The organism is Aliidiomarina iranensis (assembly GCF_003987135.1).
Taxonomy (GTDB): domain Bacteria; phylum Pseudomonadota; class Gammaproteobacteria; order Enterobacterales; family Alteromonadaceae; genus Aliidiomarina; species Aliidiomarina iranensis.
The window spans coordinates 346028-461370 of sequence record NZ_PIPJ01000001.1; the positions used below are offsets into that span (position 1 = coordinate 346028).

The 115343-nt window shown below is 46.9% G+C and carries 95 protein-coding genes and 5 tRNA genes (2 of these 100 running past the window's edge); 72 read left to right on the forward strand and 28 right to left on the reverse strand.

Features of this window, described 5'->3' with window-relative positions:
- On the reverse strand, window positions 1-338 hold the 5' end (the start) of the coding sequence (locus CWE08_RS01570; RefSeq protein ID WP_126764952.1) for a 2OG-Fe(II) oxygenase. 343 nt of this gene lie to the left of the window's left edge; 338 of the gene's 681 nt are visible here — the first part of the coding sequence; its start codon is at window positions 336-338; its stop codon lies off the left edge, out of view.
- Between the two features lie 123 nt (window positions 339-461).
- Here CWE08_RS01570 and mutM point away from each other — a divergent pair, with 123 nt between their 5' ends.
- On the forward strand, window positions 462-1271 hold the full coding sequence (gene mutM, locus CWE08_RS01575) for a bifunctional DNA-formamidopyrimidine glycosylase/DNA-(apurinic or apyrimidinic site) lyase (RefSeq protein WP_126764954.1): 810 nt from the start codon (window positions 462-464) through the stop codon (window positions 1269-1271).
- On the opposite strand, the gene bioH is transcribed toward mutM, so the two are convergent.
- On the reverse strand, window positions 1247-2086 hold the full coding sequence (gene bioH / locus CWE08_RS01580; RefSeq protein ID WP_126764956.1) for a pimeloyl-ACP methyl ester esterase BioH: 840 nt from the start codon (window positions 2084-2086) through the stop codon (window positions 1247-1249). The two genes, mutM and bioH, sit on opposite strands and share 25 nt — an antisense overlap.
- A 45-nt stretch (window positions 2087-2131) precedes the next feature.
- On the opposite strand from bioH, the gene CWE08_RS01585 reads away from it, so the two are divergent.
- Window positions 2132-2845, forward strand: a complete 714-nt coding sequence (locus CWE08_RS01585; RefSeq protein ID WP_126764958.1) for a ComF family protein — start codon at window positions 2132-2134, stop codon at window positions 2843-2845.
- Here CWE08_RS01585 and CWE08_RS01590 read toward each other — a convergent pair.
- The 3 genes from CWE08_RS01590 to CWE08_RS01600 all read right to left on the reverse strand — a co-directional run bounded on the left by CWE08_RS01590 (window position 2842) and on the right by CWE08_RS01600 (window position 8416).
- Window positions 2842-3765, reverse strand: coding sequence for a histone deacetylase family protein (locus tag CWE08_RS01590; protein WP_126764960.1), 924 nt, complete (start codon window positions 3763-3765; stop codon window positions 2842-2844). The genes CWE08_RS01585 and CWE08_RS01590 overlap by 4 nt on opposite strands.
- 25 nt (window positions 3766-3790) lie before the next feature.
- Complete coding sequence (locus CWE08_RS01595; protein WP_241973803.1) at window positions 3791-5677, reverse strand: GNAT family N-acetyltransferase; 1887 nt, start codon at window positions 5675-5677, stop codon at window positions 3791-3793.
- A 105-nt stretch (window positions 5678-5782) separates the two neighbouring features.
- Entirely contained in the window at window positions 5783-8416 is a 2634-nt protein-coding gene (locus CWE08_RS01600) for a M14 family zinc carboxypeptidase (protein WP_126764962.1), read from the reverse strand.
- A 172-nt stretch (window positions 8417-8588) separates the two neighbouring features.
- Here CWE08_RS01600 and nfuA point away from each other — a divergent pair, with 172 nt between their 5' ends.
- On the forward strand, window positions 8589-9167 hold the full coding sequence (nfuA, locus tag CWE08_RS01605) for a Fe-S biogenesis protein NfuA (protein ID WP_126764964.1): 579 nt from the start codon (window positions 8589-8591) through the stop codon (window positions 9165-9167).
- Window positions 9168-9295: 128 nt separating this feature from the next.
- Here the strand turns inward: nfuA and CWE08_RS01610 are convergent, their stop codons facing one another.
- Window positions 9296-9946 (reverse strand): hypothetical protein, encoded by a 651-nt coding sequence (locus tag CWE08_RS01610; protein WP_126764965.1) that lies wholly within the window; start codon window positions 9944-9946, stop codon window positions 9296-9298.
- Window positions 9947-10036: 90 nt separating this feature from the next.
- On the opposite strand from CWE08_RS01610, the gene CWE08_RS01615 reads away from it, so the two are divergent.
- Complete coding sequence (locus CWE08_RS01615) at window positions 10037-11446, forward strand: DUF4397 domain-containing protein (RefSeq protein WP_126764967.1); 1410 nt, start codon at window positions 10037-10039, stop codon at window positions 11444-11446.
- Between the two features lie 111 nt (window positions 11447-11557).
- On the opposite strand, the gene CWE08_RS01620 is transcribed toward CWE08_RS01615, so the two are convergent.
- Entirely contained in the window at window positions 11558-12892 is a 1335-nt protein-coding gene (locus tag CWE08_RS01620) for an MATE family efflux transporter (RefSeq protein WP_126764969.1), read from the reverse strand.
- A gap of 23 nt (window positions 12893-12915) precedes the next feature.
- Between CWE08_RS01620 and CWE08_RS01625 the strand changes: the two genes are divergently transcribed.
- The gene (locus CWE08_RS01625; RefSeq protein WP_126764971.1) at window positions 12916-14037 is read left to right on the forward strand and encodes a polysaccharide deacetylase family protein; all 1122 of its coding nucleotides are present in this window, start codon (window positions 12916-12918) and stop codon (window positions 14035-14037) included.
- 108 nt (window positions 14038-14145) lie between these two features.
- On the opposite strand, the gene plsB is transcribed toward CWE08_RS01625, so the two are convergent.
- The gene (gene plsB, locus CWE08_RS01630; RefSeq protein ID WP_126764973.1) at window positions 14146-16593 is read right to left on the reverse strand and encodes a glycerol-3-phosphate 1-O-acyltransferase PlsB; all 2448 of its coding nucleotides are present in this window, start codon (window positions 16591-16593) and stop codon (window positions 14146-14148) included.
- 229 nt (window positions 16594-16822) lie between these two features.
- On the opposite strand from plsB, the gene lexA reads away from it, so the two are divergent.
- From lexA to CWE08_RS01660, 6 genes are all read left to right on the forward strand, one after another.
- A complete protein-coding gene (gene lexA / locus CWE08_RS01635; RefSeq protein WP_126764975.1) occupies window positions 16823-17446 on the forward strand; it encodes a transcriptional repressor LexA in 624 nt (207 codons plus the stop codon).
- Window positions 17443-17871, forward strand: a complete 429-nt coding sequence (locus tag CWE08_RS01640; protein WP_126764977.1) for a hypothetical protein — start codon at window positions 17443-17445, stop codon at window positions 17869-17871. The genes lexA and CWE08_RS01640 overlap by 4 nt, the downstream gene beginning before the upstream one ends.
- A gap of 383 nt (window positions 17872-18254) precedes the next feature.
- A complete protein-coding gene (gene coxB / locus CWE08_RS12365; RefSeq protein WP_198677055.1) occupies window positions 18255-19358 on the forward strand; it encodes a cytochrome c oxidase subunit II in 1104 nt (367 codons plus the stop codon).
- 11 nt (window positions 19359-19369) lie between these two features.
- Window positions 19370-20971 carry a cytochrome c oxidase subunit I gene (ctaD, locus tag CWE08_RS01650; RefSeq protein ID WP_126764981.1) on the forward strand — a complete coding sequence of 534 codons (1602 nt, stop codon included), beginning with the start codon at window positions 19370-19372 and terminating at the stop codon, window positions 20969-20971.
- Between the two features lie 5 nt (window positions 20972-20976).
- Window positions 20977-21558 carry a cytochrome c oxidase assembly protein gene (locus tag CWE08_RS01655; RefSeq protein WP_126764983.1) on the forward strand — a complete coding sequence of 194 codons (582 nt, stop codon included), beginning with the start codon at window positions 20977-20979 and terminating at the stop codon, window positions 21556-21558.
- Between the two features lie 10 nt (window positions 21559-21568).
- The gene (locus CWE08_RS01660; protein ID WP_126764985.1) at window positions 21569-22456 is read left to right on the forward strand and encodes a cytochrome c oxidase subunit 3; all 888 of its coding nucleotides are present in this window, start codon (window positions 21569-21571) and stop codon (window positions 22454-22456) included.
- A gap of 47 nt (window positions 22457-22503) precedes the next feature.
- Here the strand turns inward: CWE08_RS01660 and CWE08_RS01665 are convergent, their stop codons facing one another.
- Window positions 22504-22722, reverse strand: coding sequence for a DUF2909 domain-containing protein (locus CWE08_RS01665; protein WP_126764987.1), 219 nt, complete (start codon window positions 22720-22722; stop codon window positions 22504-22506).
- A 21-nt stretch (window positions 22723-22743) separates the two neighbouring features.
- Here CWE08_RS01665 and CWE08_RS01670 point away from each other — a divergent pair, with 21 nt between their 5' ends.
- From CWE08_RS01670 to CWE08_RS01690, 5 genes are read left to right on the forward strand one after another with little or no spacing between them, the layout of a single operon-like run.
- A complete protein-coding gene (locus tag CWE08_RS01670) occupies window positions 22744-23496 on the forward strand; it encodes an SURF1 family protein (RefSeq protein WP_126764989.1) in 753 nt (250 codons plus the stop codon).
- Window positions 23493-24062, forward strand: coding sequence for a hypothetical protein (locus tag CWE08_RS01675; RefSeq protein ID WP_126764991.1), 570 nt, complete (start codon window positions 23493-23495; stop codon window positions 24060-24062). Before CWE08_RS01670 ends, CWE08_RS01675 begins: the two co-directional genes overlap by 4 nt.
- A 46-nt stretch (window positions 24063-24108) precedes the next feature.
- Window positions 24109-25116 (forward strand): COX15/CtaA family protein, encoded by a 1008-nt coding sequence (locus CWE08_RS01680; protein ID WP_420837065.1) that lies wholly within the window; start codon window positions 24109-24111, stop codon window positions 25114-25116.
- Complete coding sequence (gene cyoE / locus CWE08_RS01685) at window positions 25109-25999, forward strand: heme o synthase (RefSeq protein WP_126764993.1); 891 nt, start codon at window positions 25109-25111, stop codon at window positions 25997-25999. The genes CWE08_RS01680 and cyoE overlap by 8 nt, the downstream gene beginning before the upstream one ends.
- A gap of 14 nt (window positions 26000-26013) precedes the next feature.
- Window positions 26014-26664: an SCO family protein gene (locus CWE08_RS01690; protein ID WP_126764995.1), complete on the forward strand. Its 651-nt coding sequence runs from the start codon at window positions 26014-26016 to the stop codon at window positions 26662-26664.
- 91 nt (window positions 26665-26755) lie between these two features.
- Here CWE08_RS01690 and ubiA read toward each other — a convergent pair whose 3' ends face one another.
- The 6 genes from ubiA to CWE08_RS01720 all read right to left on the reverse strand — a co-directional run bounded on the left by ubiA (window position 26756) and on the right by CWE08_RS01720 (window position 31786).
- On the reverse strand, window positions 26756-27628 hold the full coding sequence (gene ubiA, locus CWE08_RS01695; RefSeq protein ID WP_126764997.1) for a 4-hydroxybenzoate octaprenyltransferase: 873 nt from the start codon (window positions 27626-27628) through the stop codon (window positions 26756-26758).
- Between the two features lie 144 nt (window positions 27629-27772).
- Entirely contained in the window at window positions 27773-28324 is a 552-nt protein-coding gene (locus CWE08_RS01700) for a chorismate--pyruvate lyase family protein (RefSeq protein WP_126764998.1), read from the reverse strand.
- A gap of 40 nt (window positions 28325-28364) precedes the next feature.
- Window positions 28365-29213, reverse strand: coding sequence for a rhomboid family intramembrane serine protease (locus CWE08_RS01705; RefSeq protein ID WP_126765000.1), 849 nt, complete (start codon window positions 29211-29213; stop codon window positions 28365-28367).
- A complete protein-coding gene (gene glpE / locus CWE08_RS01710) occupies window positions 29210-29536 on the reverse strand; it encodes a thiosulfate sulfurtransferase GlpE (RefSeq protein ID WP_126765002.1) in 327 nt (108 codons plus the stop codon). The genes CWE08_RS01705 and glpE overlap by 4 nt, the downstream gene beginning before the upstream one ends.
- A 3-nt stretch (window positions 29537-29539) precedes the next feature.
- A complete protein-coding gene (tdh, locus tag CWE08_RS01715; protein ID WP_126765004.1) occupies window positions 29540-30565 on the reverse strand; it encodes an L-threonine 3-dehydrogenase in 1026 nt (341 codons plus the stop codon).
- Between the two features lie 27 nt (window positions 30566-30592).
- Window positions 30593-31786 (reverse strand): glycine C-acetyltransferase, encoded by a 1194-nt coding sequence (locus CWE08_RS01720; protein WP_126765006.1) that lies wholly within the window; start codon window positions 31784-31786, stop codon window positions 30593-30595.
- Between the two features lie 313 nt (window positions 31787-32099).
- Between CWE08_RS01720 and coaD the strand changes: the two genes are divergently transcribed.
- The 3 genes from coaD (at window position 32100) to CWE08_RS01735 (ending at window position 37305) form a co-directional block, all read left to right on the forward strand.
- Window positions 32100-32591: a pantetheine-phosphate adenylyltransferase gene (coaD, locus tag CWE08_RS01725; protein ID WP_126765008.1), complete on the forward strand. Its 492-nt coding sequence runs from the start codon at window positions 32100-32102 to the stop codon at window positions 32589-32591.
- A 172-nt stretch (window positions 32592-32763) separates the two neighbouring features.
- Window positions 32764-34368, forward strand: a complete 1605-nt coding sequence (pckA, locus tag CWE08_RS01730) for a phosphoenolpyruvate carboxykinase (ATP) (protein ID WP_126765010.1) — start codon at window positions 32764-32766, stop codon at window positions 34366-34368.
- Between the two features lie 186 nt (window positions 34369-34554).
- Complete coding sequence (locus CWE08_RS01735) at window positions 34555-37305, forward strand: putative bifunctional diguanylate cyclase/phosphodiesterase (RefSeq protein WP_126765012.1); 2751 nt, start codon at window positions 34555-34557, stop codon at window positions 37303-37305.
- A gap of 80 nt (window positions 37306-37385) precedes the next feature.
- Here CWE08_RS01735 and CWE08_RS01740 read toward each other — a convergent pair whose 3' ends face one another.
- Both CWE08_RS01740 and fabR read right to left on the reverse strand, forming a co-directional pair.
- Window positions 37386-39410 (reverse strand): S9 family peptidase, encoded by a 2025-nt coding sequence (locus CWE08_RS01740; protein ID WP_126765014.1) that lies wholly within the window; start codon window positions 39408-39410, stop codon window positions 37386-37388.
- Window positions 39411-39604: 194 nt separating this feature from the next.
- Entirely contained in the window at window positions 39605-40237 is a 633-nt protein-coding gene (gene fabR, locus CWE08_RS01745; protein ID WP_126765016.1) for an HTH-type transcriptional repressor FabR, read from the reverse strand.
- A gap of 141 nt (window positions 40238-40378) precedes the next feature.
- Between fabR and CWE08_RS01750 the strand changes: the two genes are divergently transcribed.
- A complete protein-coding gene (locus CWE08_RS01750; RefSeq protein WP_126765018.1) occupies window positions 40379-41389 on the forward strand; it encodes an acyl-CoA desaturase in 1011 nt (336 codons plus the stop codon).
- Window positions 41390-41484: 95 nt separating this feature from the next.
- On the opposite strand, the gene CWE08_RS01755 is transcribed toward CWE08_RS01750, so the two are convergent.
- The 3 genes from CWE08_RS01755 to csrA all read right to left on the reverse strand — a co-directional run bounded on the left by CWE08_RS01755 (window position 41485) and on the right by csrA (window position 45232).
- Window positions 41485-42402 (reverse strand): AEC family transporter, encoded by a 918-nt coding sequence (locus tag CWE08_RS01755; RefSeq protein ID WP_126765020.1) that lies wholly within the window; start codon window positions 42400-42402, stop codon window positions 41485-41487.
- A gap of 95 nt (window positions 42403-42497) precedes the next feature.
- Window positions 42498-44855 carry a Tex family protein gene (locus CWE08_RS01760; RefSeq protein WP_126765022.1) on the reverse strand — a complete coding sequence of 786 codons (2358 nt, stop codon included), beginning with the start codon at window positions 44853-44855 and terminating at the stop codon, window positions 42498-42500.
- A 191-nt stretch (window positions 44856-45046) separates the two neighbouring features.
- On the reverse strand, window positions 45047-45232 hold the full coding sequence (csrA, locus tag CWE08_RS01765; RefSeq protein ID WP_126765024.1) for a carbon storage regulator CsrA: 186 nt from the start codon (window positions 45230-45232) through the stop codon (window positions 45047-45049).
- Between the two features lie 357 nt (window positions 45233-45589).
- Here csrA and greB point away from each other — a divergent pair, with 357 nt between their 5' ends.
- The 3 genes from greB (at window position 45590) to envZ (ending at window position 48261) form a co-directional block, all read left to right on the forward strand.
- On the forward strand, window positions 45590-46066 hold the full coding sequence (greB, locus tag CWE08_RS01770; protein ID WP_126765026.1) for a transcription elongation factor GreB: 477 nt from the start codon (window positions 45590-45592) through the stop codon (window positions 46064-46066).
- 165 nt (window positions 46067-46231) lie between these two features.
- Window positions 46232-46957 (forward strand): osmolarity response regulator transcription factor OmpR, encoded by a 726-nt coding sequence (gene ompR / locus CWE08_RS01775; RefSeq protein WP_126765028.1) that lies wholly within the window; start codon window positions 46232-46234, stop codon window positions 46955-46957.
- 5 nt (window positions 46958-46962) lie between these two features.
- Window positions 46963-48261 (forward strand): two-component system sensor histidine kinase EnvZ, encoded by a 1299-nt coding sequence (gene envZ, locus CWE08_RS01780; protein WP_126765030.1) that lies wholly within the window; start codon window positions 46963-46965, stop codon window positions 48259-48261.
- A gap of 3 nt (window positions 48262-48264) precedes the next feature.
- On the opposite strand, the gene sthA is transcribed toward envZ, so the two are convergent.
- Window positions 48265-49674 carry a Si-specific NAD(P)(+) transhydrogenase gene (gene sthA / locus CWE08_RS01785; protein ID WP_126765032.1) on the reverse strand — a complete coding sequence of 470 codons (1410 nt, stop codon included), beginning with the start codon at window positions 49672-49674 and terminating at the stop codon, window positions 48265-48267.
- 57 nt (window positions 49675-49731) lie between these two features.
- Window positions 49732-50388 (reverse strand): GMP/IMP nucleotidase, encoded by a 657-nt coding sequence (gene yrfG, locus CWE08_RS01790; protein WP_126765034.1) that lies wholly within the window; start codon window positions 50386-50388, stop codon window positions 49732-49734.
- Between the two features lie 64 nt (window positions 50389-50452).
- Here yrfG and nudE point away from each other — a divergent pair, with 64 nt between their 5' ends.
- Window positions 50453-51025 (forward strand): ADP compounds hydrolase NudE, encoded by a 573-nt coding sequence (gene nudE / locus CWE08_RS01795; protein ID WP_126765036.1) that lies wholly within the window; start codon window positions 50453-50455, stop codon window positions 51023-51025.
- An 11-nt stretch (window positions 51026-51036) separates the two neighbouring features.
- The gene (gene cysQ / locus CWE08_RS01800; protein ID WP_126765038.1) at window positions 51037-51864 is read left to right on the forward strand and encodes a 3'(2'),5'-bisphosphate nucleotidase CysQ; all 828 of its coding nucleotides are present in this window, start codon (window positions 51037-51039) and stop codon (window positions 51862-51864) included.
- Between the two features lie 98 nt (window positions 51865-51962).
- On the opposite strand, the gene CWE08_RS01805 is transcribed toward cysQ, so the two are convergent.
- Window positions 51963-52178 carry a YheU family protein gene (locus CWE08_RS01805; protein ID WP_126765040.1) on the reverse strand — a complete coding sequence of 72 codons (216 nt, stop codon included), beginning with the start codon at window positions 52176-52178 and terminating at the stop codon, window positions 51963-51965.
- A 178-nt stretch (window positions 52179-52356) separates the two neighbouring features.
- Between CWE08_RS01805 and ptrA the strand changes: the two genes are divergently transcribed.
- Complete coding sequence (gene ptrA / locus CWE08_RS01810; protein ID WP_126765041.1) at window positions 52357-55260, forward strand: pitrilysin; 2904 nt, start codon at window positions 52357-52359, stop codon at window positions 55258-55260.
- 176 nt (window positions 55261-55436) lie between these two features.
- Here ptrA and CWE08_RS01815 read toward each other — a convergent pair whose 3' ends face one another.
- Entirely contained in the window at window positions 55437-57335 is a 1899-nt protein-coding gene (locus CWE08_RS01815; protein ID WP_126765043.1) for an ATP-binding cassette domain-containing protein, read from the reverse strand.
- 117 nt (window positions 57336-57452) lie between these two features.
- On the opposite strand from CWE08_RS01815, the gene CWE08_RS01820 reads away from it, so the two are divergent.
- Complete coding sequence (locus CWE08_RS01820; RefSeq protein ID WP_126765045.1) at window positions 57453-57659, forward strand: YheV family putative zinc ribbon protein; 207 nt, start codon at window positions 57453-57455, stop codon at window positions 57657-57659.
- Window positions 57660-57729: 70 nt separating this feature from the next.
- On the opposite strand, the gene queG is transcribed toward CWE08_RS01820, so the two are convergent.
- On the reverse strand, window positions 57730-58884 hold the full coding sequence (gene queG, locus CWE08_RS01825) for a tRNA epoxyqueuosine(34) reductase QueG (RefSeq protein WP_126765047.1): 1155 nt from the start codon (window positions 58882-58884) through the stop codon (window positions 57730-57732).
- 116 nt (window positions 58885-59000) lie between these two features.
- Between queG and CWE08_RS01830 the strand changes: the two genes are divergently transcribed.
- From CWE08_RS01830 to CWE08_RS02000, 35 genes are all read left to right on the forward strand, one after another.
- Window positions 59001-60536 carry an NAD(P)H-hydrate dehydratase gene (locus CWE08_RS01830; RefSeq protein ID WP_198677030.1) on the forward strand — a complete coding sequence of 512 codons (1536 nt, stop codon included), beginning with the start codon at window positions 59001-59003 and terminating at the stop codon, window positions 60534-60536.
- Between the two features lie 166 nt (window positions 60537-60702).
- Entirely contained in the window at window positions 60703-61182 is a 480-nt protein-coding gene (tsaE, locus tag CWE08_RS01835; protein ID WP_126765051.1) for a tRNA (adenosine(37)-N6)-threonylcarbamoyltransferase complex ATPase subunit type 1 TsaE, read from the forward strand.
- Window positions 61183-61202: 20 nt separating this feature from the next.
- Window positions 61203-62558, forward strand: coding sequence for an N-acetylmuramoyl-L-alanine amidase (locus CWE08_RS01840; RefSeq protein WP_126765053.1), 1356 nt, complete (start codon window positions 61203-61205; stop codon window positions 62556-62558).
- Window positions 62559-62563: 5 nt separating this feature from the next.
- Window positions 62564-64624 carry a DNA mismatch repair endonuclease MutL gene (gene mutL, locus CWE08_RS01845; RefSeq protein ID WP_126765055.1) on the forward strand — a complete coding sequence of 687 codons (2061 nt, stop codon included), beginning with the start codon at window positions 62564-62566 and terminating at the stop codon, window positions 64622-64624.
- A complete protein-coding gene (gene miaA, locus CWE08_RS01850) occupies window positions 64614-65666 on the forward strand; it encodes a tRNA (adenosine(37)-N6)-dimethylallyltransferase MiaA (RefSeq protein WP_275540775.1) in 1053 nt (350 codons plus the stop codon). Before mutL ends, miaA begins: the two co-directional genes overlap by 11 nt.
- A gap of 241 nt (window positions 65667-65907) precedes the next feature.
- Window positions 65908-66165, forward strand: coding sequence for an RNA chaperone Hfq (gene hfq / locus CWE08_RS01855; RefSeq protein WP_126765057.1), 258 nt, complete (start codon window positions 65908-65910; stop codon window positions 66163-66165).
- A gap of 35 nt (window positions 66166-66200) precedes the next feature.
- Window positions 66201-67484: a ribosome rescue GTPase HflX gene (gene hflX / locus CWE08_RS01860; RefSeq protein ID WP_126765059.1), complete on the forward strand. Its 1284-nt coding sequence runs from the start codon at window positions 66201-66203 to the stop codon at window positions 67482-67484.
- Between the two features lie 42 nt (window positions 67485-67526).
- The gene (hflK, locus tag CWE08_RS01865) at window positions 67527-68711 is read left to right on the forward strand and encodes an FtsH protease activity modulator HflK (protein WP_126765061.1); all 1185 of its coding nucleotides are present in this window, start codon (window positions 67527-67529) and stop codon (window positions 68709-68711) included.
- 3 nt (window positions 68712-68714) lie between these two features.
- Window positions 68715-69602 carry a protease modulator HflC gene (gene hflC / locus CWE08_RS01870; RefSeq protein WP_126765063.1) on the forward strand — a complete coding sequence of 296 codons (888 nt, stop codon included), beginning with the start codon at window positions 68715-68717 and terminating at the stop codon, window positions 69600-69602.
- A 119-nt stretch (window positions 69603-69721) separates the two neighbouring features.
- Window positions 69722-70930, forward strand: coding sequence for an aminotransferase class V-fold PLP-dependent enzyme (locus CWE08_RS01875; protein WP_126765065.1), 1209 nt, complete (start codon window positions 69722-69724; stop codon window positions 70928-70930).
- A gap of 123 nt (window positions 70931-71053) precedes the next feature.
- Window positions 71054-72352, forward strand: a complete 1299-nt coding sequence (locus tag CWE08_RS01880) for an adenylosuccinate synthase (RefSeq protein ID WP_126765067.1) — start codon at window positions 71054-71056, stop codon at window positions 72350-72352.
- Window positions 72353-72602: 250 nt separating this feature from the next.
- Window positions 72603-72678: transfer RNA gene (locus CWE08_RS01885), tRNA-Thr, on the forward strand.
- Window positions 72679-72697: 19 nt separating this feature from the next.
- Window positions 72698-72782, forward strand: a tRNA-Tyr gene (locus tag CWE08_RS01890).
- A 39-nt stretch (window positions 72783-72821) separates the two neighbouring features.
- A tRNA-Gly gene (locus CWE08_RS01895) sits at window positions 72822-72896 on the forward strand.
- 15 nt (window positions 72897-72911) lie between these two features.
- A tRNA-Thr gene (locus CWE08_RS01900) sits at window positions 72912-72987 on the forward strand.
- 111 nt (window positions 72988-73098) lie between these two features.
- Window positions 73099-74283, forward strand: a complete 1185-nt coding sequence (gene tuf, locus CWE08_RS01905; RefSeq protein ID WP_126765069.1) for an elongation factor Tu — start codon at window positions 73099-73101, stop codon at window positions 74281-74283.
- 176 nt (window positions 74284-74459) lie between these two features.
- A complete protein-coding gene (locus tag CWE08_RS01910; RefSeq protein ID WP_126765071.1) occupies window positions 74460-74756 on the forward strand; it encodes a hypothetical protein in 297 nt (98 codons plus the stop codon).
- A 10-nt stretch (window positions 74757-74766) separates the two neighbouring features.
- Window positions 74767-75519: a glycerophosphodiester phosphodiesterase gene (locus CWE08_RS01915; RefSeq protein WP_126765073.1), complete on the forward strand. Its 753-nt coding sequence runs from the start codon at window positions 74767-74769 to the stop codon at window positions 75517-75519.
- Between the two features lie 126 nt (window positions 75520-75645).
- Window positions 75646-75722: transfer RNA gene (locus CWE08_RS01920), tRNA-Trp, on the forward strand.
- Between the two features lie 33 nt (window positions 75723-75755).
- Window positions 75756-76133, forward strand: coding sequence for a preprotein translocase subunit SecE (gene secE, locus CWE08_RS01925; RefSeq protein WP_126765075.1), 378 nt, complete (start codon window positions 75756-75758; stop codon window positions 76131-76133).
- Window positions 76134-76145: 12 nt separating this feature from the next.
- Window positions 76146-76691, forward strand: coding sequence for a transcription termination/antitermination protein NusG (gene nusG / locus CWE08_RS01930; protein WP_126765077.1), 546 nt, complete (start codon window positions 76146-76148; stop codon window positions 76689-76691).
- Window positions 76692-76805: 114 nt separating this feature from the next.
- Window positions 76806-77234, forward strand: a complete 429-nt coding sequence (gene rplK, locus CWE08_RS01935; RefSeq protein ID WP_126765078.1) for a 50S ribosomal protein L11 — start codon at window positions 76806-76808, stop codon at window positions 77232-77234.
- 5 nt (window positions 77235-77239) lie between these two features.
- On the forward strand, window positions 77240-77941 hold the full coding sequence (gene rplA / locus CWE08_RS01940) for a 50S ribosomal protein L1 (RefSeq protein ID WP_126765080.1): 702 nt from the start codon (window positions 77240-77242) through the stop codon (window positions 77939-77941).
- A gap of 328 nt (window positions 77942-78269) precedes the next feature.
- On the forward strand, window positions 78270-78788 hold the full coding sequence (gene rplJ, locus CWE08_RS01945) for a 50S ribosomal protein L10 (protein WP_126765082.1): 519 nt from the start codon (window positions 78270-78272) through the stop codon (window positions 78786-78788).
- Window positions 78789-78838: 50 nt separating this feature from the next.
- A complete protein-coding gene (gene rplL / locus CWE08_RS01950) occupies window positions 78839-79213 on the forward strand; it encodes a 50S ribosomal protein L7/L12 (RefSeq protein WP_126765084.1) in 375 nt (124 codons plus the stop codon).
- 212 nt (window positions 79214-79425) lie between these two features.
- Window positions 79426-83454, forward strand: coding sequence for a DNA-directed RNA polymerase subunit beta (rpoB, locus tag CWE08_RS01955; protein ID WP_126765086.1), 4029 nt, complete (start codon window positions 79426-79428; stop codon window positions 83452-83454).
- A 90-nt stretch (window positions 83455-83544) separates the two neighbouring features.
- Window positions 83545-87771: a DNA-directed RNA polymerase subunit beta' gene (gene rpoC, locus CWE08_RS01960; RefSeq protein WP_126765087.1), complete on the forward strand. Its 4227-nt coding sequence runs from the start codon at window positions 83545-83547 to the stop codon at window positions 87769-87771.
- 309 nt (window positions 87772-88080) lie between these two features.
- Entirely contained in the window at window positions 88081-88455 is a 375-nt protein-coding gene (gene rpsL, locus CWE08_RS01965) for a 30S ribosomal protein S12 (RefSeq protein ID WP_007420308.1), read from the forward strand.
- Window positions 88456-88534: 79 nt separating this feature from the next.
- A complete protein-coding gene (gene rpsG / locus CWE08_RS01970; RefSeq protein WP_126765089.1) occupies window positions 88535-89005 on the forward strand; it encodes a 30S ribosomal protein S7 in 471 nt (156 codons plus the stop codon).
- A 37-nt stretch (window positions 89006-89042) separates the two neighbouring features.
- Complete coding sequence (gene fusA, locus CWE08_RS01975; RefSeq protein ID WP_126765091.1) at window positions 89043-91178, forward strand: elongation factor G; 2136 nt, start codon at window positions 89043-89045, stop codon at window positions 91176-91178.
- Window positions 91179-91241: 63 nt separating this feature from the next.
- The gene (gene tuf / locus CWE08_RS01980) at window positions 91242-92426 is read left to right on the forward strand and encodes an elongation factor Tu (protein WP_126765069.1); all 1185 of its coding nucleotides are present in this window, start codon (window positions 91242-91244) and stop codon (window positions 92424-92426) included.
- Window positions 92427-92569: 143 nt separating this feature from the next.
- Window positions 92570-93307 (forward strand): PepSY domain-containing protein, encoded by a 738-nt coding sequence (locus CWE08_RS12370; protein WP_126765093.1) that lies wholly within the window; start codon window positions 92570-92572, stop codon window positions 93305-93307.
- The gene (locus CWE08_RS12375) at window positions 93295-94224 is read left to right on the forward strand and encodes a PepSY domain-containing protein (RefSeq protein WP_126765095.1); all 930 of its coding nucleotides are present in this window, start codon (window positions 93295-93297) and stop codon (window positions 94222-94224) included. Before CWE08_RS12370 ends, CWE08_RS12375 begins: the two co-directional genes overlap by 13 nt.
- Window positions 94225-94235: 11 nt before the next feature.
- Window positions 94236-95843: an AbgT family transporter gene (locus CWE08_RS01995; protein ID WP_126765097.1), complete on the forward strand. Its 1608-nt coding sequence runs from the start codon at window positions 94236-94238 to the stop codon at window positions 95841-95843.
- 88 nt (window positions 95844-95931) lie between these two features.
- Complete coding sequence (locus tag CWE08_RS02000; RefSeq protein ID WP_126765099.1) at window positions 95932-96771, forward strand: hypothetical protein; 840 nt, start codon at window positions 95932-95934, stop codon at window positions 96769-96771.
- Here the strand turns inward: CWE08_RS02000 and CWE08_RS02005 are convergent.
- Together CWE08_RS02005 and uvrA are read right to left on the reverse strand one after the other, a co-directional pair.
- Complete coding sequence (locus tag CWE08_RS02005) at window positions 96728-97669, reverse strand: glutaminase (protein ID WP_126765533.1); 942 nt, start codon at window positions 97667-97669, stop codon at window positions 96728-96730. The two genes, CWE08_RS02000 and CWE08_RS02005, sit on opposite strands and share 44 nt — an antisense overlap.
- 3 nt (window positions 97670-97672) lie before the next feature.
- Window positions 97673-100507, reverse strand: a complete 2835-nt coding sequence (gene uvrA, locus CWE08_RS02010; protein ID WP_126765101.1) for an excinuclease ABC subunit UvrA — start codon at window positions 100505-100507, stop codon at window positions 97673-97675.
- Window positions 100508-100635: 128 nt separating this feature from the next.
- Between uvrA and CWE08_RS02015 the strand changes: the two genes are divergently transcribed.
- The 6 genes from CWE08_RS02015 to CWE08_RS02040 all read left to right on the forward strand — a co-directional run bounded on the left by CWE08_RS02015 (window position 100636) and on the right by CWE08_RS02040 (window position 109109).
- Window positions 100636-102006, forward strand: a complete 1371-nt coding sequence (locus CWE08_RS02015; protein WP_126765103.1) for an MFS transporter — start codon at window positions 100636-100638, stop codon at window positions 102004-102006.
- Window positions 102007-102025: 19 nt separating this feature from the next.
- Window positions 102026-102589: a single-stranded DNA-binding protein gene (ssb, locus tag CWE08_RS02020; RefSeq protein WP_126765105.1), complete on the forward strand. Its 564-nt coding sequence runs from the start codon at window positions 102026-102028 to the stop codon at window positions 102587-102589.
- 209 nt (window positions 102590-102798) lie between these two features.
- Entirely contained in the window at window positions 102799-104253 is a 1455-nt protein-coding gene (locus CWE08_RS02025) for an NAD-dependent succinate-semialdehyde dehydrogenase (protein WP_126765107.1), read from the forward strand.
- Window positions 104254-104607: 354 nt separating this feature from the next.
- Complete coding sequence (locus tag CWE08_RS02030) at window positions 104608-105546, forward strand: glycosyltransferase family A protein (RefSeq protein WP_126765109.1); 939 nt, start codon at window positions 104608-104610, stop codon at window positions 105544-105546.
- Window positions 105547-105611: 65 nt separating this feature from the next.
- The gene (locus tag CWE08_RS02035) at window positions 105612-106643 is read left to right on the forward strand and encodes an ABC transporter substrate-binding protein (RefSeq protein ID WP_126765111.1); all 1032 of its coding nucleotides are present in this window, start codon (window positions 105612-105614) and stop codon (window positions 106641-106643) included.
- Window positions 106644-106688: 45 nt separating this feature from the next.
- Window positions 106689-109109 (forward strand): EAL domain-containing protein, encoded by a 2421-nt coding sequence (locus CWE08_RS02040; protein ID WP_126765113.1) that lies wholly within the window; start codon window positions 106689-106691, stop codon window positions 109107-109109.
- Here the strand turns inward: CWE08_RS02040 and CWE08_RS02045 are convergent.
- Window positions 109102-110403 carry an adenosine deaminase family protein gene (locus tag CWE08_RS02045; RefSeq protein ID WP_241973805.1) on the reverse strand — a complete coding sequence of 434 codons (1302 nt, stop codon included), beginning with the start codon at window positions 110401-110403 and terminating at the stop codon, window positions 109102-109104. The genes CWE08_RS02040 and CWE08_RS02045 overlap by 8 nt on opposite strands.
- 239 nt (window positions 110404-110642) lie before the next feature.
- Here CWE08_RS02045 and CWE08_RS02050 point away from each other — a divergent pair, with 239 nt between their 5' ends.
- The 4 genes from CWE08_RS02050 to pyrC form a co-directional block, all read left to right on the forward strand.
- Window positions 110643-111254, forward strand: coding sequence for a thymidine kinase (locus tag CWE08_RS02050; protein WP_126765114.1), 612 nt, complete (start codon window positions 110643-110645; stop codon window positions 111252-111254).
- Window positions 111255-111266: 12 nt separating this feature from the next.
- Window positions 111267-112397, forward strand: coding sequence for an efflux RND transporter periplasmic adaptor subunit (locus tag CWE08_RS02055; RefSeq protein ID WP_126765116.1), 1131 nt, complete (start codon window positions 111267-111269; stop codon window positions 112395-112397).
- 4 nt (window positions 112398-112401) lie between these two features.
- The gene (locus CWE08_RS02060) at window positions 112402-114414 is read left to right on the forward strand and encodes a MacB family efflux pump subunit (RefSeq protein WP_241973806.1); all 2013 of its coding nucleotides are present in this window, start codon (window positions 112402-112404) and stop codon (window positions 114412-114414) included.
- 111 nt (window positions 114415-114525) lie between these two features.
- Window positions 114526-115343 carry the 5' portion of a dihydroorotase gene (gene pyrC / locus CWE08_RS02065; RefSeq protein ID WP_126765117.1) on the forward strand. 250 nt of this gene lie beyond the right edge of the window, so only the first 818 of its 1068 coding nucleotides appear in the window; the start codon lies at window positions 114526-114528; its stop codon lies off the right edge, out of view.

Here is a 115343-nt window from a genome sequence, read left to right on the forward strand (position 1 = left end):
AGCCTACGATTTAAACGCACGCGTAAATTATTCAGAGTGTTCAGATAAATGGCCTCTGCAGCCACTTCTGAGTGTAGCCAGCGAATCTGATCGCTGCGCACCCGCGTATTCAGTGTGTGCTGTTGTTCGCGGCCAATACCGGCAATATTCCAATCTGCTTCGCTTAGGCCTGCGGCATAGTGATACAGAGCCGCCGCCTCGTGATTGGGTAAAAAGTTTTCAATAATTACATAGCCACAATCGGCTAATGCATCGAACTGAGCAAGCCATAGTTCATCATCGATCTCGGTAGTGAGCTCGCCTTGTACTTCATGCAGTGAATCAAGAACCGGGTTCATGTATACCTTGTTTCCGTGAGATACTCTGGGAATACCAGTTTCAATTTGTTCGGAGCGCTAATATACGTTTCAAGAGCGCCCGAGGGTATAAAAATAGTTATTTATAAATCAAATGGATAGCGTATGCCTGAATTACCAGAAGTGGAAGTAAGCCGGCTAGGAATAACACCGCACGTGTTAGGGCAAAAGGTGAAAGCAGTACAAGTGTGGTTTCCCACCTTGCGCTGGCCCATTCCTGAGGCGGTAAAGTTGCTGCAAGGTGAAGAAATAGTGGCCATTCGCCGCCGTGCTAAATATTTGCTACTCGATTGTGTTCACGGCTCACTCATTATTCATTTGGGGATGTCGGGTAAACTGCATGTGCTGCCTACCGAGCAACCGCGGCAAAAACACGATCATTTTGAGCTTGAATTGGATAACGGCATGAGTTTGCGTTTAAACGATGCCCGCCGTTTCGGTGCTGTGCTTTGGCAACTGCCAGATGAAACTCATGTGTTACTTGCAAGCCTTGGGCCTGAACCTTTAACCGATGATTTTGATGGTGAGCGCCTGTTTGCGCTTTCCCGTGGCAAAGCCGCGCCAGTGAAGAGTTTTATTATGGATAATGCGGTGGTTGTAGGTGTTGGAAATATTTATGCCAACGAAGCCTTGTTTGCAAGTGGCATCGATCCACGCCGAGCGGCCGGTAAAGTGAGTAAAGCACGTTATCAAAAATTAGCCGAGCTCATAAAAGTAATTCTTGCTCGTGCTATTGTGCAAGGCGGCACCACGCTAAAAGATTTTATGCAAGCTGATGGCAAACCCGGATACTTCAAACAAGAGTTATCGGTATACGGCCGGGCTGGTGAGCTTTGCTCAATTTGCGGGAGTAAAATTAAGCAAATAAGAATTGGCCAGAGAAATTCTTTTTATTGCCCCAAATGCCAACGATAAAGCTCGGTTGCAAACCTTTCTGGTTCAGTGAAAAATGGCGCGTGAGCACTTTCTGTAAAGTGCAAGGGGGGTGGCGCTGCCAGCGCATGCTGCCCATCTTGTGTTTGCCCAGCAAAGCTGCTGGGCAGGTAGCTTTGTACCGCATCGCTGGTTGCAATAGGAACAAGGCTATCGCGTCGGCCATACATGCGTAAAAGAGGCACTGTAAGCTGCTCTAGGGGCTTGCGGAGATCAACCTCAGCCAGCCAACGCAACCCTGCAATTAGAGCCTGAGGGTGCGGCTCAGGGCGTTCATTTAGCAATTTCCGCATAGTTTTTATTTCTTCCCTTGCTGCGGGGCTACCCAAAGCCTGAACCGCTAAAAAGCGTTCCAATGTTTTATGAAAATCGTTAGTGAGCTGATACCGGAATGCTTCTAGGGTTGCCTGTTTGATACCAGGCCAATTACCGCGAGCCATAAAGCAGGGTGAGCTGGCGATTGTGGTAAGGCGCTTAATATAAGTGGGGTAATCAAGGGCCATTTGCATGGCAAAAAGCCCTCCCAAAGACCAACCAGCCAAATGAAATGGCTTTCCTATACTCTGCGCTAACTCTGCCATAACCCGCGAAGATGCGCTCTGGAAATCTTCATCACCGGGATACCAAGCCGATTCCCCAAAGCCCGGTAAATCCACAGTAATCACTTGAAATTTTTCCGCTAATAGCTCGCGAATGGGAAACCAAATCGCTTGGTTCAAACCCCAGCCGTGAAGAAGAACTAAAGGTTCACCAGAACCTTGTATACTAAGGCTCAAATTTGCGGAATGTTTTGCCATGAATAACTACCTTGAATCTAACTGCTGCAAGAGGAGGTAGGTACTATGGTAAAGCTTTGGCAAGAATTGCGCAAAATTGAAAAGAACGGCATATGTTGGCTCTGTGAGCAACCAGCAGTGTTGCAGTTTGGCTTGTGTGAATATTGTTTTATTGATTTACCCCGGCTACCACCGCGTTGTTGCGGTGATTTAGCCTCGCAATTGCAGGCGGAGCAAACAGAAATCAGTGCTTGCCGTTTATGGTGTGCGGCACTTTCTTATGAAAATCCGGTAACGCGTTGGGTTCAGCAATATAAATATAGCCATCAACCGGCATTAGCCGATTGCTTTGCACCTCTCATGGCCGCGCAAGTGGTAAGTTTATATCGGCAGGAAAAAATATATTTACCCGATGCGTTAGTGCCTGTGCCCCTTGGTAATTTGCGCTGGTATAAGCGCGGCTATAATCAAGCGGCCGTGTTGGCTGAAAAACTTGGCACTATATTGGGTATCCCCGTTATCTACTCAGTACGCAGGCGCTCAACACGAGCAAGCCACAGATTAAGCGCTAAAGAGCGAAAAGCGAATGTTAGCGGTGCTTTTCGCTGTATCGAAAAACCAGGTTATAAACGCTTAGCAATTGTTGATGATGTGATTACCAGCGGCGCTACCGTGAATGCAGTAGCTGCCGCATTAAAAGCGCAACAGCCTTGTTTAATCGATGCTTGGGCGTTTGCATACACACCTAAAAAACATCAGAAGGAAGTGAACGAAAGTTAAGAAATACCCTTCAAAAACGCAACCACACTGCGGCCAAGGGAACTCATGTCATAACCGCCCTCAAGCATTGCAAGTATGCGGCCTTGGCAATGATTATCCGCAAGGTTTTTAAGTTCTTTACCTATCCAGAAGTAATCATCTTCCCGCAAATTGAATTGCGACATATCATCTTCCATATGGCCATCAAAGCCGGCGGATACCAGGATGAGATCAGGTTGGAAAGCATCGATAGCAGGAAGCCATCGTTCGGCCACCGCAGCTTGCCATTCAAAGCCCTCAGAGCCAGCTGGCATGGGGATATTAATCACATGCGGGCTAATGGTATCGGCTCCCGTATTCGGATACAAAGGATGCTCGAATGACGAACAAAACAGTACGCGATCATCTTGAATGAAAATATCTTCGGTACCATTGCCGTGGTGAACATCGAAATCAACAATGGCTATGCGGGCAACAGGGTATTTCGCCATGGCATAGCAGGCAGCTACGGCAATGTTATTAAACACACAAAAACCCATCGCCGCGTTGTGTGTTGCATGGTGGCCCGGTGGGCGAATGGCGCAAAACGCTTTTTGATTCTCTCCCTGCATAATTTCATCAATGCCATTTATGCCGCTGCCAGCTGCGTGTAAAAAAGCCGTGAGCGAGCCATAGCTCATGAGGGTGTCGGGATCGAGCCAGATATGCTCATCTTCGCTTTTGGGTGCTTTAGCAAACACATCGTTCACGTAATTCACATCGTGAGCACGATATAAATCCTCTTTGCTGGCTGGCGTGGCATCTTTTTGGGTTAAAACATATTCCATCCCAGAACGAATAAGTTGATCGTTAACTGCGCCCAAACGCTCGGGGCACTCGGGGTGAACTTCGGTAACCTTATGCAGGCTACAAGAACTATGGCTAAATACGGTAATTGACATCAGTTACCACACCTTAATGTTGGGTTTATACAATGACAAGTTCGAGCGTTACTTCGCCAGGCTCATCGGCGGGCAGGCGAACAAAGCCAGCCTTTTCAAAAACAGCGAGCATTTTTTGATTCTCCGCACGCACGAAGGCCAACATAGTTCTCACACCTCGGAGTTTAGCGATACGAATCATTTCGGTGAGCAATAATTTTGCCATACCTTTGCCTTGGCTATTTTCTCGAGTTACAAATGCTGCCTCACAATTTTTACCATCATGGCTCAAATAATAGCGGCCAACCGCTTGTATTTGCGACATCGAACCGCGTTGGCGAACAATGCAGAGCGCGAGATCTTTTGATTGATCAACACTAACCAAATTACACGATTTTTCTCGGTTCATTTGGGTAGGAATGGTGTTGTAGCGCATTTGTAGCGTTTCTTTCGTGTGGGAGTAAAAGAACTCTTGTAAGCGCCGCTCATCGCTAGGATTTAAAGGACGCAAATCATAAGCTTCGCCGTTAATTTCAATTTTTTTGAAGCCAACTTCGCCAAGTTCTGGAATTTCTACCGGGGTTTGCACTTGGTAGTGCGGCACATAGTAATGTTTTCTCACCTCCTCGAGTAACTGCGGGCGGAACTTAGGGTGGGCAACACGAATTAATTCAAGGGCACGTTCGCGGATACTTTTGCCCCGCAAAGAAGCAACACCAAATTCAGTTACTACGTAATACACGTGCGCCCGCGAGGTCACTACACCACCGCCCTCGGTAATGTGCGGCACAATGCGTGATATAGTTCCGTTCGCGGCAGTTGAAGGCAGGGCAATAATAGGCTTGCCACCTTGGCTCATAGAAGCGCCGCGGCTGAAATCAACTTGACCACCAATACCTGAATAAAACTGATAGCCGATGGAATCAGATACAACCTGACCGGTTAAATCAACTTCGATGGCGCTATTAATTGAGATCATATTCTCGTTACGAGAAATATTAGCTGGTGAATTCACATATTCGCTAGGATAAAAACCAATGTGTGGATTGTGATTCACATAATCGTATAAACGCTGAGTACCAATACAAAAACTGGTTACCACCTTGTGTTGATGGAAGGTTTTTTTCCGGTTGTTGATCACGCCACTCAGCATTAAATCCATGATGCCGTCGGTGATCAGCTCGCTGTGAACACCAAGATCTTTGTGGTTGTTCAAATAACGCAGCGTGGCTTCACACACTTTGCCAAAGCCAATTTGTATGGTGGCACCATCGTTAATCAATAAAGAAACATATTGGCCCACCCGTTCTGTAATCGGGTCTAATGCCGGCGGTTGGATTTCTAGGAGCGGCTCGCTGGCGTAGAAAAGTGCATCGATTTGCCCACGGTGAATAAATGCTTGGCCAAAGGTTACTGGCATTTGCGGGTTCACCTGAGCTATCACTATTTTTGCACTTCGCAAAGCTGCAGAAACAATATCAACAGAAACGCCCAGTGAGTGGTAGCCATGCTCATCGGCTGGGCTCACCATAATCAGTGCGGCATCGAGAGGCAGAATCTCATCGGTAAATAACGAGGGAATATCGGACATGAAGGTTGGTGTGTAATCAGCACGCCCTTCAGCCACCGCTTTTCGCACTTGTTCACCGCCGATAAATAAAGAATTTATTTTGAAATTTCGAAGGTATTCAGGCTCTGCCCAGCGGTTGTTGCCAAAGGCGGCTACTTGCACAATTTCCACATCATGAAGATAGTTGCTGTTGGCGAGCAAATCCGCAATTAAAGCGTGGGGAACTGCGGCATGAGAGCCAATAAAAATACGTTGGCCAGATTTAATTAATTCAGGCCATTTGGCAGGTTTCCCGTGCAGGCGAAGTTGCTTGGCAACCGCTCGGTTGGGTTTATTTGTGGGGTTAGCTTGCTCACTTGGCATTGCGGTTCCTTACTAAAAGCACCTCTAGGTTGCATGAATTTAACCTAGAGGTGCAGAGTAGTAACGTGCTCGTAAAAGCGCCGCCCTAGCGATAAACCGCTAAAATTAGTGAGCGTGCGCGTCTTCGTCTTCTTCCTCTTCTTCGTCACCAACGGTGCCTAACGCATATTGGCTGAAGAAGATGGCGTTTGCCATAAGTTTTGAAGTTCCCCAGAAATAACCGCGGAAATTCACATTATCAGCAAAACCAACAACTCGGCCACCACCGTAACGGTGAGCCAGCACCGTTGTGCGCTCGCTTAATACTTCACGATTACCTTGTGAAGTATAGCCCGCAAATACAGGGGCTTCAGCGTATGTAGCAACATCAACAAAGGGCCGCTCGTTGTTCATGAAAGCAATAGTACTATTTTTAAAAATAGGCAGTGTTTCCCGGGAAAAACCAACCGTAAGCGGGTGGCTTAAATCGAGCTTACTGTTAAATATAGCACCGGCAACGCGTTGTTGAGCAAAGAAATCATTACGATCAGCGTAAGATAACCCTTCCGTGCTGAACTTCTCACGGAACTCATCAGCAGGAACAACGGTGGTTCCCAGTAGGTTATTTTCGCTCATCCAACGTGCACCGCCTTTTTGGCCAATTAAGGTTCCGCCTTGGCGAACCCACTCTTGGAGCGAGTTTGTGAAGCGTTCGCTAAGGTTACGATGATTGCCATCGACCAAAATAATGTGCGTGTAGCGGCTGATATCAGAGCGATCTAAACGTTGCGTTTCAATCATAGATACCGGGATATTTAAATCACGATCTAGGTAATACCAAGCTTCGCCGGCTTCTTGTAAGTTAACGCCATCGCCAATAACCAACATAACCTTTGGTTCAGTGGCGGGGTTAATACTGCGGCTTCCCACGTCCATGCCTACTGTTGATGTCATCCCACTAGTAATAGTGTGCACACGGACACGATTGGCATCAGCTAATTCAGTTAGGGTAGCTTGAATGTCTTGCCAAGGCTTATCTTGATAAGCTCGGGTTACAATCACGGCACCACGGTTGAACTGTGCATCGCCATTAGGCGTGTTCACGGTAACTTCATCAACGGCTAAACGGGCATGAATGCCGTTCTTCAGTAAATGATTCAATACCCGCGGCGCAAAATGAGGTTCCCAGCTAAAAATATAACCAACATTCGTTTCTGCCAGCTGGTTATTGCTGAAATCGTTAGGGCCACTCCAAGGTGTTTCGGCCACGCGGAAGCGGCGATTTTGGCGAACTTCTGCAAACTCGACATTGAAGGCCATTGGCAGCGTCCACGCCGAAACATCATAAAATGTATTGTCCGGGAAATCTTGGCGCGTTGAGAAAGCACCTTTCAATAACCGGTAATTGCGTTGCCGAATTGGAACATAAAAGGCCTCGCCTGGATTATAGGTTTGGTCATCCACGGTAAAGCTTTCGGTAACCGGGTAGGCGTCAATGCTGTGCGCCCGAAGAATGTTTAAAAGTTCGTGCATGCGGCCTTCATCGGCTTCTTTTAAAAGGTAGCCATCAAAGCTTTCTTTTCGCGCGAGCTCCATATTCTCTTTGAAGAATCGTTGTTGATACTCCAGTAACCAATCACGCTCAGCCACGGCACCAGCAATCGTTGATAACGAGGTTACAAATTGATTGCGGATAGTGAACGGAAAGGAAACATCCCCGTTGATAGATTCTTGCAGATGACCGCGCGATGAAGCCTGCTCGAATAAAATGCCGATTGTGCCTTGAGCATCGGGGTAGCTAGAACCTTTGCCGTAGTAGAAATCATCGAATGATTCTTCGGTGTAATACAAGCTCTGAATTTCATCGAGTGCTTCACCATGAAACTCGGCTAAACGTTCAGTTAAACGTACATTTTCATCGGGTGTGAGCGGGTTCTTCCGCGAGGGAATACCGGGCTGGAAGAAGTAGGTTGCATCGGTACCCATTTCATGATGATCCGTAAGTACATTCGGTAACCATGCTTGATAGGTGGCGATACGCGCTCTTGATTCAGGATGCTGTAGCAACAACCAATCACGGTTCAAATCAAACCAATAATGGTTCTGACGGCCTCTCAGCCAATCTTGTTGATGCTCGCGATGTTGGCTATCAGCACCTGGCGTCATGCTTTTATATTGGTTCACCCAAGTTGCAAAACGCGCCAAACCATCAGGGTTATACATCGGGTCGAAAAGAATAACAGTGTTATCTAGCCATGCTTCGATTTCTGGCCCCTGTGCGGCGGCTAGATAATAGGCGGCAAGAATAGCCGCGTTGGAACCTGACGATTCATCACCATGCACGCTATAGCCCATGTATATCACTAAAGGCGCTTCCGTGGCGTTCACATTTTGGTTTGGGTCGGATACCGCCAAGTGCTGTTGCCGCATTTCTTCGAGGCGGTTTTGGTTTTCAGGCGCACTAATTTTTAACACCATCATGGGCCGGAATTCATGGCTTCTCCCGGTGATTTCGAGTGTGATTCGATCGGATTCATCGGCAAGTATTTCCATGTAACGGGCAATTTGCTCAGGGCGGGCGTGCCATTCGCCAACCTCAAAACCCAGAGCATCCGCTGGCTTGGTGATACTTTCATCGTAGCTTACGTTATTGGGTAAATAATAATCGAGGTCAGCGGCTAGGGCCGAAAAACTCATGGTGAGGGATGCCAAAAATAGCACCGTTAAGTGGCGATAGAACGAAAGGCTAGTTATTTTCATCAAGTTAAACTCCTGATTTAGGTTGCCCTAAACTTAACAAAAATCCTGCATTGCGCCAACAGAGTTACTATGCAATGCGGTTCTGATGCGATAGAATAAACCCTACTAAAATACTCAGGTATCTGAATGCTCGATTACAACACTCGAGACAAATGAAGAAAAGGTGATGTGCATGATTACAATTTCCGAATCCGCCCAAGCTCATTTTCGTGAATTACTCGGCCGCCAAGAAGAAGGCACGAACATTCGCGTATTTGTGGTGAATCCGGGCCGACCTAACGCAGAGTGTGGGGTATCCTATGCGCCGCAAGATTCGGTAGAAGATAGCGATGTTCGCTTGAACTTCGAGGGGTTCGATGCGGTAGTAGATGCAGAAAGCGCGCCATTTCTCGAAGAAGCTGAAATTGATTTTGTTCAGCAAGAGCTAGGTTCGCAATTAACATTGAAAGCACCGAACGCAAAAGCGCAAAAGGTTGCCGATGACGCTGAATTAATTGAGCGCGTTGATTACGTGATTCAATCTGAGATCAACCCACAATTAGCGAGCCACGGTGGGCAAGTAATGATTTCTGAAATCACCGAAGATGGTGTTGCCATTTTACAGTTTGGCGGCGGTTGTAATGGTTGTTCAATGGTAGATGTTACCTTGAAGGATGGCATCGAAAAGCAATTGCTCGAGCGCTTTCCTGAGGAACTTTCCGGAGTGCGTGATATTACTGAGCACGCTCGCGGTGAGCATTCATATTACTAAAGGTTCTTACAACTACAATCGCAGAGAGTGCAAAACTAAGCCCTCTCTGCGGCTTTTTCATAGGCTCGGTGCAAATGGTTTGCCAGCGAGTTGCACAATAAACGAGGCGGTACTCTACATTTAGTGAACTATTCATTGATGGATGCTTGCTCGGCTAAATTTATAACCACATGAGCAAAATCATAGTCTTCTTCACGAAATACGCGATATTCCCCTTCAGAAACCTGTAAATGATCACTGTTTTCGCTGAGTAACTTTACTGCAAAATTTTCGGCAATGTCAGGGTCCGCGCCATAAACCAAAATGTTACACATTTTTCTTGAGCAAATAATTGATATTGGTTGTACATGATCGGTTTGTTGAATTTTTCGCAACAGTGCTTGATGGCTTAAAAAAGCGGCTGCAGAACCGAGTTTGCCTAATAGCGATATATTCGCTTCAATAATATTCGTTAACGAGGCTTCTTGATTCAGTAGCAACTCGATTTCGTTTGCAACCACATCGTCCAAATCCTTCTGTTGTTTTTGCACAGCCAACTCATCATGGTGTTCAGCGTTCGAATCATCCGTTGTTGTATTTGAATCTTTCGGCTGATTCGCCAGATCTTGTTCACTTCGAACTGTGATTTCGGCTTGATTTTCCGCATTTAATTGTAAAGATTGTGTATGTTTTAACGCTTTTTTGGGCAGAGGAAAAGGTTGGATGCTTGAGCTAATGGCGCTTAAAATCAATAGGATAAGGGTAATTCCAAGAAAGAAAGTGAGAATAGCTCGGAACATATTCAAGGTCTCATGTTAGCGAGTTGTGATCCTGCTCAGGTGTACCCTGCGTAAATAATCGTTGCTGACAATCAAAACGAGGATACAACCATGAACAGAATCATAAAAACACTCAGTGTTTCTGCTTTAGCACTGGCGCTCGCGGCTTGTAATAGTAGCAGCAGCTCACCTGAAGTAGGCACGCCAAACCCACCAACGCCAACACCTGACCCAGTTGGGGAGTTTCAGTTACGTGTTCATCACGCATCTGCTGACGCACCAGCTGTAAATGTTACGGTAGACGGCGCTAATTTCTTAGAAGGCGTAGATTACCAAGTTTCATCGGGTTTAGCTACGGTGGAAGAAGGCACTTATAGTGTAGGTGTTGACGGAATTTTACCAGACGACAGCACAGCTACGGTAATTGGTCCGTTGGATCTAGAATTTGCAGCAGACACTCGTTACGACGTATTTGCGCTTGGTTCAGTTGCGGAAGAAACTTTAGAGCCGTTGATCATTACCAACGAAATTACCGATGTGAGTGATGGAAACGTGCGGTTGCAGGTGTTACATGGTGTACCTGTTGATTTGACCGTAGATGTTTTCGTAACTGAGCTTGACGCTGATTTGACAGCTGCGCAGCCAACGGCTACGTTAGCGTATCAAGATTACACGCCACAGGTAGAAGTGCCAGCGGGTGATTACCAAGTACGAATCACCGTAGCAGGCGACCCAGAAGCAGTAGTTTTTGATTCAGGCGAACTATCACTACCAGCCGGTGCTGATCTATTCGTAACAGCAACGCCGAACACTGCTGCAAATAGCAGCGAACGTCCAATTGCACTATTACTTGCCGATGGCGAGGCCTCTTCAGTGTTGTATTCTCAAGATACTGGTGCAGATGTTCGTGTAATTCACGCGTCCGCTGACGCGCCTGAAGTAGACGTATTGGTAAATGATGGCGAAGTACTTGGTGATGTACCATTTACTGGTTTTTCAGAGTATCTAAATGTTGCAGCCGACACTTACAATATTAAAGTGAACGTTGCAAACACTGACACTACTGCAATTGAAGCTGATTTAGAATTGGCGAACGCTACTCAGTACAGCGTATTGGCTGTAGGCGCTTTAGGTGATTCAACGCTTACTGCGGCTGTATTGGAAGACGCTAACCGCCGTATTGCTACAGCAGCACAAGTACGTATCGTGCATGCTTCACCAGCGGCTGGCCCGGTAGATATCTATGTAACTGCTACTGACGATATCACTGATGCGACACCAGCATTTGCAGGCGTTGACTTCGATGCTGAAGCGATTCAAGCAACTGGTAACGTTGCACTTACTCCAGGTGAGTATTATGTAACAGTAACCTTAGCTGGCACTAAAGATGCAGCTATTGGACCAATTCTACTTAATTTAGAGGGTAGTGGTTTGTACACAGCAATCGCTGTAGATGCCGATGGTAGTGGTTTACCACCGCAGCTAATTCTTCTTGATGATTTAGCTGTACCACAAGTTTAAATTCCCCCTGGGCTCAGTAGTATTAGCCTTTTCGCCGCCCACCGCTAAGGTGGGCGGCTTTTTTATACTAAAACCTTTGGTAGCGCCTGATTGAGGTTGTTAAAGCACAACCTAAGCGGCTGGCGCTATGCTTTCAGGGTGCTGGCGCAGCCAAATCCACTGGCTGATACCACGAGCGGCCATAAAGGCTGAAAGAGCAAGCCACAAGCCATGATTTTCTAAATCGGTAAACCAATTGGTAACTGCCCAAACCGGCAAAAACACCCCCAGCGCAGCTATGAGCATGGTGTTTCGCATTGCTTTACTCGCGCCTAAGCCAATAAAAACACCATCGAAAAAGTAACTCCAGTGGGCCAGTAGTGGTAATAGAATTAACCACGGTAGATATGTACTGGCATTAGTAATCACTTCGGGAATGTTCGTGATCATAGCGATGATATGCGTGCCGAATCCCCAAAACACCAAACTATAAATCATCGCGAAAAGTATCGACCAAGTTAAACACAAGCGATACCACCGTTGGATTTTTGCGCGGCTGTTTTGCCCTTTTGCTTGGCCGATTAACGCTTCAACCGAATAAGCGATGCCATCTAGGCCCAAGGAAATGAGTACGAGAAACTGCATGAGCACGGCATTGGCCGCTACAACCGTGGTGCCGTAATAACTTGCGTAGCCTGTCATCATAACCATACACAATTGCAGGGCCAGTGAACGTACAAAAATATCGCCATTCATACGCGCAAGAAGTGTTAAACCTTGCCATTTGAGTTTTGGGAACTGGTTAATTTGTAAGTGTTTACTTACTAGTATTAAGCCAATAAGTGCAGTTGCCCACTCGGCGCCAAACGAGGCCCAAGCGGCTCCCCGTACATTCATACCAAGGCCGATGATCAAAATAATATCGGCAATGACATTAACAAGATTAGTGAAAATCACCAGCAACATAGCAGATTTAGCTTCCTGCCGGCCGAGTAAAACACCAAGTACCACTAGGTTGATTAAAGCCGCGGGCGCTGCCCAAACACGAATTTGGATGTAATCGGCAGTGAGTGCCAAAAGTTCGCCTTGTACGGAAAACAATAAACTGAGTGTTGAGGGCAATAGAGGGGAAAGGAGGATTATAAAAAGGCCTATGGCGATGGCAAAGCTTAAGCCATGAATAAAATGTTTTTGCTGTGTTCTGATATCCCCTGCGCCAAATGCGTGCGCAATAACAGCAGTGGTAGACATCCGTAAAAAAACGGCGAGAAGATAAATGAAGCTCAGCACCATAGCACCCAAGGCTACCGCGCTTAGGTAGATAGCATCTGGCAAATGCCCTATTATAGCGGTATCGATTAACCCTAACATGGGGGCCGCGATATTTGAGATCATCATTGGCAATGCAATGGCAAAAATGCGTTGATGATCGTGCCAACGGCCAAACCAATTTGAAGCTCTTGCCATACTGAATACTCCGGAGATGTGCGATGCGTATTTTAAATTTAAGTTGTATCTTAACACTATTTGTAATCTTGGTAGGTTGCTCTCCGGGGCCTGGGCATGCGAATTCGAACCAGCCTGCTGGTAGCGCCAATGCTAGCGCGAATGGTAGCGAAGCTCATGCATCGATTCTGCTCTATCACCATGTGAGCGATAGCACTCCTAGAATCACCAGTGTTACCGCAGATGAATTAAGAGCTCACTTAGAATATTTGGCAGCGAACGATTTCACCGTGGTGGATATCCGTGATGCGATTGCCGCGGCACGAGGCGAGGGCGAAATTCCGGAAAAATCGGTGGTGATTACCTTTGATGATGCGTATCAAAATATATTTACCAATGGCCGGCCGATTTTAAATGAATTTGATGTGCCATGGACATTGTTCGTAACAACAGACCCTGTCGGTGAACGGCCCGGCCAATACATGAGTTGGGAGCAGATACGCCAGCTGCATGATGAAGGGGTGGTAATTGCCAACCACACTCGAGATCATGCTCACATGCCGCGGCGTGCAAATGGCGAGAGTGAAAGCGACTGGCTAGCAAGAATGCGGGAGAATATCTTATCGGCAGAGGCTAAGATCGAGGAGGAAGTAGGGGTAAGTTATAAGTTATTTGCCTACCCTTATGGTGAGTACGATAACAAGCTTGCAGATTTAGTGGCCGAGCTTGGCTTCATCGGCTTTGGCCAACATTCTGGTGGTTTTGGTGCAACCAGCGATTTTCGGGCTATTCCAAGATTTGCAGCGGCAGGCATGTATGCAAATTTAAATACCTTGGGCACAAAGATGGCGGCGCTTTCATTACCAGTAGAGCATGCGGAATATCGGGATACGTTGTTGCGTCATGATGAAACTCGGCCGGAATTAACGCTTACCGTAGATACTGGTGATTTTAATCGCAATCAATTGAATTGTTTTATCGGTGGCCAGCCATACGCCCCAGATTGGCAGAATGATACAACCTTCACTATCGTTGCAAGCGAACCTTTAGGTATTGGGCGCGGGCGTTATAACTGCACAGCGCCAAGCAAATCCTTTGCTGGGCGCTTTTATTGGTATTCGATTCAGTGGATTCGGCCGGATGCCCAAGGTTCTTGGCCCGATTAAGCGTGCTAATTTTGGGCGCTGCTGAGGATGAAATTACTGGTTCCGAAATTAATAGGCCCGAAATTACTGGGCCTGAAATTATTAGCCTCGAAATTATTAGTCTCGAAATTACTGGGCCTTTGGTTGTAGAACGCGGTGCACCGAATCACGGATGGTTTGCTGCACCTGGCTACCAAGGAGCGCATCAATTTCATCGCTCAGCTGAGCGGTTCTGTGATCTGAAGTATATTCACCCGAATCGCTAATGGCCACATAGCCTTCAGCCTTTAATGTGCTCACTAGCGTGCTAAATACCCGCTTATCATAGAACTCCGGTGCATCAATACCATGCCGAGCACCAATTCGAGCACCAACACTCTCGCTGTGCTGCTCTAGATCACCACGAGAAAGTGCATCTGATTGTTGCAGTAGCTCTAATACGATAGCGTAACGAACCAAGGTTTCCTCGGCGGCATTGGCGAGTAAGGTTAACTGAACGTAGCCGCTTTGGTTTTTCGCCACAACGCTCAATTGCGCATTATGGGAAACTAACCAGCCTTGCTGTACAAACTCTTCACATAAGGCCGCTACCCAAAGCTCAAGTTCACTGGCGTGTCGATTCAAAAATAGTTCAGCTTCCAACATGGGGTAAACTTTGCCGATAAAGCTGGTAGCTTCGGCAACCGTGAATGCTTGCCCTTTTCTGGCGAAGCGAGCCAGTAACGCGGGAACAATAAATAGGTGTAAAATATTGTTGCGGTAATAGGTTAGGGTAACCGCTTGCGTTTGATTTACACTCACAACCGAACCTGAGCTGTTTTCGGTAATTTCAAACTTGTTCATTGCTTGTAGGTGTTCCCAAATAGATTCAGCCGACCATTCGGGCACATGAACATTCGTACTAAAAGGCACTTCGCGTTGTAAGGCAAGGTAACATTCGATTTGGTTTAGCAGCTCTTCCCGCGTAAGGGTGTTACGTTCGGCGCTGAGTAATACCAGGCCTGTTAAGTTAATGCTATTTAGGGCAGCGCCATCATTGATACGGCGCATCATGATATCGGCTAAATCATTCACCATAGGGGTGAGCCAACGGGGTTTTGCGGGTTCTTCAGCACCATGAGTTACCGAATCGCGCCAATCAGGCTGAGAGTTATCAAGATATTCGGAGAGCCGCAAAGGTTCGCCAAAAGTAACAAAGCCATGGCCGAAATTTTTCAATTTACGCAAGATACCAAATATTTGAAATACGGATTCCTTCTCTTTGTTAGCACCTTTCAATTCGCCGTGGTAAGTGCTCACTTCCATTACGTGTTCATAGCCGAGATAAACAGGCACAAAGGTAATGGGCCGAGTAACACCGCGCATTTGGCTTTGTAATGTCATGGCTAGCATGCCAGTTTTCGGTTGCAGTAGGCGGCCAGTTCGGCTTCGGCCACCCTCCATAAAATATTCTACCGCGTAACCTTTTTGAAATAAGCGGGTTAAATATTCACGGAAAACCGTGGAGTACAATTTATTACCACGAAAACTGCGGCGTAAAAAGAATGCACCACCGCGGCGGAAAATAGTACCAACAGGAAAAAAGTTAAGATTAACCCCAGCCGCAATATGTGGGGGTACAAGCCCTTCTTTATAGATTACAAAGCTAAGGAGTAAATAATCCATATGGCTCCGGTGACAGGGCACATATACAATTTCGTGGCCATCTTGGGCAAGTTTACGAATTGTTTCGCCGTTTTTTACTGTTATGCCGTTATAAATCTTGTTCCATAACCAGGTTAAAAAATGGTCCCCAAAACGAACTAACCCTTCACGGTAATCTGCTGCGATTTCATGTAAGTAGCTGCGAGCCCTTTTAATGGCATCTTGCTCGGTAATTTTTTTAGCGCGCGCTTCTTCACTAATAGCAGCGCGAATCGCTGGCGTTTCTAACAGATCTTGAATCATTGCTTCGCGGCCAAGTAATTTTGGGCCAGCAACAGCATAACGTAAGCGAGCAAAATGAGTACGAGCCACCCGCGTTAGTTTATGCGCAAGCTCGTGTTCACTGCTGTGGCTATCGGCCATGGTACGCAAGCTAACCGGGCGTGATACCCGCGCCAAAATATTACGCCCGGAAAAGAGTACCAACCAAAATTTGCGGAATTTGCCGGGCACTTCGATATCCGCCGTCATTGTGCGGCCCTCGTTGTGCTCTCTACCTGGCTCTCTACCCCAAAACAGTGCAATTGGGTGCATATGAATATTGTAGTTTTTATGCTCTCGGTGAAGTTGCATGAGTTCAACAAAGGCATCTTGTGGCGTTTGCCCTAACCGCCGTTTCGGGTCCTCGAGATAGAGAACACGATCATAGTATTTGCCATTAATAGAAAGTGGCTCGGTGGGATCGGGCAAGCCAAGCTGCTGTGCACTTTTCCGCGCCACTATTAAATCGGTTGCCGAGGGCCCACGCATAACATAAACCACATGGTCAGGCGCGGAGGGAGCCGCGTCATGCGCGTCTGCTATGGCTTTAACCTTTGTCATCCAAGTAACCGGTAAACGCAGCAACTTATAAATTAATGACGTTGATCTCATCTCGACTCCATAAGCGTTCGGCATTGCATGCCCAAGGAAAGTGAACTGCTAGCACAGAAAGGCTAATTATCGCATTAGTAGGCTTTGAACCACAACGAACTTAATAGTTCGCTAAGAATATCATTAATCTGCATCAGCTGCTGTGAGAAATTATTTGTAGGAAAAAAGTTGCACAGTAGTTAATACTGTATATACTAACAGTGTACTGTATAAAAGAACAGGTGATGATATGCGCCCTTTGACGCCAAGACAGCAAGAAATATTAGAAATGATTCGAACTAACATTGAGGCTACTGGTATGCCACCAACGCGTGCCGAGATTGCTTCGAGATTAGGTTTTCGTTCGGCTAATTCCGCAGAAGAGCATTTAAAAGCGCTGGCGAAAAAGGGCGTGATTGAAATGATGCCGGGGATGTCGCGGGGGATTCGCCTTGTTCAAGATGAAGTAGAAATTATGGAAAATCTGGGTTTACCATTAATTGGTCAGGTAGCTGCTGGTGAACCAATATTGGCGCAGCAACACATTGAATCGCACTATCAAGTGGACCAATCAATGTTTCATCCGCATGCTGATTTCTTACTTCGAGTAAATGGTATGAGTATGAAAGATATCGGTATCTTAGATAACGATATCTTAGCTGTTCACAAAACAAATGAAGCTAGAAACGGGCAAGTAGTAGTTGCCCGGGTAGACGACGACGTAACCGTAAAGCGTTTTGAGCGTCGCGGAAATATGGTTTTGTTACATCCGGAAAATGAAGAGTTTTCAATCATCCAAGTTGATTTAACCCAACAGTATCTAACGATTGAAGGCTTGGCAGTGGGTGTTATTCGAAATGGGGGTTGGTTATGAATCATTCTTCGCTTTCTCGTTGCTACGCACACCCTGGGGTGTGGGGGCATGAAAATATTACCAGTCAGCAAAATGTAAATGCTGAGCAAAACCTACATTCGCAATTGTGGGTTACTTTAAATACCATGAGTAAACGCGATGATCAGTGGATCACCGTTATTGGTAAAGCTCCGCGTACATTAATTGCGCAGTTGATTGCTTCAGGTGTCCGACCAGATCGTATTCGGCGAGTAAGTACCAGCAACAATGAAGAAGCGCTTTGGGCTACTGAGCAGGCTCTACTAATTAACAACAGTCAGCTTGTTATTGCTTGGTTAAACCCCTGTGCAGGCCGCGAAAAACAACGGCTACAGCTTTTAGCTAAAGCGAGCAGCGCAATAAGTTTTTTGTTTACGCCGGATAATTTTCCCGCTGCAATTCATTAAATCTCTCTCCACATTTCTTCGTTATTTCGGAGAAACCCAAGGGGTTGTTAAAAACAACCCCTTTTTTATTAACATTTTTGGTGGTATTTTGTTCCACATCAAAATACCCGCTGTGGTTACGATGTTGTTCACTCAGTTAACACTTTCTAAGTGATTCGTTTCAGCGACTTGATAAACCTAAATAATAAGTGCGATCAACGCACAAGAACAATAAACAAAGGGTTAAACAAGAACTGATAGTTCGGGGAAAGTTGTTCTGTTCTTGTTGACCTCTTTGTTCTTTTTACGGCCGCGCTTTGCCCCTCAAGGCGCAGCAAAAAAAGAATAAGAGGAGAAGTCGAGTGAAAGTAAGACTAACCAACCTAATCATCGGTTTGGTAGCGATGTTTGCTTCTACAATCGCTAGCGCAGGTCAAGGCACTCAGTTAAATCTAACCCAAGGCGTTACAGAGATTAGCCAAACTGTGTACGGGTTACACATGTTGGTTTTCTACATCTGTGTTGCTATCGGGGTGGTGGTTTTCGGTGCAATGTTTATTTCTATCTATCGCCATAGAAAGAGCCGCGGCGTAGAGCCGGCAAAGTTTCACGATAATTTACGCGTGGAAATAGCGTGGACGGTAATTCCGTTTCTGATACTGATTGGAATGGCGGTTCCGGCGACCATGACACTCTTGGATATGGACGACACATCCGATTCCGATTTGAGTGTTTTAATTACCGGCTCTCAATGGCGCTGGCATTACAGTTACTTAGATTATGATGTTGAATATCTGAGTAATATGGCCACACCAAGAGAGCAAATATATGGCCGCCTGCCGCAAACTGAGAATTACCTTCTTGAAGTTGACCGCCCACTTGTTGTGCCTGTTGGTCAGAAAATTCGCTTCCTGATTACCTCTGATGATGTAATCCACTCTTGGTGGGTACCGGAGTTCGCGGTGAAGAAAGATGCCAATCCAGGTTATATCAATGAAGCATGGACACGCATTGATGAGCCAGGCATTTACCGGGGGCAGTGTGCTGAGCTATGCGGCCGCGACCATGGTTTCATGCCTATTGTGGTAATCGCGAAAGAACAAGCCGAGTTCGATGAATGGATCCAAGGCGAAGAGCAACGGTTAGCCGATGCTCGAGCAGAAGAAGAGCGCTTGCTTTCAATGGAAATGAGTGAAGATGAGCTAATGTCGTTAGGGGAACAGGTTTATCTCTCCCAATGCGCTGCGTGTCATCAACCGAATGGCCAAGGTATTCCTGGTGTGTTTCCGGGGCTAGCTGGTGTAGGTGTTTCTATTGGTGATCAAAATGCCCATATTGATATTGTTGTTAACGGTTCAGCAGGCACAGCGATGCAATCGTTCCGCAACAATTTAAGCATGCGTGAATTAGCCGCAGTAATTACCTACGAGCGCAATGCTTGGGGTAATAACACCGGCGATTTAGTTCAAGCTGCAGATATCCACGAATTTATTCAAGGTAATCAATAAGGGGCCATGCTATGAGCACTACAGTAACAGATACCCATGGCGCCCATGATGCGCACGATGATCATCATGATCACAAACCAACCGGTATAAAACGTTGGTTGTTTACAACAAACCACAAAGATATCGGTTCGATGTACTTGTGGTTCAGTTTTGCCATGTTCTTGGTAGGCGGCAGTATGGCGCTAATGATTCGCGCCGAACTGTTCCAGCCGGGTATGCAAATCATTGATCCTCATTTCTTTAATCAAATGACCACCATGCACGGTGTAATTATGGTGTTTGGTGCAGTTATGCCGGCTTTCGTAGGCCTCGCTAACTGGATGATTCCGATGATGATTGGTGCGCCAGATATGGCGCTACCACGAATGAACAACTGGTCGTTTTGGATTTTACCATTTGCATTCTTAATCATGTTGTCATCATTCTTCATGCCAGGTGGCGCGCCGGCCTTTGGTTGGACATTCTACGCACCGTTATCAACAACCTACAGTACAGATTCAACGGCTTTGTTCGTATTCAGTATGCATATTATGGGTATGAGTTCGATTATGGGCGCGATCAACGTGATCGTAACCATTATGAACATGCGTGCTCCTGGTATGAACTACATGAAGATGCCGTTGTTCGTTTGGACATGGTTTATAACCGCCTTTCTATTAATTGCGGTAATGCCAGTTCTTGCAGGTGTTGTGACCATGGTTCTTACCGATAAATACTTCGGTACGAGTTTCTTTGATGCGGCTGGTGGTGGTGACCCGGTGTTATTCCAGCATTTATTCTGGTTCTTTGGGCACCCAGAAGTGTACATCATGATTTTGCCTTCTTTTGGTATTGTTTCGGCAATCATTCCGGCATTTGCGCGTAAGCCATTATTCGGTTACGCCTCGATGGTTTATGCAACCGCAGCGATTGCAGGCTTATCATTCCTAGTTTGGGCGCACCATATGTTCACAACAGGGATGCCAACATTCGCTTCGTTGTTCTTCATGTACATGACGATGCTAATTGCGGTGCCAACAGGGGTTAAAGTATTTAACTGGGTGAGTACCATGTGGCGAGGTTCAATGACCTTCGAAACACCCATGTTATTTTCACTCGCCTTCGTGATTCTCTTCACCATTGGTGGCTTCTCCGGGATTATGTTGGCGATTACACCGGTTGATTATCAGTATCATGATACCTACTTCGTCGTTGCGCACTTCCACTATGTACTCGTAACCGGCGCCGTATTTTCAATTATGGCTGCGGCCTATTATTGGTTACCGAAATGGTCGGGTGTTATGTACGATGATTTCCTTAGTAAATTGCATTTCTGGTGTTCTTTAGTGTCGGTAAATATTTTGTTTTTCCCAATGCATTTTGTGGGATTAGCGGGTATGCCACGGCGGATTCCGGATTATGCTATGCAATTTGCGGATATTAACCAAATCGTAAGTATTGGTGGTTTCCTCTTCGGTTTCTCTCAGCTGATTTTCCTTGCGGTTGCGCTCAAGTGTGCATTTAAGAAAGGTGAACCAGCGCCGGCGAAACCTTGGGAAGGGGCCGAGGGCTTGGAGTGGACAGTGCCCTCACCGGCGCCTTACCACACCTTCGATGTACCACCTAAGGTGTAAAGAATATGAGCGAACATGAATCAAACGAGCAAAAGCATGAGCGTGGCAATAGCCGAGTGATCACTCGGCTACTCGCCTCGGTTATGTTGATGTTTGCCTTCGGTTTTGCACTTGTGCCGCTGTATGAAAAGTTTTGCGAGATTACTGGCTTTAATGGGCGCACAACCAATTCAGCTGCACAAACCAATGAAGGGATGAATGTTGATCAAACTCGGGTGGTAACCGTGGAATTCCATACCCGAGTGAGCCGAGGGATTCCATGGGAGTTTCAGCCGGAGGTTCGTTCTATTCGGATACACCCAGGGGAAGTAAAAACGGTTAATTTTATTATTGAGAATCGAACCGATAAAGCGGTAGTGGCACAAGCCTTACCATCGGTTTCACCGGGTGAGGCCTCGTTGTACCTGAACAAAACCGAATGTTTTTGTTTTGAGCAACAGCCGCTAGCCGCAGGTGAAAGGGCGGTGATGCCAATGCAGTTTTATTTGGATCCCGATCTACCAGAAAGGATTCATCGATTCACATTGTCCTACATGATGTATGACCTGACCGAGCAAGTTCAGGCAACAGCTAGCTTGTCGGAATGAGGGAAATTCAATGAGCACAAAAAAAGAAGAATATTCAAAATATTACGTTCCAGATCAGAGTATTTGGCCCATCGTTGGCGCCTTAGCGCTGGGGCTAATCGCTTTTGGCGCAGGCCATTTTACGATTGAAGCTTCCAAGCAAGAAGAGGGCTTTGGCCATTACGTCTTAGGCGCTGGCATGTTGGTGTTGCTAATTATGCTGGTGGGCTGGTTTGGTGATCAAATTCGCGAATCGCGCCAAGGGTTATATAACGAGCAGTTGGGCCGCTCTTATAAGCAAGGCATGAGTTGGTTTATCTTCTCTGAAGTGATGTTCTTTCTGGCGTTCTTCGGTGCGCTATTTTATGCCCGCATGATTGCTGTGCCATGGCTTGGCGGTGCCAGTAATAATGTGGCTACTGGCGAGATACTATGGCCTGCGTTCGAAGCCATTTGGCCGCTCACAACCACACCCGATGGCACTACTACACAAGCGATGGGATGGTTCGGCTTGCCCCTAATGAACACGGCAATTCTTGTTGTTTCCTCAGTTACCTTGCACTTTGCTCACGTTGCTCTGGAAGAAGATAAACGCAAAGCATTAACAAGCTGGTTAATCGTAACCATAGTATTGGGCTTAATTTTCTTAGGTTTCCAAGGGTACGAATATGTTCATGCTTATCGTGATCTTGGCTTGACCATGCAATCAGGAATTTATGGGAACACATTCTTTTTGTTAACAGGATTCCATGGTTTACACGTTACACTCGGTGCGATTTTGCTGATCGTAATGTTGGGGCGTGTGTTAAAAGGCCACTTTACCAAAGATGACCAGTTCGGCTTCCAAGCTGCGGCATGGTATTGGCACTTTGTTGATGTGGTTTGGTTGTTGTTATTTGTGTTTGTTTACATTATCTAGATCACAAAATCGCAATAACGAACGTGGCAAAAATGGTGGCGCCCCGGTTAGTAGGGGCGCTGATTTAACGATGTAATATCAAATGCAAGAGCAAGGATGATCAAAAGAATGACTAAGGCAGAAAAGCCTACCCGCTTGCCAATGTAGAATGTCATTGGGGGTGAATTGGGGTCATTTTTTAAGGCACTAAATAAGCCTCGAAATAGATTTGCAATGATATAGAGCAGTAATGCAACGAGTAGTATTTTGAGAATTATATCTAACACGGCAGGTCCTCAGAAGTTGTTATGAAAGTACTTCGCCTTGGTTCATTATTTTTTCGCATCCATCTTGGGGCGATGTTAATTACTTTGCTTGCGATCGCTGTAATGGTCAAGCTTGGTTTTTGGCAAATTGATCGTGGCCAAGAGAAACAAATGATAATTGACCGCTATACCGCCGCCGAAACTTACTCACAAATTACGCTCGAAAACCTTGTAGATTTGGCTTCTGCGCCGGATGAGAGGGTATCGCTTCGCGCTCGATTCCATCCTGAATATGTGTTTTACATTGATAATCAAATTTACCAAGGCCGTGCGGGCTATCAAGTGTTGGCGCTCGCCAGTAATGCAAGCCTTGGGGAGATTCTGATTCCGGTTAATTTGGGGTGGATTCCTGCAGGCCAAAATAGAACGGATCTACCGAATGTTGATGTACCGAGTGGCACCGTAGAAGTTTTCGGCAGAGTTCGCGTTCCCGCAGAGAGCCCTTTTATTTTGCAGGCACAAGAATTCGTGGCGAATACATGGCCACTTCGAATTCAATATCCGGAGTTAGCAAAGATGCGCGAGCAACTGAATTTGCCACTTGCTGATTTTATGGTTTTGCAATCGCCGGAGGCAGAAATAGGTTTTGTTCGTGAGTGGCCAGTGGTGGTAATGACACCCCATCGGCATTATGCATACGCAGTGCAATGGTTTGGTTTAGCCCTCGCTGCCTTCATTATTTTTCTAGTTGCAAGCCGGCACAAACCAAAGCGTACCGGCAAGGATTCAAAATGACACCAGAAGAAAAAAAAGTAAAACGTAAAAGCCAGCGTGTTCTTATCATTGTGGCGTTAATTTTTGTGTTGCCATTGGCGGCTGCCAAACTTGTGCTTTCCATGGGCTGGTATGAAACTGGGGTGAGCAACAAAGGCAATTTAGTGACACCAGAGATTCAGTTAAGTGAAGCGGCCAACGTAAAATTACCCGCAACTTGGCGCATTGCTTATCGCATGCCGGCTGAATGTAGCACTGCTTGTGAGAATAGCCTATATGTTGCAAGCCAGTTACATCACGCGCTTGGCCGCCAGCAAGAGCGAGTGCAGCCAGTTGCCATTGCAGGCGATACATCAGCGGGCAATTTACCAACCTTACCAGCCGATAGCACTTTGCAGTTAGTACATGCTGAGGAAGCTCATGCGGCACTGGCAAATATTCCAGAACATGCACTAGTGATTATTGATCCTGTGGGTAGTGTAGTGCTCTGGTATGCCGGTAGTGAAGATAGAAGAGATACGGTGATGAATGGCCGTGATCTACTAAGAGACCTACAAAAATTACTCAAACTTTCACGAGTAGGGTAAAGTAATAAAAATGTTAATAACGGATGCATAAGAAGGATAACAACAAATGGTGCAGCGTTTAGTAAAAATAGCTTTAGGGCTGGTGCTGGTTGTCATCATCCTCGGTTCTTACACGCGTTTAACCGATGCGGGTTTGGGCTGCCCTGATTGGCCTGGCTGTTATGGCTACCTTACAGTACCTCATAGTGAGGTAAAGGTAGGCGAGGCGGAAATGCGGTTTCCTGAGCGACCGGTAGAACATTTCAAGGCCTGGAACGAAATGATTCATCGATATGCCGCAGGCATACTTGGATTGTTGGTATTGGCAATTGCCATTGCAGCGGTTGCTCGATATCGCAAACTCGGTGCGGGTAGACCTCTAAAATTACCCCTTGCACTGTTAGCCATGATTATATTCCAAGCGGCTTTGGGTATGTGGACGGTAACCATGAATCTGCAGCCTGTAATCGTAATGGGGCATTTACTTGGCGGATTTACCACATTTAGTTTGTTGGTACTGCTGCATTTGCGAGAAAACCCACCGAAGTTAGCGCAAGAAGCTGCACTTCGGGGTATGCGTGGCCTAGCAGCATTTGCACTCATTGTTGTAGTGATGCAAATTGCATCAGGTGGCTGGGTTGCTGCGAACTATGCAGCCTTAGCCTGTACAAATCTGCCAATCTGCGAAGGCGCTTGGGGTGAACGTTTAGATTTCGCCGGCGCCTTCTCGCTCCCAGAAGCCGAGAATTATGAGTTCGGCGTGCACAACTACGATCAACGCATGACCATGCACATCGTGCATCGATTTGGTGCTATTGTGGTGATGGCCGTTATGCTTTGGTTGCTGAGCAAACTGTGGCTAAACGCTACCAGCGCTTGGTTTAGGCGTGTAGCGCTTACGTTAACCGTGTTGCTTGTGGTTCAGGTATTACTCGGTATTACCAATGTATTGGCAAGTTTGCCGCTCGCTGTTGCTGTTGCTCACAACGCGGTGGGCGCGCTACTGATGGTAACGCTAGTGGCATTAAATTTCGGCCTGTATCGGCTTAATAAAAAGGAGGTGAGCCATGGCTAATCAAGCCGCGCTAACCCAACGCGCTTCATGGCGTGAGTACTTAGAATTAACCAAGCCACGGGTTGTGGCATTATTGTTGTTAACGGCTCTGGTGGGAATGGCTTTGGCCACACCCACTTGGGTGGCGGCCGAGATTCTTATTCCAGCCATGCTGGGTATCGGCTTGATGGCAAGTTCAGCCGCGGCAATTAATCATTTGGTAGATCGCCACATTGACGCCAAAATGGCTAGAACCTTGCGGCGGCCCCTACCAACAGGTGCGCTTTCACCACGAAAAGTGCTGATGTTTGCCATGTTTATAGGCACCTTGGGCTATGTGATTCTTGATTTATTTGTGAATCGAATCACCGCGGTTTTAACCTTAGCGAGCCTAGTGGGTTATGCGGTTATTTACACCATGTACCTAAAGCGAGCTACGCCTCAAAACATAGTAATTGGTGGCTTAGCGGGAGCAGCGCCGCCACTATTGGGCTGGACGGCAGTAACCGGGGAAATTCATGCATACCCACTGTTGCTGGTGATGATTGTGTTTACGTGGACACCACCGCATTTTTGGGCGCTGGCCGTGCATCGCGCCAAAGATTACGCCAAGGCGGAAGTGCCCATGTTGCCGGTAACTCATGGTATTGCCTTCACAAAAACCTGCATTTTGCTGTATACGGTATTACTCACCGCGGTTTGCGTATTACCCTACTTAGTGGGAATGAGCGGCTTAATTTATCTAGTGGGCGTAAGTGCTTTAAATATTGGCTTCTTGGCGTATGCGTTGAAGCTCAAGTATAACCCCAGTAAATTTACCGCGTACAAAATGTTTAAGTTCTCCATTTGGCATCTTATGGGCTTATTTATATTGCTGCTGGTTGACCATTATTTGATGTATTAAAACAAGGTGTTGTTATGAAGAAGGTTCTTGCCGCTCTGGTAATGATTGCAGTGGCCGCTGTGGGTGCATTTAGCTATCTGCAGATAACGAGCAATAATCCGCCGGAGCTGGAATCAGCGCGTATTTACGATCAGGCTAGGCCGATATCACCCTTTGTACTTGAGGGCACCGGGGGCAGTGATGTTGAGAATCAAGCCCTTCTAGGGCAATGGACGCTGATGTTCACAGGCTACACATATTGCCCCGATATTTGCCCAACCACCATGGCACAATTGAAATCTCGTTGGGCCGATATCGATGGGGCTACAGATTTACCCGTTCAAGTTTGGATGATTAGTGTGGATCCCAAACGCGATGATATTGAGCGGGTAGGAATGTATATTGATTTCTTTGGTGAGGGTTTTTTCGGCGTGCGAGCCGAACACAAAGAGTTGTATCCTTTTGTGCGCGATATTGGCTTGATGTATTCGTTACCCGATGAGGGCGAAACCGATTACTTGGTGAACCATAGTTCCGCCATTATTTTGGTGGACCCAAACGGCGAGCAACAAGCTATTTTCCGGCCATCTCACGAGCTTGGCGCGTTGGCTACTGTTAACCCAAACCAGTTGGTGAACGATTTTCAGAAAATCGCTCGCTACTTAGAACGAGCGAATAGCTACTAACACATTCGTTTAGTAGCTATTGCCTCAATCTTATCCCGTAGCGTGGTATCAACACCGAGTGTTGGGCTGATTGCGAACGATAAAATAGCGTTTAAGCTATTCCAAAGGGAATCGGCAGCCAATAATGCAGGGCTAATCCAATCGCCACAACCATACCCGCGTAATGATTCTGCCGGAATGCACGAAAACATGCATCTGAATCTCGGCTGCGAATCAACCAAAGTTGCCAAGTAAACATGGCCGCCATAAGAATAATAGCCAACCAAAACACCGCGGTTGCCTGAATGAAATAAGCCACGAGCAATAAGAGCGCTATTGTGGCTGCTTGCAACAGCGCGATCATCCCAACATCCCAACGGCCGAAGAGAACCGCCGTCGATTTTATGCCCGCTTTTAAATCATCTTCACGGTCTACCATGGCGTATTGAGTATCATAGGCCACTGTCCATAGTGTATTTGCGACAAATAGAAGCCAGCAGATAAGCGGAAGGCTATTCGATTCAGCGGCAAAAGCCATAGGAATAGCCATGCTAAACGCCGCGCCAAGCACAAACTGCGGCAGATGGGTAAAGCGCTTAGCGAACGGGTAGATGATGGCCAAACCCACCGCAATGAAACTTAACAGTAAGGTTAGTGTGTTTAGCGTAAGCACGAGAATAAATGCCAAGCTTACCAAGCCAGCGAAAAGGATGAGCGCTTCGGTGGCCGATACTGCCCCAGTTGCGAGTGGGCGGCTTCGTGTGCGCGAAACCTTGCCATCAATGTTGCGGTCAGCAAAATCATTAATCACGCAGCCGGCCGAGCGCATGAGAAAAACACCTGCTGCGAAAACAGCAACGAGCCGAACGGAAGGGTCGCCAGCGCCCGCTAATAGTAGCGCCCAAAACGTTGGCCAAGCCAGTAGCCAAGTACCTATGGGCTTATCCATGCGCATTAAAGCACGGTAATGATCAAAGCGATTCATGGAAATTCTCCAGTTCGTTATCATGAGTTCTCCAGTGAAGATCTCAGCAATCTATGGCGAAATAGGGCTCTTGATCATAGTAACGCCGCCAAGTTACCACTAGGTTAGAAACTCAAATTTAAATCATCATCTTCAAAAGGTGATTTAAGCATAGCAGGGCGCGTTAGAAAGAAATACCTCGGCTACTAGAATAGGCGTTTCCACTAAATAGAAACACCGGCGGCGGCCCCATAGCTCTATGCGATCTCCTTGCAGTAACCTATCAAGTTCAGCTACCGGTGTATCCTTACTGAATTGCCCAGCCTCTATGGCACCGGCCTGAATATCCGATGATTTGAATAAACGCTCTCCCAGTGGGTTGTTGCCGAGCTGAACAAATTCGGAATCGTGCGCTAGAGCACGAAAAGGAATAATGCTGCGTGCAAACACTAAAGGTGCTTTGCCGCTGAATAAAATAACTTCGCGTATTAATACGGGCTGTTCTGCAATACCCAAAGCTGCATATTCATGAGCTTGAGCCAATCCTTCTGTTTGCCCAAGCAAATGCACAGAAAATTCCCCCCGTAGGGTTTTTAGCTTCTCGGTGAGGGAACCTGGATCACTTAGCCAAGAACACACCGCCCTTGGCGCTTGGCATGTGGCAACTGGCTGCCAAGTTGTATTCAAAGGTATTGGATGAGGTAGGGTGTTATCCATGTTTTAACTGTGTGCGCCTATAGGGCCCATTCCTTTATCATTAAAAACGCTGAGAACCTGAGTTTTTACGGCCGTCTTGAAGGCGGATAAAAAATCCTAAAACAATACCGCTAATTAAGCCCACAGCATGTGCTTGATTCGCTACATTAACCCAAAGGATGTCGGTATAGCCAAGGAGTAACCAACCTACCATGAAAATCAGAAGAAAGGGTGGTAAGGCAAGCGGGTGCGTTGGTTTCTTCCATGCCACAACCATAGCGAAGCCAAGTAAGCCATATACCACTCCCGATAAGCCGCCAAATAGCGGCCCAGAAGCGGCCCACTGAAAGTAATTGGAAACAATTGCGGTAATCAGTGTTACTGCAGCTAAAATTCGCGAGTTGTAAGCAAGTTCAATACGGCCGCCTAGGTACCACCACCAAAACAAATTAAACACTAAGTGAGTTGCCGAGAAGTGCAGTAAAATTGGGGTTACAAAGCGCCATGGCTGGTCGAAACTCAGCTCCGGAACACCTCGTGGAGTAAATATTAACTGCGAAATTGTAGCGTTAGGCGCAACAAACCACTGCATAATGGCGGTGAGCAATACGGCAAGGAAAACGATAAAAGTAACGATTCCCGCTTGTTGCGCTAAAATTTTCCAAAGTGGCAGGCTCTGGCTTTGTTGCCGGTGAGCACTTCGTTGCTGCATAAACGCGGCAGGATCGGGAGGATTACTTTTAAACTCCCGAATAATTTCCTTGGCAATGGGTTCATAGCCCGGCTGTATCAGCATTAATTCCAAGGCACTGCCGCGCTCTACTACAGTTACGGGAACACCAGCACGCTGCAGGATATTTTGCAACATGGCAATTTGCTGTGAGTTCTCGCTACTGTAGATTTTTTTCACAAACCACTTTCCACTTTATCCGGGTACTGCACGGCCCAAGTAGCCATGCCGCCATCCAGGCTAAACACGTGTTCAAACCCTTGCTCGGCCAGATAACGGCCAGCGCCTTGGCTACTGTTACCGTGGTAACACACCACCACCAAGGGCTTGCTAAAATCGGCCGCAGCAATAAACTGCGGCAAATTCTCATTATGCAACTGAATTGCCCCGGGTATATGGCCATTCGCAAAACTGTTGCCATCACGAATATCCACTACTTGTGTGGCTGAATCAGCGATTAAAGGCTCAGCGTCCGCTAAAGAGATGCAGCTAAATGTTCCCATTCTTTAATCCCAGTTAAGAATAACTTTACCTGATTGCCCCGAAAGCATGGTATCGAAACCTTCTTGGAAATCATCAACGGAAAACTGATGCGTAAGAATCGGTGATAGATCTAAACCGGATTGCAACAGCGAAGCCATCTTATACCAAGTTTCGAACATTTCACGGCCATAAACACCCTTGATTACCAGCCCTTTGAAAATTACATGGTTCCAATCTATGGCCATTTCGCCGGGCGGAATACCGAGTAGCGCAACTTTACCACCATGATTCATGGCATCGAGCATTTGGTTGAAGGCAATTGGCACTCCACTCATCTCTAAACCGACATCGAAACCTTCCGTCATCCCAAGCTCTTTCATGACATCAGAAATCTTGGTGTTTTTTGTGTTAACCGCGCGAGTAGCACCCATTTGCGTGGCCAGCTCTAGGCGATAATCATTAATATCAGTAATCACAACGTGGCGCGCGCCGGCGTGCTTAGCAACTGCCGCAGCCATAATACCGATCGGGCCCGCGCCGGTAATGAGCACATCTTCGCCCACTAAATCAAAGGATAACGCGGTATGTACGGCATTCCCAAAGGGGTCGAAAATAGAGGCCAAATCATCAGAGATTTCATCTGGGATCTTAAATGCGTTATCCGCTGGAATCGATAAATATTCAGCAAAAGCACCAGTGCGATTCACGCCAACACCGGTGGTGTTGCGGCATAAATGCCGGCGGCCAGCTCGGCAGTTTCGGCAGTGTCCACAAGTGATATGGCCTTCACCAGATACGCGATCGCCAACACTAAAACCGCGCACGCCTTCGCCTACTTCAGCCACTACGCCAACATATTCGTGCCCTACTGTCATGCCAACGGGAATCGTGTTTTGTGACCACTCATCCCATTTGTAAATGTGCACATCGGTGCCACAAATAGCCGTTTTTTTAATCTTGATAAGCAGATCATTGTAACCACACTGCGGCATTTCCGCATCGGTAAGCCACAATCCTGGTTCTGCCTTTAGTTTTGCCAGTGCTTTCATATTGAAATCCACTCCAGAAAATTTAAATTAGCTTATCACACCGAGTTCTTTGCCTACACGAATGAAGGCATCGATGGTTTTATCAAGCTGTTCCCGCGTATGTGCGGCCGACATTTGTGTTCGAATACGAGCTTGCCCTTTAGGTACTACTGGGAACGAGAACCCAACGACATAAATACCCTCTTCGAGCATGCGATCAGCCATTTGGGAGGCAAGTTTCGCATCGCCTAACATAACTGGAATAATGGCGTGATCCGCTCCTGCAAGCGTGAAACCGGCAGCTGTCATACGTTCCCGGAAATATTCACTGTTAGCGTTGAGCTTTTCTCTCAATTCATCCCCTTCGCTCAGCATTTCTAACACGCGAATCGAGGCGGTAACGATTGATGGCGCTAAAGAATTCGAGAATAAGTAAGGGCGTGAACGTTGGCGCAACCAATCAATCACCTCTTTTTTCCCTGAGGTGAAACCGCCAGAAGCACCGCCAAGGGCCTTACCCAAGGTGCCGGTAATGATATCAACGCGATCAATAACATTGTGAAATTCATGGCTGCCGCGGCCCTTTTTACCAACGAAACCAACCGCATGAGAATCATCAACCATTACCAGGGCGCCGTATTTATCGGCTAAATCACAAATATCGGTAAGGTTCGCGATGATACCGTCCATTGAGAACACGCCGTCGGTAGCGATAAGTTTATGGCGAGCACCATCCGCTTCGGCTTGTTGCAGTTGCTTCTCTAAATCGGCCATATCGTTGTTCGCATAACGATAGCGTTTTGCTTTACACAAACGCACACCGTCAATGATGCTGGCATGATTCAACGCGTCGGAAATGATGGCATCTTCAGGCCCCAAAATGGTTTCAAATAAACCCGCGTTCGCATCAAAACATGAGGAATAGAGAATGGTATCTTCGGTACCAAGAAATTCACTGAGTTTGCTTTCCAGCGTTTTGTGAATATCTTGCGTGCCACAAATGAAACGTACAGAGGCAACACCAAAACCATGAGTATCTAAGCCCTGTTTTGCCGCCGCGATGAGCTCAGGGTTGTTCGCCAAACCTAAGTAGTTGTTGGCGCAAAAGTTAAGAACTTTATGCCCGTTAACATCGATTTCGGAATACTGGGAAGAGGCGATAATACGCTCACTCTTATATAGCCCTTCCGATTTCACTTCGGCGAGCTGCTCACTGAGCTGTTTGTATAATGCATCTCTCATTAATCTCTCCTAAATTTTTTAACGAGCTTTAAATCTAATGCCAGGTATTTTACGCTTCTCCTGCAGGTATTGCAGCACTCTTTCACTTTTTCCTAGTTGAAAAACAGGAATAGACGCTAAGGTTCCTATCCGGTACTCTTTTTGTGTTGAGTTCAAGAACAGTGGGCACCGCACTTATAAGAAGTGCGCACGCCGTTAAAGTGAAGCATTAGTGCTAAACTTTGGCGTTGCCGATGAAAGCAAATAATTTTCAGTGCAACACCTTATGTGCCACATAAAGGTGTTGCCGAATCCATTTGAGATCGTAAACATTATGTACAGACGAGCCATCTACCCCGGAACTTTCGATCCTGTTACCAACGGCCACATTGATTTAATCGAACGCGCAGCGAAATTATTCTCTGAGGTTATCGTGGGTGTTGCCGCCAACACGAGTAAACAACCGCTATTCAGTTTAGATGAACGTGTTGCTATGGTGGAAGAAACTACAGCACACTTAGATAATGTACGCGTGATCGGCTTTACTGGTTTACTTGCTGAGCTTGCACGCGAGCACAAGGCGCATGTTTTGATTCGTGGCCTGCGGGCTGTGGCTGATTTTGAGTATGAATTTCAATTAGCGAACATGAATCGGCGTTTAAACCCGGATTTAGAAAGCGTGTTTTTAACACCATCGGAAGAAAATTCGTTTATTTCATCAACGCTCGTTAAAGAAGTAGCATTGCATGGTGGTGATGTTGGTCAGTTTACCCACCTAAGCGTAGCTCAAGCTTTACAGAAAAAGTTTGCTAGCAAGCGCGGCTGATTGCCGTTTTGCGGCCTATTCAGGCTATCTTTAATGCAGAAAAACCGTTATTATTTCGCTTGAAAAAGCAACAACCGAGCAGGTAAGTGAAATTTTTATTCAGCTCACCATGCTTTTTACGCAATCGCCAAATTAATTGATACTTAACTTCGCACCCGCAGGAGCCCTTCGCATGACTGATCTGGATCTGAGCCAATATGGCATTACAGACGTCACCGAAATCGTTTATAACCCATCTTACGAGTTACTTTTCGCTGAAGAAACGCGCGATGATCTCGAAGGCTATGAACAAGGACGTGTTACCACTACTGGCGCAGTAGCCGTAGATACTGGTATTTTCACTGGCCGTTCACCAAAAGATAAATACATTGTTCGCGACGACACAACACGCGATACGGTGTGGTGGTCGGATCAAGGTAAGAACGATAACAAAGCCATTAGCACCGAAACTTGGAACGAATTGAAAGCTTTAGTAACAAAGCAGCTTTCAGAAAAACGTTTGTTTGTGGTGGATACTTACTGCGGCGCCAATCCAGATACGCGGCTTGCGGTGCGGTTTATTACGGAAGTGGCGTGGCAAGCGCACTTTGTAAAAAACATGTTCATTCGCCCTAGCGATGAAGAGCTAAAAAGTTTTGAGCCAGATTTTGTGGTGATGAACGGTGCAAAATGCACAAATCCAAACTTTGCTGAGCAAGGTTTGAACTCTGAGAATTTCGTGGCCTTTAATCTTACTGAACGAGTGCAGCTAATTGGCGGCACTTGGTATGGCGGTGAGATGAAAAAGGGCATGTTCTCAATGATGAATTATTTCTTACCCCTGCAAGGCATTGCTTCTATGCATTGCTCGGCAAATGTGGGTGAGGAAGGCGATGTAGCAGTATTCTTTGGTTTGTCGGGTACAGGCAAAACAACCTTATCTACCGATCCAAAGCGGCAACTCATTGGTGATGATGAGCACGGTTGGGACGACGACGGCGTATTCAACTTCGAAGGTGGTTGTTATGCCAAAACCATCAACTTATCGGAAGAAGCAGAGCCTGATATTTACCGCGCCATTCGCCGCGATGCATTGTTAGAAAATGTGACTGTGCGTGATGATAACAGTGTTGATTTCGACGATGGTTCAAAAACCGAAAACACGCGTGTTTCCTACCCGATCTATCATATCGATAACATTGTGAAGCCGGTTTCTAAAGCAGGCCATGCGAAGAAAGTTATCTTCTTAACGGCTGATGCTTTTGGGGTGTTGCCACCAGTTGCGAAACTTACCACCGAGCAAGCAAAATATCATTTCTTATCAGGCTTCACAGCAAAGCTAGCCGGCACTGAGCGAGGAATTACTGAGCCAACACCTACGTTTTCAGCGTGCTTTGGCGCAGCATTCTTAAGCTTACATCCAACAAAATATGCTGAAGTATTGGCTAAGCGCATGGCCGATGCAGGTGCCGAGGCATATTTGGTGAATACCGGTTGGAATGGAACGGGCAAGCGCATTTCAATAAAAGCTACTCGGGCCATTATTGATGCTATTTTAGATGGCAGCATCGAAGATGCTGAGTTTGTGCAATTACCGTATTTCAATTTAGCGATTCCAAAGGGCTTAGCGAACATTGAAGATAGCGCTATTTTAGACCCACGGAACACTTATGGCGATGCGGCCGATTGGGATGCGAAAGCACAAGATTTGGCAGAACGGTTTGTGAAGAACTTTGCCAAGTTTACCGATAACGATGAAGGTAAGGCGCTGGTTGCCGCAGGCCCACAGTTGCCTTAACAAGTGCTTTTATAGCAAAACTTATTATCGTTATGTAAAGCCGGCTGTATGCCGGCTTTTTTGTGGGCCGATGAGTTTTAGCTCTTTGGCCGAGCTGAGCAAGGGTTCGGTGTATTGCTGCTTTGATTTTGTGCAGGATAAAGAATACACTGAAGTAGCAAATAATAACAAAAAGGCAACCTTCTTTTGAAACGGCATCCAATCGCGGGTAACACCTCAGCAATTGCGATCTTCTACACTATCGTTGTAGCCTCTATTGTTACTGGCGTTATCGGCCTTTCAGTGTTCGCCCTATTTGGCCAAGTTCAACCGCTTTCTGATGTTCTATCAGTTACGGCCTCTATCGTTTCATTAGCTACCGGTTTAGCACTTTTAGCGGCGGCTCTTAACATTTCTTGGCTGCGCATTTTTTCCGGCCTCATTGTCTTTTTTGGTGCGATCTATTCGGTGGCAAATAGCCTGCCTTGGTTCACTGCTCTCAACCATATTGAAGGCCCCACAACCGCTGTGCGTTGGCCTGTTAGCGTTTTCTTTATTTTAATCGGAGTATGTTTGCTGTTTGGAATATCGCCAAGCAAACGCAGAGTGCTTTGGCGTGTGGGCGGGTATAGCACCTTGCTAGCAGGCTTAGTTTACAGCGGCATGTGTTGGTACAGCGATTGGTTCCTTTGGTTTGGTGCTCACCCGATTGTAGTTACCATCAGCGTGTTTTATTTAGCTGTGTTTGGCCTTGCCTTAATCATCGGTTCTTATCAGGATTCTGAAACAGAGCGGGCACTGAGCCAACGCGCCGTACTTACGATGATTGTTAGCATCACAGTTGTATGTAGCACTTGGTTTATCCTCTCATCAGCTGAAGTAAATCGCGTGCAAGCGCAAATTTTAACGACAATGAATTTAGCGCAAACGAATAGAGAGCGTATCGTTACCGATAATATTAATGTTATGAAGCGCTTAGCAGCTCGCTGGCAAGCAAGTTCAGAAAGTGAACTTGCTGATTTAATCAGGCTTGATGTGAACAGTTACATGGATGATATGCCGCAAATAACCGGGATAATGCTAGTGGATATCCACGGCGAGATAATGTACGAACGTACTCGCCAGCAAACAAGCCAATACTGGCTTCTCGGCACGCCCGATGTTGTAAGTTACTTTAATGAAACGGCAGGGCAGTTTAGTGCCATGATTCCTAGCGAGAGCATCCGTAATCAGGGTAGGCCTCTGGTGCTAATGCGCTTCCCTGTTGTGCGTGAGGGAGATAGTGGTGAGCCTGAGCTTTATGGTTATGTGGTGCCCACCCTTGATTTTGCATCGTTAATTAACCCTTCAAAAGCGGAATATGAAGATATCGTTGATACTTATGCAAACATTGGTAATCGTTATCTACTTAGAGTTGTGGGTGAAACAACTGAAGTACTCGATATGCGCGAGCCACTTCCGAAGGTCCTTTTTCAACATACGGTTGATTTAAATATTCCCTCAAACCAAAGCATTAGTTTGGTGGGATTCTATGCTGGAGAGATGGATTTAAGAGCACTAGCCAACCTGTACATCATTGTTATTGTGAGTGGCCTTTTGCTTTCCGCACTTTTAGTGATCAGTATTGAAGCGAGCCAAATATTAAGGCGCCAGCGCCGGCAACTGAAAGTGCAAGCAACTCACGATAGCCTCACTGGGCTTGCAAATAGAGCGGTTCTCGAGCAGGAATTGGAGAAGTGGTGCCAGCATACAGTGCGAACCGGGAACAGCATTGCGGTGGCGTTTATTGATTTAGATGGCTTCAAACCAGTGAATGATAGCCTTGGCTTACTAGTGGGGGATAAACTCCTACAAGAAACAGCGCGCCGATTAGAGGCATGCATGCACAGCGGCGCACTTGTGGGGCGGTTTGGTGGTGATGAATTTATCGTAATTATGCCACGCTTGCGGCCGGAGCACCCAATCACAGATTTGATTAATGATATTTTAACGAGTATTTCTCAGCCTTATCATATTGACCAGTATCGCTTATATTTAACAGCGAGCATTGGTATTACTACCACCATGCAGAGCCCGCCGGAGCCTAAACAATTAATTCAGCATGCGGATATGGCGATGTATCAAGCCAAACGCCAGGGCCGTAATCACTATCAATTTTATTCCAGTGAAATTAGCGAGCGTTTTCACGCCTCGGTAACGCTGCGTAATGAGCTGCAGCATGTTTTGGAACTAGGTGCGTTAAAGCTGTTTTATCAACCTATAGTGCGTTGTGGTGATCGTAAGATTGTAGGTTGCGAGGCGTTACTGCGCTGGCAACGCGAAGATGGTAGTTTTGTATCCCCGGCTGAATTTATTCCTTTAGCTGAAGATACCGGGCAAATTATTCCGATTAGTTCTTGGGTGCTTAAACAGGCTTGTGAGGATGGCTTAAAACTTCGCGAGCTCGGTGATTTCACCATGGCAGTGAATTTATCCGCAGTGCAGTTTAATCGGGCGAACTTCATTGAATCTTTAACACATACCCTAAACCTCTCGGGCTTCCCCGCGAAGAATCTACATTTAGAGCTTACGGAAAGTGTGCTGATGGATGATTCTAATCGCGCCATTAGTTTGTTAGAAGCATTACGTAAACGCCATTTTAGTATCTCTATAGATGATTTCGGCACTGGTTTTTCCAGCCTTTCGTACTTGAAAATGCTCCCGGTGGATACCTTAAAAATTGATAGAACTTTTATTAAGGATGTGTTCAGTGGTGAGCATGATGCGGCCATTACGCAGAGTATCATTGGTATGGCGCAACAGTTGCAACTATCGGTTACTGCGGAGGGTGTTGAAACACTCGAACAAGCTGAATTTGTGGAAGCGGCAGGGTGCCAGTATATGCAAGGTTTTTACTTTGCTCGCCCGATGCCTATTGAAGAGATTATGGCTATGGTGAAGCAGCAAGAAAACAAATAAATTAAAGAAGAATACAGAAAAGGCTCGGTGTAATGCACCGAGCCTTTTTTATGAAAACAATAAACTATAAGAATATGCTACTACTCAAGCCGTTCGGCGTGAGGTAATTCATGCTCTGGAATACCTTCGGCTTGATCTACTAAGTAGAATTGCATCCAACGCATCAAACGTAACGCATAATCCATTTGTGAGGCCGCACGGCTATTTCCGTGCCCTTCACCTGGATAAAGCACCAACCGTACTGGCACATTACCGTGAACTTTCAGGTAACGATACAGTTCCATCGATTGGCTAGGATGCACGCGTGTGTCTTCGGCGCCGTGCATAATTAAGATAGGCGTTCTACCTTGCTCAGCCCAGTAAATTGGGCTTCGCTCCAAGTACCATTGCCACTTATCCCACGGGTAGCTACGCGCATGCACTAGGTGCATTTCGTTTGGAATATCTGTGGTACCAAACTTTGATAGGTTATTGGAAATACCCACAAACATAACGCTGGCCGCAAAATGTTCAGTTTGTTTTGTGGCGCCCCAAGCTGAAGCATAGCCACCATATGAACCACCGGTAATGCCCACGCGTTCAGGATCTGCCACACCGATTTCAACTAAATGTTCTTTGGCAGAAACAATGTCGTCGAATTCTTTACCCGCATAATCGTTTTGGCCGAGTTTACTAAATTCTACGCCTCGGCCCGTGCTGCCACGATAGTTTGGAAAGAACGTAGCAAAACCTTGCTGTGCTGCAAACCATGTAGGGCTTGAATACCGATCATTCCAACCATTGCGAACATGCGCTTCCGGACCGCCGTGTACCGACATAATCACCGGTACCGGTTGGCCTTCCTGATAATCATGGGGATAAACCAAAATACCTTGCAGCTCAACGTTATCATCGGTGGTGTGGTTTATTACTTCTTGCCGCGGCTGGCGCACTTCTGCCAACCAAGGGTTAGAATCGGTTAAACGATTCAAAGCACCATTCGTAAAGCTAAACACTTCTGGTGGATGCGCAGGGCTGTGGCCAATCAGGGTGAGTTGATTACCGGCACTTATATCAGCAATCCGGCTGAAAACACCTTCACCTTGTTGAATCAGGGTGCGCGTTTGGTTATTCGATAAGTTCGTTAAACGAACTTCAGTTTCTACATTGATATCGGCAAGCCACACAAGTTCGTTGTTGCTTTGCCAAACCATATCTTGAATATGACCAAGGAAGTTCGGCACTAAATCGCGCACTTCACCTGTTTCTAAGTTGGCATGAAATAAACGGCCATTGGCAGGATCGTGCTGATCTTCGCCACCAATAAACGCAAGCTGTGAACCATCCGCTGAGAATGCAGCTCGGCCTAGCTTACCGTTTGTATTAAAACGCACAACTTCTTCACCTGCGGCGGTAAAAATAGCGTACTTGCTGAGCATGAGGTCGTCGTCTACCAAAGTGGTAGGTGCTACACGCGCAAGTAATTGTTCATGGCCGGGGCGAAATTGGATTGAATGCACATGCTCATCTAGCTCAATAACGTGTGCTTCTTTTTCAGCGCTCTCGGTATCCAGTAGCCAAATTTGCGTTTTCAGGCTCTGTTCTTCATACACCTGAGCACGAAACCCTTTCGTAGCCAATTCAGTGGCTTTTTCTGGGCCTTTTTCGCGCGCTGTAAAGGCGATCCAACGGCCATCACTGCTTTGGCTAAAGCTACTAATCGCGGTTTCGTGTTGGAAATAGCGGGTTGATTCACCGCCGGTTAACGGCACGTGGTAAAGGCTGGTGTGTTTATCATCGCCGCGTGTGGCAAGATAAAAAATCCCGGAGTCATCAGCGTTGAACGCGATTTGGCCAATGCGAACATCACCAGTGATAAATGGAATAGTATTGCCCTCAGCATTGCGAACGAAAAGCTCGCTATAGGCTGCTCCATCATCATCTTGATATGGCGTACGAGGGCGGAAGCGAGTAAATGCGGTGTGATTCCCATCGCTGGTTGTAATCGCTTGCGTTACCCTTTGAATTGTTATGGTTTCTTCAAGGGTTATATCCCGCTGTTGGGCGTGAACATTACCCATCAAAACAAGCGTGATAACCCCAAACCAAACGGCTACTTGGTTCATGAACTTCTCCTTGGTTACGATACAGAGCGGCAGGGCCGCAATTTTTCAGTAATTTAAAACTTAGTTCTATACGTAGCTTAGCATGTATGTAGATTTTGCTATTTTTACTATCCAGCTGCACACATCTACAATTGGCTAGATAGTGAGTTTACATGCGAGAAATAGTTTATCAGGAGTGGTACGTTGCCGCACCTTTAGCGTGTTTTCGTAGTCGTGGTTGTAAGGCTCGCTTGTAAAGCAGTAGCACCACGAGCAATCATTCGTAGTTCTAAAATTGTATCTTCTATGAGATCAGCCCGCTCGTTTGCTGGCAAATCGAGGGCATCCGCGCCAATGCTAAACATCACACGAACCATGGCGTCGGCCTGCAAGCGCGCTAGATTTTCTTGCAGTTGTCGTTCGTTGTGTAAGTAATCGGCAAGCTCAGATTTAAAATGTTGAATTTCTCTTGCGATAGCCAAACGAAACTCTTTTGAAGTACCGCTGTGCTCCTGCAACAACAAGCGAAAAACGCTACGGTTGTTAGCAATGAAATCCATGAAAATACTCACCGATATGCGAATCACGGAGCCGCCATCGGCTAACCGTTGCCTGCCTTGGCGCAGCAATTGCCGAAGCGTAAGGCCACCCTCGTCCACCAAAGTTAGGCCAAGCTCATCCATATTTTGAAAGTGGCGATAAAACGAGGTAGGTGCAATGTTAGCCTCGCGCGCTACTTCGCGCAGGCTTAAGCTAGAAAACGCAGTTTGCGGGCTGAGCTGGCTTAGTGCTGCATCAATAAGTGCGCGGCGTGTTTTTTCTTTTTGTTTTGCCCGAATGCCGGTCATGAAGGGGGTTCCAAGAGTTGCCGTATTGGTTGCTAATTTATCAGTGAACAGCTGTTAGATCAATTTATGCAAATGCACTTGATTAATTCTTGGAATAACGATAAATTCAGCGAACAGTTGTTCGCTAAAAGTTGTATAAATATGAAAAAACCGCCGATTCTTTGGCTAAATGTTAGTCTCTTCACTATAACCTTTCTGGTGGCTGCCGTGGGCACGCCGCTGTATTTATTTTATCAAGGCTTTAGTTGGGGCTTGTTTACCGCGTTTGCCGCATTAGCCATTTACGCTGGTATTTCTATCACTGCAGGTTATCACCGGTTGTGGTCCCATCGAGCGTGGGATGGCCATTGGAGTGTACGCCTTTTTTTTGCTTTGGGTGGTGCATTAGCACTGCAAAACAGTATTTTACATTGGGCTTCCGATCATCGTGAGCATCATAAGCATGTTGATCACAAAGACAACGACCCCTACTCAATTTCCCGAGGATTTTGGTTTGCTCATATCGGCTGGATGCTGCGTGAATATCATGAGCATCGCTACAACGATTATTCAAACGTGAAAGATTTACAAAAAGATAAAATCGTAATGTGGCAACACAAATACTATTTGCCGCTCATGTTGTTCATGAATGTTGGCGTGCCATTGCTCATTGGTTTGGCGCTAGGGCAAGTTTGGGGTGCACTCCTAATTGCCGGTTTTTTACGCTTGGTAATCGGCCACCACACTACGTTCTTTATTAACTCGTTGGCCCATGTTTGGGGTAAGCAAACCTTTACCGATCGAAATTCAGCACGGGATAACGGTTGGATAGCTTTACTCACGTATGGCGAAGGATATCACAACTTCCATCATATTTTTTCCGGCGATTATCGCAATGGTATTCGTTGGTACCACTTCGATCCGAGTAAGTGGTTAATTCGGGCGTTCTCTTGGGTGGGGCTCGCAAAAAACCTGAAAAAAGCAAACCCTTATCAGATTGAAAAGGCGCGCCTAGAAATGAAAATAAAGCGTGTGGTTGCGAAAAAGCCTTGGTTGGCGGAACGCTTGCATGAGGAATATGAAGTGATTTTGGCAGAAATGCAGGCCTATTATCAAACCCAGAAGCAGTGGTTAACGCGGCGTAAACAAATTCAGCGGCAGTTACGGGCTTAAGCTTATCTTGTAGCGAGCGCTACTTGTTTTGTCAGTTTTTGCAAGCGAGCACACCTTATAGTGTACTCGCTTTTTTATTATCAGCTAGCGCCTGTTCAGGCCTGCAATAGCCACGCCCAAATAGGCACAGTAATCAGCCCGAATAAAATGCCATAGCCCACCAATGAAGCAACAAAGCGAGGTTTTAAGCCAGCGCCAATGGCAACGGCACCAGCGGTGATCATGAAGGGCATGGAAGCTTCGAGCACGGTTACTTGCGCTGCTAAATCATTTAAATCGAGTGCGCGAATGAGCCCCAGTGCTACCGCAGGAAGAATCAAAAGCTTGATTATCATGGCAACTGAAAAAGGCAGTAAATCACTTTTCGGAATCCGAAATTGCAATTGAAAACCTACTGCAATCATAACTACAGGAACCAAGGTGGCGGCTAAGTTACTTATTAAGGTTTGCAGCATTCCAGGATAGTTTTGCATGCCGAAGATAAAGGCTACGATCAGGGCTATCACCGGAGGAAACGTAACTAAACGTTTGGTTAGGCTAGCTATACTCAGTTTTTCTTCATTGCCATCTTCACGTTTACCGTAAACGGCTGCAAAGAACGTAGCAAAAAAAGCTAAACCAATGAACGAACCCACCTGATCATAAATTACAGCATAAGGTAAACCCGCTGTACCGAAGAAGGTTTCTATCATGGGGAAGCCTAAAAAGGACGTATTCCCTAGGGGCACCACAATCAATAGCGCACCTGTAAGCTCACGGGACCACTTCCAAATCTTGGCACTGGTGAGTACTAGTGCAATAGAAATAGGGAACAGAACCCAGGGCATAATGGCCGGCGTTAAAATCGCGCGAGTGATATCCAAGTGCGGTAAGTGCAGGAGGATCATGGCGGGAACCGCCACGTTGATAACATACTGATTGAGCACTTGCCCCGTATTCACGGGCATCAAATGCGTACGCTTGAGCACGAGACCAATAACTAAGTAGGCCAAAATTAAAAGCATCGCACTCATTCTTTGCTATTCCTGTTGGCTAGGTGATGTTGTGTTCGCTGCAACGTTTTTAGCTATCATCATTAGCTTTCATAATTAGCTTTCTTGGCAGCTCACTACCGTTTTTTCGCTTTTGCAAACGCATCTGCAAACGCACTGTTAATTGGCGCTGATTTATCACCAGCCGGCTTTCTTGCTTTTTGTGCGCCCTGCTGTGGCCGCGATTTTGGCCGAGGTTTTTGTGCACTTGAGTTATTCTGTGCTGCTTGATCTTGCGGTGGATTCGATGCCACTGGATCTTGCAGGCGCATGCTCAGCGCGATTCGTTTTCTCTCAGCATCCACCTCCATAACCTTAACCTTTACCACTTCTCCGGCTTTCACGATGTCATGGGGATCTTTTACAAAGGTATCGGAGAGTGCAGATATATGTACTAAACCATCTTGGTGTACGCCAATATCTACGAAGGCGCCAAAATTGGTTACATTGGTAACCACACCTTCTAATGTCATTCCTATCTGCAAATCGCTAATGTTTTCCACGCCTTCACGAAACTCGGCGGTTTTAAACTCAGGCCGAGGATCGCGGCCCGGCTTTTCAAGTTCACGAATGATATCCATAACCGTTGGTAGGCCAAACTCATCATCGGTGTAATCTTGGGCACTTAAGCTCTGTAAAAAGCCAGAATCGCCAATTATATTCGCGATATCGCGCTGATTTGCTGCGGCAATACGTTCGGCAATTGGATATGCTTCTGGGTGAACTGCTGAACCATCTAGCGGATTCTTTCCCGCCATAATGCGTAAGAAACCAGCGGCTTGCTCATAGCTCTTTGGCCCCATCCGCGGTACAGAGAGTAAATCTTTACGAGCGTTAAAGGTGCCCGTTTGCTCGCGGTAATGCACAATATTTTGCGCGAGGTTGCGGTTTAAGCCCGCAACTCGGGCTAATAGCGGTACCGAGGCCGTATTGACATCCACGCCCACCGCGTTCACACAATCTTCCACTACAGCATCTAAGCTGGTGGCGAGATATGATTGGCTAACATCGTGTTGATATTGGCCAACCCCAATTGCTTTCGGTTCAATCTTTACCAGTTCAGCCAGCGGATCTTGCAAACGCCGAGCAATGGAAACGGCACCGCGGTAGGATACATCAAGATCAGGAAACTCTTGCGATGCCAGTTCCGATGCTGAATAAACCGAGGCTCCCGATTCGTTTACCATCACCTTAGTTAGGGTGAGCTCGGGGTTAGCCGCCATCAGTTCGGATACTAATTTATCGGTTTCACGAGAAGCAGTGCCATTACCGATGGCAACTAATTCAACCTTGTGCTGCTTGCATAGCGCAGCCAGCGTGCGGATGGATTTATCCCACTGGTTTTGTGGTGCATGCGGGAAAATGGTTGAGTTTGCCAGTAGCTTGCCGGTGCCATCTACTACGGTAGCTTTAACGCCCGTGCGAAGCCCAGGATCTAGGCCCAACGTAGGCCGTAACCCCGCGGGTGCCGACATTAAAAGATCTTTTAAGTTACGGGCAAATACATCGATGGCGGCAGCTTCGGCGAGTTCACGCAGCTGGCCGAATAAATCGGTTTCCATTCGGGGTAGAATCTTTACTCGCCAAGTCCACTGTATGCTTTGTTTGCGCCACAGCCCTGCTGCGCTGGCATCGGTGTTTAACTTAAAGTGTTGGCCAATCATGGGTTCATATTGGCTTTCTCGGATACTTGTTTCTTGCTCTGGATCTGGGTTTAGCTTTACCTGCAGGATCCCTTCATTGCGGCCCCGTAACAACGCCAAAGCTCGATGAGAAGGAACCTTGTGAATGGGTTCTTGATAACTAAAGTAATCTCGAAACTTTGCCCCCTCAGTTTCTTTCCCTTTTATTACAGTGGCCTCCAGAGAGGCTTGCTGCCAAAGCTTGGCGCGGATAGCTTTCAGTAACTGGGCATCTTCTGCAAACCGCTCCATAAGGATAAAACGAGCACCTTCAAGTACGGTTTTTTCATCCGCAAAACCGGCTTCGGGATTGATAAAGGGTATTGCGAGGGATTCTGGATTTTGTTCGCTTGTAATCAGAGTTTCAGCCAAAGGCTCTAAGCCGGCTTCAATCGCGATTTGGCCCTTAGTGCGGCGTTTTGGCTTGAACGGTAAGTAGAGATCTTCAAGCTCGGTTTTGCTTAAGCAGTTATTAATAGCATTAGCGAGTTCAGGAGTGAGTTTCTCTTGGTCGGCAATACTTTTTGTAATAACTTGCCTACGATCATCAAGCTCCCGAAGATAAGTAAGGCGCTGGCCTAAATTTCTTAACTGAATATCATCGAGCCCACCGGTTGCTTCTTTCCGATAGCGTGCGATAAAAGGAATGGTTGAACCGTCATCGAGCAGAGCTATTGTAGCCGCCACTTGATTTTCGCGAACATTTAACTCTTCAGCAATAATTTTGGTAATCTCAACACGCGCAGCAGACATTAAATCTCTTCCGTTTCTGCAAAAAATAATGCCGTAGATCTTACCACGGGAGAGCTACCGGAGAGAACTAAAATGCCCTAGGTTTCGGTTGCAGTGTTGTACCTTATTGCTTATTTAAAGTTGTTTCAGTAATGGCTAGCGATAACCTCGATAACTAAACTAAGGCTAACTAGCGGTTGTGAATGCGAAACTTATTCACCTTGTTTTGCGCGTTTTTCAGCCTCGATACGCAGGTAAATCTCTTCTCTGTGCACGGCAACGTTGTTTGGTGCATCGATACCTACTTTTACTTGATTTCCATTAACAGCAAGTACAGTAACTTTGATATCATCATTAATCATTAAGGTTTCGCCAACACGGCGGGTGAGAATTAACATTTACACTTATTCCTTTGCACTGAGGAGAGGCCTATAGAGTAGGCTCTTATAATAAAATTCGAGATATTTAAAAAGAACAATTATTGAGCTTTGATTAACGTTACTATGACTTTTTATCAGCCCAATGTTTATCTGTCAAAGATCATACAACAATGTTGTAAATTATCGTACCAGAAATAACACTGATGCGACAAATCGGGTCGCAGCAGCGGTGAGCGGGTCTTCCTGCAGAGCGAATCTAACTGAAATGTGAGCGAATCTAATCGAAATGTGAGCGAATCTAATCGAAATGTGAGCGAATCGAACCTAAACGTGAGCGAATCGAATTAAAACGAATGTGGGACAAGGCCAAAATCTATGGCAACTAACTTAATTACGAGTGAGGGTTATACTCAGCTTGAACGCGAGCTAGATCATCTCTGGCGTACCGAGCGCCCAGAAGTGACTCGTAAAGTAGCGTGGGCCGCCAGTTTAGGCGACCGCTCTGAGAATGCTGATTACAAATATAACAAGCAATTGTTGCGGCAAATCGATCGGCGAATTCGTTATTTGCGCAAGCGCTTAGAGCAAGTGAATGTTGTTCATTATAACGCTCAGCAGGCCGGCCGAATTTTCTTTGGTGCTTGGGTGGAAATCGAGAGTGCAGAAGGTGCTGTTAAGACGCTCAGAATTGTTGGCCCTGATGAAATCTACGGCCGCAGCGATTACATTTCTATTGACTCACCGATGGCGCGAGCCCTGTTAAAAAAACAAGTAGATGATGATGCTGAGGTAGAAACGCCCACGGGCACTAAACAGTGGTTTGTGAACAAAATATGGTATCAAACCGATTAACGAATAGGTAAGTAGCAGTTCTTGCTTGTTAGATAAGCAAGCTGAGCATAACTGAGAGAGCATTTGTTTGCCTTCATTTCGGAAGCCTCTTAAACTGAGTTCAAACTGAATGTGAGCCAAGTGTGAGTAGCTGAGGCTAAGACGTTTTACACCATAGGAATAGCAATGTCTGAAGTAGAAAGCAGAATTTTGATTGTTGACGACGATTTGCGTTTGCGAACTTTACTAGAACGTTATTTTCAGGAGCAGGGATACTCAGTGCGCAGTGCTGCGGATGCTAAGCAGATGGATAGGCTACTTACTCGAGAAAGTTTTAGCTTGATGGTGCTAGATCTTATGCTGCCTGGCGAGGATGGCATATCGATTTGCCAACGGTTACGAAAGAAAGGAAATGAGATACCGATTATCATGCTAACGGCGAAAGGTGATGAGATGGATCGAATTTATGGCTTGGAAATGGGGGCTGATGATTATTTAGCCAAACCCTTTAATCCGCGAGAATTAGCGGCTCGGATAAAAGCGGTGTTGAAGCGACACCAAAAAGATATGATTGGGTCTTCGGGTGAAACCTTTAAAGATTATCATTTTGGCCGATTCCGTTTTGATATCAATCGGCGTGAGCTCTATGCGGATGGTAAGATGCTGCCACTCACGAGCGGTGAATATGAAGTGTTGAAGGCATTGGTAATGCACGAAAAAGAACCCTTATCACGGGATAAACTTATGAATTTTATTCGAGGGCGGGATTACAGTGCACTTGAGCGGAGCATTGATGTGCAAATTTCGCGGTTACGCCGAATGATAGAAGATGACCCAACAAAGCCTCGGTTTATCCAAACAGTGTGGGGTTTGGGTTATGTATTTATTCCTGATACCGATGAAGCGAGCTAGGGTAGATGCGCGGTAGCATTTTTCGTACCGCATTTGCGCGCACCATGTTGCTTATTGGTGCCGTGTTGATTTTAAATTTGGCGCTCACATACCTGGTGCTTACGCTCTATGTAGTGAAACCCGGAGTTAATCAATTAAGTTTGTTATTAGCTCGGCATATTCAAGTGGCGCAATGGGTAGAAAAACAAGATAACCCGAATTTTGCGCTGGAGTTGAAGCAACTAACCGGTGTTTCCTCTTATAATCGTGCAGAGGCCCAGCAAAATGGCCTTTTACAAGCTACGCCTTATTCTTTCTTATCTGATTTATTCTATGAAACATTAAACGAAAGCGCTGATATTCGCGTTGGTGGGCAAGAGCGCTTGTATATTTGGGTGCAACCGGAAAGCGATTCACGCTGGTATCGGGTGCCTATGGCTTACTTAGATGATGGCCGCTTTTCACCACTGATTGTATTTTTGCTGCTAATCGGTTTGTTTAGTGTGCTTGGCGCAGCATGGTTTGCTCGCTCACTCAATCAGCCATTAAAACGCTTGGAATCTGCGGCGGAGCAAATGGTGTATGGTGATTATCCAAAACGCTTGCCAGAACAAGGTGCAAGTGAGTTGCGCTCGGTAATTCGCGCTTTTAATCGCATGACCAAAAGCATGAGCCAAATTGACGATGATAGAGCCCTATTGTTGGCCGGTATTTCCCATGATTTACGCACGCCACTTACACGGATTCGGCTTGCAGCCGAAATGATGGGTGATGATCCCTTAGTAGAGGGGATTGTGAGTGATATCGAGGATTTAAATGGCATTCTTGATCAATTTAGTGATTTTGCTAGAGCCCGGGAACGAGTTGGTTTTGAGTTTTGTAATCTTAATGAATTGCTGCGGGAAGTAGTAAGTTCCTCCCAATATATTGAACAAGATTTGATTAGGTTGCAGCTGGCGCCAGTGCCGGATATCGAATTGCAACCGGTGGCGATTAAACGCATCATTGCCAACTTAATGGTGAATGCAAAGCGTTATGGCAGCGAGCCATTTGATATTCAAAGCGGTTTAAGTTTCGATGAGGAATACATTTGGTTTTCTATTCGTGATCATGGCGATGGCATTCCTGAGGAGCAACTGGAGAGTATGTTCGAGCCTTTCACTCGTGGCAACATCGCTCGCGGTGGTGAAGGCTCGGGGTTAGGGCTGGCCATTGTGAAACGTTTCACACAAATGCATGCTGGAAAAATTGAAGCTCGCAATGAGGTTGATGGCGGCCTGAATATTAAAATATCCCTGCCGCGATACCCGAATGCCTTATCCTAAGTTTTAGTGCGCAGGGCCAACTCGATTCAGGCCGTTCAATGCCGCCACGCGGTAAGCTTCCGCCATGGTGGGGTAATTAAAGGTGGTATTCACAAAGTATTCAATGGTATTGCCACCGTTGGTTTGTTCCATAATAGCTTGGCCGATATGAACAATTTCCGAGGCACGCTCACCGAAGCAATGAACCCCAAGTAACTCCTTTGATTCGCGGTGAAAAAGTAATTTCAAACTGCCTACCAGGGTATCGGCAATTTGCGCCCGAGCTAAATGCTTAAATTGAGCTCTGCCCACTTCATAGGGCACATTGGCAGCTGTTAACTCTTCTTCAGTAGCGCCTACTGAACTGATCTCTGGAATGGTGTAAATGCCTGTAGGTATATCGGAAACAAGCTTGCTCTCGCACTTACCGTCGATCAATGCGGTGGCTGCAAACCTACCTTGATCATAGGCTGCGCTTGCGAGGCTGGGGTAGCCGATAATATCGCCCACCGCATAAATATGCGGTACTTGTGTTCGGTAGTTTTCGTCCACTTCGAGCTGGCCACGCTCATTAGGTGTTAAACCAACCGCATCGAGATTGAGTTTTTCCACATTGCCGGAGCGGCCGTTGGCAAAGAGCAAGCAATCAGCAAAAATTCGTTTGCCCGATTTTGTTTCTAAAATAACGCCATCATCGCGGCCAATCACTTTAGCAAAATCCTCATTGTGGCGAATAACAACGCCGTTATTGCGTAAGTGATAACTGAGCGCGTCGGAGAACTCGGTATCAAGGAAAGAGAGCAAGCGTTCGCGCATATTGACTAAATCAACCTTCACGCCCAAGCCCCTGAAAATACTCGCGTATTCACAGCCAATAACACCAGCACCGAAAATAATAATATTTTTGGGGTCATGTTCGAGTGAAAGCACACTATCAGAATCATAGATCCGCGGATGGCTAAAATCGATATCGGCAGGGCGATATGGCCTTGAGCCGGTGGCAATCACAACATTATCCGTTGTGATGGTATCAATAGAGCCATCAGGATGGGTGATACGCAGGCTGTGGTGATCTATGAAACTAGCAACGCCATGAATTACCGTTACCGAATTTCTTTCATAAAACGAGCTACGTAATTTTACCTGTTTACGAATCGCCGATTCGGCATACTTTAAAATCTCGGAGAAGGTTAATTTGTGGGGTATTTGCTGGCGCGAAAATAATGGGCTGGCGTTATATTCAATGAGCCGGCTCACTGCATGGCGCAGGGCTTTAGAAGGTATCGTGCCCCAATGCGTGCAGCCACCACCTAAGCGTTCTTCGGCTTCAATCATGGCAACATTTTGCCCGCGTTTAGCGAGCATCATAGCGGCACCTTCGCCACCGGGCCCGGAGCCAATTACAACAGAATCAAAATGATGGTTTGCTGCCATGCTAACCTCCTAATTTGGAAACGGTAAAATTCATAATGACGTTTATTCAGGTGATCATCAACCTAGTTTCGGCAACTCATCGAAGGAATTAATCTGCGGATGACGTTGAAAATCACGTGCCGGCAGGGCGCTGTCTGGATTGCGAATCCCTAAGGTGTAACGAATCCCAAACTCTTTTGCACTATCTAAGATGTGTTCACCATCATCAACAAATAGGGTGCGCTCAGGATCAAAAGGAAAAGTATTTTGTAAACGCTGCCAAAGCTCTTGGAATTCTTTACAGTAACCAAATTCATGGGTTGAAAATTGAACCGGGCAAAGGCTTTGCAATGGCAGCTGCTGATTTTTCAGCGCTAAAGCATCGGGGTGCGCATTGGTAATGATAGCCACTCGCTTATTTGCTTCTTGCAATGCTGTGAGGAAATTAGGCGTATCGGGCCGAAAAACAATCAACTCTGCGGTTTGTGCTTTTAATTTTCGAATTGGCAACTGCAATGTTTGTTCCCAATAATCTAAACAGTACCAATTAAGTGTGCCGGCTACCTTTTGAAACTCTGCGCTAATGCGCGCTTCTGCCTCGGCGATAGTGATGTTTTGTGCGTTTGCATAGTGGCGCTTTAGCTGCACATTCCAAAAATCGTTGTCGTAACGTAAATCGAGCAAGGTGCCATCCATGTCTAGTAACACGGTATCAATCGCCGACCAATCAAGCATGGGCTTTTCCCTTTCTTAAGTTCGTAGTATGGTTAACAAATCCGAGGCTACTTTTGGTATCTGCATGTCATCTAAATCTATGCAAGAAAAGCAAGTTCCCGTTATTCTCTCGCGGCAGATTGTAGCGAAAAGTAGGCTGTTGCGCATTGAAGCAATTGATTTAAAGTTTAGTAATGGCGAACTGCGCCAGTATGAGCGAATGCAGGGCAGCGGCCGTGGTGCAGTTCTGGTGGTACCTTTGCTTGATGAAAATACCATGCTTTTGGTGCGTGAGTACGCCGCCGGCCTACATAATTATCAACTAGGCTTTCCCAAAGGCTTGATTGATGCCGGCGAAACAGCTGAAGAAGCGGCACAACGAGAGCTAAAGGAAGAAATTGGTTATGGCGCGAAGCGCTTCACCAACATGAAATCGGTGAGTATGGCACCGGCTTTTTTCTCCGCTCACATGACCCTCTTTATCGGTGAAGGATTATATCCGGAAAAGCTTGAAGGCGATGAGCCAGAGCCACTGGAAATAGTGCCCTGGCCTATTGATGCCGTAGATGAACTTTTACAACAACCGGATTTTACCGAAGCGCGTAGTGTTGCCGCTTTATTACTCATGCAGCGTTGGCGTTCAGAGCACAGCAAATAGGAACTAAGCGCATGGATTACAGTAAGCTAATCGCACCCCTTAGTGATATTGCCTTAGAAACCGCTGATTTGATTCTGCAGTATTATCACCAAGGTAATTTCAAAACCTATGAAAAGCCGGATGATACGCCGGTAACCACCGTTGATTACGCAGCGAGCGAGCTCCTAGTAAAACGCCTAAGTAAACTTACGCCTGATTTTCCAGTGCTTTCGGAAGAAGCGATTCAACCTTGGCAGGTGCGCCGTAACTGGCAGCGCTATTGGTTGGTTGACCCCCTCGATGGCACTCAAGAATTTGTTGCTGGCAGCGGAGATTTCGCCGTTAGTATTGCGTTAATTGAGAACGGGCAGCCTGTTTTGGGTATGATCGCCTGGCCTACTGAAAAGCGTTTGTACCATGCAGTGCAAGGGCAGGGCGCGTTTCGCGATGATGGCGCCGGAAGCCAACCCATTCAAGTGAGAAAGTTAGCGAATCCGGCTGAAGATTCTATTGTGGTTGCTTTGAGCCGCCGGCAACCAAAAGAGAAAATTCTTGATCGTTACTTTGCCAAACAACCTATTGAAGTGATTCACACCGGCAGCTGCGCTTTGAAATCGGCATTGGTGGCAGAGGGAAGTGCCGATGTTTTTTTACGAATTGGGCCTACGGGCGAGTGGGATACGGGAGCCGCAGAAGTGCTGATAGCCGAGGCCGGAGGGAAGTTAGTGAATACTCACTTTCAACCATTGAGTTACAATCAAAGCTCGGATACCGGGAATCCAGATTTTTTAGTATTAGGTGACCCCGCTATTGATTGGCCCCAAGTTTTCCCGGCGCCGGTAACTAGTGGTAAGCCTTGAGTTTGCCGGCTCACATGATTGGTTTTTCGGCTTCGTTTAACCCATGAACCCTTCAGCCTAAGCTCGCCGCCAGTGGCGAGCTAATTCACATGTATTCTTCAGCTGGTGCTACCCGCCGGCACAATATTTACAGATTCATGTAATTCTGAATAAACAATGATGGCCTCACCGCTTTCCAATTGTTTACGAACATCCGCTACCTTCTCTTCCAAGCTCCGTTCTTCCTCACCGTAATCAGTGCCTTCACGTAAAACGAAAAATTGAATAAGTTGTTCGAGCGTATCTGCATCTATGTCTTGATATGGAATTTTCATTGATAGCCCTTGCAGTTAACTAATATTTAATAGGTTGTTGCTTGGTGAGCGATAACACTTTGTTACAATTTAGTTGCCCTGAAAGCCATGGTTTCGGTTGCTTCTTCGAACTTTGGGGCGAATAATAACAGATACTTTTTAAGAATGTTTTATGTTCAAAACCTAATGGGAATTTTTCATGTTTGTTCGAAACACAGCAACCTATGTATCTAAAACCATTCGTGCAGGAGCCATTCTGGTATCGGCAACGCTGTTGCTAGCCGCGTGCCAGCCCGCACCAGAGCCAGCCCCTGAGCAAGCTGATGTAGATCCAATGATGATTTATACCAGCCCAAATGATACCCGAGAATATCGTGCGCTGGAGTTAGAAAATGGCTTGCGTATTGTGTTGGTAAGCGATTCTGAAGCGGAGAAATCTGGGGCTGCACTGGCTGTATTTGCCGGTAGCATGCAAAACCCCGATGACCAGTTAGGCCTCGCCCACTATTTAGAGCACATGTTATTTTTAGGCACGGAAAAGTACCCAGACCCTGATGAATATGGCGATTTCATGGCGCAAAATGGCGGGATGCACAATGCCTATACCGCTGATGATCATACAAACTACATGTTGGAAGTGAACAACGATGCCTTACCTGAAGCCTTAGATCGGTTTGCTGATTTCTTTAAAGCGCCAAAATTCTACCCAGAATACGCAGAAAAAGAAGTAAATGCGGTTGATTCTGAATGGTCGATGCGCCGAGCTTCAGATGGCTATATTTTATTTTCGCTAAATAACATTTTAATGAATCCTGAGCACCCTATTGCGCGCTTCCGAATCGGCAATAGCGAAACGCTTTCAGATAAAGAAAACAGCAATTTGCATGAGGAAATGTTGGCGTTCTACGAGCAGTATTATTCTGCGAATTTAATGACGGCGAGTATTGTCAGCAACCGCCCACTTGATGAATTAGAGGCGCTGGCCCGGGCGGCTTTTGCGGATATTCCTAACCACGATGCAGAAGTGCCGCAGATCTCTGTGCCAGTGGCAACCGCGGAAGAGTTGCAAAAGAAAATTTTCTATAAGCCGCAAATGGAACTGCGCCAAGTTATGCTCGATTTCACCATCGAGAATAATATGGATGAATATTTAGCGAAGCCGAATCGCTTGGTGGCACATTTAATTAATTCTGAAATGCCGGGTACGCCGGCTGCGCTATTCCGTGAATTAGGCTGGATAGAGAACTTGGGCGCTGGCGCTAGTGCAAATGCATATGGCAACGCTGGCCGCTTTCAAATTGCCGCTACCCTAACCGAAGCAGGCATGGCCCACAGAGAAACCATTATTGGTGTTTTGCTGCAATACATTGAGCAAATTCGCGCCGAGGGTGTTGCAGAAAAATATCATGGGGAACTTGCTACGGTATTAAGTAATGAATTTACTTTCTTACGCCGCATGGGTGCGTTTGATTATGCCACTAGCTTGGCCTCAAACTTATTGTACTATCCGTTTAATCATGTAATCGACCACGCCTATCGTTTGGAAGATTACGATGCCGCTAAAGTAGATAGCGTTTTAGCCCAGCTCACACCAGAGAATTTACGAGTTTGGTATGTATCGCCGCAAGAAGAAACCGATGAAACCATGTATTACTTTGATGGTAACTATCGGGTAGCGGAAATTAGTGAGGAAGATTTCGCAAATTGGGAAACTGCGGCTCAAGATTACGTAGTGTCTTTACCTTCAGCGAACACGCTGTTTCCAGAAGATTTAAGTTTAGTTGCCGAAGAGGTTCATGGTAAACCACAGCAGCTATTAGATGAACCCGGCATTTCTGTGTGGTTAAAGCGCAGCGATCGTTTTGCTGAGCCGCGGGCAGAAGTAACCGTGAGAATGTTCCAACCTACATTTGAACGCTCGATTGAAGAGCAAATCGCAGTGCAGGTATTGATGGATACATTCGGTTTATCGCAACAGGCACTGGCCCGTGAAGCCTCGATTGCGGGCACCGGGTTTGGCCTATCTGCGAGTAACGGTTTAACGCTGCGCCTCACTGGTTTCAACGATAAACAAATGCAACTGGCTGAGCGTGTGCTTACAAGCTTTGCTGAATTTGAGCCTGCAAGTAACGCCATTGCACAATCGGTTGATCGTTTGCGCCGCAGTATTCAGAACCAACGATTGCAGTTCCCAATGCAGCAACTGTTCCCTGCGTTTAACCAGATTATGCGCTTGCCTTCGGTTAGCTACCAAGATCAATTAGCCGCTTTATCGGTTGTTGACCAAGAGCTGGTTATTGCCATGCGCGATCAGTTGTTACAGGGCAACACCATTCGTACTTTTGCATTTGGTAATTACAGTGATGCAGAAGCGGTGGCGTTAACTCGCAAGGTGGCTGAAATCGCGAAGGTAGATCCAGAAGTTGAATATCGCAGTGCACCTATTGTGGAGCCCACCGATGCACTCCGGTTAACCTGGAACGATAATTTAACCTTGGAAGATACGGCTATTCTTGATGTTTGGTTAAGCCCAGAGGATACCCTTGAAGCACGAGCAAAAGCTTGGGTATTGTCGGAACTTATGCATAATCGCTTTTTCACTGAGCTACGCACTGAAGATCAACTTGGTTATGCTGTGGGGGCCACCCGTATCAACCTAGATGATTACTCGGGTGTTGGCTTTTATATCCAAAGCCCTGTTCGCGGGCCTGCAGCGTTGCTTGCTCGTTTCGATAAGTTCCGCGCTGATTATGCCGAACGGTTGGCGGATTTAACCGAAGAAGATTTTGCCCAAGTTCGTACTAGCGCGTTAACTGATTTGCTACAGCCGCCGCAAACATTAGGCCAAGAAGCTGGCCGTTACAGCGCTGATTGGGCCGATGAGCGCTATAGCTTTGATACACAAGAGCGCACGGCAGAAGCCCTACGCAGCTTGAGCTTGGCTGATATTCAGGCGTTTTATCAAACATTAATCAGCAACGGCGAAGGAAGCCGCGTGTTGATCCAAATGCGCGGTACGAAATTCGCTGAAGAAGCGTTTGGTTCAATGGAAAATGAGCGCGTGATCGAAGATTTCACTTCCTGGAGTGAATCGCAACAATAAGGCCATTAGGGGTTGTATCGAGTGCTTGTGAGAGCACTCGAGTAAACTCTTTTAACAAGCCTCTTTAGGCACAGTAACAGCCCGTTAAAACGATGAATGTTCTAATTGAGCATAACGTTCTAACGGGCTTTTTGTTGTTCTAGCTTGGTATGTTGAAGGCGAATTAGCTGCGGCTTTTACTCGAGTTCGGCCAGTTGCTCACTTATCGCAAACCATTCGCTTTCAATGCGCTCTAGCTCAACTTTGATTTGTGCTTGTTGTTGCAATACTTCCGTTAGCTCATCTTTTCGTTGCGCTTGGTAAAGCTCTGTATCCGCAAGCTTTTCTTCTAGCGCTTGCAAGGTATTTTCAGCTCTCTCCATAGCCGATTCCGCTTTCTTTAACTTATCGCGTAATGGCTTAAGTTGTTGCCGCTGCTGCGCGGCAGCTTGGCGTTGTGCCTTTTTACTTTGGGCAGAATCGGGGTTCTCGCGGGTATCAGGGGCGGCCAGCGCTTTTTGTGCCGCTGCTTGTTGCTCGAGCCACTGGGAGTAATCGTCTAAATCGCCCTTAAAAGCCGCCGATTCACCGTTCGCCACTAAGTAGTAATCGTCAACCGTAGCTCTCAAGAAGTGGCGATCATGAGACACGATAACCATGGCACCACTAAATTCTTGTAACGCGCTCACAAGCGCTTCACGCATATCAAGATCAAGATGGTTAGTGGGTTCATCGAGAAGCAACAAGTTTGGCTTTTGATAAATCAACATAGCCAACACTAAGCGAGCCTTCTCACCGCCGGAAAATGGGCCTACTGGATCATAGGCTCTGTCGCCGGTAAAGCCAAAACGGCCGAGATAATCGCGCAATGCTTGTTCTGGCGCCGTTCGATCGATGCGATATAAATGCGCAATGGCATGGTCATGCAAACTGAGGGTATCGAGCTGGTGCTGGGCGAAGTAGCCAATAACTAAGCCCGCACTCACTTGCCGAACGCCGTTTTGCGGCGGTAACTCCCCCGCAAGCATTTTCATTAGCGTTGATTTACCGGCACCGTTGCGGCCCAGTAAACCAATTCTGCTGCCTGGAACAAGATTTAAATGGATTTTCCGTAAAATCGTAACATCACCGTAGCCAGCTTGAATGTTATCCAGTTGGATAAGCGGGTTGGGTAACTTAGATGGTTCAGGAAAGGTTAAATCAAAGGGCTCTTGGTCGCCCAGAGGTGCAGTAGCTGTTAATTTCTCAAGTGCTTTCAATCGGCTTTGTGCTTGCTTTGCTTTGGTGGCTTGTGCGCGGAAACGATCAACAAAACTTTGCAAATGAGCTCGCTGAGCTTGTTCTTTCGCATATTGTTGCTGCTGCTGAGCTCTGCGTTCACTGCGCTGGCGTTGGAAACTCGTGTAATCACCGCTGTAGGAGTGAGTAGTTTTTCGCTCAATATGGATAATGTGGGTTACTACCGCATCGATAAAATCACGATCATGGGAAATAACAATCACAGTGCCTTCAAACCGCTTGAGCCAGCTCTCTAACCAAACAATAGCATCGAGGTCGAGGTGGTTAGTGGGTTCATCGAGCAGGAGTAAATCAGAGCGTGCAATAAGTGCTTGGGCTAAATTTAAGCGCATGCGCCACCCGCCGGAAAAACTTTTTACCGGTGCGTGCAATTGTTCTTGGGAAAACCCAAGGCCAGCAAGCAACATAGCTGCTCGTGCCTCAATGTGATAGCCACCAATGGCTTCTAGCTTTCCATGTAAACTGGCAATTGCATGGCCGTCACCATTTACTTCAGCCTCATCCAATTGTGCTTTTATTTGCGTATACTCTGCATCACCACTAATTACGTAATCAATGGCAGGCGTGGCGAGTGCCGGTGTTTCTTGGGCTACGCTGGCAATGCGCCAACCCGTTGGAATTTGAATTTGGCCGTCGTCTTCTTTTAACTCGCCACGGATTAAAGCAAATAACGACGATTTACCTGAGCCATTAGCACCAACTAAGCCAATACGGTGACCCGGAAAAATGCTAAACTGCGCGCCTTTAAGCAGTTGTTGGCCGCCACGAATGAGGCTGAGATTATCGGCTTGAATCATAACAACGAGATATCCAAAACATGTGGGGTAGAAAACCCGCACATCATAGCGCAACTTGGCTGTTAACGCAGCAGTTGTAACCGAACCGAGTAGCCGAAATAGGAAAGCAATTTATTTATGAGCCGCACTAAAAAACGATTCATTGCAGGGGCCACATGCCCTCACTGTAAAGCTCAAGATTCTCTAATGGTGTTCACTGAAGATGGGCAAGAACATGCTCATTGTGTGGAATGTGATTACAATATGAGCGAGGCGGATATGCAAAATGAAGAGAAATCTTCAAATGTGTCTCGGGATCAGGTGATCGGGGTGTTTAAGCCGTAATTTGTTCATGCCCGTTAGCGCTTTTCCATTTATTTTTCGCCAAGCAAGCGGCGGAATTTTGCGAAAGTAACTAAGCATCGCGCGGTAGGCCCTTTTCAACCACTCGAATTAAACGTTCTGTGAGCCGCGATTTTACCGCCGAGCTCTCAGTAGCCGCTTGTTGTTGCGCTAACGCCCATTCAATATGCTCTTTCACAATGTCGCTAGCGGTTTCTAAACGTGCTGATAGTGCTGAAATTACCGCCTTATCATGTGGCGCATTACCGAGCGCAATGGCTAAATTTCGTTGCCATTTTTCATAACCGATGCGGCGAATTGGTGAACCCTCGGTGGCGGTTAAAAATTCTTCTTCGCTCCAAGCCCAGAGATCTAGTAGATCTGGTGTGTGCAAGGCATGCCGAGGCATAAAATCTGTTTCCGGAGTAGGTTTAGCGTAACGATTCCAAGGGCAAACCAGCTGGCAATCATCGCAACCATAGATGCGGTTACCAATGGCTTTGCGAAACTCCTCGGGAATCGATCCCCCGTGCTCTATGGTGAGATAACTAATACAACGGCGGGCATCTAAAACATAGGGTTCAACAATAGCTTGTGTTGGGCAAATGGTAATACATGCGGTACAACTTCCACATTGTTCCGGTTGGGGTTTATCCACTGGCAAAGGGAGGTTTATAAGCAACTCACCAAGGAAAAACCAAGAACCATCATCGCTATCGAGAAGCAGGGTGTGCTTGCCCACCCAGCCTAAGCCGGCTTTTTCTGCCAGTGGCCGCTCCATAATGGGGGCGGAATCAACAAAGGGGCGGAAATCGGCGCTAAGGCTATAGTCTTCGCGGTTATCTTCAATGTGTTTAGCGATTTTATCACCAAGCTGTTTTAATCGCTTGCGTAACACTTTGTGATAATCTCGGCCGAGCGCATAACGGCTGATGTAACCAAGTTGAGGTTGTTTCAATACCGCAGCAAACCGGGCGCCTTCAGGAAGATAATCCATGCGCACACAAATCGCTCTTACACTACCCGGGTGCAACTCTGCCGGGCGTGCACGTAACATGCCGTGGCGTTCCATAAATGCCATTTCACCGTGGTACTTTTTATCCAACCATGCTTGCAGGCTTTCTTCATGAGCCGATAAATCAAGATCACTAATGCCCACCTGTTGAAAACCAAGTTCAATGCCCCATTGTTTAATTTTTTCGGTTAATCCGTGGTAGTCCGGTGTCATTTCTTACCCAATTTATCGTATGCTGTAGAACATCGTATTAGCAAAGCCAGTTAGCACGTTTTTACAGGCTCTGTTCGCTAACATTTGGTGCTGAATTGCAACCTAAGGAAGTGCCCGTGCAAACATCATTAACTAGCAGCATACCACAGCAACTTTATTCGCCGGAACAGGTTGCTGAGTTCGAAGCTGAAGCAGCCGCTCGTGCTGGTGCCGATTTGTGGCAGTTAATGCAACGGGCTGGGGCTGCCGCCTTCGAGTGTTTGCAACAACAAATAAAAATGGATACGCAAATCGCCGTGCTGTGTGGCCCTGGTAACAATGGCGGCGATGGTTATGTGGTGGCACAAATGGCGCACTCGAAGGGTTATCCAGTTCGAGTATTTGCCTTTGGTGAACCGAAATCTCCTGAGGGGCGGCGCGCATTACAAAATTGGCTTGAAGTTGGTGGCGATATCGAGCCTTTAACCGATTGGCCGGAGCAAGAGCCTGATTATGTTGTGGATGCGCTTCTGGGCACAGGCTTGAACACTGATGTGCGTGGGGACATTCGCGAGTGTATTGAGGCGCTTAATGATTCAGCACTGCCTGTGCTCGCCATCGATGTACCATCGGGTTTGCATGCGAACACCGGTGTAGTGATGGGGGTTGCGGTGCGTGCTCGCCACACGGTTACCATGATTGGCGTGAAGCGCGGCTTAACAACAGCTATGGCGGCCGATTATATTGGTCAGCTTTGGTTTGCTGATTTGGATATTCAAAGAGAGTTTCGCTTGCTTACCGAGCCTGCCGCTTGGTGGTTACAGGAAGCGCAACTGCAACATGATCTAGCCCCACGTAAAAAAGTGTGCCAAAAGGGGGATTTTGGTCATGTTTTAATAATTGGTGGTGGCGCCGGCATGGCTGGTGCGGCTCGGCTTGCAGCAACGGCTGCTTTGCGAAGCGGAGCGGGGAAGGTAACGGTGATTTGTGAACCCAGTGAGGTGTTCCTTATCGGCCAGCAACCCGAGCTTATGGTTCGTGGCCTCCTTGCAGATGCGCCAGAGGCCGAGGAACTTGTGGAACGGGCGAGTGTCATTGCTATAGGCCCAGGATTAGGGCGAAGCCATTGGGGAAGGCAGTGGTGGCAGCGTTTCTGCCAACGCTCTTTGGAAAAGCCAACACCTGCGGTGATTGATGCCGATGCATTAAATTTACTTGCGTTGCAGCTGCGAGATGGTGAAGATCTGCCCCTATCAGAAGGGCATGTATTTACACCGCATCCGGGCGAAGCAGCCCGCTTGTTGCAATGCCAAATTGCCGATATCGAGCAGAACCGATGGTTAGCAAGCAATACTTTACAGGAACTTTTAACCGGAACTGTGGTGTTAAAAGGCGCTGGTAGTTTAATTTCAACGTCGGCGGCAACCGCGGTGTGCACTAACGGCACGCCAGCCATGGCAGTAGCTGGCATGGGGGATGTGTTAACTGGCATTATTGCGGGCTTGTTAGCACAAGCACCGGCGTTGGGTTTGAATACCGAAGCAGCCACCCGAGCGGCGGTGTTAGTGCACGCATTGGCCGCTGAATTTGCAGCTAATGGCAACACGCGGGGTATGTTGGCCTCTGATGTTATTGCCGAAATCTCGCGTTTTGTGAATCCGAAAAACAATTAAACCCTGTTGATCGGTAGCTAATGGTTGTTTGCAGCCCATATTTTTTTAAGAATAAACAGGGGCTCTAAGAAGAGTTAGGGTCTCGAAGCACAAACAAGGGCTCGAAGCAAATGCATGTTGCAAACACACACGGATTAAAATTGATAATGGCTAGGAACGAACTCATATGACAAGTAACACAACAGCTGGCGCCGAAGTAGCCGTTGCTTTAGCAGATGAACACAGCACCGAGGCGCTTGGTGCAAGTATTGCGCGCGCTTGTAAGCAGCCAGCAGTTATCTTTTTACGAGGGGATTTAGGTGCAGGTAAAACGACCTTTAGCCGCGGGTTTATACAAGCACTTGGGCATGAGGGTGCTGTTAAAAGCCCAACCTATACGTTAATTGAACCCTACGAGTTGGCTAGTTGGCGAGTTTACCATTTTGACCTATATCGCTTAGGTGACCCGGAAGAGCTTGAATTTATGGGGATTCGTGATTACTTTGGGGCTGATAGTTTGTGTTTAGTGGAGTGGCCTGAGCGGGGTTATGGTATTCTGCCACAGGCCGATTTAGTTATAACATTAAGACCTACGGAGAGTGGGCGTACAGCTGAGCTTGCAGCATACAGCGATATTGGGGAAGGGTTATTAAAACATCTGTTGTAAAACCGCGCAGGCTACTTGCCGTGCTCAGTTGGCTTCTGGCTAGCTGGGCTTTGTTGTGGTCGTCGGTAAGTGTTGCACAAAACATTGAAAATGTTCGTGTTTGGCCATCCGCTGAAAAAACGCGAGTGGTTTTTGATCTATCAGCAGAGCCCACTTACACCTATTTTACTCTGTTTGATAATCAGCCCTATCGCATTGTTATCGATTTTCAGAACACAGCTAACCAAGTGGATTTATCGGCGATTGAAATTGCTTCCGATGTGGTTACTGTGATTCGAACCAGTGGTTCCCCGCGGGCGGGAACATCTCGAATTGTGTTAGAAATCAATAGTGCAACGGCGCCGGAAATTTTTCCTTTGGGGCCCTCTGGTAATTCTGGGCATCGGCTCGTAGTTGATATTGCAGGCGCTACTGACCTTTCACAGGTGGTGGCTGAAAGCCAGAGCAGTACTCCCGCTACCAGTGCTCCGCGGGTTCCGCGAACCCTTGATGCGATACCTATAAGGCCCTTAGTAGTGGCGATCGATGCCGGGCACGGTGGCCGTGATCCTGGTTCAATTGGCCCTGCGGGTAACTTTGAGAAAGTGATCACCCTTGCAGTGGCAAGAAAGTTAGCGGCGCGAGTGAATGCAGATCCAGGAATGCGCGCTGTATTAACGCGCACCGGTGATCAATCGCTATCTTTGGCGCAGCGCACGAGCGTTGTTCGCCGCGAGCGAGCAGATTTCTTTGTTTCCATTCACGCGGATGCCTTCACCACGCCGCAACCCAGAGGTGCCTCGGTGTGGATCTTATCGAAACGCCGTTCTGATACCGAATTAGGCCGCGCCTTGGAGAACAAGGAACGCTTGAGTGAGGAATTAATTGATGTAGTGCCAAGCCTGGAGAACAGCGAAGATGATCCGTATTTAAATCGCACCTTCTTAGATATGCTCCGGGATAATTCCATGGCTGATGGCCATGAAGCAGCTACTATAATTTTAGATCAGCTCGGGCGGGTAACAAATTTGCATCGAGATAAGCCTGAGGGTGCCAGCTTTGGTGTGCTCAGCGCCCTGAGAACGCCTTCCGTATTGGTAGAGTTGGGTTTCATTTCAAATCCGCAAAAAGAACGCTTACTCATCAACAATAGCCATCAAGATCGTTTAGCTAATGCGCTTTATTTAGGCATTCGCGAGTTCTTTTTACGTAACCCCGTGGCAGGTACATCGTTAGCCGAGCTTGAAATACAAACCCACGTTGTGGCTCGTGGTGAATCGCTCTCGGTTATTGCGGCGCGATATGGCGTGCGTGTGGCGGATATCAAAGCCCAAAATAACCTGCGCAGCAATACCATTCGCGTTGGTCAACAACTAGAAATTCCGCTCGGAAGGTGATGGCTATGGCAATTCGATTATTGCCGCCGCAGTTGGCAAACCAAATTGCTGCGGGTGAGGTGGTGGAGCGGCCGGCCTCGGTGGTAAAGGAGCTGGTAGAGAATTGCATTGATGCAGGTGCTACGGAGCTACACATTGATATTGAAAAAGGTGGCGCTCGGCGTATTCGTATTCGCGATAATGGTTCGGGGATTCCAAAAGATGAACTCGAGCTAGCGCTTTCTCGCCATGCAACCAGCAAAATAGCCAGCCTCGATGATTTAGAGGCGATTCACAGCCTGGGGTTTCGGGGTGAAGCGCTCGCCAGTATTAGTTCAGTATCACGCTTGTGCTTAAGCTCAAAACCAGCGCAGCAAGCGCAGGCCTGGCAGGCGTGGTGTGAAGGCCGAGATATGCAGGTAACCTTGGAGCCAACTTCACATCCAGATGGCACTACGGTAGATGTACAAGATTTGTTCTTTAACACACCGGCGCGGCGAAAATTTTTACGCACTGAAAAAACCGAATTCGGCCACATTGATGAAGTAGTGCGGCGAATTGCTTTAGCGTGCCCAGCTGTGGAAATAAAGCTCAGCCATAATCAGCAGTTACTTCGCCATTACCCCAAAGCCATTGCAGAATCACAAATACTCTCCCGGTTACAACAAATTGCCGGTAAGCGCTTTGCCGATGAAGCTATATTTTTAGAACTGGCAGCCGATGCGGAATCAGGGCAAACATTAGGCATTCGTGGCTGGATCGCGCCGCCAGATGCCTGCCGCCATCAAACTGATGTGCAATACATGTATGTGAACGGCCGCATGATGAAAGATAAATTGTTGAATCATGCGGTGCGGCAAGCTTATGGGGATAGTTTAGCCAGTGATCGGCAAGCCACCTATATTTTGTACATCACCTTGCCCGCTAACGATGTTGATGTAAATGTGCACCCAGCCAAGCATGAGGTGAGATTTCAACAGGCGCGGCAAGTTCATGATTTTGTATTGTTGCAATTACGCGAAGCCCTAGGTGCTCATGTGCATGCTCAGCAAGAGCAAGGTTATACGCATCATTACGAATACAGCCAATTGCAAGCTAAACCCGAGAGCTCTGCGGCCTTCGGTTCTGAGTTTTCCGGTGCTGGGGTTTCCGGTGCTGGGGTTTCCACAACTGGAGCACCCACACCCGGAGCAGCCACACCTGGAGCAGCCACAGCCGGAGCATCGAAAATGCACCAGAATGGGCCAACACCGGGTGGTGAAAATTCTGAGGCAGCATCGGGTACCGGAAGAAGTATTCTGCCAGGGGCTTTTGTTGTGGGCCAAGGCCGAGGTACTGCGAGTAAGCCTTCTGCGAATCAGATTCGTGAGCAAGAGGCGTATCAGAGTTTATTTCAAACGCCGTTGCCAGCAAGTGAAACAGCTACTGCTAATGCAAACTTTAATACCCAGGATGCACCGAGTTTTGAACATTCGAATGCTGCTGAGGCGGGCGAAAAGGGTTCGGAATCTTACAAGTATTTGAGCCTTTTAGAGGACCGTTGGTTACTCTTACAAACCGATAGCAAGCTGGCACTGCTGGATATTCAGCAGGCCCAGTTCCGAGTGCAAACCCAGCGCATCAGGCAGCAGCTCGCAATCGGTTTATCAGGGCAGCCCCTGTTGATGCCGGTGCAGCTTAAAATAGAACATAGCAAAGCGCTCGAGTTTCCAATGTTGCTCAACCGTTGCGGTGTTATGTTAGTAGAAAAACGGCTGCGTGGTGGGCAATACCAGCTCACCATTCAACAAGTGCCTGAGCCATTAAGAAAAGGTGATTTGGGTAAAAGTATTCCGAAATTACTGGCAATACTCGATGAGATTATTGCTGCTACTAATCCGCCCGAAGGTAATTTTGAAGAAGCGCAAGTAAGCACTTACTTGCAGAACTCAACACTTGCAGAGTGGCTTGCTGAGCAAGGCTTGAAAGAAGCATACTCAGTGGTTGAAAGTAAGCAGTGGCTCGCGTTTTTACAACAAACGTCGGGCTGGCAGCGTTGTTTGCAACCGCTAAATTGGCGAGGTGCGCTGCGCCACGATGAAAACTAATATGAGCTATGATGAGAAACGAAACGCCAACGGGTGGTTAGATACTAATGTTGATATCAGCCAATTAACTCGGCATCTGCAACAAGGCGTGATTTGTTTAAGTGGCCCAACAGCGGCGGGCAAAACTGCGCTCGCTATGGCGTTGGCAAAAAGGCTGCCGGTTGAACTAGTAAGTGTTGATTCGGCGCTGATTTATTGCGGTATGGATATCGGCACAGCGAAACCTACGCCAGCTGAACTAGCAACCTGCCCGCATCATTTAATTGATATTCGAGATCCAGGTGAAATTTATTCAGCAGCAGATTTCCGGAACGATGCCCTGCGTGTGATTGCCGCGATTCGCCAACGAGGGAACATTCCTTTGCTTGTTGGTGGCACCATGCTTTACTTCCGGGCCTTGTTGGCGGGCCTTTCTGATTTGCCTGCGGCGGATAGTGATATTCGAGCAGCACTCCAACAACGAGCAGATAAAGAAGGATGGTTGGCGCTCCATGAACAGCTGTGTCAGCTCGACCCGATTGCCGGCAAACGTATTCACCCCAACGACCCGCAGCGCCTATTGCGAGCTTTAGAAGTTTATGAAATAACAGGAAAAACCCTTACAGCACTAACGCAATCGCAACAGCCCGGTTTAACCATACCAACATGGCAGATTGCAGTAGCGCCGGATGATCGGAAAATCTTGCATCAGCGTATTGAAAAGCGATTCCGCTCAATGCTCTCTGCTGGTTTTGCGGAAGAGGTTGAAAAGCTGCGCAATCGGGGTGATTTACATTTGGATCTGCCATCGATGCGTTCAGTGGGGTATCGGCAGATGTGGTTGCATTTAGATGGCGTTTTAAGCGCTGAAGAAATGCAGGAAAAGGCGGTGATTGCTACGCGGCAGCTTGCCAAACGGCAAATCACCTGGCTGCGTTCATGGCCGGGATTAACATGGATTAATCCGCTATCGGATTCTGCTGAAGCAAATGCGTTGAATTGCTTATTAGAACCACCACTTGCGCCAGAAGCTTGGTTAAAGAAAGACGAAAGTAGCGCGTAAGTTAAGAGTAAACACTGAAAAGCGCTTGAAAATACGAAAAAATGCCCAAGATCAATTTGGACTAAAATCAAATTTTGTTGCTACACTAGATTGAAGTTTAGATTTCTCGTGTCTTTGATGGGCTAGCGTGTTTATTCTAAACTTTTACGCAATTAGGGAAAGCATTGGGAAAGCACTGGGAAGCGAAGCGTTAATTAGCAGTGGTACCCGCAACAATACTAATAAAATAAAGGAGCCAACCATGGCTAAAGGGCAAACCTTACAAGACCCTTTTTTGAACGCACTGCGTCGTGAGAGAATTCCGGTCTCAATCTATCTGGTGAATGGTATCAAGCTGCAAGGGCAGGTTGAATCTTTTGATCAATTCGTGGTGCTACTAAAGAACACAGTAAGCCAGATGGTGTACAAACATGCGATTTCAACTGTTGTGCCAGCGCGGACGCCAAGTCAGTATCCGCCGCAAATAGGGCAGGATGAAAACGAAAACGAACTTGAGTAACTTGTTCATTAAAGAACAATGTAGGAGCGGCTTGCTTGTTTGAGCGGTATGAAGGTGGCGAGCAGGCCGTGTTGGTTCACGTAGAGTTTTCTAATGAATCAGCACGGGAAGATCTCGAAGAGTTAAAATTATTGGTGTCGTCTGCAGGTGTGGAAGCTGTTTCCGTAATGACAACTTCTAGGCACTCGCCAGATGCACGTTTATTTATTGGCTCAGGTAAAACTGAAGAAGTAGCAGCTATGGTGCAAGCCACGGGTGCTGAAATTGTAATCTTTAATCATCCTCTTTCACCCTCTCAGGAACGGAACATCGAGCGCGAAGTTAAGTGCCGTGTCCTCGATAGAACAGGGTTGATACTCGATATTTTTGCGCAGCGAGCAAGAACTCACGAGGGTAAACTGCAAGTTGAACTTGCGCAGTTACGGCACATTTCCACACGGCTAATTCGCGGCTGGACCCACTTGGAGCGGCAGAAAGGCGGCATCGGCTTGCGCGGGCCTGGGGAAACGCAACTAGAAACGGACCGTCGATTAATTCGTGGCCGGATTAAAAATATTTTGGCGCGGCTGGAAAAGGTGTCGAAGCAGCGCGAGCAAGGCCGGCGTTCCCGGCAACGCGCCGAGATTCCAACAATAGCTTTGGTGGGGTACACGAACGCTGGCAAATCAACCTTATTTAATCGCCTCACCGATGCCGATGTTTATGCGGCTGATCAGCTGTTTGCAACGCTCGATCCAACCTTGCGAAAATATGAGCTTCCAGACGTTGGTTCACTGATATTCGCAGATACCGTTGGTTTTATCCGGCATTTGCCACACGATTTGGTGGCGGCGTTTAAGGCAACATTGCAAGAAACCCGCGATGCGGAGTTACTTTTGCACGTTATGGATTGCCACGATGAACGCATGCTTGATAATCAATATGAAGTGGATAAAGTTCTGGCAGAAATAGCAGCCAGTGATGTTCCGCAGCTGTTAGTGATGAACAAACTCGATTTGGTGCCCGATATGCAGCCCAGAATCGTACGTGACGATGATGGCAAAGCGCGCGAAGTTTGGCTTTCTGCACAAACCGGCGAAGGCGTCGATTTATTGCGCCAAGCTCTGCACGAATGGTTAGTGCCACAATTAATGATTGAAGAGCTGAGGTTAGGCCCAAATCAGGGTAAATTACGTAGTCAGTTATATCAGTTACAATGTGTAACCGATGAACATCCACAGGACGATGGAGATGTGATAGTATCGGTTCGTGTTCCTGTCGTAGAATGGCAGCGTTTACTGAAACAATTTGGTGAGCAGTTAACACGTAGCTTGTGTTAACAAGCGTGTTTTTAGATAACAATTTATTTGTTGGAGTAATCAATGGCCTGGAATCAACCGGGAAGTGGCGGCAAAGATAAAGATCCTTGGGGTAACAAGCCACAAGGTGGTCGTGATCAGGGGCCTCCTGATCTTGATGAAGCTTTGCGTAGCCTTATGGGCAAATTAGGTCTTGGCGGCAAAGGCGGCCAAGGGAGTAATGGCGGTGGCGCAACTGGCGTACCGAAAAAGGCGGTAGGTATAGCGCTTTTCTTGGTGGTGTTGGTGTGGTTTATTGCTGGTTTTTATACCGTGAAGGAAGCGGAGCGCGGTGTCGTTTTGCGTTTCGGCGCATATCATTCTGAAGTTGGTGCCGGTTTACACTGGCGGCCAGTATTCGTTGATCAGGTAGAAAACGTAGATGTGAACAACGTTCGCGCTCAGCAAACGGCCGGTTTCATGCTTACAGAAGATGAAAACGTAGTACGCGTGGAACTTGCAGTGCAATATCGGGTGATGAATCCGAGAGCATACTTGTTCAACGTGGAAGCGCCTGATTCAAGCTTATCGCAAGTAACCGATAGTGCATTGCGTTATGTTATTGGTCATAACACTATGGATAATATCCTTACTGTTGGCCGGGAAGAAATTCGCCAGCAAACCTGGGAAATTATCGATCAATTAACTGAGCGCTATGGCTTGGGCATAACCGTTATTGATGTGAACTTCCAAGGTGCACGGCCACCAGAAGAGGTGCGCGACGCATTTGACGATGCGATTCGTGCGCAGGAAGATCAAGAACGTTTCGTTCGCGAAGCCGAAGCTTATGCAAGAGAAATTGAACCTACCGCGCGTGGTAGAGTGCGCCGCTTGCAACAAGAAGCTCAGGCATACAAAGAGCAAACGGTTCTTCGAGCGCAAGGTGAAGTATCACGGTTCAACGAGCTACTCCCACAATATCAGGCGGCACCAGAAGTAACGCGGCAACGCATCTTCTTAGAAACGCTTGAAGAAATCTACGCGAACAACGCGAAAATCTTTATTGATGTAGATGGTGGTAATCAAATGATGTATCTGCCCCTTGATAAGATTTTAGAGCAACACAACTCGCGTGCAGTTCGCCCGCAGGCACCGATGTTGCCAGCGAACTCACAGCAGAACGGGCAGAGCTCTTCGGGGCAAAGTTCGAGCCAGCAACAAGATAATGGCCGAACTAGCAACCGATTCAGCCCTCGGGGGGAGAATTAAGCTATGAAAAATCTAACTATTGTAATTGTGATTATTCTCGCGCTATTGGGTTACTCCTCGCTTTTCACTATTGGTGAAGGTGAGCGCGGAATCGTTATTCGGTTTGGTAAAGTTGCTCAGGATGAGCAGGGCGTGGCGGTGGTTTATGATCCGGGCCTGCATTTTAAACTGCCCTTTATCGAGCGAATCATTAAGCTTGATGCGCGGATTAAAACACTTGACGACCAAGCTGACCGCTTTATCACCAGTGAAAAGAAAGATTTGATCGTAGATGCCTTTGTGAAATGGCGCATCGAAGATTTTGCCAAGTACTATCTTTCTACTGGTGGCGGCAACCAGCGCCAAGCGGAAGAGCTACTCATGCGCCGGATTAACGCTGGCTTACGGGCTGAGTTTGGTGCTCGTACGATTCGTGACATCGTTTCTGGCGAGCGTGATGAATTAATGGAACAAGCGTTAATTCAAGCATCGGAAAGCTCTAACGATTTAGGCATTCAGGTACTCGATGTTCGGGTAAAACAAATTAACTTACCTACCGAAGTTAGTACCGCAATTTTCGAGCGTATGCGTGCAGAGCGAAATGCGGTAGCGCGGGAGCATCGCTCTGAAGGTCGCGAGCAAGCGGAAATTATTCGGGCCGACATCGATGCGCGGGTAACGGTTATGTTAGCCGATGCTGAACGTGAAGCGCGGCAAATCCGCGGTGAAGGTGATGCGGAAGCAGCGCGGATATATGCGGAAACCTATAGCCGTGATCCTGAGTTTTTTGCCTTTATCCGTAGCCTCGAAGCGTATACAGCAAGCTTTGGTGATGGTGATAGTGTATTAGTACTCAGCCCAGATAGTGATTTCTTCAAGTATTTCAATCAAATGGACATGCTTGCTGATTAAGGCTTGTGGCAATATTTAAACCATAAAAACGGGAGCATAGGCTCCCGTTTTCTTTGCTGTAGATTAAGTGGTAGCCTATCCCCTTGCACGATCTTAGCTATCAATATAGTGAGAATTGTATGTATCAGCATTTATATCAACATTTTTTACGGGCGCGGCCTAATCTTTTGCATTGTGCACCACATAGCCACTATTACTGGCCTGATGTTACCCGCGAGGCGCAATTAGCGTATTGGGATGATTCGGCACGTTTCGCGGATGAAAAATGGAGTTTTCTGTTTTCCGAAAAGGTACCTGAGCTGCAAAAAAACATCGCTGAAGAACTAAACCTTTCTCACTCAGAACAAATTGTGTTTGCGCCTAACACCCATGAGTTAGTGTATCGGTTATTAAGCGTATTTTCTGCCGCAAAACCCTTAACTATTCTAACCACTGATGGCGAATTTCATAGCTTCAATCGGCAAAGCCGACGCATTTTAGAGCGAGGTAACGTAACCCTCGAGTGCATCCCTTGTGAACCTATCGATACTTTTTCAGAGCGATGGTGTGAGGCCGTAAATAGGCAAGCGTGGGATATGATTTTTATCAGCCAAGTATTTTATAACAGCGGCATTATTGCGCCCGAGCCGAGTGTTTGGCTGCCCTTAGTAAATGCTGAAGAAACATTGGTTGTTGTTGATGGCTATCATGGTTTTTGTGCGTTAGAAACGAATTGGCAACCATACGAAGATAGAATTTTCTACCTTTCTGGCGCTTATAAATATGCCCAAGGTGGGGAGGGTATGTGCTTTGCAGTGGTGCCGAAGAACTGCAGATTGCGCCCGGAATATACCGGATGGTTCGCCGATTTTGCCGGCTTAGCAAAGGCTCAAGAGGGCGCCATTAATTACAGCGATGATGGCATGCGGTTTGCTGGCGCTACTATGGATTTTAGTGCACTGTACCGCTTAAATGCGGTGTTCGATTTATGGCGAGCCGAAGGCTTAGATACGGCAACTCGGCATGCGTATGTTCAAAGTTTGCAGCAGGCTTTTCTTGCTCACATCGATGGTTTAGGCCACCGGGAGCTGAATCGTCAGAATTTATTGTTAGCTGCGAATGATGTTGATAGCCTCGGCGCTAATCATACAAGTTCCGGTAATGCCATTACCGGCGCTATTCAACATGGCCATTTTTTCACGTTCTTATTAGATTCAGCAGCCACAGTAGAGGCGCTAGCGGCACGCCTGCGTGAGCAGGGAGTGGCAACCGATTATCGAAATAAACGCTTGCGGTTTGGTTTTGCACTTTATCAAAACCCAAATGATTTCCAGAGAATACGAGGATAAGGCGGTAAATTTTACTGCTGTGTTTAAAAATCACTCTGAAAAAGCGGGCGTTTCTGCTAGAATCCCCGCTTAATCCACCGCCATACCAGCGTCTATACATCCAACGTGTGAACTAAAACTATCATGAGTAAAAACGTCGTTATTCTTGGCACCCAATGGGGTGACGAAGGCAAGGGAAAAATTGTTGATCTATTAACCGATAAAGCCACCTACGTTGTGCGCTATCAAGGTGGCCATAATGCCGGCCACACATTGGTTATTGATGGGGAAAAAACGGTACTGCACTTAATTCCTTCCGGAATTTTGCGTGATAACGTTACCTGTATGATTGGTAATGGTGTTGTGTTATCACCGGAAGCACTCATGAAAGAAGTAACCATGCTGGAAGAGCGTGGTATCCCGGTGCGTGAACGCCTGCTAATAAGCGAAGCATGCCCATTAATTCTGCCTTACCATATTGCCTTAGATCAGGCTCGTGAACTTGCCCGTGGCAAGAAAGCGATTGGTACCACTGGCCGCGGTATTGGCCCTGCGTATGAAGATAAAGTGGCGCGCCGGGCGATTCGCGTGGGCGATTTATTTCACCCTGAGCGCTTAGCTGAGAAGCTAACTGAAACAATGGCATTGCATAATTTTGTTCTGCAAGAATACTTTCAACAAGAGCCGGTTTCGGTGGCTGATGTATTAGCCTATTGCTTAGAAATTGCAGAAATACTAAAGCCGCTGATTGCCGATGTACCTGGTGTTTTAGAACAGGCGCGGCAAGCGGGTAAAGCAATCATGTTCGAGGGTGCACAAGGCACCTTGTTGGATATTGATCACGGCACTTATCCGTACGTAACGTCTTCGAATACAACGGCAGGCGGCGTAGCTACTGGCGCTGGTTTCGGCCCTCGCTATCTTGATTACGTACTTGGTATTGTAAAAGCTTATACAACCCGTGTTGGTTCTGGCCCATTCCCTACCGAATTAGATTGTGAAGTAGGGGAACACCTTGGGGTTAAAGGCCATGAGTTTGGCGCAACAACAGGCCGTAAGCGCAGAACAGGTTGGTTTGACGTTGTGGCCATGCGCCGCGCAGTGCAAATTAATTCAATTAGTGGTTTATGCTTAACCAAATTAGATGTACTCGATGGTTTGAAAGAGTTGAAAATTTGCACCGGGTATAAAATGCCGGATGGCCGCATTGTTGATTTACCGCCGATGGCCGCCGAAGATTATGAAACAGTAGAACCAGTGTATGAAACTATGTCTGGCTGGGATGAGCGCACGGAGGGCGTTACTGAGCATGCTGAGTTACCGGCGGCAGCTTTGGCTTACATTAGCCGCTTAGAGGCACTCCTAGGCGTTCCTGTAGATATTATTTCAACGGGGCCAGATCGCGCAGAAACGATTATCTTGAAACATCCGTTTGGCGTTTAGACGTTAACATCATCGAGCGCTGGCAAAATAAACTATTAATTTGTAATTTTTTGCTCGAATGAAAAGCTTACAAGAAAGGGTAGGAAAATTAAGTTACTGCCCTTTGTATGAAGAACGCACGAAATAAGCTGTTTTTTTACGCTGATGCATTAAAAATTAAGCAATCAGATAAAAAAAACAAAAAAAATGCGCATAGGTGGTTGCAAGACCCTAACCAATCCCCTAGAATGCGCTCCACCTAAACGGTGGCGCCGGCATAGCTCAGCTGGTAGAGCAACTGACTTGTAATCAGTAGGTCGGGAGTTCGACTCTCTCTGCCGGCACCATTTTTTAGAAAAGATACGTGGAGGGGTTCCCGAGCGGTCAAAGGGATCAGACTGTAAATCTGACGGCTCAGCCTTCGCAGGTTCGAATCCTGCCCCCTCCACCACTTTTTCTGATTAGGTCCGAGGTAGCCCTGAATCTGATTGCGGGTGTCGTATAATGGCTATTACCTCAGCCTTCCAAGCTGATGACGCGGGTTCGATTCCCGCCACCCGCTCCATATCAAATTTGTGTTGCTGATATAGCTCAGTCGGTAGAGCGCACCCTTGGTAAGGGTGAGGTCGGCGGTTCAAATCCGCCTATCAGCACCAGTTGATTCGCAGTTTCAGTTACCTCCCCTAATCGTTAAAATATAATTTCATTTAAACATCATGAAGCACTGGCGAGCATTGCCCGCCGCGCGTTTCGAAAGAGAGGCTGTTATGGCTAAAGCAAAGTTTGAACGTTCTAAGCCGCACGTAAACGTAGGTACTATCGGTCACGTTGACCACGGTAAAACTACTCTGACTGCGGCCATTACATCTGTCCTAGCGAAACACTACGGTGGTTCTGCTCGTGATTTCGCACAGATCGATAACGCGCCAGAAGAAAAAGCGCGTGGTATCACCATCTCTACTTCACACGTAGAATACGATACGCCAACTCGTCACTACGCCCACGTAGATTGCCCAGGTCACGCGGATTATGTGAAAAACATGATCACTGGTGCTGCGCAAATGGACGGCGCTATCTTAGTAGTCGCTTCTACTGATGGCCCAATGCCACAAACACGTGAGCACATCTTGTTGTCACGTCAGGTAGGCGTACCGTTCATCGTAGTATTCATGAACAAGTGCGACATGGTAGACGACGAAGAGTTGTTGGAATTGGTAGAGATGGAAGTTCGTGAACTTCTTTCAGAGTACGATTTCCCAGGCGACGATTTACCAGTAATTCAAGGTTCAGCGCTAAAAGCGTTGGAAGGCGAAGAGCAGTGGGAACAGAAGATTCTAGAGCTAGCAGAAGCGTTAGATAACTACATCCCAGAGCCAGAGCGTGATATCGATAAGCCATTCTTGATGCCAATCGAAGACGTATTCTCAATCTCAGGCCGTGGTACAGTAGTAACCGGTCGTGTAGAGCGCGGTATTGTAAACACTGGTGATGAAGTAGCTATCGTTGGTTTGAAAGACACCACGAAAACTACAGTAACAGGTGTAGAAATGTTCCGTAAGTTGCTTGACGAAGGTCGTGCAGGTGAGAACATTGGTGCGTTGTTACGTGGTACTAAGCGTGAAGATATTCAACGTGGCCAAGTATTAGCGAAGCCAGGTTCAATCACGCCACACACTAAGTTTGAAGCTGAAGTGTACGTGTTGAGCAAAGAAGAAGGTGGCCGTCATACGCCGTTCTTTAAAGGCTATCGTCCACAGTTCTACTTCCGTACAACAGACGTAACGGGTGCTGTAGAGCTACCAGAAGGCGTAGAAATGGTAATGCCTGGTGACAACATCAAATTCGTAGTTGAATTGATTGCACCAATCGCGATGGACGACGGCTTACGCTTCGCTATCCGTGAAGGCGGCCGTACTGTAGGCGCTGGTGTAGTATCGAAGATTCTTGACTAATTCTAACTGAATTAAGTTAACATCTTGCAAGAAGGCGCCTACGGGCGCCTTTTTCATATCTTGCCCCGGTATTAATCAGCGATCTAGCAAGCAATGCAGGTGTACCCAAAATTTGCTGCTAGCAATAAAGTTAGGCTAAGCTGATAACTTATTCATTGCGTTTAGGGTGAAGAGGAATGGACCAAGAAAAAGCTCGAGCACAATCGGATAAACCTAAGCCAGACCAAAACAAAGATACTTCCTCAGGTTTAGAACAGGCGTTACCAATTGGCTTAGTTTTAGGAGTGGCACTTGGTGTTGCGCTAGATAGCATGGGTGTCGGTATTGCTATTGGATTTGCTCTAGGCGTTGCACTCATGCCGGCGTTTGCTTCGGCAACTAATGAAAAGAAGGGCGCCGGTGAGGAAGCGAGCGAAAAAAGCACTAATGAGAAAAGCACTAACGAGAAGAGCCCTGACGAGAAAAATAAGTGAGGGATAACCCATGACCACTTGGATTAGCCATCGCGGTTACACTGAGCGGGCAACAGAAAACACCGCAGAGGCTTTTGCCGCAGCTATTGATTTAGGTTTTGAGCATCTGGAAACAGATTTGCGCTGTAGCCGTGACGGCCATATTGTGCTTTGCCATGATGCGGATTTAGCCCGCGTAGCTGGCTCTTCGCTGCGTGTTCACGAACTAACCCGCAAAGAGTTAGCGGAATATCGATTAGCAAAAGGCCAATCATTACTCTTCTTTGATGAATTATTAGCGGATTTCTCAAGCTATCAGTGGATACTCGATATAAAGCCAGAACAGGCTGAACGCACCGTCACGGTCCTACAACAGCTCAGTAAAGACCCTGCAATTGAACGTTTTCTTCTTGAGCAATCTCGTTATCTACTTTGGCAAGATAGCCATCAACGCACCTTAACCGAAGTTTTGTCCGGAGCATTTTGTTTGGCTCGGGATAAGGCATGTTATCGAGCCGGCACGGCTGCATTGCTTGGTGTGCCCCAGCTTGGCGGTATTCAAAAGGGCCAATACTATGCCGTGCCACCGCGATTGAAAGGCGTACCGATTTTATCGGAAGCCATGGTTGCGCGCTTTCATTCCCAGGGCGCGCACGTGATTGGCTACCTTCCGGAAACATCGGAGCAACACGAGCAGGCTTTAGCCGCTGGTGTTGATGAAATCCTCACTAACCATGCCCCCGAACTACAGAAATTAAAAAGCACCAGAAGCGATAGTTTTTAGTTTCTTCATGGCTTGCTTTTAAGCCTTTGATCGGTATAATGACGCGTCCATTCCGATGCCTATCTTCCTCCCAGCTTGCGTTTACTTGCTTAAGGTTGATTAATATCGGAATTTAGAACAATTTCTAGGGGTGTAGTTCCAATTGGTAGAACAGCGGTCTCCAAAACCGACGGTTGGGGGTTCGAATCCCTCCACCCCTGCCAGTTTCAGCTGAATCAACGCGGGTCCGGCATATAATGAGTGTAAATACAGAAAACCAAGGAAATTCACTAGATATCGTAAAGTGGATTATTGTAGTAGCTCTGCTTGTTGCTGCAGTTGTGGGTAATAACATGTATGGCGATATGTCCGTAGCATTGCGTGCATTAGCGGTTGTTATTATTGTTGTTATCGCAGGCTTTATTGCCGCAAAAACTGAGAAAGGTTCAACTTTCTTGGGTTTCGCAAAAGATAGCCGAACTGAAGTTCGTAAAGTAGTGTGGCCGAGCCGCAAAGAAGCTACGCAAACAACCTTAATTGTGTTGGCCGCTACAGTGGTAGTAGCTTTGCTGTTGTGGGGTTTAGACGGCATTCTAGTTCGTGTCGTAGGCCTCGCAACTGGTATTCGCATTTAAGGAGTTAGCATCATGACCGAACCAAAGAAAAAGCGTTGGTATGTCGTTCAAGCATTCTCAGGCTACGAAGGCCGCGTTGCAAAAACCCTTGCTGAGTATATTAAAACTCAAGGCATGGAAGAGAAGTTTGGTCAGATTCTAGTACCAACTGAGCAAGTAGTAGAAATGCGCGGTTCACAGCGTCGTAATGCTGAGCGGAAGTTTTTTCCAGGCTATGTTTTAGTTGAGATGGCTATGGATGAAGATTCATGGCACTTAGTTAAAAGCACGCCACGCGTACTTGGCTTTATTGGCGGTACAGCAGAACGGCCAGCGCCAATTTCTCAGAAAGAAGCTGATGCTATTTTGAATCGCTTAACCGAAAACGCAGATCGCCCACGTCCGAAAACATTGTTTGAACCGGGCGAAATGGTACGCGTTAACGATGGTCCGTTTGCTGATTTCAACGGCACTGTTGAAGAAGTCGATTACGAAAAGAATCGGATGAAGGTTTCTGTATCTATCTTCGGCCGTTCAACACCGGTTGATTTAGATTTCAGCCAAGTCGAAAAGGCTTGATCACGTAGGCGGATTACTATACAATCCGCCTCCGTTTTTTACATTTGGGAAGCCGTTTGAGTAAGTCTCCTCTTGGCTTACGAGGCGCATAACCCTTAACACAGAGGTTTTATCATGGCTAAGAAAGTTTCCGCCATCATCAAGCTGCAAGTAGCAGCCGGTGCGGCTAATCCGTCACCACCAGTTGGTCCTGCTTTGGGTCAACACGGTGTGAACATCATGGAATTCTGTAAAGCATTCAACGCTTCTACAGGTGAGCTTGAAAAAGGCGCGCCAGTTCCAGTTGAAATTACAGTATTTGAAGATCGTTCATTTACCTTCATTACTAAAACTCCTCCTGCGGCGTTCTTATTGAAAAAAGCAGCAGGTATTAAGAGTGGTTCAGGCCGTCCTAACACTGAGAAAGTAGGTACTGTTACCCGCGTTCAGTTAGAAGAGATTGCAAAAACCAAAGAGCCAGATTTAACGGCAGCTAGCCTTGAAGCAGCTGTACGTACTATCGCAGGTTCTGCTCGTTCAATGGGCCTGAAGGTAGAGGGGTAATAGACATGGCACGTTTAACCAAACGTATGCGCACCATCCGTGAAGCAGTTGATGGCAACCGTGACTACGATATTAATGAAGCAATTGCTCTTTTAAAAAAATTAGCAACTGCAAAGTTCACTGAAAGCGTTGACGTAGCAGTGAACCTAGGCATTGACGCACGTAAATCAGACCAAAACGTTCGTGGTGCAACTGTACTACCAAACGGCACTGGCCGTGATGTGCGAGTAGCAGTATTTACTTCAGGTGCAAATGTTGAGAAAGCCAAAGCCGCTGGTGCTGAACTAGTAGGTATGGAAGACCTCGCTGAGCAAGTGAAGAAAGGCGAAATGAATTTCGACGTCGTTATCGCATCTCCTGATGCAATGCGCGTTGTTGGCCAACTTGGCCAAGTTCTAGGTCCTCGTGGCCTAATGCCAAACCCAAAAACAGGTACGGTAACTCCAGACGTAGAAACTGCAGTTAAAAATGCAAAAGCCGGTCAGGTACGTTATCGTAACGATAAGAATGGTATTATTCATTGCACCATCGGTCGCGTAGATTTCGAAGACGGTAAACTGAAAGAAAACTTAGAAGCGTTATTGGTTGCTTTGAAAAAAGCCAAGCCAGCCAACGCCAAGGGTTCTTACATTGGCCGTGTGAGCTTATCGACCACTATGGGTGCGGGCGTTCGTGTAGATCAATCTACACTAGAAGCGCGCAGCTAATTAGCGAAAGCTAATAGCTCAAAGGTTGTTGGTACTTAGTGCTTACACTTAAATACTAACAACTATTAAAATCTGTTTCAGTTTTAGGGTTGGAGTCGCCTCTCATTGTTTAATGATGTGGCTCTCATCCAAGACCGCAGGCGCAAATGCCGAGAGGTATTTGCTTAATCATTGAAAGCCAGCGCAGATGGTGATATCCGACTCAGACTCTCTGGGTAGAGATTCACCGTGACAAAGCGGTAGGGGCGTTTAGTTTAAACAAACCTGCCAAATTGTAACGTACGAGTGGAAAGCGAAAGCTAGAAACTCTTAACACGAGGTGATGCTAGTGGCACTTGGTTTAGTAGCAAAAAAAGCAATCGTTAAAGAAGTTAACGATGTTGCTTCAGAAGCACTATCCGTCGCTGTAGCTGAGTATCGTGGAATGGAAGTTGCGGAACTAACCGTACTTCGCCGCCAAGCTCGCGAACAAGGCGTGTATCTGAAAGTTATTCGGAACACTCTTGCAAAGCGCGCTCTAGAAGGCACGAAGTTTGAAGACATTGAATCTGTACTGAAAGGTCCTTTGGTATATGGTTTCTCTATCGATGCACCAGGCAGCGCTGCTCGCTTGTTCAAAGATGCACAGAAATCATCAAAGCATTTGAAAGTTACTGCATTGTCTATCGGTAATGGTTTAATGGGTCCAGAGAAATTGGACGCAGTAGCATCACTTCCGACACGCGACGAAGCATTGGCCAAATTGCTTGCCACCTTCAAAGCTCCGGTTACCAAATTTGTTCGTACTATCAATGAAGTACCTACTAAATTTGTCCGTGTGCTTGGTGCAATCAAAGACGCTAAATAAGCGACAAAATAAATTTAATTTTTTAATCCTTAACCCGGGAGTTTAGAGAAATGGCTCTGACTAAAGAAGATATCTTAAACGCGATCGCTGAAATGCCAGTTATGGAATTGGTAGAGTTGATCGAAGCTGCTGAAGAAAAATTCGGTGTTGACGCATCTGCTGCTGTTGCAGTAGCTGCTGGTCCTGCTGCCGCTGGTGAAGCTGCAGAAGAACAAACTGAATTCACTGTAATGCTTAAAGGCGCAGGCTCTAATAAAGTTGGCGCAATCAAAGCAGTACGTTCAGCTACAGGTTTAGGCCTGAAAGAAGCGAAAGCTTTGGTTGAATCAGCTCCAGTAGCTGTGAAAGAAGGCATCGCGAAAGCGGACGCTGAAGAACTGAAGAAGCAGCTTGAAGAAGCTGGTGCAGAAGTTGAGATCAAGTAATACTCTTGATCTTCAGCGGGGCCTATAAGGCTTTGGCCTGGTGACGTAATTGTCACCAGGCTTTTTGCGCTAAAAAGGATACACCCATTTTTCCTGTATTTGTGGGTATATCGACAGTGATAATACAGGCGAACGAATTGTGACGAAATTCGTTGGCAGCTACCAAACTCCTTTGGTGGCTAGGGTCAGAAATCAGCTAGCTGAGGAACCCCATGGCGTACTCCTACTCTGAAAAAAAACGTATTCGTAAGGACTTTGGAAAGCGCCCTCAGGTGCTTGAAGTGCCTTACCTGCTCTCTATTCAGCTCGATTCATTTAAGAAATTTATTGATGCCGATCCCGAAGGCGGATATGGATTAGAAGCGGCTTTCCGCTCTGTATTCCCTATCGCCAGTTATTCCGGCAATGCTGAATTGCAGTATGTCAGTTACCGTCTTGGTAACCCGGTATTTGATGTAAAAGAATGTCAGATTCGTGGCGTTACTTATTCTGCTCCCTTGCGGGTGACATTACGTCTGGTCATGTATGACCGTGACGCGCCTGCAGGTACGATTAAACAAATCAAAGAGCAAGAAGTGTATATGGGCGAAATTCCGCTCATGACAGAGAACGGTACTTTTGTAATTAATGGTACTGAGCGGGTAATCGTTTCTCAGCTACACCGTTCACCAGGCGTATTCTACGATCACGATCGTGGTAAAACGCATTCATCTGGTAAAGTTTTATATAATGCACGGGTTATTCCTTACCGTGGCTCTTGGTTAGACTTCGAATTCGATCCGAAGGACAATGTGTTTGTTCGTATCGATCGCCGTCGTAAATTACCAGCCACGATCATCCTTCGTGCACTTGATTATACCGACGAGCAAATCTTAGAAATGTTCTTTGAGAACAGCTTCTTTGAAGTTCGCCGCGATAAAATCTACATGGCAGTAGTGCCAGATCGTTTACGCGGAGAAACTGCGTTATTCGATATTAAGGCACCAGATGGCACTGTTATCGTTGAGAAAGCTCGCCGAGTAACAGCGCGCCACATCAAACAAATTACCGATCTCGACATTAAAGAGATGGAAGTGCCGGTAGATTACTTAGTAGGCAAAGTGCTTGCTAAAGATTACGTAGTAAAGAAAACTGGCGAAGTTATTGCGAAAGCGAATGACATCATTACGCTAGAGCTATTGGCTAAATTGCGTGAAGCAGGATTCAAGAAATTTGAAACACTATTCGTAAACGATTTAGACCATGGTCCGTACATCAGCGAAACTTTGCGTGTTGATTCAAGCAGCAACCGTTTGGAAGCATTGGTAGAGATTTACCGCATGATGCGTCCGGGCGAGCCGCCCACTAAAGAAGCAGCAGAAGGCTTATTTGAGAACTTGTTCTTCTCAGAAGATCGCTATGACCTCTCTACTGTAGGCCGTATGAAGTTTAATCGTCGTTTAGGGCGAGAAGAGCTTACGGGCCAAGGCACACTAGCGCGCGAAGATATCGTAGCGGTAATGCGCAAACTGATCGAAATTCGGAATGGTTTAGATGTTGTTGATGATATCGACCACCTAGGTAACCGCCGTATTCGTTCTGTGGGTGAAATGGCTGAAAACCAATTCCGTGTAGGCCTTGTGCGCGTTGAGCGTGCTGTAAAAGAACGCCTAAGCTTAGGTGATCTAGATGCCATCATGCCGCAAGATTTGATCAACGCGAAGCCAATTTCGGCAGCGGTGAAAGAATTCTTTGGTTCGAGCCAATTATCTCAGTTTATGGACCAAAACAACCCATTGTCAGAAGTGACGCACAAACGTCGTATCTCTGCTTTAGGTCCAGGTGGTCTTACTCGTGAACGAGCAGGCTTCGAAGTTCGAGATGTACACCCAACGCACTACGGTCGTTTGTGTCCTATCGAAACACCTGAAGGTCCGAACATCGGTCTAATTAACTCACTTGCAACCTTCTCGCGCACGAACGAATATGGCTTCTTAGAAACGCCATATCGGAAAGTTGCAAACGGTGTTGTTACCGATGATGTTGAATATCTTTCAGCAATCGAAGAAGGCAAGTATGTCATCGCTCAGGCGAATATCACTTTGAATGAAAAAGGTGAAATTCAAGAAGAGCTGGTACCAAGCCGATTCAATAATGAATTTACACTGACTTCGAAAGAACAAGTGCAATTCATGGATGTTGCGCCGCAGCAGATCGTATCGATCGCAGCGAGCATGATTCCATTCCTTGAGCACGATGATGCTAACCGTGCTTTGATGGGTTCGAACATGCAACGTCAAGCTGTGCCAACATTGCGAGCAGATAAACCACTAGTAGGTACCGGTATTGAGCGCACTGTTGCGGTAGATTCCGGCGTAACCGTGGTTGCTAAGCGGGGCGGTGTTATCGATTATGTTGATGCCAGCCGTATCGTAGTTAAGGTTAATGAAGAAGAGTTGATCGCTGGTGAAGCCGGCATTGATATCTACAACTTAACTAAATACACACGTTCAAACCAAAACACCTGTATTAACCAGAAGCCATGCGTAAAAGATGGTGAGCCGGTTATGCGTGGTGATGTGCTAGCCGATGGGCCGTCAACGGATCTAGGTGAACTTGCACTTGGTCAGAACATGCGCGTGGCATTTATGCCTTGGAATGGTTACAACTTTGAAGATTCAATCTTGGTATCTGAGCGAGTTGTACAAGAAGATCGTTTAACCACGATTCATATCCAAGAATTAAACTGTGTGGCTCGTGATACCAAACTTGGTGCAGAAGAAATTACTTCTGATATCCCAAATGTTGGTGAATCAGCTCTCGGTAAACTTGATGAATCAGGTGTTGTGTATATCGGTGCCGAAGTAAACGGCGGTGATATCTTAGTGGGTAAAGTAACGCCGAAAGGTGAAACCCAGCTAACACCGGAAGAGAAACTTCTCCGTGCTATTTTCGGTGAGAAAGCTTCGGACGTAAAAGACAGCTCGTTACGCGTACCAAACGGCGTGAACGGTACTGTAATTGACGTGCAAGTATTCACTCGGGATGGTGTGGAAAAAGATAAGCGTGCGCTTGATATCGAAGCCATGCAGTTAGCTCAGGTGAAGAAAGATCTTACCGATGAGTTTAAAATTCTAGAAGAAGGCTTGTTTGCACGCGTTCGTAGCTTATTGCTAGGTAATGGTTTTGACGAATCGAAACTGGCATCGATGGACCGCAGCAGATGGTTAACGCAGAGCTTGAAAGAAGAATCAGCTCAGCAAGATCTAGAACAAATTGCACAGCAATATGAAGAACTGCGCGAAGATTACGATAAGCGTTACGATGAGAAACGCCGGAAAATAACTCAAGGTGATGATTTACAACCTGGCGTTCTAAAAATCGTGAAAGTTTATCTAGCCGTTAAGCGCCGTATTCAGCCAGGCGATAAGATGGCTGGTCGTCATGGTAACAAGGGTGTTATTTCAACAATCGTTCCGGTTGAAGATATGCCTTACGATGAAAACGGTGATGCTGTTGATATCGTATTGAACCCGTTAGGTGTTCCATCGCGAATGAACGTGGGTCAGATTCTAGAAACTCACTTAGGTGCTGCGGCTCGTGGTATAGGTCGTAAGATAGAGAAGATGATCGAAGCACAGCAAAAAGTCTCTGAGCTTCGTGAATTTATTCAAAAAGCCTACGACATTGGCAAGGGCCGTCAAGACGTTGATTTAAGTACATTTAGCGATGACGAAGTGATGCGATTAGCCGAAAACCTGAAAAAAGGTTTGCCGATGGCTTCACCGGTATTCGACGGTGCGATCGAAACTGAAATCAAAGCGATGCTGAAAATGGCGGATTTACCTGAGTCAGGTCAGGTAACACTATTTGATGGCCGTACCGGCGATACCTTTGAGCGTCCGGTAACTGTTGGCTACATGTACATGCTGAAACTCAACCACTTAGTGGATGATAAGATGCATGCGCGTTCAACCGGCTCTTATAGCTTGGTTACTCAGCAGCCGTTGGGCGGTAAAGCTCAATTCGGTGGTCAGCGCTTCGGTGAGATGGAAGTGTGGGCACTCGAAGCATACGGCGCCGCGTATACGCTACAAGAAATGCTAACGGTTAAATCTGATGATGTGAATGGCCGAACTAAGATGTACAAAAACATCGTAGATGGTAATCATGCAATGGATCCGGGTATGCCTGAATCGTTCAACGTGTTGCTGAAAGAGATTCGCTCGTTAGGTATTAACATCGAGTTAGAAGACGAATAAGCAGCAAGTGTTCGCTTAGCGATAGGCATAGAGTCAGCGAAGTCGAGGGTTCACTCCCTCGACAAGCTTAACTCCGACAGGAGATGAAACGTGAAAGATTTACTAAAGTTTCTGAAGCCACAAAAAGATAGCGAAGAATTTGATCGCATCCGTATTGCACTAGCATCGCCGGACCAAATCCGGAGCTGGTCATTTGGTGAAGTAAAGAAACCAGAAACCATTAACTATCGTACGTTCAAACCAGAGCGTGATGGCCTTTTCTGTGCGCGTATTTTCGGGCCAGTAAAAGATTACGAATGTTTATGTGGCAAATATAAGCGCTTGAAACATCGTGGCGTTATTTGTGAAAAATGTGGCGTTGAAGTAACGCTTACCAAAGTTCGTCGTGAGCGTATGGGCCACATCGAATTGGCAAGCCCAGTTGCGCACATTTGGTTCTTGAAATCATTACCGTCCCGGATCGGTTTGATGCTCGATATGACGTTACGTGATATCGAACGCATTTTGTATTTTGAATCTTATGTTGTCATCGATGCAGGCATGACATCGCTAGAGGAAGGTTCACTTTTAGGTGAAGAGGAATACCTCGATGCCCTAGAAGAACATGGTGATGAATTCAACGCAAAAATGGGTGCAGAAGCAATTTTACACCTATTAAAAGAAATTGATTTGGAAGCTCAAATCAAAATGTTGCGCGAAGAGTTACCAGAAACGAATTCCGAAACAAAACGGAAGAAGATCAGCAAGCGTTTGAAACTGCTTGAATCCTTCCATCAATCTGGTAACAAACCAGAGTGGATGATCTTAAAAGTTCTGCCGGTGTTACCACCAGATTTGCGTCCGTTGGTACCACTTGATGGTGGCCGTTTTGCTACTTCTGATTTGAACGATTTATATCGTCGAGTAATCAACCGTAACAACCGTTTGAAGCGTCTTTTAGATCTAGCAGCACCAGATATTATCGTACGTAACGAAAAACGGATGTTACAAGAAGCTGTTGATGCGCTTCTTGATAACGGTCGTCGTGGCCGTGCGATCACAGGTTCTAATAAGCGTCCTCTAAAATCTTTGGCTGATATGATCAAAGGTAAGCAGGGTCGTTTCCGTCAAAACCTACTTGGTAAGCGTGTTGATTACTCAGGCCGTTCAGTAATTACTGTTGGTCCGAAACTGCGCCTACACCAGTGTGGTTTGCCGAAAAAAATGGCGTTGGAATTATTCAAACCATTCATTTACGGCAAACTAGAATCACGTGGTTTTGCGACAACAATTAAAGCTGCCAAGAAAATGGTAGAGCGCGAATTACCAGAGGTTTGGGATATCCTTGATGAAGTGATTCGTCAGCATCCTGTACTGCTTAACCGTGCACCAACATTGCACCGTTTGGGTATTCAAGCGTTCGAACCGGTACTGATTGAAGGTAAAGCTATTCAGTTGCACCCACTAGTGTGTGCGGCCTATAACGCTGACTTTGATGGTGACCAAATGGCTGTGCACGTTCCATTAACGCTAGAAGCGCAAATGGAAGCCCGTGCACTGATGATGTCGACCAATAACGTGCTATCGCCCGCAAGTGGTGAGCCAATCATCGTTCCTTCACAGGACGTTGTATTGGGCGTTTACTACATGACCCGTGAAAAAGTGAACGGGCGTGGTGAAGGCATGGTATTGAAGAGCCCGAAAGAAGCAGAAAAAGCGTACCGTACCGGTGCGGCAGAACTGCATGCTCGCGTTAAGGTTCGTATCAATGAAGTTCTGTTTACCGAAGAAGGTGAGCGAACAGAAGAAGTTAAGATTGTTGATACTACTATCGGCCGTGCAATCTTCTCGTTGATCCTGCCAGAAGGTATTCCTTTCGAAGCGATCAATCAGAACATGGGTAAAAAGCAGATATCTCGATTATTGAACCGCACTTATCGTGATTGCGGCCTCAAGCCAACCGTTATCTTTGCCGACCAACTAATGTACACCGGTTTCCATTTTGCGATGGTTTCAGGCTCTTCAGTTGGTATCAACGACATGGAAATCCCAACAGCCAAAGCTGAAATCATCGAAGATGCTGATCAGCAAGTTGCGGAAATTCAAGATCAGTTCGAGCAAGGCTTGGTAACAGCAGGCGAGAAGTACAACAAAGTTATCGATATTTGGTCCACCGCGAACGAGAAAGTATCGAAAGCGATGATGGATAACTTATCGAAAGAAATGGTAACGAATGCCAAAGGTGAACAGGAAGAACAACAATCGTTTAACTCTGTTTACATGATGGCCGATTCTGGCGCTCGGGGTTCCCCCGCACAGATTCGTCAGTTAGCGGGTATGCGTGGTTTGATGGCAAAGCCAGATGGCTCAATCATCGAAACCCCTATCGTTGCTAACTTCCGTGAAGGTTTGAACGTACTTCAGTACTTCATCTCAACTCACGGTGCGCGTAAAGGTTTGGCGGATACCGCACTGAAAACTGCGAACTCCGGTTACCTAACACGCCGTTTAGTAGACGTTGCACAAGACCTCGTTATCACCGAAACCGATTGTGGCACGCACGAAGGTTTAATCGTGAAGCCATTAATTGAAGGTGGTGATGTAGTAGAGCCGTTGCGTGAACGAGTGCTAGGCCGTGTTGTATGCGATGACGTTGTGCAGCCAGGTTCAGAAAATGTGCTTATTCCGCGCAACACGCTGCTTGATGAAAAGATGTGTGATTTACTCGAAGAGCATTCAGTTGATGAAGTGAAAGTTCGCTCTGTTATCACCTGTGATTCAATTCATGGTGTGTGTTCGAACTGTTACGGCCGTGATTTGGCGCGTGGACACCTAGTAAACGATGGTGAATCAGTAGGTGTTATCGCTGCTCAATCAATCGGTGAGCCGGGTACACAGTTAACCATGCGTACGTTCCACATCGGTGGTGCGGCGTCTCGAGATTCAGCAGCCAATGCGATTCAGGTGAAGAATCCTGGCCGCGTGAAGTTGCATAACGCGAAAAGTGTAGAGAACAGTGATAAGCATTTGGTTATCACTTCGCGTTCAGCTGAACTTACTTTGATTGATCAGTTCGGTGCCGAGCGTGAGCGTTATAAAGTGCCTTACGGTGCAATCTTGAAGAAGCGTGATGGTGAAGAAGTAGCGGCAGGCGAAACGGTAGCAAATTGGGATCCGCATACGCATCCAATTATTACCGAAGTAGCGGGTAACATTAAGTTCGTTGATATGATTGATGGTGTAACTATCACCACGCAAACAGACGAACTAACCGGCCTAACCAGCACCGTTATTCTTGAAACTGGCCAACGCACAAGCGCTGGTAAAGACATGCGGCCAATGGTGAAGTTGGTAGATGACAAAGGTAACGACGTGAACATCGTTGGTACCGATATGCCAGCACAATACTTCTTACCAGGTAACGCGATTGTAAGCTTGAACGATGGTTCAACAGTAGGTATCGGTGACACAGTAGCGCGAATTCCGCAAGAAGGTTCGAAAACTCGGGATATCACGGGTGGTTTGCCACGCGTTGCCGATTTGTTCGAAGCGCGGAAGCCAAAAGAGCCAGCGATTCTTGCAGAAGTTACCGGTACGGTATCATTCGGCAAAGAAACCAAAGGCAAGCGCCGCTTAATGATTACACCATTAGATGGTGGCGATCATTACGAAGAGATGATTCCGAAGTGGCGTCAACTGAACGTGTTCGAAGGTGAACAGGTAACCCGTGGTGAAGTTATCGCCGATGGCCCTGAAGCGCCGCAGGACATCTTGCGCTTACGTGGTGTATCAGCAGTAGCGAATTACATCGTGAATGAAGTGCAAGAAGTTTACCGCCTCCAGGGTGTAAAAATTAACGATAAGCACATCGAAGTTATTGTTCGCCAGATGTTGCGTAAAGTAATTATTATGAACCCAGGTGAATCTGAGTTGCTTGAAGGTGAGCAAGCTGAGTTCTCGAAAGTTATCGAAGTGAACCGTGCGCTCGAAGAAGCAGGCAAAATGCCGGCAACTTATGATCGTCAGTTACTTGGTATCACGAAAGCATCGCTTTCAACGGAATCGTTTATCTCAGCGGCTTCGTTCCAAGAAACAACGCGGGTGCTTACGGAAGCTGCAGTGCAGGGCAAAGAAGATCCTTTGCGCGGCCTGAAAGAAAACGTAATCGTGGGTCGTTTGATCCCGGCAGGTACAGGTTTTGCTTATCATCAAGAACGGCAGCGTAAACGCCGTGAAATGTTCGCAGTACCTACAGTAACTGCTGCCGATGCGGAAGCTGCATTAAGCGAAGCATTGAACGAAGGTTCAGATAACGCGGATTCTTCAGATTCAGAGTAAACTGAATTAGCAGTTAGCGTAACTTTTAAAAGCCCGGCCATGTGCCGGGCTTTTTGTTATGAGTAAATCATGCGGAAGTTGGCTAACGCATTTATTTTTCCTTACAATACCCAACCGCCGCATCCAGTGAGTGTTCTGGTTGACAGGGTAATTTATAACCTATAAAATTCGGCCTCCCTATTTCGGGGATTCAACCTTTTTTATGGTGCGGATTTAGCGACTGATACCATAAAAATAGGCAGTGCGCTTGGGTGGCTATGGCCACGCGGGCGTTTCGCCTTGTTGTAAAATGTATAATTTGGAGAAACCATGGCAACAGTAAACCAATTAGTGCGGAAAGGCCGCAAGAAGCCGGTTGAAAAGAGTAGCGTACCGGCTCTGCAAGCTTGTCCACAAAAGCGTGGTGTATGTACTCGCGTATATACTACTACCCCTAAAAAACCTAACTCAGCATTGCGTAAAGTATGTCGTGTGCGTTTAACCAACGGCTATGAAGTAACTTCATACATCGGTGGTGAAGGCCATAACTTGCAAGAGCACAGTGTTATTTTGATTCGTGGCGGTCGTGTAAAAGACTTGCCAGGTGTGCGTTATCACACCGTACGCGGCGCACTTGACTGTGCAGGCGTAAACAATCGTAAACAAGGCCGTTCTAAATACGGCGTGAAGCGGCCTAAATCTTAACGGTTCTCCGTTGTAAGTAAGGCCAAACTAAATAAATTTGTAAGTTTTGGGTAACCCCTGAAGATATCGGAGAATTCCTATGCCTAGAAGACGCGTCGTCGGTCAACGTAAAATCCTGCCGGATCCTAAGTTCGGATCAGAGTTGTTGGCAAAATTCATCAACGTTGTCATGGTTGATGGTAAAAAATCAGTCGCTGAAAAAATCGTTTACGGTGCATTAAGCATCGTTGCGGATAAAGCTGGTAAAGATCACATGTCAGTGTTTGAAGATGCACTTGATAATATTCGCCCTGCGGTAGAGGTTAAATCTCGTCGCGTTGGTGGTTCTACTTACCAGGTACCAGTTGAAGTTCGCCCTGTTCGTCGTAACACCCTAGCAATGCGCTGGATGGTTGATGCGTCACGTGGTCGTGGTGAAAAATCTATGGCTCAACGTCTAGCTGGTGAAATGCTAGATGCTTCTCAGAACAAAGGTTCTGCTGTGAAGAAGCGTGAAGACGTACACCGTATGGCTGAAGCGAACAAAGCATTCGCTCACTACCGCTGGTAATTACACGCTCTCAACTCTAATTTAAGAGGAAGCAATTGTGGCAAGAAAAACATCGATCGAACGCTATCGTAATATCGGTATCGTTGCTCACGTAGACGCTGGTAAAACAACCACCACCGAACGTGTACTTTTTTACACCGGTTTGTCACACAAACTTGGTGAAGTGCATGATGGCGCAGCAACGACAGACTGGATGGAACAGGAACAGGAGCGTGGTATTACCATTACTTCAGCTGCTGTAACAAGTTTCTGGGCCGGTATGGATAAGCAGTTCCCTGAGCACCGTATCAACATCATCGATACTCCAGGACACGTTGACTTCACCGTTGAAGTAGAACGTTCATTGCGCGTACTAGATGGTGCTGTTGTGGTACTGTGTGCCTCTTCAGGTGTGCAACCACAAACAGAAACTGTATGGCGCCAAGCTAACAAATATGAAGTTCCACGCATGATATTTGTTAACAAAATGGACCGTATGGGTGCTGATTTCATTAATGTTGTGAAACAAGTGAAAACTCGCTTGGCAGCGGTAGCCGTTCCATTACAACTTCCTATCGGCGCTGAAGAAGATTTCAAAGGCGTTGTGGATTTAGTAAAAATGAAGGCAATTCACTGGAATGAAGCCGACCAAGGTTTGAGCTTCACTTACGGTGAGATTCCAGAAGATTTAGTTGATGAAGCAGAAGAGTTGCACAACGAACTTGTTGAAGCAGCTGCTGAAGCCAATGATGAACTGATGAACAAATACTTGGAAGAAGGTGAGTTAACCGAAGAAGAAGTTAAATTCGGTCTTCGTACTCGTACTCTTGCCAACGAAATTGTGCCAGTATTCTGTGGTTCTGCGTTCAAAAACAAAGGCGTTCAGGCAGTGCTTGATGCGGTAATTGAATATCTTCCTTCGCCAACTGAAGTAAAAGATATCAACGGCATCTTGGAAGATGAAACTGAAGTTAGATGTAAATCAGACGACGATGAGCCGTTTGCAGCATTAGCATTCAAAATCGCAACTGACCCGTTCGTAGGAACACTAACGTTCTTCCGCGTTTATTCTGGTGTTGTTAATACAGGTGATTCTGTATACAACTCTGTAAAAATGAAGAAAGAGCGTTTCGGCCGTATCGTGCAAATGCATGCTAACGACCGCCAGGAATTGAAAGAAGTTCGCGCCGGTGATATCGCAGCAGCGATCGGATTGAAAGACGTAACCACGGGTGACACTTTGTGTTCACACGATCGGATCGTAATTCTAGAGCGGATGGAATTCCCTGAGCCAGTAATCTCTGTAGCGGTTGAGCCAAAAACAAAGGCCGACCAAGAGAAGATGGGTATTGCACTAGGTAAACTAGCAGCAGAAGATCCATCTTTCCGTGTTAAAACTGACGAAGAATCAGGCCAAACGATTATTTCAGGTATGGGTGAACTACACTTGGATATCATCGTTGACCGGATGAAGCGTGAGTTTAAAGTTGAGTGTAACGTTGGTAAACCTCAGGTTGCTTATCGTGAAACTATCCGTCAGAAAGTTGAAGTCGAAGGTAAATTCGTACGTCAATCTGGTGGTCGCGGTCAGTACGGTCATGTTTGGTTGCGTATGGAACCACTAAGTCTTGACCAAGGTGATACTGAAGAAGGTGATGAAGCTGCAACCTACGAATTCGTTAACGAAATCGTTGGTGGTGTTGTTCCTAAGGAATACATCCCAGCAGTAGACAAGGGCTGTCAAGAGCAGATGCAGAACGGTGTTCTCGCTGGCTTCCCAGTACTTGGCGTAAAAGTTACTTTATACGATGGTTCATTCCATGACGTTGACTCTAACGAAATGGCGTTTAAAATCGCTGGTAGCATGGGCTTTAAGAAAGGTGCCCTGCAAGCGAAGCCTGCCCTGCTAGAACCAATCATGCAGGTTGAAGTTGTAACACCAGAAGACTTCATGGGTGACGTAGTTGGTGATTTGAACCGTCGTCGCGGTATGATCGAAGGTATGGACGATGCTCCAGGTGCTTTGAAGCAGGTTCGTGCGTTAGTGCCACTAGCTGAAATGTTCGGCTACGCAACTGACCTGCGTTCACAAACTCAGGGTCGCGCATCATATGCGATGGAATTCTTGAAGTATCAAGAAGCTCCGAACAACGTTGCAGAAGCAGTAATCGCTGCGCGCAACACTAAAGATTAATAGTTGAGTTCTTGTCCCGGCTCATGCGAGTCGGGCTTCTAACTTTTATTAAGGAATATAGCAATGGCTAAAGCAAAGTTTGAACGTTCTAAGCCGCACGTAAACGTAGGCACTATCGGTCACGTTGACCACGGTAAAACTACTCTTACGGCAGCGATTACATCAGTATTAGCGAAGCACTACGGTGGTTCTGCTCGTGATTTCGCACAGATTGATAACGCGCCAGAAGAAAAAGCGCGTGGTATCACCATCTCTACTTCACACGTAGAATACGATACGCCAACTCGTCACTACGCACACGTAGATTGCCCAGGTCACGCGGATTATGTGAAAAACATGATCACTGGTGCTGCGCAAATGGACGGCGCTATCTTAGTAGTCGCTTCTACTGATGGCCCAATGCCACAAACACGTGAGCACATCTTGTTGTCACGTCAGGTAGGCGTACCGTTCATCGTAGTATTCATGAACAAGTGCGACATGGTAGACGACGAAGAGTTGTTGGAATTGGTAGAGATGGAAGTTCGTGAACTTCTTTCAGAGTACGATTTCCCAGGCGACGATTTACCAGTAATTCAAGGTTCAGCGCTAAAAGCGTTGGAAGGCGAAGAGCAGTGGGAACAGAAGATTCTAGAGCTAGCAGAAGCGTTAGATAACTACATCCCAGAGCCAGAGCGTGATATCGATAAGCCATTCTTGATGCCAATCGAAGACGTATTCTCAATCTCAGGCCGTGGTACAGTAGTAACCGGTCGTGTAGAGCGCGGTATTGTAAACACTGGTGATGAAGTAGCTATCGTTGGTTTGAAAGACACCACGAAAACTACAGTAACAGGTGTAGAAATGTTCCGTAAGTTGCTTGACGAAGGTCGTGCAGGTGAGAACATTGGTGCGTTGTTACGTGGTACTAAGCGTGAAGATATTCAACGTGGCCAAGTATTAGCGAAGCCAGGTTCAATCACGCCACACACTAAGTTTGAAGCTGAAGTGTACGTGTTGAGCAAAGAAGAAGGTGGCCGTCATACGCCATTCTTTAAAGGCTATCGTCCACAGTTCTACTTCCGTACAACAGACGTAACGGGTGCTGTAGAGCTACCAGAAGGCGTAGAAATGGTAATGCCTGGTGACAACATCAAATTCGTAGTTGAATTGATTGCACCAATCGCGATGGACGACGGCTTACGCTTCGCTATCCGTGAAGGCGGCCGTACCGTAGGCGCTGGTGTAGTATCGAAGATTCTTGACTAATTCTAACTGAATTAAGTTAACATCTTGCTAGAAGGCGCCTACGGGCGCCTTTTTTATTGGGCGAATGCAAAGCCAAGCTATCATTTCTTTCTCCTTCATGTTAAAAATAATCCTCCGCATAACACCATAACTATAAGTCTAATATGCGCTTCAAGGCCTTAAAAAATCGAAAAATTCATCGTTGGTTAACCTTACTTTTCGGTATTCAATTAATCATTTGGAGCATCACCGGTGCCGCAATGGTTATCATGCAGCTGCCTTATATTCACGGCGATCACTTGGTTAAGCAGGCAGATCAGCCTATTTCAAATTTTCAGCTGCTGGATAAAATTCCCGAGCTAAGCTTCTCGTTCCCGAATATCACTGAAGTGCGATTGGTAAACCGTTATCTTTCAGGGGTCTTTCAGCATGCCTTTGTAGTAAGTGATAACGCTGGCAGCTATTTGTTGAATGCAGAAACACTGTCGGTTATCTCGCCGGAAGAGGAAGATATTCGCGCGCTTGCGGTACGATTTTACAATGCCCCGAGCTCAAATCCCGGGGCGGATATTGCAGAAGTTTCACTACTCAGTGAAGAAGCGCCTAGGGAACTGAGCATTCAGCATTTGCCGGCTTGGCGGGTAGAATTTGCCGACAATCGCGGCACAACTCTCTACCTTGGCCGCGATACCGGCGATTTACTAACAAAACGACACAATTCTTGGCGAGTTTTCGATTTTATGTGGATGCTGCATATTATGGATTACGATGAACGCTCAGATATCACCAAATGGTGGTTGCAGTTCTTCTCAATCATGACACTACTCATTGCGATTTCCGGAATCACTTTGCTCGTGCAGAAGCTTCTCGTTAGGCCTTGGAGGCGATTATGGGGCGATTGAATCCGTTTTCGCGCGCCTCTGGGTTAACCGAATCAACGCAACGAACCTGGTTGCAAAGAAGCTTCGCTATGTCGGTGATTAGCAGTTTGCACCGAAGAGCCGGGCTCATTTTGTTCGTTCAAATTATTATTTGGACTATTAGCGGTTTTTATTTCAGTTGGCAGGGTCGTGAGGCCCTTACCGCGAACCAGTATTATCATACATTACCGGCAGCACCTTTGGCGGGCATGAGTAACTATGCTACACCTGATATTCACCTCGCGCGTTTAGGTGATGTTCGGTCGGTTTCTATTACCTTGATTGATGGCATACCCAGATTGGAAGCCGAGTATGTGCCGGCGCTTGAGCGAGGGCATGAAACCCACCCGCAAACTCGCAATATTTATGGCAACGCGGTTGCATGGTTTGATGGCGAAACCGGACACCGCTGGCACACATCTGCCATTACGGCTCAGCGGTTAGCGGTTGATTCCTATACCGGCTCTGGCATGTTCAACGGCATTAAAGATATTCCCCGCAGTGATGCATTTCCAAGTTGGGCTGGCCCCGGCTTTGAAGTGCACTTTGCCGATAAGTTAAATACCAAAGTATTTATCGACCAAGCAAGTGGAATAGTACTCGGACACAGAAACGATCCGTGGGAAATAGCCGATTGGATGTATCGCCTGCATTTCATGGATTATAGTGGCCACAGAAATTTTAATAACCTATTGATTATAACTACCGGCTTAGTGAGTGTTTGGTTCGTTCTAACGGGGATCATGATGTTGCTGCGAGTTTGGTGGCAAGGCGCATTTGTTGCACGCGCCAGTTTACCGTACAATAACGCGCTACGCTCAAAGCAGATTCCTAGAGAAGCAAGCGCATCTGAGCCAGAAACTGATAATCAACCAGCGAAAGCAGAACCGAAGAGTTAAAGGAGAACGGCATGTCCGCTGCAAATAACAAGCAGAATAAGCAGAATAGCCCAAATAGTATTGAGCAGCGTGGTTGGTTTACTCGTTTTCTAGATACCGTTGAATGGCTCGGTAACTTACTTCCTCACCCCATCACATTGTTTGCGCTCTTTGCCATATTTATCGTTCTTGCCAGTGGTATTGCGGCATTTTTCGGCGTGAGCGCCGCGGATCCGCGCCCCGGGAATGAAGGCGTTATGATCACGGTTAACAGCCTTATGAGCGGCGAAGGTGTTCGCTGGATTGTATCTAACCTGGTTACGAATTTTACTAACTTTCCGCCATTAGGTGTTGTTCTCGTGGCTATCTTGGGTGTTGGTGTTGCCGAACGTTCCGGTATGCTTTCAGCGATGATGCGCGGCATGGTGATGGGCGCCTCGCCCCGCATGGTAACCATTGTAGTGGTGTTTGCGGGCGTTATTTCCAATACTGCCTCGGAGTTAGGTTACGTTGTGTTGGTGCCATTAGCGGCAATGATCTTCCATTCATTGGGGCGCCATCCGTTAGCAGGTTTAGCCGCCGCGTTCGCCGGTGTATCTGCAGGTTACAGTGCCAACCTTTTCATAGGCACGGTTGATCCACTACTAGCCGGCTTTACCACCGAAGCGGCGCAACTTATCGACCCAGATTATATCGTGGGTCCAGAAATGAACTACTACTTCATGGCTGTGAGCACCTTCTTGATTGCCGCGATGGGCGCTTTTGTAACTGAAAAAATCGTTGAGCCTAAGCTCGGGAAATATAACCCAAGCGAGCGCGACGAAGAGTATGAAGACGACGGCTCAGTTAAAATGGAGAAACTGAACAGTAGCGAGAAGCGCGGCCTTGCATTTGCTGGGTTAACCTTCCTTGGGTTAATTGTTTTGCTCGCTATTACTATTGTGCCCGAATGGGGTATTTTGCGAAATCAAGAAACCGGCGGCATTGCCCGCTCACCGTTCTTGAATGGCATCGTAGTATTTATTTTCGTTACTTTCGCCATACCGGGCTTCGTTTATGGTTATGTAACGAAGAGCATGCGGAACGACCGTGATGTGATTGATGCCATGTCGAAAACCATGAGCAGCATGGGCTTATATATTGTGTTGGTATTTTTTGCCGCACAATTCGTGGCTTTCTTTGGTTGGACAAACTTCGGCACAATTTTAGCAATTAACGGTGCAGCTTTCTTAGAAACCATCAATTTAACCGGGCCTCTTGTATTCGTATTCTTTATTTTGATGTGTGCATTCGTGAACCTCATGCTCGGGTCTGCCTCGGCCCAATGGGCCATAACAGCGCCTATTTTTGTGCCTATGCTGATGTTAATCGGTTTCGCACCTGAACTTGTTCAGGCTGCATACCGCATCGGCGATTCGGTAACTAACATTATCACGCCAATGATGAGCTATTTTGGCTTGATATTAGCGGTGGCCGCGCGGTATAAAAAGGATATTGGTATCGGCACACTCATTTCAATCATGCTGCCATACTCCATGATTTTCTTAGTAGGCTGGGTGATTTTATTCTATATCTGGGTGTTTTTGTTCGGCCTACCCGTAGGCCCTGGAGCCGCCACTTATTATTCATTAGGTGGTTAAACCGGAGTAGCAGAAATTAGAACGCGTTGTGAAAGTGGTGCTTGAGGCCTTCAGGTAACACTTTCGCAGCCCATTTAGGAAAGCAAAGATGCAAATGAAGCGATGCGTGTGGATTTTCAGTTTTGCCTTCGTACTTGCCGCGAGTTATGCCCTCGCTGAGCAAGAACTAGACTTTGAACAAAGCCCAGCAAAACCGCAGCCGGTTTTCGTTGCGGCCTATGAGTTCCCTCCTTATTACTCATCACGTATGCCGAAACACTTCCTCGGCGAGCTAATTGCGGTTCTCAACCAGCGCCAAGAGGAATACCAATTTATTATTCGAGAGGTTCGGCCCCAAGAGCGTTATGAAGCGATTAGTGCTGAAGGCTGCTGCGATGTAATTTTCTTTGAATCAGAAGTTTGGGGTTGGCAGCAAGACATGAATTATGTTGCTTCAGTACCCATAATGCACGGCTCAGATCGGTTGTACTCAACACAGAACGCGTACTGGCAACCGAAAGCCTTGGATAGAGTAGGTGGGGTGGTTGGCTATCACTATAGCTTCACGCAATACCAAATCGATATCGATACGTCAGAACGTGATTTCATGATGTATCGTGCTGATTCACAGCAAACTCTGCTCACTATGCTGCGTAATAAAAGATTACAATTCGCTGTGTTTACCGATGAATACATGAACTGGTTGCAGGTGGAGCAGCCGGAGTTACTCAATAATATTTATGCGGCGCCGGAACCCGATGGCACCTACACCACACAAATAATCTTTAGTGAAAGCAGCGCTATTTCGCCGCAAGCCTTGATGACATTATTGCAAGAACTGCTCGCCGAACCAGAACTGCAAGAATGGTTAGAGCGATATGCACTGATACTCGCAACCGATAATCTTAATGATAGACCGATAGCCCCAAGCGCAACGCAAATTGAGTAATCATTTCAACGGCACGTGCCGGGTTGCCGTAACGATTTAGCGGTGGGCTCCAAGCACAAATTACGCCGTAATCGGGCACCACAGCAACAATTCCCCCGCCCACACCACTTTTTGCAGGTAAGCCAACGGTGAAGGCAAATTCCCCTGATTGATCATACATCCCACTCGTTGAGAGCAATGCATTAATGCGGTGTGCCGAACGCGCATCACAAATTCGTTGCTCGGTGCCAGGCTGTATCCCTTTATTGGCTAGGAAACCAAGGCTGCGCGCCAGATCAACACAATTCATGGCTATGGAACATTGGAAAAAGTAATGGTCGAGTACTTCAGGCACGCCCGATTCAATATTGCCGAAGCTCTTCATCAAGTAAGCTAAAGCCGCGTTGCGGTTACCATGTTCTTTTTCCGATTCCCAAACATCGTGATCCGCATGAATACTTTCGTTGTTGGCAAGTTGCCGAACATACTGAACAAATGCTGTTTTACTCGAGGAGTAACGGCTCGTTAGCACATCAGCAACCACCAAAGCGCCGGCATTGATAAAGGGGTTTCGGGGAATACCATGTTCCCATTCCAGCTGCACAATCGAGTTAAATGCTTGCCCTGAAGGCTCCATACGAACTCGCTCCCACAGTGCATCATCCATTCGGTTCATGGCCATGGCCAAACCAAAAATTTTGGAAATACTCTGAATTGAGAACGCTTCGTTTGCATCACCCGCGGTATGCACAGTGCCATCGAGCTCTACCACAGCAATCCCCACAGCATCCGCGTTTACATGGGCAAGAGCTGGAATATAATCAGCAACTTGCCCACCAGGTGGTGCCTTGCGTGCTTCGGCCACCAGCTCTTCAAGTAAACTCGTGCAATTTTTCGGTTGCTGCGGAGTGCCTTCCATCATTTACTCCGGTTTCACTAATAACGGCTTTAAAAAGCGCGCCGTGTGTGAAACCTTTGATTTACAAATATCCTCCGGAGTGCCGGTAACCAGAATTTCGCCACCACCACTGCCGCCTTCAGGGCCTAAATCTACTATCCAATCTGCTGTTTTTATCACATCCAAATTATGTTCGATAATCACAATGGTATTGCCGTGATCACGCAGCCTGTGCAGCACAGTGAGCAATTGCTGAATATCGTGAAAGTGCAAACCAGTAGTGGGTTCATCGAGAATATATAAGGTTTTCCCTGTATCGCGTTTACTCAATTCCCGAGCTAGCTTTACTCGCTGCGCCTCGCCACCTGATAACGTAGTAGCCGCTTGGCCTAAACGAATGTACGAGAGCCCCACATCCATCAAGGTTTGCAACTTCCGCGCTATCGCTGGAATGGCATCAAAGAATTCCCGAGCATCTTCTACCGTGAGTTCGAGCACTTCATCAATAGTTTTGCCCTTGTATTGAATCTCTAAGGTTTCTCGGTTGTAACGCTTACCCTTACACACATCGCAGGGCACATACACATCGGGCAGAAAGTGCATTTCTACCTTTATCATGCCATCGCCTTGGCATGCTTCACAGCGCCCACCTTTAACGTTAAAGCTAAAGCGGCCGAGTTTGTAGCCACGTGAACGAGCCTCTGGTACCCCAGCGAAAAGTTCACGAATCGGTGTAAAGATGCCAGTGTAAGTGGCTGGGTTAGAACGCGGCGTGCGGCCAATCGGGCTTTGATCAATATCCACCACTTTATCGAGTAACTCTAACCCGTGCATACTATCGTGTGGAGCAATCGCCCCAGTGGTAGCGCCATTCAATTCGCGGTGAGCAAGCGGAAAAAGCGTATCGTTTACTAAGGTTGATTTCCCCGAACCCGATACACCGGTTACACAGGTCATTAAGCCGATTGGTAGTTTAAAGTTCACATTTTTAAGGTTGTTACCACGCGCCCCTTTAAGTTCTAACCATTCTTTGCCGGGCTTATTGCGTTTACTTGGGATTTCAATACACTTCCGGCCAGATAGGTAATCACCAGTAAGTGAGCCCTCACTTGCAACGATATCATCGTAGGTTCCCTGGGCTACAATTTCGCCACCATGCACACCGGCTCCTGGGCCAATATCAATTACATAATCGGCCGCTCGAATCGCATCTTCATCATGCTCAACAACCAGCACAGAATTACCCAAATCACGTAAGTGGCACAAGGTGGTAAGTAAGCGCTCATTATCGCGCTGATGCAAACCAATCGAGGGCTCATCAAGCACGTACATTACACCTACCAAGCCGGCACCAATTTGGCTCGCGAGCCTTATTCGCTGAGCCTCACCACCTGATAGCGTTTCCGCACTACGCGATAAGTTCAGGTAATTTAAGCCAACATTCACCAAGAAGCGCAAACGGTCGTTAATTTCTTTGAGTATCTTTTCAGCAATTTTTTCGCGTTGGCCACTGAGCTTGATATCAGTGAAAAACTGCAACGCATCACCAATCGCCAGCTCCACAATTTCAGGCAAGGTTGTATCGTTCACAAACACATTGCGTGCTTCTTGGCGCAAACGGGTGCCATGGCAGCTGCGGCAAGGCTTGGTGGTAAGGTATTTAGATAAATCATCGCGCACGGCCGCCGAATCGGTTTCTCGGTAGCGGCGTTGCAGATTTGGAATAATTCCTTCGAAAGGGTGTTTGCGCACCACAGTATCACCGCGATCGTTCACATAATTGAACTTCACATCGGTGCTGCCAGAGCCATTCAACACTAAATCGCGAATATCCTGAGGTAAATCCTGAAAAGGCGCATTCAAATCAAATTCGAATTGCTTCGCCAATGAACGCAGCATTTGATAATAGTAAAAATTGCGCTTATCCCAGCCACGAATTGCGCCACCGGTTAGGCTGAGCTCTGGGTTACCCACAAGCTTATCGGCATCAAAATATTGCTCAACACCCAAACCATCGCAAGAGCCACAAGCACCTGCGGGGTTGTTAAAAGAGAACAAACGCGGTTCCAGCTCTTGCATGCTATAACCACAGTGGGGGCAAGCAAAGTTAGCTGAAAAAATAATGGGTGGCGTTTTATCGTTGTCATCCATTGGCACGATTAGTGCGGTGCCGCCGGACATTTCTAAGGCCGTTTCAAAAGATTCAGCCAAGCGCTGCTCTAAACCTGGGCGCACTTTTAAGCGATCCACAACAACTTCAATGTTGTGTTTTTTGTGCAGTTCCAAGCTGGGTGGATCGCTAAGATCACACACATTGCCATCTACCCGAGCTCGCAAATAACCTTGCGTTGCCAAATTTTCTAAGGTTTTTTGGTGTTCACCTTTGCGCCCTTGCACCACCGGCGCGAGCAGCATAATTTTGCTCCCTTCAGGCAAGGCGAGCACTTGGTCCACCATCTGCGAAACCGTTTGTGCGGCTAAAGCTACATTATGGTCTGGGCACCGAGGTTCACCAATACGGGCGAACATAAGGCGTAAGTAATCGTAAATTTCGGTGATCGTACCCACGGTAGAACGGGGGTTATGCGATGTTGATTTTTGCTCAATGGAAATAGCAGGCGATAAACCTTCAATGGAATCAACGTCGGGCTTTTCCATGAGGCTCAAAAATTGGCGCGCATAGGCAGAAAGCGATTCCACATATCGGCGCTGGCCTTCCGCATACAAGGTATCAAACGCGAGTGATGATTTTCCCGAACCGGAAAGCCCGGTGATCACCACCAGCTTATCTCGCGGAATTTCCAGGTTGATGTTTTTCAGATTATGGGTGCGAGCACCGCGAACTTCTATTTTATCCATAACATCCTTTCTTGCGAGCAAAGTGTAATCGTGCATTATCGCACAAATCGCCATGATTTCTAACTGACGTGTTACATCTTATTCTGTTAGACTTGGCCAGATTTTATGAAGTGGACAAACCGCCGGTAATGAAGCAAAACCGATTAAACCGCACAGAGAAAAAAGCTGCAGCAACGTTAGCCTCAATTTTTGGTTTACGCATGCTAGGGCTATTTTTGATCATGCCCGTATTGGCTATTTACGGCCAAAGCTACCCCGATTACAGCCCTTTTTTAGTAGGGATAGCGATTGGTGCCTACGGTTTAACGCAAGCGTTCTTACAAATCCCAATGGGCTGGCTTTCCGATCGTATAGGCCGCCGCCCGGTTATTTTAAGTGGCCTAGCTATTTTTGCCCTCGGTAGTGTGGTGGCGGCACTTGCCGATACCATGCAAGGTGTTATTTTCGGCCGCGTGTTACAAGGTGCTGGCGCCATAGCTGGCGCTGTTTTGGCACTTGCCGCCGATTCCGCTCGAGAAGAGCAGCGGCCAAAAGTAATGGCCGTAATCGGCATGGGTATTGGCTTATCATTTGTGCTCGCACTTATTATCGCGCCATTGTTAGGTGGTGTAATTGGCATGTCCGGTTTGTTTTGGCTTACAGCTGCCCTAGCGGTGGGTGGTATCTTGCTGATGTGGCGCGGTATGCCAGAAACCTATCAACAGGTGCCGAGCCGCGATGTGCTCCCCGTGCCAAAGGAACTCGGCCGGCTGCTTAAAAACATGCAGTTGCAACGCTTGAACGCGGGCATATTTGTGCTGCATTTAGTGTTAACCGCATGGTTCGTCACCTTACCGTTGCAATTGGTTGAAGCTGGGTTAGCGGCGGAACACCACAGCTGGCTTTATTTACCCACGCTACTGCTATCATTCCTAGTGATGATTCCCATGATGTTAGTTTTGTTGCGCAAGCAAAAACAAGTATTGGGTATGCGCCTCGCCGTAGTGATGTTGGCGCTTTCTTTGTCAGCTATTGCGGTTTTCCAAGGCCAATTATGGGGCTTAATTTTTTCAGTTTGGTTGTTTTTTATTGGTTTTAATTATTTAGAAGCTAGCTTCCCAGCGCTCCTTACCCAGCACGCGCCGGCGGGTAGCAAAGGCAGTGCCAGTGGTTTGTACACTACATTTCAGTTTTTTGGTGCCTTTGCTGGTGGTGTTGCTGGCGGGTTTTTATTTCAAAGTTTCGGGGCTTTTGGCGTTATGCTTTTTTGCGTTGCCCTGCTAGTATGTTGGTTGCTGTTTAGTATTGGTTTGCTGCAGGTGTCTGCTACTACGCGCCTCAATTTTGTTACCCGAACACTTTCGCCTAAAGAGGCCCGAGAGCTAACCCAAGCGCTCACCGACGTTTCGGGAATTGAGGAAGCCATCGTTATACCTGATGAAGGCGCAACCTATTTGAAAATTAAGAAAGATGAATATGATGCCACTGCGATTAATGGAATCGTGGCGCGTTTTCAGTAAAAGATAACAGGAGAAATTTATGGCCAGTCGTGGGGTTAATAAAGTTATTATTTTGGGTAATCTGGGCCAAGATCCGGAAGTTCGTTACACCCAAAACAGCACCGCTATTGCTAATTTTAGCGTGGCTACCAGTGAATCATGGAAAGATAAACAAACTGGCGAGCAAAAGGAAATTACCGAGTGGCACCGCATTGTGTGCTATCGCCGTTTAGCTGAAATCGCCGGTGAATATTTGAAAAAAGGTTCCAAGGTATACATTGAAGGCCGTTTGCAAACACGCAAGTGGCAGGGCCAAGATGGCCAAGATAAATACACCACTGAAATTGTGTGTAATGAAATGCAAATGCTTGATAGCCGCGGAGCTGGCGGTGGTGGCGATTTTGGTGGCCAATCGCAAAACTATAACCAAAGCCCGAACCAAGGTTCTGGCCAAGGCGGCCAAAGTTATGGTGGGCAAGGTTCCGGCCAAGGCGGAGGCCAAAACCAAGGTTTCCAAAATCAGAATCAAGGCTCACAAAGCCCGCAGCGGCCAGCGCAGCCAGCACCACTTGATAATGATTTCGATGATGATATTCCCTTCTGAATCATATAAAACTATAAGTGTAAAACAGGCGTGAACAAACAAAGGCGGATACATCCTAAAGGTGTATCCGCTTTTTGCTTTTTGGCGCTTTGTTCGAGATCTTGTTATGCTTTTTGTTAGTTAACTACTGTAGTTTGTACTCATTTTTGCCTATGCATAACTCAACATAACTCAGCATAACGTAGCAAAACCATGATTAGGAGTAACCTATGCCAATTAGTAAAGAAGCTCGCGCCCTTATTTTTGAGCGTTGCTACATTGCCGGTGAGTGGCTTGCCAGTGATAGCCAAAAAACTATCGCTGTATTGAATCCCGCCGATGGCAAGGAAATTGCCGAAGTGCCGGAATGTGGTGAGGCAGAGGCCAAACGAGCAATTCAGGCGGCTAACCACGCGTTTCCTGCGTGGCGGAAAAAAACTGCAGAGGAACGCGCAAAAGTTCTTAAAAAATGGCATGAGTTAGTAATGGCCAATCAGCAAGCTTTAGGGGAGATCATGACCCTCGAGCAAGGTAAGCCGCTTGCCGAAGCTAAAGGCGAAATTGCCTATGCGGCGAGCTATATTGAATGGTTTGCAGAAGAAGCCCGGCGGGTGTATGGCGAAACAATCCCGGGCGCACAAGAATCGCAACGTATTGTTGTTACTCGCGAACCGGTGGGTGTTTGTGTGGCCGTTACGCCTTGGAACTTCCCAGCAGCTATGATCACTCGTAAAGTAGCGCCGGCATTGGCGGTGGGCTGCACTATTGTGGTTAAACCAGCGAGCGAAACACCGCTTACCGCACTAGCGCTCGCTGCATTAGCGGCTGAGGCCGGTGTTCCAACCGGCGTGTTCAGTGTAATTACCGGCTCATCGAAAGCGATTGGCAAAGTATTTACCGAAAACGAGCTCGTACGTAAATTAAGTTTCACAGGTTCCACAGCAGTGGGCTCTATGTTAATGGAACAATGTGCACCCACGGTGAAGCGCTTATCGCTAGAGCTTGGTGGTAATGCTCCTTTTATTGTCTTTGATGATGCTGATATTGATGCTGCGGTGCAGGGGTTGATTGATAGCAAGTTCCGCAATGCCGGCCAAACCTGTGTTTGTGCGAATCGCATTTATGTGCAAAAGCCAGTGTATGCTGAATTTGTGGAAAAGCTCAGTGCCAAAGTGCAAGCGCTGAAAGTAGGTGATGGTTTTACTGATAATGTGCTGATTGGGCCATTAATTTCAGAGGCGGCGGTAGAGAAAGTGGAAGCCCATATTGCCGATGCACTAGAGCTAGGTGCTCGAGTAGTGTGTGGCGGCTCACGCCATGAGCTAGGCGGTACTTGGTTCGAACCAACGGTTATTGCCGATGGCAGCCAGGATATGCTGTTCACTCGGGAAGAAACCTTTGGGCCCGTAGCGCCCGTTATCCCTTTCGATGATGAAGCGCAGGCTGTTGAGTATGCTAACGCCACTGAGTTTGGCCTAGCGGCTTACTTTTACGCTCAAGATCTCGGCCGAGTGCGGCGTGTAGCCGAAGGCATCGAAGCGGGCATTGTGGGTGTGAACACCGGGCTAATTTCTAATGCCACCGCACCGTTTGGCGGCGTAAAAGCATCAGGCCTTGGGCGCGAAGGCGGCCACCAAGGTATTGATGAGTACACAGAACTGAAATACCTGTGTATCGATAGCTAGGCACAAACTTATGCCCAAAGCCATCAGAGCTACCGTGCTCTGGTGGCCGTTGAAACGTTATTAATTTGTAGCTAAATGCGCCTATATTGAGGTTAAAATCTGCGATCTGTAGTTTAAAGTTGAGATTTTGTTAAATCTTCGAAATTTTTCGTAAATGTACTTGTGGAAGGGGCTTGCTTGGCTTCACACTCATCATTATTTAGGGCTTATTAGCGATACCAAACGCCCATTAACGGTTTTAGCGCAGCTTGCGTGGCGCTGCCGTTAAAGGCTTATTGTCGGAATGGCTGTGGCAATATTTATAACGGCCGCGGCGATATGTATGGAAACAATGAATGAGTGAGATATCATTAAATGAATGCAGTAACTAAGCAAAGCGCAACCATGGACGTGTTTGTTTTTTCGTTTAATCGTGGCCAATTCTTGCGTAATTGTATTCGTTCTGTGCAAACCCATTGGCCTAGGGTAAATATCACTGTAGTTGATGATCGAAGCGATGATAAAGAAACGCAAGCCGTGCTCTCTGAATTAAAAGCAGAGGGCGTGCAAGTTTTGCTGGCGCCGGAGAAATCGTTTACCAAGCGCCATGGTGGTTTATACAACAATATGCAATTAGCGCTCGAAATAGCCACCGAGCGCAGCACCGAGTATGCATTGTTTTTGCAAGATGATATGCAAGTTGTGCGCGATATCGATGAGGCCGATACCGATTACATTCCGGCGTTTTTTAATGAGTACCCGCAAGCCGCTTTTTTGCATCCGCTGTTTTTGAAGGGTGCACGCAAACGCCGCGATCAAGCCATCACTTACCTGAGCGGTAAACTTCCAGTATATTTTCGGAAAAAACGCGAAAACAAAACCCCACGAGGCATTTCCTATTCAGATTGTTTTATCGCTCATATACCGCGGTTGCGGCAAGCTAGTTGGCAATTCCAAGGTAGTGAGGTAAGTAATGCGCGGCAAGCAGAAAGGCTGTTTGGCGATATGGGCTTCATGCTTCACCCAATTGCAATGTATCTTCCCGAGGTGCCTGTTTATCGTGGAAAACGAAAAACGCGTTGGGTGGAACTAGCCCAAGAGCGCGGTGGTGAATCACCCAACGCCTTTTTACCTTTGCACGGAGCGGCGTTAAAGCGGCTGAAAGAACGAAATGTGAAGCAGCAACTGCCGGTAGCCGAGCATTATCTAAAAACAACTCGTGCAGCGAAAAAGCCTTTTCGTTACAGCCAAATCAATGCGTTCCCTGTGCTTCGTGTGTTACATAAAATTGAGCAAATCATTAAAAAGCGCTAATATTCCAAAAGTAGGGTTCTGAAATATCCAAGAGCCCAGTGCATCAGCGCTTTGGGAAGTGATTTGTGGTTAGAGCCGTTGTTCAATTTCTGCTGTTAATGGGAAACAAAGTAGCGCAAGCTCGCGCTGTGCTCTCACGCTTTCGTGTGCGCCTCTCTTTCTTGGTATTAGCACTGGCGGCTGCGAGTTTACTTACGGCTTGCACCCCCATGCGTGAACCCGTCAATATCGCTGGTAACCAGTGGCTGGGTTATCATCCCCTCTATCTTGCACATACACAAAACTGTGTGCAGTGCCCATTTAGCAATGAATATTATGGCGAGCGGCCCATAAAGGTAAACATGCTCGCCGATACCACCTTAGTTTCGCGTTTGTTTGCCAATGGTCAGCTTGATGGCGCATTGGTAACGCTGGATGAGGCCATTCGCCTGCAAAGTAATAATCAAATGGATTTGTGTGTAGCTAGAATACTTAGCTTCTCCCAGGGGGCCGATGCGGTTCTCTTGGCGCCTCACGCAGAGTTAAGCCAACGGCCTTTGCGAGTGGGCTATGAAGAAACCGCTTTGGGCGCTTTTTTATTACAACGGGCAATTCAATTCTTAGGGTTAAATGAAAATGATTTGCAGCCGGAATTGGTGCTTCCGAGCCAACATTTACAAAGTGTACTTTCCGGTGATGTCGATATGCTCATCACTTATGAACCCTTCATAACGCAGCTGAAATCACAGGGTGCAACTGTATTATTTGATAGCAGCCAAATCCCTCATGAAATATTAGATTTGTTTGTAGTACGCCGTGATGTTTGGCAAGAGCATGCGAAAATGCTTGATTGGGTGGCCTCGGAACTGTGGGAAAAAGGCCGTGTAAAACTCTCTGCACCATCATCGGCGGATGCCACATTTATGCAAGAAACCCTAGCGTTGAATAGTGAAGAGCTCAGCAACGCGTTGTCGGGCCTGCATTTTCCTGATTATCAAGAAAACCGCGAGATACAAGCTACAGAATTAGATGCCATTTTAGCGCGATTAAACGGGCATTTATTGAGTTCAGGCTTGATTTCAACCCCGGCTCACCTGCCTTCGTGCTATGAGTTATGAGAGGAGAACCTCTGATGTTTAGAGCCTTTAGCCAGGAGCTTTACAGTGCGGTTGTATAGCATTCGTACCCAACTCTTAATCGCCACTGGTGCAGTAGCTGTGGTGTTTCTTATCGCCGCGGTAATCGCAGTTGTGAATGAACAAGTTCGGCAAAGTTACGAGTACGCTGAACGGGAAATCATAACGATGGCGAATTTAGCCCAAGGTTCCTTGAATCGCTCGCTACGTTATGAGCTAGATTCAGCCACCCGAGAGATTCTCATGGAGCTAAGCACAAACCGTAGGGTGCGCAACGTAGCAAAAGTTGACCCGGATGGTACAATTGCGAACTTGGCTAATCCAATTCAACGTTCGGTAATCGGCAACCCTGTAGGCATCTTGATTCCGCAAATCAATTTAGAACATTTGCAGCAATCGATCACCGCAAATTCGGTTTCATTTCACAAACAAGAAAAAGCAGATGCTTACATCGTATTCGTGCCGGTGATTTCTGCGGGGCAGGAATTCGGCTCACCCAATCGCCAGATTGTTGTATTTGAATACGAGCATCAGGTGCATTGGTTATCAGCATTATTTGAGCGTAAGGCCTTTATTTTCGGTGCTACGCTGTTTCTAATCATTCTATTTTCAATATTCGCTCTATTTTTACACCGCAAAATAAGCCGTCCTGTGCAAACACTCACAAGCATTATGCAGCGCTTACAAAAGGGCGAAGAGATCACCGATGTGCCCATTCAAGGCAATGATGAGCTTGCCTTTTTAGCCCGAAGTACTGAACGCATGCTGCGTGATCGGTTTAAGAATTTGCGCAAAATTAATTTGCTCTCTAACGCGCTGGAACAAAGTAATGAAGGCGTGATTATTACCAATTTGGAACCTAAAATTGAATATGTGAATCGCGCCTTAGTTGAGAGTACGGGCTTCACTGAAGACGAATTAATTGGCCAGCCCCCAGAGATACTCGGTTCGGGGAAAACCTCGGAGGAAACCTATAAAACCATGTGGGCTAGGCTCCACGCCGGCGAGGCGTGGGCAGGGGAATTCCGCAACCGGCGTAAAGATGGCAGCGAGTTTTCAGAGCTGCAAACCATTTCACCCATTCGGAACTCAAAGGGAGAAATAACGCATTACTTGGGCATCAAACAAGATATTACCGAGCACAAAAAAACACAGGCTCGTTTGCACCATTTAGCTTACGACAACCCGTTGAGTGGGCTTCCGAATCGCCTCTCTTTGATCGAATATATCTCGCAAACGTTGAAATCATCCTCAGGAAAGCAGGAATATTGGTTAGTACTGATTAATATTGATAGGTTGAAGCGGATTAATGATGCTCGCGGGTATGATTACGGCAATTTAGTGATCGCCTCGGTAGCACAGCGTATAGAGAACTATATTTCTGATAACGTATATTTGGCTCACACAGGCGCCGATGATTTCGCTTGCTTGATCAATTTTCCGTTTGAGCGGCAGCATGCAATTGAGCAAGCCAATGATTTTGCATGGGATATAAAGGCACAGCTTGAGATGCCTTATGACATTGAAAACGAGCAAGTGCAATTAACCATGAGCATTGGCGTGGCCAGTTTATTTGCTCATCAATCAGCAGAAGAGGTGTTCCGCGAGGCGGAGATGGCCTTGCACAAAGCCAAAGAGAACGGTGGTGGCAGTGTATCGCTGTATAGCGATGGCGATATTGAGCATGCCGAAGAACTTTTTGGTTTAGAGCGAGATTTAACCGCAGCGGTTAAAAACGATGAAATCGAAATGTACTTGCAGGGTCAGTTCAATGGGCGAGGCGATTTAATAGGCGCCGAAGCATTGGCGCGCTGGCTGCATCCGAGCGATGGCATGATTCCCCCTGATAAGTTTGTCAGTATAGCTGAGCGCTCTGATTTAATTATTCAATTGGATAGAAAAATGCTCCAACATGCCGCGTCATGCTTAGCCAACTGGCAAGCAAAGGATCTAAACTACACCCTTTCGGTAAATATTAGCCCCCGTTATTTCCGTTCTAAACAGTTAAAAGCAGAGCTTGAGGCAATGTTTGCAGCAGCAAATGCAAATTTGCGAGGCCTAGTATTGGAAGTAACGGAGCGCCTATTTATTGATGATATGCACGATGTGATTAAGCAGATGTCTACGATTAGCAAGCTAGGAGTGCAATTTGCGCTGGACGATTTCGGTACCGGCTACTCCTCACTGGCATATTTGCAGCGCCTACCGATTCACGAATTGAAAATCGATAAAAGTTTTACCCAAGGGCTACCGAAAAACCAGAGAGCCGTGAGCATGGTTAACATGATCACGGCGATCGCTCGCAATTTGGAATTAAGAATTGTGGCCGAAGGTATCGAAACTTCGGCCCAAGCTGAATATTGCGAAGATCAACATATTATTATTCAAGGTTACTACTTTGATCGCCCACAGCCGCAAGATAAGTGGAACCGCAAGTGGCTTAAATAAAGCCGTACTTGTGCGCCACCACATCGAAATACTCTAATGTGTGCTTCGCGTAAGCGCGCTTATCAACATAGGTACCCGGGAAGAAATTCTTCTTAAACCCGTAAGCCACCATATCTTTTAAACGCTTCAGAGGCACTGGGAAATTGTCCAGCGCTAGCTTGTATTCGTTGCTCACCGTGGTGTTAGAAACCAAACGATTGTCGGTGCAAATAACCGTAGCAATTCGATGATCCAGCATGTGCCGGAAATTGTGGTTTTTAATGTCACCAATAGCTGGGTTGGTTTGTAGGTTACTGGTTAAGCATACCTCGATAGCAATACGGCGATCGGCAATGTAAGAAGCTAACGATTGGCTGTAACCTTCTTTATCGGTAATTTTGCTATCTTCAATCATTTCTGGTGAGAACAGCGAATAACCATGGCCTAAACGATCAGCGTAGCAGGTGGTTAGTGCTTCAAAAATACTTTCGGCACCATAGGCTTCACCCGCATGTACGGTTTTTAACAAGAAGTTTTGGTGCGCGTATTCATACACTTCTTTAAATTTATGGGCTGGGTAGCCATTTTCTTGGCCAGCAATATCTAAGCCAACAATCGGCAAGCCTTCTTCATCACGCATACGCACGCTGGCGCGGATTAATTCCATGGCCGCCGCTTTAATCACATCCATAGAATCATGATCGCGCAACAGTGAGAATAGTTGCGTGTAATAAGGTGAAAAGCCTTTTTTACCAAAAGAACGCATGGCGCAGTTAATAATGCCGTATTCAAAAGGTGGCTTTAAACCCGGCGAAAGGCCTACATCGGGTAGGCTGTTGTATTCGGCTTTGGCTTTAGCTAAGCCATTATTTACCGCATGCATTACTTCATCAAAGCCAATACCTACGGTAGGGTCCATCAGTAACTGGGGGGCAAAACGAACTTCAATATAGTTCACGCCCTCTTCTAGGTTATCCATGGCCAGTTCATAGGCCGATTGCTCCATATTTTCCAAATCACGAAGCACCGAGCAAGTATATTGGAAGCCGTTCAAGTATTCGCCAAGGTTCTGATATTTATCTTTAAACACCAATTCCTTTAGGCCCTCTACCGTGTATGATGGTAGCTCGATTTTACTGCGTTTGGCCATTTCAATGAGCCCTTCCGGGCGGAGGCTACCATCGAGGTGGAGGTGAATATCGGCCTTGGGAATTTCACGAATGAAATCCAACGAGTAAGTGGTGTGAGCCGGATTTTTTGTGGCTCCTTTTGCATTGGCTGTGGAAGACGACAGCGGCGACATATTTTGTGACATAAACTAAATACCCCTTACACGTGAATTTAGCCGCGTATTGTATCGCATTTTTCATGCGTTTGCGCGGTTTTGCATTGCGCACTTGAATGCGCTGAATTAATGTCGAACAGTTACTCGCTCATGGCACAAAGCATCGTGCTGTATGCACCTAAAGTAAAGTTTACTTTACCTAATGGTTTTTTTTAATGAGGCGTGCAACGTAATAACGAAGCAACATCTAACAAGAAGAATGACACCGCATGGCATCTTTATATTTTACTTATTCAGCAATGAATGCTGGTAAAAGCACCTCACTTTTACAGGTTGCTTATAACTACGAAGAAAGAGAGCAAAGAGTTGTATTGCTCACGCCCGCACTGGATACCCGTGAAGGCGAAGGGAAAATTCACTCGCGTTTAGGGCTGGCGCGCAGCGCCGAAACCTTTACTAATAAAACCAATTTGTATCAGCGTGTTGAATCCTTGCTTTGCGCACACGCTATTGATTGTATTTTACTTGATGAAGCACAGTTTTTAACGCCAGAGCAAGTGTGGCAATTGGCACGAGTTGTAGATGAGCTAAAGGTGCCCGTAATGTGCTATGGCATTCGCACCGATGCTTTTGGTAATGCATTTCCCGGTAGCGCTACTTTGTTAGCGATAGCGGATAAGCTAAATGAAATTAAAACCATTTGTTTCTGTGGCCGCAAAGCCACCATGGTGTATCGCTGTGATGAAAATGGCAGAGCGTTAAATTCAGGCGAACAAGTGGCAATTGGCGGCAACGAGCAGTATGTATCGTGTTGCCGTAAACATTGGGTTGAAGCATTAGCGGCAGTTGGAATAGACCAGCAATCGTTTCCCTTGATTTGAGGATATGAAAGCATGAAAAAAACAGGACGTGGTTGGTTGTGGGCCCTGATTATCATTGTTATTGCGGCGGCAGCAACTTGGTATTTTTGGCCAAAGGATGATGGCGAGCAACGCATTAACACCACAAAAGCTGAATTACGCGATATTGAAGTAGTGGTTACCGCCACTGGCCGATTACAGCCACTTGATTACGTTGATGTAGGGGCGCAAGTTTCTGGCCAGTTAGAAACCTTACATGTTGAGGTGGGTGATAATGTTATTGCAGAAGAAATTCTTGCGGAAATTGATGCAACCGTGCTGGAAGCCCGTTTAGATGGTGTACGCGCACAACTTCGTTTTCAGCAAGCGCAATTACGTGAGCGAAAAGCCACGCTAGACCTCGCAGAAATTAACTTAGCCCGGCAAGAGCGGTTGTTTGTTGATCGAGCTACTCCAGAAGAATTAGTACAAAGCGCTGAGGCAACCGCGCGGGCAGAAGCGGCTCGCTTGGATGCAGTGCAAGCGCAAATTGAACAAACAGAATCGAGCTTGCGAGCTGATGAAGCGAACTTAAACTATACCCGTATTTTTGCGCCGATGTCTGGCACCGTAACAAGTATTGCGGCTCGCCGCGGGCAAACCCTGAATGCGGCGCAAACCACACCTACGATTATGACAATTGCCGATCTTTCTACCATGCTGGTAGAAGCTCAGGTTTCTGAGGCTGATATCAGCCGTTTGCGCAACGGCATGGATGTGTATTTCACCACATTGGGGAATCGTGGCCAACGCTGGTATAGCAACTTGCAGCTCATTGAACCAACGCCGGTGGTTGAGAACAACGTGGTGCTGTATAACGCGCTCTTCGAAATACCAAACCCTGATGGTGAGTTACTGCCACAAATGACAACCCAAGTGTTTTTTGTGGTGCAAAGTGCTGAACAAGTGGTGGCGGTGCCGGCTTCGGCTATTCGCCCAACTGGCCGCAATCAAGGCGAAGTGCGGGTGATGCGAAATGGCCAAGTGGAAGCCGTGTCGGTAGAGCTCGGTATTAGCGATCGGGTGCACACTGAAATTAAATCTGGGCTCAGTGCAGGTGATGAAATTGTGATGCCATCAGCTGCGGGTATGCCGGCTGGCGCCGGGCGTATGGGGCGAGGCTAAGATAATGTCGAAGCAGGCAAAGGCTCAGCAACAAGTGGCAGAACATACGTTAGACCAAGCGGGCAAGGGCGCAAAAGCAAGCGCAGAGCCGATGATTCGCATTCGTGGCCTTACTAAAAGCTACAAAACCGGGCCCATTGATACGCAAGTGCTGCATGGTATTGATTTAGATATCGATGCCGGCGATTTCTTGGCCATCGTGGGTAGCTCCGGTTCCGGTAAATCAACGCTGATGAATATCATTGGCTGCTTGGATAAGCCAACCTCGGGAGATTACTATTTCCAAGGCCAGGCCGTAGCGGATATGGACACCGACCAACTGGCGAAATTACGCCGAAGTGCCTTTGGTTTTGTGTTTCAGCAATACAATTTATTAGGTGGTGCAACCGCGCTAGCTAATGCAGAGCTGCCAGCAGGGTATACCTCAATGCCCAGTGAGCAGCGGCATGCTCGGGCTGAGCAATTATTAACTCGGCTTGGTTTAGAAGATCGCATGCAGCACAAGCCTTCGGAATTATCCGGCGGCCAACAACAGCGCGTTTCCATTGCTCGCGCTTTGATGAATGGTGGCGAAATTATTCTCGCCGATGAGCCAACCGGTGCTCTTGATAGCCAAAGTGGCAAAGAGGTGATGGCGCTGTTAAAGGATCTTTCCGAGCGTGGCCACACCGTTATTCTCATTACCCATGATCATGAAGTAGCCGCCCATGCGGATCGTGTAATTGAACTGAAAGATGGCCATATCTTAAGCGATAAACGCAATCGTGAAGTGCGGGCGCATGTGGCGCCGGAAAAAGGCCCGGGTTCTGGTCAGCCCAGCCCGCTCATGGATGCTGGGCGCTCGGTTATTACCGCATTAACTGCCTTGCGGCAGAATATTTTCCGTACCGCACTAACCTTACTCGGTATTGTGATCGGCGTGGCCGCGGTGATTTCCATGTTGGCGATAGGCCAGGGCGCGCGCCAAGATGTGGTGGATCGTATCAGCGCTATGGGCTCGAATTTGCTCACAGTATTTCCCGGCGCACCGAATTCGCGCGGGCGTTGGAGCGTGGCAACTTTAGTGCCAGAAGATGTGGATGCCATCAACGAGCTCCCTAATATTCTGGCCGCTGTGCCCGAATTAACGGGAAACCGAACGTTAAGGCGTTCCGGCTTCGATAAAGAAGCACAAGTGAATGCAACCTACCATATGTTTCCAGTTGCCCGGCAATGGGAATTAGAACGCGGCAGCTTTTTCACCCAAGAAGATGAAGATCTCTATGCTACCGTTGCGGTGATTGGGCAAACTGTAGCACGGCAACTCTTTCCTGATCGCGATCCTCTCGGTGAAGTAATGCTCATTAACAACGTGCTATTCCGTGTAATCGGCGTAATGAGCGAGCGCGGTGCTTCGCCTTGGGGCCAAGATCAAGATGATGTGGTGTTTGTGCCCTACAGCACCGGTTCTTTGCGATTATTCGGCCAACGGTTTTTGCGTAACGTTACGGTAGCTGTGGAAAGTAGTGATCCGTTGACAATGCAAACCGCTAACGATGTAGTACATCAATTACTGCTGGAGCGCCACGGCGTGGAAGATTTCCAAATTCGGAATATGGCCTCAATTATTGAAACGGCCACTGAAACCCAAAACACCATGACACTGCTACTCGGTGTGATTGCCGTTATTTCGCTTGTGGTAGGCGGTATTGGTGTGATGAATATTATGCTTGTGAGCGTAACCGAGCGCACGCGTGAAATTGGTATTCGCATGGCGGTTGGTGCTCGTGCAGCGCAAATCAAGATGCAGTTTTTAGTGGAGGCAATTACCGTGGCACTGCTTGGTGGTTTAATTGGGGTTAGCCTTGGCCTCGGTATTACTTGGGTGATTTCAACCTTTGGTAGCTCCGTGGTGTTTGCGGCAGGGCCAGTTATTATGGCCTTTGGTTGTGCGTTTTTAACCGGGCTTATCTTTGGCTATATCCCGGCTCGTAAGGCAGCGCAGCTGGATCCTGTGCAGGCGCTTGCTTCCGAATAAGAGTGAAAAAACAAAAAACGTTGAATTAATAAGCGCTTTTATTCCGTGATATGCAGCTCCGGTGGTATGCTATAGGAAATAATAATCCTTGTTGCTACCCCGGAGTTTTTTATGGCTGATACTGCGCCTGCTTCCTCATCAACCCTTACGATTACGCAACCCGACGATTGGCATCTGCACTTTCGTGACGGCGATATGTTGGCCATGACAGTGCCCGCAACGGCGCGTGTATTCAAACGCGCGATTGTGATGCCAAACCTAGCTCCGCCGGTAACCACGGTTGCCCAAGCTGAAGCCTATCGGCAAAGGATTCTGGCGCACGTGCCCGAAGGTATGGATTTCGAGCCACTTATGGCTTTGTACTTAACCCAAGATACCAGCGTGCAGGATGTTCGCGAGGCTGCACAAAACCCGAATATTATTGGTTATAAACTTTACCCAGCTGGCGCTACAACAAACTCAAGTGCCGGCGTTCGTGCTGTTGATGCTATGGGGCCGGTGCTCGAAACTATGCAGGAATTCGGCGTGCCCTTGCTGGTGCACGGCGAAGTAACGGAACCGGAAATCGATATTTTCGATCGGGAAAAAGTGTTTATCGATCGTTATCTTGCGCCGATCACTCAGCGTTATAGCCGCTTGAAAGTAATTTTAGAGCATATCACCACCAAAGATGCGGTTGAATTTGTTACCGAAGCCCATGAATTAGTGGCAGCAACCCTTACACCCCAGCACCTGTTAATGAACCGAAATGATTTATTGGTAGGTGGCGTGCATGTGCACAACTATTGCTTACCAGTGTTGAAGCGCCGCACTCACCAAGAAGCTCTGCAGCAGGCCGCCATTAGCGGTAATAAAAAATTCTTCTTAGGCACCGATTCAGCGCCGCACGTGCAAGCCAAAAAAGAAACGGCCTGCGGGTGCGCAGGGTG

Coding starts and splice junctions, on each gene's coding strand:
- mutM (WP_126764954.1), top strand. CDS start 462: ATGCCTGAATTACCAGAAGTGGAAGTAAGCCGGCTAGGAATAACACCG.
- bioH (WP_126764956.1), bottom strand. CDS start 2,086: ATGGCAAAACATTCCGCAAATTTGAGCCTTAGTATACAAGGTTCTGGT.
- CWE08_RS01585 (WP_126764958.1), top strand. CDS start 2,132: ATGGTAAAGCTTTGGCAAGAATTGCGCAAAATTGAAAAGAACGGCATA.
- CWE08_RS01590 (WP_126764960.1), bottom strand. CDS start 3,765: ATGTCAATTACCGTATTTAGCCATAGTTCTTGTAGCCTGCATAAGGTT.
- CWE08_RS01595 (WP_241973803.1), bottom strand. CDS start 5,677: ATGCCAAGTGAGCAAGCTAACCCCACAAATAAACCCAACCGAGCGGTT.
- CWE08_RS01600 (WP_126764962.1), bottom strand. CDS start 8,416: ATGAAAATAACTAGCCTTTCGTTCTATCGCCACTTAACGGTGCTATTT.
- nfuA (WP_126764964.1), top strand. CDS start 8,589: ATGATTACAATTTCCGAATCCGCCCAAGCTCATTTTCGTGAATTACTC.
- CWE08_RS01610 (WP_126764965.1), bottom strand. CDS start 9,946: ATGTTCCGAGCTATTCTCACTTTCTTTCTTGGAATTACCCTTATCCTA.
- CWE08_RS01615 (WP_126764967.1), top strand. CDS start 10,037: ATGAACAGAATCATAAAAACACTCAGTGTTTCTGCTTTAGCACTGGCG.
- CWE08_RS01620 (WP_126764969.1), bottom strand. CDS start 12,892: ATGGCAAGAGCTTCAAATTGGTTTGGCCGTTGGCACGATCATCAACGC.
- CWE08_RS01625 (WP_126764971.1), top strand. CDS start 12,916: ATGCGTATTTTAAATTTAAGTTGTATCTTAACACTATTTGTAATCTTG.
- plsB (WP_126764973.1), bottom strand. CDS start 16,593: ATGAGATCAACGTCATTAATTTATAAGTTGCTGCGTTTACCGGTTACT.
- lexA (WP_126764975.1), top strand. CDS start 16,823: ATGCGCCCTTTGACGCCAAGACAGCAAGAAATATTAGAAATGATTCGA.
- CWE08_RS01640 (WP_126764977.1), top strand. CDS start 17,443: ATGAATCATTCTTCGCTTTCTCGTTGCTACGCACACCCTGGGGTGTGG.
- coxB (WP_198677055.1), top strand. CDS start 18,255: ATGTTTGCTTCTACAATCGCTAGCGCAGGTCAAGGCACTCAGTTAAAT.
- ctaD (WP_126764981.1), top strand. CDS start 19,370: ATGAGCACTACAGTAACAGATACCCATGGCGCCCATGATGCGCACGAT.
- CWE08_RS01655 (WP_126764983.1), top strand. CDS start 20,977: ATGAGCGAACATGAATCAAACGAGCAAAAGCATGAGCGTGGCAATAGC.
- CWE08_RS01660 (WP_126764985.1), top strand. CDS start 21,569: ATGAGCACAAAAAAAGAAGAATATTCAAAATATTACGTTCCAGATCAG.
- CWE08_RS01670 (WP_126764989.1), top strand. CDS start 22,744: ATGAAAGTACTTCGCCTTGGTTCATTATTTTTTCGCATCCATCTTGGG.
- CWE08_RS01675 (WP_126764991.1), top strand. CDS start 23,493: ATGACACCAGAAGAAAAAAAAGTAAAACGTAAAAGCCAGCGTGTTCTT.
- CWE08_RS01680 (WP_420837065.1), top strand. CDS start 24,109: ATGGTGCAGCGTTTAGTAAAAATAGCTTTAGGGCTGGTGCTGGTTGTC.
- cyoE (WP_126764993.1), top strand. CDS start 25,109: ATGGCTAATCAAGCCGCGCTAACCCAACGCGCTTCATGGCGTGAGTAC.
- CWE08_RS01690 (WP_126764995.1), top strand. CDS start 26,014: ATGAAGAAGGTTCTTGCCGCTCTGGTAATGATTGCAGTGGCCGCTGTG.
- ubiA (WP_126764997.1), bottom strand. CDS start 27,628: ATGAATCGCTTTGATCATTACCGTGCTTTAATGCGCATGGATAAGCCC.
- CWE08_RS01700 (WP_126764998.1), bottom strand. CDS start 28,324: ATGGATAACACCCTACCTCATCCAATACCTTTGAATACAACTTGGCAG.
- glpE (WP_126765002.1), bottom strand. CDS start 29,536: ATGGGAACATTTAGCTGCATCTCTTTAGCGGACGCTGAGCCTTTAATC.
- tdh (WP_126765004.1), bottom strand. CDS start 30,565: ATGAAAGCACTGGCAAAACTAAAGGCAGAACCAGGATTGTGGCTTACC.
- CWE08_RS01720 (WP_126765006.1), bottom strand. CDS start 31,786: ATGAGAGATGCATTATACAAACAGCTCAGTGAGCAGCTCGCCGAAGTG.
- coaD (WP_126765008.1), top strand. CDS start 32,100: ATGTACAGACGAGCCATCTACCCCGGAACTTTCGATCCTGTTACCAAC.
- pckA (WP_126765010.1), top strand. CDS start 32,764: ATGACTGATCTGGATCTGAGCCAATATGGCATTACAGACGTCACCGAA.
- CWE08_RS01740 (WP_126765014.1), bottom strand. CDS start 39,410: ATGAACCAAGTAGCCGTTTGGTTTGGGGTTATCACGCTTGTTTTGATG.
- fabR (WP_126765016.1), bottom strand. CDS start 40,237: ATGACCGGCATTCGGGCAAAACAAAAAGAAAAAACACGCCGCGCACTT.
- CWE08_RS01750 (WP_126765018.1), top strand. CDS start 40,379: ATGAAAAAACCGCCGATTCTTTGGCTAAATGTTAGTCTCTTCACTATA.
- CWE08_RS01755 (WP_126765020.1), bottom strand. CDS start 42,402: ATGAGTGCGATGCTTTTAATTTTGGCCTACTTAGTTATTGGTCTCGTG.
- CWE08_RS01760 (WP_126765022.1), bottom strand. CDS start 44,855: ATGTCTGCTGCGCGTGTTGAGATTACCAAAATTATTGCTGAAGAGTTA.
- csrA (WP_126765024.1), bottom strand. CDS start 45,232: ATGTTAATTCTCACCCGCCGTGTTGGCGAAACCTTAATGATTAATGAT.
- greB (WP_126765026.1), top strand. CDS start 45,590: ATGGCAACTAACTTAATTACGAGTGAGGGTTATACTCAGCTTGAACGC.
- ompR (WP_126765028.1), top strand. CDS start 46,232: ATGTCTGAAGTAGAAAGCAGAATTTTGATTGTTGACGACGATTTGCGT.
- envZ (WP_126765030.1), top strand. CDS start 46,963: ATGCGCGGTAGCATTTTTCGTACCGCATTTGCGCGCACCATGTTGCTT.
- sthA (WP_126765032.1), bottom strand. CDS start 49,674: ATGGCAGCAAACCATCATTTTGATTCTGTTGTAATTGGCTCCGGGCCC.
- yrfG (WP_126765034.1), bottom strand. CDS start 50,388: ATGCTTGATTGGTCGGCGATTGATACCGTGTTACTAGACATGGATGGC.
- nudE (WP_126765036.1), top strand. CDS start 50,453: ATGTCATCTAAATCTATGCAAGAAAAGCAAGTTCCCGTTATTCTCTCG.
- cysQ (WP_126765038.1), top strand. CDS start 51,037: ATGGATTACAGTAAGCTAATCGCACCCCTTAGTGATATTGCCTTAGAA.
- CWE08_RS01805 (WP_126765040.1), bottom strand. CDS start 52,178: ATGAAAATTCCATATCAAGACATAGATGCAGATACGCTCGAACAACTT.
- ptrA (WP_126765041.1), top strand. CDS start 52,357: ATGTTTGTTCGAAACACAGCAACCTATGTATCTAAAACCATTCGTGCA.
- CWE08_RS01815 (WP_126765043.1), bottom strand. CDS start 57,335: ATGATTCAAGCCGATAATCTCAGCCTCATTCGTGGCGGCCAACAACTG.
- CWE08_RS01820 (WP_126765045.1), top strand. CDS start 57,453: ATGAGCCGCACTAAAAAACGATTCATTGCAGGGGCCACATGCCCTCAC.
- queG (WP_126765047.1), bottom strand. CDS start 58,884: ATGACACCGGACTACCACGGATTAACCGAAAAAATTAAACAATGGGGC.
- tsaE (WP_126765051.1), top strand. CDS start 60,703: ATGACAAGTAACACAACAGCTGGCGCCGAAGTAGCCGTTGCTTTAGCA.
- mutL (WP_126765055.1), top strand. CDS start 62,564: ATGGCAATTCGATTATTGCCGCCGCAGTTGGCAAACCAAATTGCTGCG.
- miaA (WP_275540775.1), top strand. CDS start 64,614: ATGAAAACTAATATGAGCTATGATGAGAAACGAAACGCCAACGGGTGG.
- hfq (WP_126765057.1), top strand. CDS start 65,908: ATGGCTAAAGGGCAAACCTTACAAGACCCTTTTTTGAACGCACTGCGT.
- hflK (WP_126765061.1), top strand. CDS start 67,527: ATGGCCTGGAATCAACCGGGAAGTGGCGGCAAAGATAAAGATCCTTGG.
- hflC (WP_126765063.1), top strand. CDS start 68,715: ATGAAAAATCTAACTATTGTAATTGTGATTATTCTCGCGCTATTGGGT.
- CWE08_RS01875 (WP_126765065.1), top strand. CDS start 69,722: ATGTATCAGCATTTATATCAACATTTTTTACGGGCGCGGCCTAATCTT.
- CWE08_RS01880 (WP_126765067.1), top strand. CDS start 71,054: ATGAGTAAAAACGTCGTTATTCTTGGCACCCAATGGGGTGACGAAGGC.
- tuf (WP_126765069.1), top strand. CDS start 73,099: ATGGCTAAAGCAAAGTTTGAACGTTCTAAGCCGCACGTAAACGTAGGT.
- CWE08_RS01910 (WP_126765071.1), top strand. CDS start 74,460: ATGGACCAAGAAAAAGCTCGAGCACAATCGGATAAACCTAAGCCAGAC.
- CWE08_RS01915 (WP_126765073.1), top strand. CDS start 74,767: ATGACCACTTGGATTAGCCATCGCGGTTACACTGAGCGGGCAACAGAA.
- secE (WP_126765075.1), top strand. CDS start 75,756: ATGAGTGTAAATACAGAAAACCAAGGAAATTCACTAGATATCGTAAAG.
- nusG (WP_126765077.1), top strand. CDS start 76,146: ATGACCGAACCAAAGAAAAAGCGTTGGTATGTCGTTCAAGCATTCTCA.
- rplK (WP_126765078.1), top strand. CDS start 76,806: ATGGCTAAGAAAGTTTCCGCCATCATCAAGCTGCAAGTAGCAGCCGGT.
- rplA (WP_126765080.1), top strand. CDS start 77,240: ATGGCACGTTTAACCAAACGTATGCGCACCATCCGTGAAGCAGTTGAT.
- rplL (WP_126765084.1), top strand. CDS start 78,839: ATGGCTCTGACTAAAGAAGATATCTTAAACGCGATCGCTGAAATGCCA.
- rpoB (WP_126765086.1), top strand. CDS start 79,426: ATGGCGTACTCCTACTCTGAAAAAAAACGTATTCGTAAGGACTTTGGA.
- rpsL (WP_007420308.1), top strand. CDS start 88,081: ATGGCAACAGTAAACCAATTAGTGCGGAAAGGCCGCAAGAAGCCGGTT.
- rpsG (WP_126765089.1), top strand. CDS start 88,535: ATGCCTAGAAGACGCGTCGTCGGTCAACGTAAAATCCTGCCGGATCCT.
- tuf (WP_126765069.1), top strand. CDS start 91,242: ATGGCTAAAGCAAAGTTTGAACGTTCTAAGCCGCACGTAAACGTAGGC.
- CWE08_RS12370 (WP_126765093.1), top strand. CDS start 92,570: ATGCGCTTCAAGGCCTTAAAAAATCGAAAAATTCATCGTTGGTTAACC.
- CWE08_RS12375 (WP_126765095.1), top strand. CDS start 93,295: ATGGGGCGATTGAATCCGTTTTCGCGCGCCTCTGGGTTAACCGAATCA.
- CWE08_RS01995 (WP_126765097.1), top strand. CDS start 94,236: ATGTCCGCTGCAAATAACAAGCAGAATAAGCAGAATAGCCCAAATAGT.
- CWE08_RS02000 (WP_126765099.1), top strand. CDS start 95,932: ATGCAAATGAAGCGATGCGTGTGGATTTTCAGTTTTGCCTTCGTACTT.
- CWE08_RS02005 (WP_126765533.1), bottom strand. CDS start 97,669: ATGGAAGGCACTCCGCAGCAACCGAAAAATTGCACGAGTTTACTTGAA.
- uvrA (WP_126765101.1), bottom strand. CDS start 100,507: ATGGATAAAATAGAAGTTCGCGGTGCTCGCACCCATAATCTGAAAAAC.
- CWE08_RS02015 (WP_126765103.1), top strand. CDS start 100,636: ATGAAGCAAAACCGATTAAACCGCACAGAGAAAAAAGCTGCAGCAACG.
- ssb (WP_126765105.1), top strand. CDS start 102,026: ATGGCCAGTCGTGGGGTTAATAAAGTTATTATTTTGGGTAATCTGGGC.
- CWE08_RS02025 (WP_126765107.1), top strand. CDS start 102,799: ATGCCAATTAGTAAAGAAGCTCGCGCCCTTATTTTTGAGCGTTGCTAC.
- CWE08_RS02030 (WP_126765109.1), top strand. CDS start 104,608: ATGAATGCAGTAACTAAGCAAAGCGCAACCATGGACGTGTTTGTTTTT.
- CWE08_RS02045 (WP_241973805.1), bottom strand. CDS start 110,403: ATGTCACAAAATATGTCGCCGCTGTCGTCTTCCACAGCCAATGCAAAA.
- CWE08_RS02050 (WP_126765114.1), top strand. CDS start 110,643: ATGGCATCTTTATATTTTACTTATTCAGCAATGAATGCTGGTAAAAGC.
- CWE08_RS02055 (WP_126765116.1), top strand. CDS start 111,267: ATGAAAAAAACAGGACGTGGTTGGTTGTGGGCCCTGATTATCATTGTT.
- CWE08_RS02060 (WP_241973806.1), top strand. CDS start 112,402: ATGTCGAAGCAGGCAAAGGCTCAGCAACAAGTGGCAGAACATACGTTA.